101 protein-coding genes (2 of these 101 running past the window's edge) are annotated in these 115,343 nt (G+C 59.0%); 47 read left to right on the top strand and 54 right to left on the bottom strand.

Annotation, left to right across the window (positions count from 1 at the left end):
• From AC5S26_RS08370 to AC5S26_RS08360, 3 genes are all read left to right on the top strand, one after another.
• On the top strand, positions 1–234 hold the 3' portion of the coding sequence (locus AC5S26_RS08370; protein ID WP_494184390.1) for a hypothetical protein. 117 nt of this gene lie to the left of the window's left edge; the window shows 234 of its 351 coding nt (coding positions 118–351); its start codon lies beyond the left edge, outside the window; the stop codon is at positions 232–234.
• Between the two features lie 128 nt (positions 235–362).
• Entirely contained in the window at positions 363–3,092 is a 2,730-nt protein-coding gene (locus AC5S26_RS08365) for a TonB-dependent receptor (RefSeq protein WP_494184389.1), read from the top strand.
• 95 nt (positions 3,093–3,187) lie between these two features.
• The gene (locus AC5S26_RS08360) at positions 3,188–3,634 is read left to right on the top strand and encodes a MerC domain-containing protein (RefSeq protein WP_494184388.1); all 447 of its coding nucleotides are present in this window, start codon (positions 3,188–3,190) and stop codon (positions 3,632–3,634) included.
• A gap of 54 nt (positions 3,635–3,688) precedes the next feature.
• On the opposite strand, the gene AC5S26_RS08355 is transcribed toward AC5S26_RS08360, so the two are convergent.
• From AC5S26_RS08355 to tsaD, 8 genes are all read right to left on the bottom strand, one after another.
• Positions 3,689–5,077, bottom strand: coding sequence for an acetyl ornithine aminotransferase family protein (locus AC5S26_RS08355; protein ID WP_494184387.1), 1,389 nt, complete (start codon positions 5,075–5,077; stop codon positions 3,689–3,691).
• 335 nt (positions 5,078–5,412) lie between these two features.
• Positions 5,413–6,510 carry a pyrroloquinoline quinone biosynthesis protein PqqE gene (pqqE, locus tag AC5S26_RS08350; RefSeq protein ID WP_494184386.1) on the bottom strand — a complete coding sequence of 366 codons (1,098 nt, stop codon included), beginning with the start codon at positions 6,508–6,510 and terminating at the stop codon, positions 5,413–5,415.
• Positions 6,511–6,771, bottom strand: coding sequence for a PqqD family peptide modification chaperone (locus AC5S26_RS08345; protein ID WP_494184385.1), 261 nt, complete (start codon positions 6,769–6,771; stop codon positions 6,511–6,513).
• 18 nt (positions 6,772–6,789) lie between these two features.
• Positions 6,790–7,560, bottom strand: a complete 771-nt coding sequence (pqqC, locus tag AC5S26_RS08340) for a pyrroloquinoline-quinone synthase PqqC (RefSeq protein WP_494184384.1) — start codon at positions 7,558–7,560, stop codon at positions 6,790–6,792.
• Positions 7,542–8,453 carry a pyrroloquinoline quinone biosynthesis protein PqqB gene (gene pqqB / locus AC5S26_RS08335; RefSeq protein WP_494184383.1) on the bottom strand — a complete coding sequence of 304 codons (912 nt, stop codon included), beginning with the start codon at positions 8,451–8,453 and terminating at the stop codon, positions 7,542–7,544. The genes pqqC and pqqB overlap by 19 nt, the downstream gene beginning before the upstream one ends.
• Before the next feature lie 3 nt (positions 8,454–8,456).
• Complete coding sequence (gene pqqA / locus AC5S26_RS08330) at positions 8,457–8,537, bottom strand: pyrroloquinoline quinone precursor peptide PqqA (RefSeq protein ID WP_494184625.1); 81 nt, start codon at positions 8,535–8,537, stop codon at positions 8,457–8,459.
• Between the two features lie 131 nt (positions 8,538–8,668).
• Positions 8,669–10,141 carry a cysteine--tRNA ligase gene (gene cysS / locus AC5S26_RS08325; protein WP_494184624.1) on the bottom strand — a complete coding sequence of 491 codons (1,473 nt, stop codon included), beginning with the start codon at positions 10,139–10,141 and terminating at the stop codon, positions 8,669–8,671.
• 124 nt (positions 10,142–10,265) lie between these two features.
• Positions 10,266–11,477: a tRNA (adenosine(37)-N6)-threonylcarbamoyltransferase complex transferase subunit TsaD gene (gene tsaD / locus AC5S26_RS08320; protein WP_494184382.1), complete on the bottom strand. Its 1,212-nt coding sequence runs from the start codon at positions 11,475–11,477 to the stop codon at positions 10,266–10,268.
• Between the two features lie 22 nt (positions 11,478–11,499).
• Between tsaD and AC5S26_RS08315 the strand changes: the two genes are divergently transcribed.
• The 7 genes from AC5S26_RS08315 to AC5S26_RS08285 all read left to right on the top strand — a co-directional run bounded on the left by AC5S26_RS08315 (position 11,500) and on the right by AC5S26_RS08285 (position 20,186).
• On the top strand, positions 11,500–12,885 hold the full coding sequence (locus AC5S26_RS08315) for a CCA tRNA nucleotidyltransferase (RefSeq protein ID WP_494184381.1): 1,386 nt from the start codon (positions 11,500–11,502) through the stop codon (positions 12,883–12,885).
• Between the two features lie 45 nt (positions 12,886–12,930).
• Positions 12,931–14,250, top strand: coding sequence for a pectate lyase (gene pelA, locus AC5S26_RS08310; protein ID WP_494184380.1), 1,320 nt, complete (start codon positions 12,931–12,933; stop codon positions 14,248–14,250).
• Entirely contained in the window at positions 14,247–15,548 is a 1,302-nt protein-coding gene (locus AC5S26_RS08305) for a flavin monoamine oxidase family protein (protein WP_494184379.1), read from the top strand. Before pelA ends, AC5S26_RS08305 begins: the two co-directional genes overlap by 4 nt.
• A 78-nt stretch (positions 15,549–15,626) precedes the next feature.
• Positions 15,627–18,668 (top strand): formate dehydrogenase subunit alpha, encoded by a 3,042-nt coding sequence (fdhF, locus tag AC5S26_RS08300; RefSeq protein WP_494184378.1) that lies wholly within the window; start codon positions 15,627–15,629, stop codon positions 18,666–18,668.
• Between the two features lie 103 nt (positions 18,669–18,771).
• Complete coding sequence (locus AC5S26_RS08295; RefSeq protein WP_494184377.1) at positions 18,772–19,230, top strand: DUF1641 domain-containing protein; 459 nt, start codon at positions 18,772–18,774, stop codon at positions 19,228–19,230.
• 36 nt (positions 19,231–19,266) lie between these two features.
• On the top strand, positions 19,267–19,785 hold the full coding sequence (locus AC5S26_RS08290; RefSeq protein ID WP_494184376.1) for a GNAT family N-acetyltransferase: 519 nt from the start codon (positions 19,267–19,269) through the stop codon (positions 19,783–19,785).
• A gap of 17 nt (positions 19,786–19,802) precedes the next feature.
• Positions 19,803–20,186 (top strand): VOC family protein, encoded by a 384-nt coding sequence (locus AC5S26_RS08285; RefSeq protein ID WP_494184375.1) that lies wholly within the window; start codon positions 19,803–19,805, stop codon positions 20,184–20,186.
• A gap of 17 nt (positions 20,187–20,203) precedes the next feature.
• Here AC5S26_RS08285 and AC5S26_RS08280 read toward each other — a convergent pair whose 3' ends face one another.
• The 6 genes from AC5S26_RS08280 to AC5S26_RS08255 all read right to left on the bottom strand — a co-directional run bounded on the left by AC5S26_RS08280 (position 20,204) and on the right by AC5S26_RS08255 (position 23,807).
• Positions 20,204–20,998 carry a hypothetical protein gene (locus tag AC5S26_RS08280; protein ID WP_494184374.1) on the bottom strand — a complete coding sequence of 265 codons (795 nt, stop codon included), beginning with the start codon at positions 20,996–20,998 and terminating at the stop codon, positions 20,204–20,206.
• Between the two features lie 100 nt (positions 20,999–21,098).
• The gene (locus AC5S26_RS08275) at positions 21,099–21,569 is read right to left on the bottom strand and encodes a MarR family winged helix-turn-helix transcriptional regulator (RefSeq protein ID WP_494184373.1); all 471 of its coding nucleotides are present in this window, start codon (positions 21,567–21,569) and stop codon (positions 21,099–21,101) included.
• Between the two features lie 11 nt (positions 21,570–21,580).
• Positions 21,581–21,982, bottom strand: a complete 402-nt coding sequence (locus AC5S26_RS08270) for a hypothetical protein (protein ID WP_494184372.1) — start codon at positions 21,980–21,982, stop codon at positions 21,581–21,583.
• 307 nt (positions 21,983–22,289) lie between these two features.
• Entirely contained in the window at positions 22,290–22,817 is a 528-nt protein-coding gene (locus tag AC5S26_RS08265; protein ID WP_494184371.1) for a hypothetical protein, read from the bottom strand.
• 10 nt (positions 22,818–22,827) lie between these two features.
• The gene (locus AC5S26_RS08260; RefSeq protein WP_494184370.1) at positions 22,828–23,601 is read right to left on the bottom strand and encodes a hypothetical protein; all 774 of its coding nucleotides are present in this window, start codon (positions 23,599–23,601) and stop codon (positions 22,828–22,830) included.
• A gap of 74 nt (positions 23,602–23,675) precedes the next feature.
• Positions 23,676–23,807: a hypothetical protein gene (locus AC5S26_RS08255; RefSeq protein ID WP_494184369.1), complete on the bottom strand. Its 132-nt coding sequence runs from the start codon at positions 23,805–23,807 to the stop codon at positions 23,676–23,678.
• A 281-nt stretch (positions 23,808–24,088) separates the two neighbouring features.
• On the opposite strand from AC5S26_RS08255, the gene kdsA reads away from it, so the two are divergent.
• Positions 24,089–24,913 (top strand): 3-deoxy-8-phosphooctulonate synthase, encoded by an 825-nt coding sequence (gene kdsA / locus AC5S26_RS08250; RefSeq protein ID WP_494184368.1) that lies wholly within the window; start codon positions 24,089–24,091, stop codon positions 24,911–24,913.
• A gap of 245 nt (positions 24,914–25,158) precedes the next feature.
• On the opposite strand, the gene AC5S26_RS08245 is transcribed toward kdsA, so the two are convergent.
• Together AC5S26_RS08245 and AC5S26_RS08240 are read right to left on the bottom strand one after the other, a co-directional pair.
• The gene (locus AC5S26_RS08245) at positions 25,159–26,106 is read right to left on the bottom strand and encodes an OmpA family protein (protein ID WP_494184367.1); all 948 of its coding nucleotides are present in this window, start codon (positions 26,104–26,106) and stop codon (positions 25,159–25,161) included.
• 237 nt (positions 26,107–26,343) lie between these two features.
• Positions 26,344–26,952: a DUF2393 family protein gene (locus AC5S26_RS08240; RefSeq protein WP_494184366.1), complete on the bottom strand. Its 609-nt coding sequence runs from the start codon at positions 26,950–26,952 to the stop codon at positions 26,344–26,346.
• A 179-nt stretch (positions 26,953–27,131) separates the two neighbouring features.
• Here AC5S26_RS08240 and AC5S26_RS08235 point away from each other — a divergent pair, with 179 nt between their 5' ends.
• The gene (locus AC5S26_RS08235) at positions 27,132–27,320 is read left to right on the top strand and encodes a hypothetical protein (RefSeq protein ID WP_494184365.1); all 189 of its coding nucleotides are present in this window, start codon (positions 27,132–27,134) and stop codon (positions 27,318–27,320) included.
• Positions 27,321–27,327: 7 nt separating this feature from the next.
• Here AC5S26_RS08235 and AC5S26_RS08230 read toward each other — a convergent pair whose 3' ends face one another.
• From AC5S26_RS08230 to AC5S26_RS08220, 3 genes are all read right to left on the bottom strand, one after another.
• Positions 27,328–28,086 (bottom strand): ATP-binding protein, encoded by a 759-nt coding sequence (locus AC5S26_RS08230; RefSeq protein WP_494184364.1) that lies wholly within the window; start codon positions 28,084–28,086, stop codon positions 27,328–27,330.
• 162 nt (positions 28,087–28,248) lie between these two features.
• Positions 28,249–30,777: an ABC transporter permease gene (locus AC5S26_RS08225; RefSeq protein ID WP_494184363.1), complete on the bottom strand. Its 2,529-nt coding sequence runs from the start codon at positions 30,775–30,777 to the stop codon at positions 28,249–28,251.
• Between the two features lie 257 nt (positions 30,778–31,034).
• On the bottom strand, positions 31,035–32,741 hold the full coding sequence (locus tag AC5S26_RS08220; protein ID WP_494184362.1) for a SulP family inorganic anion transporter: 1,707 nt from the start codon (positions 32,739–32,741) through the stop codon (positions 31,035–31,037).
• Positions 32,742–33,163: 422 nt separating this feature from the next.
• Between AC5S26_RS08220 and AC5S26_RS08215 the strand changes: the two genes are divergently transcribed.
• The 5 genes from AC5S26_RS08215 (at position 33,164) to AC5S26_RS08195 (ending at position 37,073) form a co-directional block, all read left to right on the top strand.
• Positions 33,164–33,946, top strand: a complete 783-nt coding sequence (locus tag AC5S26_RS08215; protein ID WP_494184361.1) for an SDR family NAD(P)-dependent oxidoreductase — start codon at positions 33,164–33,166, stop codon at positions 33,944–33,946.
• Positions 33,947–34,078: 132 nt separating this feature from the next.
• Complete coding sequence (locus tag AC5S26_RS08210; protein ID WP_494184360.1) at positions 34,079–34,201, top strand: hypothetical protein; 123 nt, start codon at positions 34,079–34,081, stop codon at positions 34,199–34,201.
• A gap of 785 nt (positions 34,202–34,986) precedes the next feature.
• Positions 34,987–35,220 carry a 50S ribosomal protein L31 gene (rpmE, locus tag AC5S26_RS08205; RefSeq protein ID WP_494184359.1) on the top strand — a complete coding sequence of 78 codons (234 nt, stop codon included), beginning with the start codon at positions 34,987–34,989 and terminating at the stop codon, positions 35,218–35,220.
• Between the two features lie 105 nt (positions 35,221–35,325).
• The gene (locus AC5S26_RS08200; RefSeq protein WP_494184358.1) at positions 35,326–35,739 is read left to right on the top strand and encodes a hypothetical protein; all 414 of its coding nucleotides are present in this window, start codon (positions 35,326–35,328) and stop codon (positions 35,737–35,739) included.
• On the top strand, positions 35,736–37,073 hold the full coding sequence (locus AC5S26_RS08195; RefSeq protein ID WP_494184357.1) for a tRNA dihydrouridine synthase: 1,338 nt from the start codon (positions 35,736–35,738) through the stop codon (positions 37,071–37,073). The genes AC5S26_RS08200 and AC5S26_RS08195 overlap by 4 nt, the downstream gene beginning before the upstream one ends.
• 24 nt (positions 37,074–37,097) lie before the next feature.
• On the opposite strand, the gene AC5S26_RS08190 is transcribed toward AC5S26_RS08195, so the two are convergent.
• The 5 genes from AC5S26_RS08190 to AC5S26_RS08170 all read right to left on the bottom strand — a co-directional run bounded on the left by AC5S26_RS08190 (position 37,098) and on the right by AC5S26_RS08170 (position 42,452).
• Positions 37,098–38,657: a flavin monoamine oxidase family protein gene (locus tag AC5S26_RS08190; protein WP_494184356.1), complete on the bottom strand. Its 1,560-nt coding sequence runs from the start codon at positions 38,655–38,657 to the stop codon at positions 37,098–37,100.
• 150 nt (positions 38,658–38,807) lie between these two features.
• Entirely contained in the window at positions 38,808–39,644 is an 837-nt protein-coding gene (locus tag AC5S26_RS08185; protein WP_494184355.1) for a glycoside hydrolase family 16 protein, read from the bottom strand.
• Positions 39,645–39,848: 204 nt separating this feature from the next.
• A complete protein-coding gene (locus tag AC5S26_RS08180; protein WP_494184354.1) occupies positions 39,849–41,471 on the bottom strand; it encodes a hypothetical protein in 1,623 nt (540 codons plus the stop codon).
• 19 nt (positions 41,472–41,490) lie between these two features.
• Entirely contained in the window at positions 41,491–41,913 is a 423-nt protein-coding gene (locus AC5S26_RS08175; RefSeq protein ID WP_494184353.1) for a GNAT family N-acetyltransferase, read from the bottom strand.
• A 5-nt stretch (positions 41,914–41,918) separates the two neighbouring features.
• A complete protein-coding gene (locus AC5S26_RS08170) occupies positions 41,919–42,452 on the bottom strand; it encodes a YfiT family bacillithiol transferase (RefSeq protein WP_494184352.1) in 534 nt (177 codons plus the stop codon).
• A 71-nt stretch (positions 42,453–42,523) separates the two neighbouring features.
• Between AC5S26_RS08170 and AC5S26_RS08165 the strand changes: the two genes are divergently transcribed.
• On the top strand, positions 42,524–43,387 hold the full coding sequence (locus tag AC5S26_RS08165) for a glycoside hydrolase domain-containing protein (RefSeq protein WP_494184351.1): 864 nt from the start codon (positions 42,524–42,526) through the stop codon (positions 43,385–43,387).
• An 11-nt stretch (positions 43,388–43,398) separates the two neighbouring features.
• Here the strand turns inward: AC5S26_RS08165 and AC5S26_RS08160 are convergent, their stop codons facing one another.
• Positions 43,399–43,809: a fosfomycin resistance glutathione transferase gene (locus tag AC5S26_RS08160; RefSeq protein WP_494184350.1), complete on the bottom strand. Its 411-nt coding sequence runs from the start codon at positions 43,807–43,809 to the stop codon at positions 43,399–43,401.
• Positions 43,810–43,868: 59 nt separating this feature from the next.
• Between AC5S26_RS08160 and AC5S26_RS08155 the strand changes: the two genes are divergently transcribed.
• Complete coding sequence (locus AC5S26_RS08155) at positions 43,869–45,065, top strand: VWA domain-containing protein (protein ID WP_494184349.1); 1,197 nt, start codon at positions 43,869–43,871, stop codon at positions 45,063–45,065.
• 8 nt (positions 45,066–45,073) lie between these two features.
• Here AC5S26_RS08155 and AC5S26_RS08150 read toward each other — a convergent pair whose 3' ends face one another.
• Positions 45,074–46,459 carry a sensor histidine kinase gene (locus tag AC5S26_RS08150; RefSeq protein WP_494184623.1) on the bottom strand — a complete coding sequence of 462 codons (1,386 nt, stop codon included), beginning with the start codon at positions 46,457–46,459 and terminating at the stop codon, positions 45,074–45,076.
• Between the two features lie 140 nt (positions 46,460–46,599).
• Here AC5S26_RS08150 and tldD point away from each other — a divergent pair, with 140 nt between their 5' ends.
• Positions 46,600–48,057, top strand: a complete 1,458-nt coding sequence (gene tldD / locus AC5S26_RS08145) for a metalloprotease TldD (protein ID WP_494184348.1) — start codon at positions 46,600–46,602, stop codon at positions 48,055–48,057.
• Positions 48,058–48,600, top strand: a complete 543-nt coding sequence (locus AC5S26_RS08140) for a DUF1493 family protein (RefSeq protein ID WP_494184347.1) — start codon at positions 48,058–48,060, stop codon at positions 48,598–48,600.
• A 113-nt stretch (positions 48,601–48,713) separates the two neighbouring features.
• On the opposite strand, the gene AC5S26_RS08135 is transcribed toward AC5S26_RS08140, so the two are convergent.
• Complete coding sequence (locus AC5S26_RS08135; protein WP_494184346.1) at positions 48,714–49,133, bottom strand: ester cyclase; 420 nt, start codon at positions 49,131–49,133, stop codon at positions 48,714–48,716.
• Between the two features lie 109 nt (positions 49,134–49,242).
• On the opposite strand from AC5S26_RS08135, the gene AC5S26_RS08130 reads away from it, so the two are divergent.
• On the top strand, positions 49,243–50,721 hold the full coding sequence (locus AC5S26_RS08130) for a hypothetical protein (protein ID WP_494184345.1): 1,479 nt from the start codon (positions 49,243–49,245) through the stop codon (positions 50,719–50,721).
• A gap of 51 nt (positions 50,722–50,772) precedes the next feature.
• Here the strand turns inward: AC5S26_RS08130 and AC5S26_RS08125 are convergent, their stop codons facing one another.
• The 4 genes from AC5S26_RS08125 to AC5S26_RS08110 form a co-directional block, all read right to left on the bottom strand.
• Entirely contained in the window at positions 50,773–51,597 is an 825-nt protein-coding gene (locus AC5S26_RS08125) for an alpha/beta fold hydrolase (protein WP_494184344.1), read from the bottom strand.
• A gap of 138 nt (positions 51,598–51,735) precedes the next feature.
• Entirely contained in the window at positions 51,736–52,500 is a 765-nt protein-coding gene (locus tag AC5S26_RS08120; RefSeq protein ID WP_494184343.1) for a DUF899 domain-containing protein, read from the bottom strand.
• Between the two features lie 147 nt (positions 52,501–52,647).
• The gene (locus tag AC5S26_RS08115) at positions 52,648–53,103 is read right to left on the bottom strand and encodes an SRPBCC family protein (RefSeq protein ID WP_494184342.1); all 456 of its coding nucleotides are present in this window, start codon (positions 53,101–53,103) and stop codon (positions 52,648–52,650) included.
• Positions 53,103–53,474 carry an ArsR/SmtB family transcription factor gene (locus AC5S26_RS08110; RefSeq protein ID WP_494184341.1) on the bottom strand — a complete coding sequence of 124 codons (372 nt, stop codon included), beginning with the start codon at positions 53,472–53,474 and terminating at the stop codon, positions 53,103–53,105. Before AC5S26_RS08110 ends, AC5S26_RS08115 begins: the two co-directional genes overlap by 1 nt.
• 150 nt (positions 53,475–53,624) lie before the next feature.
• Between AC5S26_RS08110 and AC5S26_RS08105 the strand changes: the two genes are divergently transcribed.
• Positions 53,625–54,173 (top strand): hypothetical protein, encoded by a 549-nt coding sequence (locus tag AC5S26_RS08105; RefSeq protein ID WP_494184340.1) that lies wholly within the window; start codon positions 53,625–53,627, stop codon positions 54,171–54,173.
• Positions 54,174–54,469: 296 nt separating this feature from the next.
• Positions 54,470–55,711 carry an MFS transporter gene (locus AC5S26_RS08100; RefSeq protein ID WP_494184339.1) on the top strand — a complete coding sequence of 414 codons (1,242 nt, stop codon included), beginning with the start codon at positions 54,470–54,472 and terminating at the stop codon, positions 55,709–55,711.
• Between the two features lie 93 nt (positions 55,712–55,804).
• On the opposite strand, the gene AC5S26_RS08095 is transcribed toward AC5S26_RS08100, so the two are convergent.
• Entirely contained in the window at positions 55,805–57,334 is a 1,530-nt protein-coding gene (locus AC5S26_RS08095; RefSeq protein ID WP_494184338.1) for a hypothetical protein, read from the bottom strand.
• Positions 57,335–57,902: 568 nt separating this feature from the next.
• On the opposite strand from AC5S26_RS08095, the gene AC5S26_RS08090 reads away from it, so the two are divergent.
• Positions 57,903–59,303: a TldD/PmbA family protein gene (locus tag AC5S26_RS08090; protein WP_494184337.1), complete on the top strand. Its 1,401-nt coding sequence runs from the start codon at positions 57,903–57,905 to the stop codon at positions 59,301–59,303.
• Here the strand turns inward: AC5S26_RS08090 and AC5S26_RS08085 are convergent, their stop codons facing one another.
• Positions 59,304–59,615, bottom strand: a complete 312-nt coding sequence (locus AC5S26_RS08085) for a hypothetical protein (protein ID WP_494184336.1) — start codon at positions 59,613–59,615, stop codon at positions 59,304–59,306. It abuts the gene before it with no gap.
• 41 nt (positions 59,616–59,656) lie between these two features.
• On the opposite strand from AC5S26_RS08085, the gene AC5S26_RS08080 reads away from it, so the two are divergent.
• The 3 genes from AC5S26_RS08080 to AC5S26_RS08070 all read left to right on the top strand — a co-directional run bounded on the left by AC5S26_RS08080 (position 59,657) and on the right by AC5S26_RS08070 (position 63,682).
• Complete coding sequence (locus AC5S26_RS08080) at positions 59,657–61,051, top strand: excinuclease ABC subunit C (protein ID WP_494184335.1); 1,395 nt, start codon at positions 59,657–59,659, stop codon at positions 61,049–61,051.
• A gap of 115 nt (positions 61,052–61,166) precedes the next feature.
• A complete protein-coding gene (rpe, locus tag AC5S26_RS08075; protein WP_494184334.1) occupies positions 61,167–61,859 on the top strand; it encodes a ribulose-phosphate 3-epimerase in 693 nt (230 codons plus the stop codon).
• Between the two features lie 50 nt (positions 61,860–61,909).
• Positions 61,910–63,682: an outer membrane protein assembly factor BamD gene (locus tag AC5S26_RS08070; protein WP_494184333.1), complete on the top strand. Its 1,773-nt coding sequence runs from the start codon at positions 61,910–61,912 to the stop codon at positions 63,680–63,682.
• 77 nt (positions 63,683–63,759) lie between these two features.
• Here AC5S26_RS08070 and AC5S26_RS08065 read toward each other — a convergent pair whose 3' ends face one another.
• Together AC5S26_RS08065 and AC5S26_RS08060 are read right to left on the bottom strand one after the other, a co-directional pair.
• Positions 63,760–64,275 carry a hypothetical protein gene (locus tag AC5S26_RS08065; RefSeq protein WP_494184332.1) on the bottom strand — a complete coding sequence of 172 codons (516 nt, stop codon included), beginning with the start codon at positions 64,273–64,275 and terminating at the stop codon, positions 63,760–63,762.
• Between the two features lie 124 nt (positions 64,276–64,399).
• Entirely contained in the window at positions 64,400–64,939 is a 540-nt protein-coding gene (locus AC5S26_RS08060) for a bactofilin family protein (RefSeq protein ID WP_494184331.1), read from the bottom strand.
• 107 nt (positions 64,940–65,046) lie between these two features.
• Here AC5S26_RS08060 and AC5S26_RS08055 point away from each other — a divergent pair, with 107 nt between their 5' ends.
• Complete coding sequence (locus AC5S26_RS08055) at positions 65,047–67,827, top strand: valine--tRNA ligase (protein WP_494184330.1); 2,781 nt, start codon at positions 65,047–65,049, stop codon at positions 67,825–67,827.
• Positions 67,828–67,832: 5 nt separating this feature from the next.
• Here the strand turns inward: AC5S26_RS08055 and AC5S26_RS08050 are convergent, their stop codons facing one another.
• Positions 67,833–68,243 carry a hypothetical protein gene (locus AC5S26_RS08050; RefSeq protein WP_494184329.1) on the bottom strand — a complete coding sequence of 137 codons (411 nt, stop codon included), beginning with the start codon at positions 68,241–68,243 and terminating at the stop codon, positions 67,833–67,835.
• A 52-nt stretch (positions 68,244–68,295) separates the two neighbouring features.
• On the opposite strand from AC5S26_RS08050, the gene nadC reads away from it, so the two are divergent.
• From nadC to AC5S26_RS08010, 8 genes are all read left to right on the top strand, one after another.
• The gene (gene nadC / locus AC5S26_RS08045; protein ID WP_494184328.1) at positions 68,296–69,180 is read left to right on the top strand and encodes a carboxylating nicotinate-nucleotide diphosphorylase; all 885 of its coding nucleotides are present in this window, start codon (positions 68,296–68,298) and stop codon (positions 69,178–69,180) included.
• 5 nt (positions 69,181–69,185) lie between these two features.
• A complete protein-coding gene (locus tag AC5S26_RS08040; protein ID WP_494184327.1) occupies positions 69,186–69,986 on the top strand; it encodes a biotin--[acetyl-CoA-carboxylase] ligase in 801 nt (266 codons plus the stop codon).
• Positions 69,987–70,050: 64 nt separating this feature from the next.
• Complete coding sequence (locus AC5S26_RS08035; protein WP_494184326.1) at positions 70,051–70,773, top strand: hypothetical protein; 723 nt, start codon at positions 70,051–70,053, stop codon at positions 70,771–70,773.
• 24 nt (positions 70,774–70,797) lie between these two features.
• Positions 70,798–72,096: a 23S rRNA (uracil(1939)-C(5))-methyltransferase RlmD gene (gene rlmD, locus AC5S26_RS08030; RefSeq protein ID WP_494184325.1), complete on the top strand. Its 1,299-nt coding sequence runs from the start codon at positions 70,798–70,800 to the stop codon at positions 72,094–72,096.
• A gap of 173 nt (positions 72,097–72,269) precedes the next feature.
• The gene (locus AC5S26_RS08025; RefSeq protein WP_494184324.1) at positions 72,270–74,864 is read left to right on the top strand and encodes a ComEC/Rec2 family competence protein; all 2,595 of its coding nucleotides are present in this window, start codon (positions 72,270–72,272) and stop codon (positions 74,862–74,864) included.
• 129 nt (positions 74,865–74,993) lie between these two features.
• Positions 74,994–75,551 (top strand): CHRD domain-containing protein, encoded by a 558-nt coding sequence (locus AC5S26_RS08020; RefSeq protein ID WP_494184323.1) that lies wholly within the window; start codon positions 74,994–74,996, stop codon positions 75,549–75,551.
• A gap of 104 nt (positions 75,552–75,655) precedes the next feature.
• The gene (locus AC5S26_RS08015; RefSeq protein ID WP_494184322.1) at positions 75,656–75,940 is read left to right on the top strand and encodes a hypothetical protein; all 285 of its coding nucleotides are present in this window, start codon (positions 75,656–75,658) and stop codon (positions 75,938–75,940) included.
• Positions 75,941–75,983: 43 nt separating this feature from the next.
• Entirely contained in the window at positions 75,984–76,490 is a 507-nt protein-coding gene (locus AC5S26_RS08010; RefSeq protein ID WP_494184321.1) for a GNAT family N-acetyltransferase, read from the top strand.
• A gap of 4 nt (positions 76,491–76,494) precedes the next feature.
• Here the strand turns inward: AC5S26_RS08010 and AC5S26_RS08005 are convergent, their stop codons facing one another.
• Positions 76,495–77,130 carry a pyridoxamine 5'-phosphate oxidase family protein gene (locus AC5S26_RS08005; RefSeq protein WP_494184320.1) on the bottom strand — a complete coding sequence of 212 codons (636 nt, stop codon included), beginning with the start codon at positions 77,128–77,130 and terminating at the stop codon, positions 76,495–76,497.
• Positions 77,131–77,293: 163 nt separating this feature from the next.
• Between AC5S26_RS08005 and AC5S26_RS08000 the strand changes: the two genes are divergently transcribed.
• The gene (locus tag AC5S26_RS08000) at positions 77,294–78,475 is read left to right on the top strand and encodes a glycoside hydrolase family 27 protein (protein WP_494184319.1); all 1,182 of its coding nucleotides are present in this window, start codon (positions 77,294–77,296) and stop codon (positions 78,473–78,475) included.
• Between the two features lie 66 nt (positions 78,476–78,541).
• Here AC5S26_RS08000 and AC5S26_RS07995 read toward each other — a convergent pair whose 3' ends face one another.
• The 10 genes from AC5S26_RS07995 to AC5S26_RS07950 all read right to left on the bottom strand — a co-directional run bounded on the left by AC5S26_RS07995 (position 78,542) and on the right by AC5S26_RS07950 (position 96,710).
• Complete coding sequence (locus tag AC5S26_RS07995) at positions 78,542–82,309, bottom strand: outer membrane beta-barrel protein (protein WP_494184318.1); 3,768 nt, start codon at positions 82,307–82,309, stop codon at positions 78,542–78,544.
• A gap of 360 nt (positions 82,310–82,669) precedes the next feature.
• Entirely contained in the window at positions 82,670–83,959 is a 1,290-nt protein-coding gene (locus AC5S26_RS07990) for an MFS transporter (RefSeq protein WP_494184317.1), read from the bottom strand.
• Positions 83,932–86,526 carry a M1 family metallopeptidase gene (locus AC5S26_RS07985; RefSeq protein WP_494184316.1) on the bottom strand — a complete coding sequence of 865 codons (2,595 nt, stop codon included), beginning with the start codon at positions 86,524–86,526 and terminating at the stop codon, positions 83,932–83,934. Before AC5S26_RS07985 ends, AC5S26_RS07990 begins: the two co-directional genes overlap by 28 nt.
• A 90-nt stretch (positions 86,527–86,616) precedes the next feature.
• Positions 86,617–87,666 (bottom strand): glucokinase, encoded by a 1,050-nt coding sequence (gene glk / locus AC5S26_RS07980; RefSeq protein ID WP_494184315.1) that lies wholly within the window; start codon positions 87,664–87,666, stop codon positions 86,617–86,619.
• The gene (gene pgl, locus AC5S26_RS07975; RefSeq protein WP_494184314.1) at positions 87,667–88,452 is read right to left on the bottom strand and encodes a 6-phosphogluconolactonase; all 786 of its coding nucleotides are present in this window, start codon (positions 88,450–88,452) and stop codon (positions 87,667–87,669) included.
• An 81-nt stretch (positions 88,453–88,533) separates the two neighbouring features.
• Complete coding sequence (gene zwf / locus AC5S26_RS07970) at positions 88,534–90,090, bottom strand: glucose-6-phosphate dehydrogenase (protein WP_494184313.1); 1,557 nt, start codon at positions 90,088–90,090, stop codon at positions 88,534–88,536.
• 27 nt (positions 90,091–90,117) lie between these two features.
• Positions 90,118–91,023 (bottom strand): phosphogluconate dehydrogenase (NAD(+)-dependent, decarboxylating), encoded by a 906-nt coding sequence (gene gnd, locus AC5S26_RS07965; RefSeq protein ID WP_494184312.1) that lies wholly within the window; start codon positions 91,021–91,023, stop codon positions 90,118–90,120.
• An 81-nt stretch (positions 91,024–91,104) separates the two neighbouring features.
• Complete coding sequence (locus AC5S26_RS07960) at positions 91,105–91,959, bottom strand: oxidoreductase (protein WP_494184311.1); 855 nt, start codon at positions 91,957–91,959, stop codon at positions 91,105–91,107.
• 198 nt (positions 91,960–92,157) lie between these two features.
• Positions 92,158–94,161 carry a transketolase gene (gene tkt / locus AC5S26_RS07955; RefSeq protein ID WP_494184310.1) on the bottom strand — a complete coding sequence of 668 codons (2,004 nt, stop codon included), beginning with the start codon at positions 94,159–94,161 and terminating at the stop codon, positions 92,158–92,160.
• 110 nt (positions 94,162–94,271) lie between these two features.
• Entirely contained in the window at positions 94,272–96,710 is a 2,439-nt protein-coding gene (locus tag AC5S26_RS07950) for a glycoside hydrolase family 15 protein (protein ID WP_494184309.1), read from the bottom strand.
• Between the two features lie 216 nt (positions 96,711–96,926).
• Between AC5S26_RS07950 and AC5S26_RS07945 the strand changes: the two genes are divergently transcribed.
• From AC5S26_RS07945 to AC5S26_RS07930, 4 genes are all read left to right on the top strand, one after another.
• Positions 96,927–97,544 carry a superoxide dismutase gene (locus AC5S26_RS07945; protein WP_494184308.1) on the top strand — a complete coding sequence of 206 codons (618 nt, stop codon included), beginning with the start codon at positions 96,927–96,929 and terminating at the stop codon, positions 97,542–97,544.
• A gap of 97 nt (positions 97,545–97,641) precedes the next feature.
• Positions 97,642–98,103, top strand: coding sequence for a GyrI-like domain-containing protein (locus AC5S26_RS07940; RefSeq protein WP_494184307.1), 462 nt, complete (start codon positions 97,642–97,644; stop codon positions 98,101–98,103).
• Between the two features lie 170 nt (positions 98,104–98,273).
• Complete coding sequence (locus tag AC5S26_RS07935) at positions 98,274–99,815, top strand: tannase/feruloyl esterase family alpha/beta hydrolase (protein WP_494184306.1); 1,542 nt, start codon at positions 98,274–98,276, stop codon at positions 99,813–99,815.
• 105 nt (positions 99,816–99,920) lie between these two features.
• Positions 99,921–102,380, top strand: coding sequence for an ABC transporter permease (locus AC5S26_RS07930; RefSeq protein ID WP_494184305.1), 2,460 nt, complete (start codon positions 99,921–99,923; stop codon positions 102,378–102,380).
• Positions 102,381–102,414: 34 nt separating this feature from the next.
• Here AC5S26_RS07930 and AC5S26_RS07925 read toward each other — a convergent pair whose 3' ends face one another.
• The 5 genes from AC5S26_RS07925 to AC5S26_RS07905 all read right to left on the bottom strand — a co-directional run bounded on the left by AC5S26_RS07925 (position 102,415) and on the right by AC5S26_RS07905 (position 107,828).
• Positions 102,415–103,257 (bottom strand): alpha/beta hydrolase, encoded by an 843-nt coding sequence (locus tag AC5S26_RS07925; RefSeq protein ID WP_494184304.1) that lies wholly within the window; start codon positions 103,255–103,257, stop codon positions 102,415–102,417.
• A 66-nt stretch (positions 103,258–103,323) separates the two neighbouring features.
• Positions 103,324–104,634, bottom strand: a complete 1,311-nt coding sequence (locus AC5S26_RS07920; RefSeq protein WP_494184303.1) for a glucuronyl esterase domain-containing protein — start codon at positions 104,632–104,634, stop codon at positions 103,324–103,326.
• 154 nt (positions 104,635–104,788) lie between these two features.
• Complete coding sequence (locus tag AC5S26_RS07915) at positions 104,789–105,931, bottom strand: glycoside hydrolase family 130 protein (RefSeq protein WP_494184302.1); 1,143 nt, start codon at positions 105,929–105,931, stop codon at positions 104,789–104,791.
• A gap of 98 nt (positions 105,932–106,029) precedes the next feature.
• Complete coding sequence (locus tag AC5S26_RS07910) at positions 106,030–106,827, bottom strand: heme-binding domain-containing protein (protein WP_494184301.1); 798 nt, start codon at positions 106,825–106,827, stop codon at positions 106,030–106,032.
• Positions 106,824–107,828, bottom strand: a complete 1,005-nt coding sequence (locus AC5S26_RS07905) for a metallophosphoesterase family protein (protein WP_494184300.1) — start codon at positions 107,826–107,828, stop codon at positions 106,824–106,826. Before AC5S26_RS07905 ends, AC5S26_RS07910 begins: the two co-directional genes overlap by 4 nt.
• A 108-nt stretch (positions 107,829–107,936) precedes the next feature.
• Here AC5S26_RS07905 and AC5S26_RS07900 point away from each other — a divergent pair, with 108 nt between their 5' ends.
• Complete coding sequence (locus tag AC5S26_RS07900) at positions 107,937–108,536, top strand: sigma-70 family RNA polymerase sigma factor (protein WP_494184299.1); 600 nt, start codon at positions 107,937–107,939, stop codon at positions 108,534–108,536.
• Positions 108,533–109,345 (top strand): anti-sigma factor family protein, encoded by an 813-nt coding sequence (locus AC5S26_RS07895; RefSeq protein WP_494184298.1) that lies wholly within the window; start codon positions 108,533–108,535, stop codon positions 109,343–109,345. Before AC5S26_RS07900 ends, AC5S26_RS07895 begins: the two co-directional genes overlap by 4 nt.
• Before the next feature lie 88 nt (positions 109,346–109,433).
• Here AC5S26_RS07895 and AC5S26_RS07890 read toward each other — a convergent pair whose 3' ends face one another.
• The gene (locus AC5S26_RS07890) at positions 109,434–110,903 is read right to left on the bottom strand and encodes an FAD-dependent monooxygenase (RefSeq protein ID WP_494184297.1); all 1,470 of its coding nucleotides are present in this window, start codon (positions 110,901–110,903) and stop codon (positions 109,434–109,436) included.
• Positions 110,904–111,260: 357 nt separating this feature from the next.
• Entirely contained in the window at positions 111,261–111,824 is a 564-nt protein-coding gene (locus AC5S26_RS07885; RefSeq protein WP_494184296.1) for a TetR/AcrR family transcriptional regulator, read from the bottom strand.
• 111 nt (positions 111,825–111,935) lie between these two features.
• Here AC5S26_RS07885 and AC5S26_RS07880 point away from each other — a divergent pair, with 111 nt between their 5' ends.
• From AC5S26_RS07880 to AC5S26_RS07870, 3 genes are all read left to right on the top strand, one after another.
• A complete protein-coding gene (locus AC5S26_RS07880; protein WP_494184295.1) occupies positions 111,936–113,345 on the top strand; it encodes an amidase in 1,410 nt (469 codons plus the stop codon).
• Between the two features lie 180 nt (positions 113,346–113,525).
• Positions 113,526–115,136 (top strand): carboxylesterase/lipase family protein, encoded by a 1,611-nt coding sequence (locus AC5S26_RS07875; protein WP_494184294.1) that lies wholly within the window; start codon positions 113,526–113,528, stop codon positions 115,134–115,136.
• A 203-nt stretch (positions 115,137–115,339) separates the two neighbouring features.
• Positions 115,340–115,343, top strand: partial view of a YciI family protein gene (locus AC5S26_RS07870; protein WP_494184293.1) — the start only. It continues 350 nt past the right edge of the window; 4 of the gene's 354 nt are visible here — the first part of the coding sequence; the start codon lies at positions 115,340–115,342; its stop codon lies off the right edge, out of view.

The following is a 115,343-nucleotide window of genomic DNA, read 5'->3' as shown; positions in this document are numbered from 1 at the left end:
CATGCTGAGTTCTCTGCCCTGAAGCAAGGCCCCCATCACAATAGTCCTGCTCCAGACGATCACTGCCCGCTTTGCGTGGCTATGCACTCGGCGCTTGCGACGCCACAGCACTTTACACCGGAACCAACGCTTTCCATCCAGCGGCTGGACTCGGTAGCAGCCGAGGCTGAGCGCATCTTCCGGTGGCGCTTCGAGATGGCCAGCCGTCCTCCGCCTGTCCAGGACAACGCATAGTCCTGCAGGTGGTATTGAAGTTCCGGAAAACGATCTTAACTCCGAACCATTTTGCCTACCTGTCACACGTAGCGGCGTCACATCCGAACGCCTTTTTTCTTCTCAGGTTCGACAGGAGTTTTTCTCTCATGCGCAGGCCCGTCCTCCAAATTCTCGTAGCTCTGCTTCTCTTCTTTACCGTGCTTCAGCCTTGGGCTCACGCTTATCAAAGCAACTCCGGCACCGTCTCCGGAACCGTTACCGATCCCTCGGGAGCGGTCGTTCCCGGTGCCAAAGTCACGCTCACCAATCACGTGAGCGGCTACACCCGCACGGCGACAAGCGACGACTCCGGACAATTTCGTTTCTATAACGTTCCCTTCAATCCCTATCGCGTCAACGTAACGGCAGAGGGCTTCGGTCCCTCCTCGAAGGCTATCGACATCAACGCGATCGTGCCGATCGTCGTTCCGGTTCAGCTCACTGTGGCCGGGTCAGCGTCCACGGTGACGGTAGAGAGCGGGTCTGACCTGATCGAGAACGATTCGACCTTCCACACCGACGTCGATCGTTCGACTATCGACCGCATGCCCGTCGAGAGCCAGTCCTCCTCGCTCAGCTCCATCGTCACACTGTCGTCACCGGGAGTTGCAGCCGACTCGAATGGTCTCTTCCACGGCCTCGGCGATCATGCGGAGAACTCCTTCTCCATCGACGGCCAGCCCATTACCGACCAGCAGAGCAAGGTCTTCTCCAATCAGGTACCTTCAGACGCAATTCAGTCGCTCGAGGTGATCGGCGGCGCTCCACCTGCGGAGTTCGGCGACAAGACTAGCCTCGTCATCAAAGCCACCACGCGCTCCGGACAAGGCATCACCTCGCCGCACGGCTCCATCGCCTTCGACTACGGAACCTTCGGAACCTCCAGCCTCGATGCCAACCTCGCCTACGGAGGACAGCGCTGGGGCAACTTCGTCGCAGTCAGCGGCCTGAACACCGGACGCTTCCTCGACGGCCCCGAGTTCCAGACCCTGCATGACAAGGGCAACCAGCAGAACGTCTTCGACCGCGTCGACTTTCAATTCACCGATGCCGACTCGCTGCACACCAACCTGCAGTACACACGGTCCTGGTTCCAGACGCCGAACACCTTCGACACAATGAATGTCTTCGACCAGTTCGGCAACTCCGTCGGCCCCACCGACCAGCGCTCCAAGATCGAGACCTACAACATCGCGCCTACATGGACGCACATCGTCAACCCCAATACCGTCGCCAATCTCGGCGTTTTTGTCCGCCGAGACGGCTACAACTACATCCCCAGCAACAACCCGTTGGCCGATCTTGGCTCCATTCAGCAGGAAACCGTGCAGCAGTACCGCACGCTGACCAACACCGGCGCACACTCCGACGTCACCTGGGTGAAGGGCATTCATAATGTGAAGGTCGGAGCCTTATACCAGCAGACTTTTCTCCGCGAGAACCTTCACACCGGCCTTGTCGATCCCGCACTGAATGCCCCGTGCGTGGATGCCGACGGTGCTCCGGTGAATGGCTTCAACGATCCGGCACAGTGCACTGGCGCGGGCCTTGCTGCCAACGGCGCCTTCAATCCCGTTCTGCTCCCGTTCGATCTCACCCGCGGCGGAACCAACTACTTCTGGCGCGGACAAACTGACGTCAAGCAGCTCGCGCTCTACGCCCAGGACCAGATCACCAAAGGTAACTGGCTGCTGAACCTCGGCATCCGCGGCGACCTCTATAACGGCCTCGCCATTCAGCGCATGATCGAGCCCCGCGTCGGCATCTCCTACAACATCAAGAAGACCAACACCGTCCTCCGCGTCTCCTACGCCCGTGTGCAGGAGACTCCCTTCAACGAGAACCTCGTCCTCTCGACGAACGGATGCTACGACCCCGTCATCCAGGGAATCTTCGAAACCCTCGGCGCCTGCACGCCCGCGCCCTTCAACCCCGGCATGCGCAACGAGTTCCACGCCGGCTTCCAGCAGGCCTTCAGCAAGCACCTCGTCGTCAGCGCCGAGTACATCTGGAAGTACACGCACAATGCCTACGACTTCTCGGTCTTCGGGGCTACCCCCATCACCTTCCCCATCGAATGGAAGAACTCGAAGATCCCCGGCTTCGCCCTGCGCGCCAATGTCCCTGAGACGCACGGCATCAGCGCCTTCGTCGTCATGTCCTCGGTCGCCGCGCGCTTCTTCAATCCGCAGGTCGGCGGAGTGGGTGCAACCCCCGGAACTCCCGGTTCAAACTCCCCCTTCCGCATCGACCACGACGAGCGCTTCAACGAGACAGCGCACCTGCAGTACAACCTGCCCTTCCGCAAGAGCGCCTGGCTCGGCTTCAACTGGCGCTACGACAGTGGACTCGTGGCAGGCGCAACTCCCTGCTACAACACCACCGATCCCAATAGCGGATGCGCAGGCTTCTCCTTCGACCCGAACGGCAACCCGCTCACCATCAACGGCCAGCCGGCGATCGACCTCTCCAGCCTCACGGCCGACCAACAGTTCCAGGCTGGCCTCGCCTGCGGTGGCATAAAAGCAACGCCTACAAGCGCGATACCCGGCGGCGTTTGCCTCGCATCACAACTCACTTCGTCGTTGCTCAACATTCCCGCCCCCGGAACAGAAGACGACGATCACAATCCGCCCCGCGTTCAGCAGCGCAGTCTGTTCGATATCGCACTTGGTGAGGACAACCTCTTCCATGGCGATAAGCACAAGGTCGGTCTTCGGGTTACCGCCGTCAACCTGACCAACAAATACGCACTGTATAACTTCCTCTCGACGTTTTCGGGAACGCACTACGTCACCCCACGAGCGATCACAGGAGAGATCAGCTACAGCTTCTAAAACGCCTTTTCGCAGGGCGCGGCAAGCATCACTCCGCGCCCTGCTGCTTCCCTGCGCTCAAGCAGATCACAACCAGACAAGGAATCGAAGAAACGATGAGCACCGTTTTGAACTCATCGCATGCGCATCTGCGCCGTCACGCCGACTTTGCCGGCGCGGCGGCCTCCAGCGTTTGCCTTATCCACTGCCTGCTGACACCGGCCTTAATCAGCTTTTTTCCAGAACTCATTCCATATCTTCCTGGCGAAGCTGGGTTTCATCGTGCGCTTGCAATCGGCATCGTTATCCTGGGAGGCGCGGCTTTTATCCCGGGCTATCGTGTCCACCGGCGCAAGTCACTGCTCGCGCTCATCGGTATGGGCATCTCTCTTATCCTCATTGTTGCCTGGTCCGGCGAATCACTCGATCGCACGCTTGAGCTCATTCTCAGCGTCTCAGGATCGCTGATGCTGGTTGCGGCGCACCTGCTTAACCGCAGCTTTTGCAGACAGTGCCGCAGCTGCAGCGATGCGGTTGCGTGCAAGACGACGGACCTTACATAAAGCAATGGAGCAAGGATTATCGCCGAACTTCCCCCGCTGACAGCTTGTAGCCAACTACACCGCGATTGCATCCCTCAGAGACTCTTCGAGAAGATCGAGCGCGATGTCAGCCTCGTCCTTGTTTACGATCAGCGGGGGACAAAGCCGGATGCTCGTCTCCCCACATCCGAGGATCAGCAGACCTCGCTCGAACGCGTTTGAGATAACGCGATCGCGAAGCTCTCCTGCCATCTCGCGTGTCCTCTGATCCTTTACAAGCTCGACGCCAATCATCAGTCCGCGGCCTCGCACGTCGCCAACGCACAGATATTTTTCGGTCCATGTCTGCAGCCGCTCCATCATTCGGAAACCGATGGAAGCAGCATTCGCAATCGCCTCGCGTTCCAGTACATTCATCGTCGCCAGAGCTGCCGCAATCGCAATGGGATTTCCTCCAAACGTGCTCGCATGCGATCCCGGCACCCAATCCATAATCTCCGCCCGTGCCATGCAGATCCCAAGCGGCATTCCGCTGGCAATTCCCTTGGCGATGCAGACGATATCAGGCTCAACCCCGGTATGCTCGATTGCCCACCACTTCCCTGTTCTGCCCGCGCCGGATTGCACCTCATCCGCAATCAAAAGAATGCCGTGCCGGTCACAGATGTCGCGAAGCTCACGCAGAAAGTTATCCGGGGCGACGACATATCCGCCTTCACCTTGAATCGGCTCCACGATGATGGCCGCAACTTCCTCCGGGGGAAGGATGGTTCGGAACAGCCGGTCTTCGATGTAGCGCGCGCAACGTAAGGCATAGGCCTCCTGCTCCTTTGCGCCGCCATCGCAGCCACGATAGCAATACGGGTAAGGAACATGGTGTACTCCCGGAACCAATGGCGCGAATCGCCGCTTCTGTTGCGGCTTGGAAGCAGTCAGGGACAATGCACCCATCGTTCTTCCATGAAATGCACCAAGAAAGCTCACGATGTTCTGACGACCGGTATGATAACGCGCCAGCTTCAACGCGCACTCGACTGCCTCAGCGCCGGAGTTGCCATAGTAGAAACGGTGCGGACCACGCATCGGCGCCACCGCGGATAACCGTTCTGCAAGCTGGGCCATGCTCTCGTAATAGAAATCTGTGCCTGACATATGGATCAGCTTTGCCGCCTGATCCTGAATCGCGCGCACTACCTCCGGATGACAATGCCCCGTAGAGTTCACGGCGATACCTGCGGTGAAATCCAGAAACTCATTGCCATCGACATCGGTCACGCGCATGCCACGCCCGGACTTTACGACCAGCGGATAACTGCGTGTGTAACTCGGCGAGATGATTTTGTCATCCGCTGCGATCGCTCGTTTAGCAAGAGGTCCCGGCAACTCTGTTTTGATTCTGGGACCAGACTGCGCGTGCGCAACCTCGCTTGTTACGGGCGTGCGTTCCTGCATCATCGTTCTCATGGATCTCTCCTCTCAGGCGTGGACCATTGCCAGATGCGCGGTCTTTGCCACCGTGTGGACGGTGACTTTCAGAGACGGCTTACGCTGAGCAGAAGTGCGAATCTAGTCGCCGGAGAAGAGGCCGGGACGTACATGGGAAGGCAAGCTGTGCAGAACGCCTCTGGACATCCAAAGCGGATGGCCTGGGTGCGACCCTTCCTTGCCGAAGCCTGCGGAGATGGTATGAAGCAGCATGTCGCCGCGAGTATAGCGCGAATGACATACTTCTGTTCCGCACACCCGGAAGTATTTTTCAGGGCAGCATCGTATTGCGATTCACAGCAGGAGAATCGCTTTTAGCCGCGCCAGATCGGCAGGACCTCGGGATCGGAGACGCGAAGACCGAGCAGGAGATCGTGATGAGGGCTGTAGCTGCATACCGGATCGATCGCGTCCGGATCACCCGTCATCAGGAAGGCTTGGCAGCGGCAACCGCCGAAGTCCCGTTCTTTTCTGGGACATGCAAGGCAAGTCGGAGACATCCACTCGTCTCCGCGAAACCGCTGAAAGGCAGAGGAAGACTTCCAGATCCACGCAAGATCATGCTCACGAACATTATCGAAGCTCAGGCCGGGAATGATTGCCGCGGAGTGGCATGGCAACGCCTGCCCCGCCGGATCGATCAGCATCATCTGCCTGCCCCAGCCACCGACACACGCCTTGGGGAAGCTGCCGAAGTAGTCCGGGAAGACCGCTTCCAGATGGATCTTGCCTTTCAATCTCTGCTTTGCCGCCTCAACGATCGCTAGCGAACGCTGTACCTGCTCCTCGGTCGGCATCAGCAGCGAGCGATTCTTCAAGGCCCAACCGTAGTACTGAACATGGGCAATCTCAAGCCGATCGGGATGGAGATCTTCCGCTAGCGCAATGAACTCTTCCAGCCGGTCAAGATTCATTCGATGGACGACAAGATTGATCGTGAAGGCCAGATGGATTTTTTTCAGCACCGGCACCAGCGCCAGCTTGATCGCATGCGCCCTTGTTCCCGCAATGTGGTTGGCCGAGACCTCATCGAGGTCCTGAAAACTGAGCTGCAGGTGCTCTAGTCCCGCCTCCACCAGGGTAGCCAGACGCTCCTCCGTCAGACCGACCCCTGACGTAATCATGTTGACGTAGAGTCCAGCATCACGACCGGCGCGAATCAGCTCCGGCAGGTCTTTGCGTGCGAGCGGCTCACCGCCGGTGAGGTGCAGGTGCAGAACGCCCATCTGGGCCGCCTGCTGAAAGACCTGCTTCCAGTCCTCGGTGGAGAGCTCCAATTCCGCTCGCTGCATCTCCAGCGGGTTCGAGCAATACAGGCAATGCAGAGGACACCGATGCGTCAGCTCTGCGATAAGCGACAGCGGCGAGCTGGCAATCGATGTCGCGTCCGGTGGTGAACTCTGCGCTGCCATTTAGGCCCTGACGACTCCTCGCTGCTCCAAACGGTTTAACAGGTTCAGGACATCGCTCCGCACTTCGCCCGCATCTGCTCCCTCGTACTGTTGCAGCATATCTGTAACTACTTCTGTTACGTTCTTCGTTCCATCCAGCCTGGTCAAAATCTCGCGGGTTGGCCCCGTAAGGTTGAGGGTGCCTTCCGGAATCAGCAGCACGCTCTCGGTGGGATGAAGCCGGCACCCGGGCGCCAGTCGCGGAGTTGAATTCAGGTCCATTGCAAGCCTCTCGTTCGTTCAGTCGCAGTCCGGTACAAAGGCACCCGGAGGGATATTGCCCGGCACCACATACGCATAGTCGATCGCATCCAACTGCGCCCACAGGATCGCGCACTTTGCCTCAAGCGCGGAGATCACCTGTTCCTGCTGCTCTCGCGTAGTGGCATGCGTGGACACATAATCGAGAGCAAAGGTCGCATCCTCCGGAGCCTGGGTGAGGCGGCCCACAAAATAGGCGAGCCCGGGAACCAGATAGGGATAGTGAAGCCGCATCTGATCCATCCGCAGAGAGATAAGATCGCGAGAAAACAGCTCCGTCAGCGAGGACGCAACCGCAATCAAAAGGGAGCTGTCGCGAACCAGGGCCAGGTAGGCATCCACGGCGTAACGCACGCCGGGCAGAACCCCCGTGCATGGGATCACCTGCTCGCGACGAAGTCCGGAAGCCTCGGCAAGCTGAATCCACTTCTCGACGCCGCCGTAACCGTCCTTGTCGCCATCATGGTCGAGGATTCGCTTCCTCCACGCCCGCCGAAACGCCGGATCATCACTCTTCGCCAGAAGCAGGGAATCTTTGATCGGGATTCGGCTCTGGTAGTAATACCGGTTCAGGGCCCATGCCTGCAGCTGGCCACGCGTCAGCTCTCCCTTGTGCATGCGAAGGTGAAAGGGATGCTTATGGTGGTAGCGGTTCGCTCCCACAGCGTGTAGACGGTCTCGCAGCTCCTCACGGGAGAGCAGGTTCGTCTCTATATCTACAGTCGTCATCGTCATTGATCGAGTTGCCATCCGTCGTGAGCCACCTGCCATCCCGCTTCTACTGCAGCCTTGTACTCGGCGCTGCGCGTGTCAAGAATCGGATTGGTGTTGTTGATATGGACGAAGATCTTGCGAGGAAAGTCTATGTCGGCCAGCAGAGCGATCGTGCCATCCTCTCCGCTCAACGGCACATGCCCGATAGCCCGGGCCATAGGAGTCCCGGAGTGCGCACGGCTCAACTCCGAATCGCTCCAGAAGGTTCCATCCACCAGCACCGTATCGCACGAACGGTAGATCGCCCGAAGTTCGTCCGTGACTTCAGGAACCGAAGGCGTATAAGCGATTCGGCGGCCATCCTTCTCCAGCACCAGTCCCAGACTGGCCTGCCCTGGCTCCCCGGTATCCAGCTCGCGCGCGTAAAACGGAAGCGAACCCTCCAGCGGAACCGGAGTGCAATGGATTCCAGACTCTCCAAGCGTGAAAGTCTTGCCGGGAACAATCTCCACCCACGTGAGCTGATCGGGAACCCGCTGCAGCATGCGGAAAAAAGTATTCGCCTCAAGCGTCTTCCGTACCAGCGAAGTCGCATAGATCGTTAATGGCTGAAACTCTCTCAGAAGCAACACTCCCAACACTTGGTCGAGATCGGCGCTGGTCAGCACAATGCCGCGAATCGGGGTATTGCGACGCCCATATTTTGAATGAGGTTGAAGCTCAGAGTTCGATTCGATCTGAAAGCGGAGATCGGGGGACGCATTCAGGAGAAACCAGCCGTGCCCGTCTGCAGATACAACGGCTTGCAATTGAAGCCGAGATTTCAGACGTTCAGGCTCTCTCCGGCAGAGCTCACATAGCCCGCAGGTACAGTTCCACTGGGGAACGCCACCACCGGCGGCTGTCCCCAGCATCTTGAAATGAAACATTTTTTAGCGTTCTGCAGGGGCGTAGCAGTTAATCTCGCAAGCCAGGTTTACTTCTTCGAAATCAGGACGGGTCCAGGTCTTCATTCGTTAATCTCCTGTTTTTAGGGTCAAAATCGAGCGGGTTCGATGTAGCTTCCCTCACCCACCGGAATTGTACATAAGTTTAAGGACGACTGGGAATGGAAGTGGTTAGCTTGTCTGACCGCATCCCCCTGCTACTTCCTCCGCCAGCGAACCCCGTCCTTCGAATCCTCGATCACGATCCCCTTTGCCAGCAGATCGTTACGAATCCCATCGGCTCTGGCAAAGTTACGGGACTTCTTGGCCTGAGTGCGCTCCGCCACCAGGGCGTCGATCTCCGTATCCGAGAGCGCCAGGTTGGTCACCAGCTCCGGAGCTGCCTCGCCCAGCCTGCCTTCCGCTTCGGCCCATGCCAGCGCGGCGCGTGTGATCTCGGCGTCGTTGTCCTTCAAAACGGCAAAAACGCCGTCAAATAGCTCCATCACCCTCAGAATCTCGCCAACATTGCCGGCCCGAAGCGTTCCCCCGTCCGCAGCGGAGTTCGCCGCGCGCACCAGCTCGAAGATTGCCGCTCGCGCCTCTGCCGTATTCAGGTCATTGGCCAGCGAGGCCGTGTAGCCCTGCTCTGCCTTTGCCGTGGCCGCAGCTACGCCCTCGTCCAGACCTTCGGCGAATCCGCCCTTCAGCATCCGCTGGTGAAAGGTTCTCAGCCGGTCAATGGCGTTCGTCGATTCTGTCAGCGATTCGAACGTGAAGTTCATCTGGTGCCGGTACGGAACCGAGATCAGCAGGAACCGGATCGCCGACGCCCGATAGCCCTTGAGCAAAAGGTCGCGCAGGGTGTAGAAGTTGCCCTCCGACTTCGACATCTTGCGGCCTTCCACCAACAGGAAGCGCACATGCATCCAGTGCCGCGCAAACGGTTGCCCCGAAGCCGACTCCGATTGAGCGATCTCGTTCTCATGATGCGGAAACATCAGGTCTTCGCCGCCGCAGTGCAGGTCCAGCGACTCGCCCAAAAACTTCGTCGCCATCGCCGAGCACTCGATATGCCAGCCCGGCCTTCCGCAGCCCAGCGCCGTCGTCCAGCTCTGTTCTCCCGGCTTGCATGCCTTCCACAGCGCAAAATCCCGAGCCGCGTCCTTCTCATACTCATCGACGTCAACCCGAGCGCCGTCTTCGATTCCGTCGAAGTCTTTGCGCGAAAGCTTCCCATACTCCGGAAACCGCGCGATCCGGAAGTACCAGCTCCCGTCCTCGGTCTGGTACGCAATATCCTCGGAAGCCAGCTTCTCGATCAACGTCACCATGTCGGGAATGCAGGCGGTGGCGCGAGCCACAATCTCCGGACGTTCGATCCCGAGTGCATCCGAATCTTCAAAAAATGCGCGCTCGTATTTTTCCGTGTAATCGGCAATGGGCTTGCCCGCCGCTGCCGCATTGCGAATGATCTTGTCGTCCACATCCGTGATGTTCATGACGAATTTCACGGCCATGCCCTGCTGGCGTAGAAAGCGTCTCAGCACATCGACATGCAGGAAGGTGCGGAAGTTTCCGATATGGCCGTAGTCGTAGACCGTCGGTCCGCAGCAGTACATTCGCAGTTCGGGCGCGCCGACAGGTTCCAGCGTCTCAACCTTGCCACCCAGGGTATTGAAAAGCTCCATCGTTGCCACGTGCGCTTATATCCTGTCGCAGCCGAGCACGCAGCGCGGTGCAGACCTCTCCCGTTTGAATTTCCCTGTTGATTTTAGCCGATACCGGCGTACTGCCTGTCACCGTAACGTCCCACTAGGCTCCTCCCAGCCGAAGCTGCGGAGTCGCGCCCAGGCTCTCGGGGGCAAACTCCCCTGACACAAACTTCGGCCACGCGGCCGCCGCAATCATGGCGGCATTGTCGGTGGACAGCGCCAGCGAAGGAAACGCTACCGGCAGACCGCGCTTATCCGCCTCCGCCTGGAACCTGCGCCTCAACTCACTGTTGGCCGCAACGCCTCCAGAGACCACTATCCCCCGCGCCCCATACGTCTCCGCGGCAGCAAAGGCTTGCCGCAGCAGATTTCCCACCACCGCATGCTGGAACGATGCAATCAGGTCCAGCGTCTGGGCATCGCATAGCGCAGCGGCCTCGTCCGATCCCGGCTTCCACTCCGGATGCTCCGCCAGCACCCTGCGCCGAGCTTCCACGCTCTCGCGCATCCCATGCGTCTCGATATAGCGCAGCACCGCCGTCTTGATTCCACTGAACGAAAAATCGAAGTTCGCGGCTCCTACCGGTGCCTTTACCGGAGCTTTCTTATTCGGCAGCGACACTCCCTCGCGATGAGGACGCGGCTTGATCTGCCCGAACCGGAACGGAACCGCCTGCGGATTTCCCCTTCGCGCCAGGGCATCAATCCACGGCCCACCGGGATACCCCAGCCCCAGCAGCTTCGCCACCTTGTCGTAGGCCTCGCCCGCCGCATCGTCCACTGTCCGGCCCACATTGCGATAGCGCCAGACGCCTTCTTCTTTTTGTTCCGCTAAGTAAAGGTGCGTGTGCCCTCCCGAGACCACCAGCGCCAGCAGCGGGAGTTCCATCGAGTTCTCAGCCCTCTGTCGCGCCTCCATCAGCACCGCATGGATATGCCCCTCCAGATGATTCACCCCAATCAACGGTTTACCCAGCCCAAAGCTCAGCGCCTTCGCATACGTAATCCCCACCAGCAAGGCCCCCGCCAACCCCGGCCCCTCGGTCACTGCAATTGCGTCGACATCCTCCAGCGAAACACCCGCCTGCTCCATCGCCGCCCGCACAACCGGAACCACGTTGCGCAGGTGCTCTCGCGAGGCCAGCTCAGGAACGACGCCGCCATAGTTCGCATGCAGCTGCATCTGCGACGCCACCACATTCGACAGCGCCTCCATCCCTCCACGCACTACCGCCGCAGCCGTCTCATCGCACGAGCTCTCGATGCCCAGAATCAGGCCTTTCGGTTCAGCACTACGGCTCGCATCGCGCATCTCTTTATCATAGGGGACTGAGATGGCCGAGTCAGCAAACCCGAACTACATCGCAGCCCGCAACATTGCCGAGACCCTGCGCTCCGCAGACCACGAAGCCTACTTCGCAGGCGGTTGCGTGCGCGATCTCCTGCTTGGACTGGAACCCAAAGACTACGACGTAGCCACCAGTGCCACACCCGACGTCGTTCTATCGCTCTTCCCGGACAAAAAAACTCTCACGGTAGGCGCGCACTTCGGCGTCGTCCTTGTCTGCGAACCAGGCGGCGTCCATACCGAGGTCGCCACCTTCCGCCACGACGGAGCCTACACCGACGGCCGCCGACCCGATGCCGTTCGCTTCTCCACCGACCCGCGCGAAGATGTCCTGCGCCGCGACTTCACCATCAACGGCATGCTGCTCGACCCCACTCTCTACGACCGCACCCGCGACGCTGCCGAGGCCACCCTCGACTACGTCGGAGGCCGCGACGACCTTGCCGCCCGCACCATCCGTGCCATCGGCGACCCGGCACTGCGCTTCACCGAAGACAAGCTGCGCATGCTCCGAGCCGTCCGCTTCGCCGCGCGACTCGGCTTTGCCATCGAGCCCGCAACGGCTGCCGCCATCCGCCAGTTCGCTTCGAAGATCACGGTCGTCAGCCCGGAGCGAATCCGTGAAGAAATAACCCTCATCCTCACCGAAGGCGGTGCCCGGCCCGGCTTCGAGCTTCTCGACCAGCTCGGCCTGCTTCCTCATATCCTGCCGGAGATTACGAAACTTCACGGCGTCCAGCAGCCTCCCGAATATCATCCCGAAGGCGACGTCTGGATCCACACCCTGTTCCTGCTCGAAAAACTCCCCGCCGGCGTCTCACCCACGCTCGCCTGGGGAGCGCTCCTTCACGACGTCGGCAAACCTGCCACCTTCCATGCACCCGATCCCGCAGACCCGAACGACCGCATCCGCTTCAACGGTCACGTCGAGGTCGGCGTCCGCATCTCCGAGGTCATCCTCGCCCGCCTCCATTTCTCGAACGAAGAGATCTATCAGATCGTCGCCTTGGTCAAAAACCACATGCGCTTCGGCGATGTCCGCCACATGCGCGAATCCACCCTCAAACGCTTCCTTCGCCTTCCCCGTTTCGACGAGCACCTTGCGCTCCACCGCATGGATTGCCTCTCCTCCCACTGCGACCTCAGCCTCTATGACTTCGCTAAAGAGAGATACGAGGCCGCCCCGATCGAATCCATCCAGCCCGCACTGCTTCTCACCGGCCGCGAGTTGATCGCCGCTGGCTACCAGCCGGGCCCCCGGTTCAAAAAGATGATCGAAGCAGCCGAAGATGCGCAACTCGAAGGGACCGTCGCCACACCGGCCGAGGCGCTTCGCTTCGTGCAGGATCGCTTCGGCCCGGCTTCCCGATAAGCCCCGGAGTCTTCCTTCTCCTCTCCCGCGTCCATCTCCTCAGGCATGCCTACTTCCCTACGAATCCTTGCACTGAATCTCGCCCTGGTCTCTTCGCTCCACGCCGCTGTCATTGGCACCAGCAAACCCGCCGAATCCATCACGGAAGCCCGTATTGCCCAACTCCCCGCCAAAGACCGGGCCGCATGGATTGCGTATCTCAAGCGCTCGCAGCAGCAGCGCATCGCCGATCAAGCCGCCCTCGCCGCCGAACGCAAGCCCGGCCAACCGCTTCCTCCCATGGCTCAGGAAAGCGGCGCTGGTCGCAGCATGCCGCTGAATCGCGCCTCCTCCTGGTACAGCTCCCCTGAGGCGCAGCACATCGCCGAAGTCATCGTCAGCTTCCAGACACCTGCCGGCGGATGGAGCAAGAATCTTGACATGACCGGTCCTGCACGCACTCCGGGCCAGAGCTATACCTCCGACAACCTCAACAAGCACCCCTCCATCGCCGACTTCGACACCCCTCGCGACCCCGCCTGGAACTACGTCGGCACCCTCGATAACGACGCCACCACCACCGAGATACGCTTCCTCGCCCTCGCCGCCGCTGCTGCACCCGAACACGCCTCCCTGTACCGCGCCAGCATCCTCAAAGGAGTCCGTTACCTTCTCGCGGCACAGTTTCCCAACGGTGGCTGGCCGCAGGTCTGGCCCCTCGAAGGCGGATATCACGACGCCATCACCTACAACGACAACGCGGTAACCCAGGCCGCGGAGCTGCTTACCGCCATATCGACGGGCGAGCCGCCCTATGCCTTCGCCCCCGCCGGTCTTCGCCGCCAGGCCGCCTCCGCCTCCAGCCACGCGCTTCATTGCATCCTTACCACCCAGGTGATCGTCAAAGGCCGCCGCACCATCTGGGCGCAGCAACACGATGCTCTCACTTTGGTACCGACCACCGCGCGCAACTACGAGGCCGCTTCCCTCGCCACGGGCGAAAGCGCCGACCTCCTGCTCTATCTCATGAATCTTCCTCATCCATCCAAACAGGTCGTGGATGCGGTAGAAGCTGGAGTCGCATGGCTCAAAACCAAAGCCATCTATGGCCAGCAGTGGAGCGGGGGCCGCGATACTCCCGGCGGCCGCCATCTGTCTCCTGTCTCCAGCGCCGGTCCGCTCTGGGCCCGCTTCTACTCCATCGAAACCGAACAGCCTATCTTCGGCGATCGCGACAAAACCATCCACGACAACGTCGCGGATCTCTCCGCTGAACGCCGCAACGGATATGCCTGGTACAGTAGCGGACCGCAAAAAGCCCTCGATGCTTATCCCGCCTGGAGGGATGCTCACCTCCAACCTTCACGCGCATCCAATCGCTCATGAAGAGCAGCAGTAAGAGTTCGACCAGGCTCGACACTGTCATCGTCGGAGCTGGCATGGCCGGTCTTATAGCGGCACGCACCCTCGCCGAGGCCGGTGTTCGCGTCGCTGTCCTCGAGGCTCGCAGTCGCATCGGAGGCCGCATCCTCACCCATCGCAGCGGCGGCCACCCCCTCGAGCTGGGCGCCGAGTTCATCCACGGCCGTCCTCCCGAGCTCTGGGCGCTGATCGCCGAAACCGGTCTCGACACCTACGAACGCAAGGGCTCTCCGGCGTGCTTTGAAGATGGCTCGCTGAGACGCTGCAACCCGGGGGAACACGCTTTCAGCCTTCTTGAAGGCCTCGAGAATCCTCCAGATCCTGATCTCAGCTTCACGCAATATCTCTCCACGCTAAAAGCCAGCGATTCTGAGCGTTCTTTCCTTCTCGGTTTCGTCGAAGGCTTCAACGCAGCCGACGCCAGCCAGATCAGCTCTGCCTCACTCGGTGCGAAACAAAAGGCCGAAGACGCTGAGCAGGGCGATCATTCGTTTTATCTGAGCGGCGGATACGACCGCCTTGCCGAGTACCTCGCCGGGCGCATCGTGGACTACGGTGGCAGCATCCGTCTCAATAGCCCTGTCCGTGAGATCCGCTGGACTCCATCCTCCGCCAAAATCGTCGATCACAAGCAGACCTTCACCGCCAGGCATGTCATTGTTACCTTGCCGCTGGGAGTCCTTCAGGCGGAGACCGTCTTCATTGAACCTCGTCCCGAGGCCATCCTCCAGGCCGCCTCGCAGCTTCGCATGGGTCACGTCGCCCGCTTCACGCTCCTCTTTCGTGAGGCTTTCTGGACAAAGCTTCGTCCGTCCTCTCCCTTGGAAGACCTGGGCTTCCTCTTCAGCTTCAGCGAGGCCCCTCCCGTCTGGTGGACGACTCACCCTCACGCCAGCCCCATACTCACCGGCTGGGTTGGAGGACCTCGCTCCGCGGCGCTCTCCGGCCTTACCTCCGACGAGCTGGCGGAGAGGGCCTGCTCCACGCTCGCCCGCATCTTCGACCTCGAAGCCACCCAGGTCCGCGACCTCCTCCTCAGCTGCCACACTCACGACTGGAGCAAGGACCCCTTCACTCTCGGCGCTTACAGCTATGTCGCGACAGGAGGGCTCGACGCCTCCCGTCAGCTCTCCCAGCCTGTAGCCAACACACTCTTCTTCGCCGGCGAACACACAGACACCACCGGGAGTTGGGGAACAGTCCATGCCGCCATACGCTCCGGCCTGCGCGCGGCGCAGCAAATTCTCGACCTGCCCGCATAAATCTTCCCACGTCTCTGCTAAAGCTCACCCCCTCCTGCTCGGCAAACACCTCGCGCAGGCGTAGCATCTGAAGCTACTATGGCTGTCCCGCGTCCCCTGCTCAATACTCCCCACGACCTCACACCCGATACCCAGATCACGCTCGACGGAACCAGAATTCCGGCACGCTCCGGCGCACTTCTCATTGACGTCATCAATCAGGTTCGCGAGGGCGAACAGCAAAAACCTCTGCCGCAGGTCTGCTACGTCCCCCAGATGGGTCCCATTGAAAGCTGCGATACCTGCATGGTCGAAGTAGACGGCCAGCTAACCCGCGCCTGCGGAACCCTCGTCACCTCCGGCATGAACGTCGTCACCACCAGCAACACCGTCGACATCGCCCAGCGCGAGGCCTTCGACCGCATCCTCCAGAACCACATGCTCTACTGCACGGTCTGCGACAACAACAATCAGAACTGCACTATCCACAACACCACTGCGGTTCTCGACGTGAAACACCAGAAGCGGCCCTTCACCCACAAGCCCTACCCGCAGGACATGTCCAACCCTTTCTACCGCTACGATCCCGACCAATGCATCCTCTGCGGCCGCTGCGTCGAAGCCTGCCAGGACGTGCAGGTCAACGAGACCCTCTCCATCAACTGGGAGAGCGATCACCCCCGCGTTCTCTGGGACGGCGCCGATCCTGACAACCCCGCCCAGATCGAGGGCTCCTCCTGCGTCTCCTGCGGCCACTGCGTCAACGTCTGCCCCTGCAATGCGCTGATGGAGAAATCCATGCTCGGCCACGCGGGCTATCTCACCAACCTTCCGCACAACGTCCTCGATGAGATGATTGAAGTCGTCAAAGCCGTCGAGCCTCCCATCGGCTACGGTCCCATCCTCGCTCTCTCCGACATCGAGTCTGAGATGCGCCACGCTCGCGTCAAGCGCACCAAGACTGTATGCACCTACTGCGCCGTCGGATGCAGCTTCGAGGTCTGGACCCGCGACCGCCACATCCTCAAGATCGAACCCACCCACGGCCCCGCCAACGGAATCTCCACCTGCATTAAGGGCAAGTTCGCATGGGGGCACATCAACTCCGACGATCGCCTCGTCTCACCGCTCCTTCGCAAGGGCGACACCTTCGTCGAAATCTCCTGGGACGAAGCCCTCGACCTCATCCAGGAAAAGTTCACCGCCATCAGGCAGCAACACGGCCCCGACGCTCTCGCCTTCATTGCCTCCTCCAAGTGCACCAACGAGGAGAGCTACCTGATGCAGAAGCTCGCCCGCGCCGTCATCGGAACCAACAACGTCGACAACTGCGCCCGCTACTGCCAGAACCCAGCCACCATGGGCCTGCAGCGCACCGTCGGCTATGGCGGCGACTCAGGCTCCATCGCCGATATCGAGAAAGCTGGCCTCGTCCTCATCATCGGAGCCAATCCCGCAGAGAATCATCCCGTCCTAGCCACCCGCATCAAGCGCTCGCACAAGTTCCGCGGCCAGCGCCTCATCGTAGCCGACCTCCGCAAAAACGAGATGGCCGAGCGCGCCGACATCTTCATCCGCCCCAACCCCTCCACCGACGCCGTCTGGCTCTGCGCCATCTCCAAATACATCATCGACAGCGGCCTCGCCAAAATGGACTTCATCAACAAGTGGGTCAATCACTTCGACGAGTACAAGAAATCCCTCGAGCCTTTCACCCCCGAATACGCCGAGAACATCACCGGCATCCCCGCCGCTACCCTCATCACCGTAGCCCATGAGATCGTCCAGGCCGACGGCGTCTGCATCCTCTTCGCCATGGGCGTCACCCAACACTGCGGTGGCTCCGACACCGCCACCGCGCTGTCTAATCTCCTCCTCGTCACCGCCAACTACATGCGACCCGCCGCCGGAGCCTACCCCCTCCGCGGCCACAACAACGTCCAGGGTGCAAGCGATTTCGGCTCCATGCCCAACGTCTTCTCGGGCTATCAAAAGGTCGACGACCCCGACATTCGCGCCAAATTCGAAGCCGACTGGGGCGTCACCCTTCCGACCACCAGGGGTCTCGACAACCACGAAATGATTCGCGCCATTCAGGATGGCAAGGTCAAGAGCCTTTACATCAAGGGCGAGGACACTATCACCTCCGATGCCAACGCCGGCGACGTCGGCGACGCACTCACCAGCTGCGAGTTCTTTGTCGTCCAGGACATCAACTTCTCCGAGACCTGCCGCTACGCCGACCTCATCCTTCCCGCCTCCCCTTCGCTCGAAAAAGACGGAACCTTCACCAGCACCGAGCGCCGCATCCAGCGCATCTACAAAGCTCTCGACCCTCTCGGCGAATCCAAAGCCGACTGGGAGATCATCCAGCTCATCGCCAACCGCATGGGCGGCAAATGGAATTACAAACACCCCTCAGAGGTCATGGACGAAGTCGCCCGCCTCACCCCACTCTTCGCCGGCGTCAACTACGATCGCCTCGAAGGCTTCAAGAGCCTCCAGTGGCCCGTAGACGCCGACGGCAAAGACTCTCCCCTCCTCTTCACCGAAAAATTCCCCTTCCCCGACGGCAAGGCCCGCTTCTACCCCATCGAGTACATTCCGCCCTGCATAGAATCCAACCCCGAGTTCGACCTCCATCTCAACAACGGCCGCCTCCTTGAACAGTTCCAGCAGGGCAGCATGACCTATCGCACCCCCGGCTTCAAAATTTTGTCCCCCTCCACCTTTCTCGAAATCTCACCCGAGCTCGCTACCGAGCGCGGCATCACCACTGGCCGCTACGTCCAGCTCATGAGCCCCTACGGAATCGTCCGTGTGCAGGCCGTCGTCACCGACCGGGTCCAGGGCAAACAGCTCTACATGCCCATCAACTCCGTCGAAGAGCCCGTCAACCGTCTCACCAGCAGCTTCACCGATCGCAACACCCACACCCCCGCCTACAAGGAGACCGCCGTCGTCATGACCGTCCTCCCCGAACAAGGCAAAGACCCGCTACCGCGCAACAACTTCCGCTTCGGAACCCGAACCCCGCAAAACGGTCCCGAGATCGAACGCAAGTGGGCGCGCAAAGACTATTCTCTGCCCGGCACTCGCGCCGAAGATAAGCTTGTACAAATTGCCTCAACCAAAGTCTGAACCAGCAGGATATTTATTAAAACATCATTCTGAGCGAGCGAAGCGAGTCGAAGAATCCCTGTATTTCGCCCGAGCCGCCACAAATCGCAAGCCAGGAGCCACGATGGCCAACCCACTCTCCTTCAAACCGCAGCCTGTCGATCCTCACCTTGAGTTGGAGCGTCGCCTTTCCCGTGCTCCCCGCGAACACGCCGAAGCCCTGCTCGTCGTCTACGACATTCTCCAGGCAGCCCATGAGAACGGCACCCTGGACGCCGTCCACGGTCTCGTCAGCGCCCGCGATAAGATCGCAGGCCGCCTCGCCGAAGCCGCCAACACCGAGGAAGGCAAAACCGCCCTGCTCAATCTTCTCGAAGCCGGAAAGGTACTCGCCTCGCTCGACCCCTCGGTCCTCGCGCCTCTTGCCGACGCCATGCGTCAGAGCTCCCAGGACCATAAAAAGGAGACGGCTCCGCCCTCCACCTGGCAGCTCTTTCGAAGGGCCACGAGCGAAGATGGACGGCGTGGGCTCTCGTTTTTTACGCTCCTGCTTACCAATCTCGGCAGATCGCTCAAGCGATGAAACGTGTCCCTGCGGGGGCCAGCGATAATAGAGGGGATGCCGAGCTCGGAAGCCGCAAAGAACAGTCGTGTCGTGTTGCGCTCGCACCTTCCCGGCGATATGGGATGGGTGGTCGAACGCCATGGCTCCCTCTATTCTCAGGAGTACGGCTGGAATGAGCACTTCGAAGCCCTCGTCGCCCGCATCGCCGCCGACTTCATTGATCAGCTTGATCCCGAGCGCGAACGCTGCTGGATCGCCGAGCGCGATGGCCAGCGCCTTGGCTGTGTCTTCCTCGTTCGCGATACCGAATCCGACCCCGTCACCGCGGCGCGCCTGCGCCTCCTGCTCGTAGATCCCGCCGCTCGCGGACTCGGCCTCGGCCGCCAACTCGTCGAACAGTGCACCACCTTCGCGCGTAGCGCCGGGTACAAACGCATTGTCCTCTGGACCAACAGCGTCCTCATCTCGGCCCGCCGAATCTATGAGCAGGAAGGCTACCATCTCCTTCGTGAAAAGCCGTACACTGCCTTCGGAAAAGACCTCGTCTCACAGGACTGGCAACTCGATCTTTAGCTCTGAAGGAGCCTCCCATGCTCGCGCAGACTGAACTCCTCGCCTTCATCCCTACCATCGACGCCGACCATGCCCGGCGCTTCTACGTCGATACCCTCGGACTCACCTTCGTCTCCGACGACCCGTTCGCCATCACCATCCGCTCCGGCAAAACCGATATCCGTATCTCCCGCGTCGAATCCTTCAACCCATCACCCCATACCATCCTCGGCTGGAAGGTCAAGGACATCGAGACCACAGCCCATCAGTTCTCCGCCGCCGGAATCACCTTCGAGCGCTATCCCTTTCTCGAGCAGGACGCCAACGGCATATGGACTGCCCCCGATGGCGCAGCGAAAGTCGCCTGGTTCAAAGATCCCGACGGCAACGTGCTCTCCATCTCCCAGCACGCCGAACAATAGGACGGACGCCGATACCCTTACTCGCCTCTTTTCTTCCACTCAGAAAAAGGCGTAGCCGCATCTCCTGCTTTGATCTCCTTGCCGTCGTTCGACAGGATTCCCGCTGCCGTTCGCAGGCAACAGGCTGCTGAGTACGCTCCAAACTCGAACAAGACGCCTCGTTCTCCCGCCCGCCGAACCTTCACGCGGTCGCCATACGTCTCAAAAAAGCGGCTAGGTTTGATCCCCGGGGCAAATCGAATCGTGCCCGGAATCTGCAGTACATCTGACCAGCCGGCAAATTGCCCCGGCTTCTGCTCCCCAATGTGAACCACCCGGCCGCTCGAAGTCCACACTCCAGTGATCGCGTCGTGAGTCTTCATTCCACCACCAGGGCGATTCAGCGTCACCTGCTCGTCGAAGCTTCCACGATGGAAACGTCCCACCCAGCGGTCGCCTTCCTTCTTCCGCAGATCCAGATCCACGGTCGGCATTCCCGTAGCCGGCGAGACGAAATGCAGTACCAGATGTCCATCGCCGATCCTCACCGCCGCGGTCCCTGCGTGATCTGAGAAATAATTCCCGTCTCCAAGCGAGAACTCAGCTCCCTTCTGCTCATACACACCAAGGGTCAGATACTCCCACTGCTGCTCCACTCCATTCAGCGTCCTGCCATCCGTCTTCGCATCCGGCGCCACGGAAGTCCCCAGTATCATGTGAATCCCAACGAATCCACCTTGTCCGTTTGAGGTCTCCCACAAGCCCGACAGACCCTCCGGCTCAGTCACAACCTTGCCCCGATAGGGACCTGCCTCCGGAGAAGCTTTCGCCATCTGCGCCGGAACCAGAGGAACAGTGACGGAAATAAGAACCGCACACAGAATCGTCGCAGACCTAAGCCCACCACCAGTTCCCATGCACCTAAAGACACTGCTATCCCCGTTTTTGTTCCACCGTTCCCGCTACGGCTTTGTTCATTGCCTTCAGGCTTGCCCACATCGCTGCCCACTCACGCTCGGTCATCCCCTCGCGAAATCTCTCCCCTGCTCTGCGCCAGGCAGGTTTCGCCTCGCGCAGCCTGGCCCGCCCTTCCGCAGTCAGCGAGAGACTTCTTCGCCGCGCATCCTTCCCCGGCACCGACTCCACCCAACCCTTATCTCGCAGTAACTTCAGGTTGCGCGAGAGCGTTGTCTTGTCCATTCCCAGCATCTGCCCCAGCGCCGCCTGTCCTTTGTCCTGCGCCGCATCGAGCGTCATCAACAGCGCAAACTGCGCGGCCTCGATCCCCGATGCGGCCAGGTAGCTGTCGTAGAGCTGCGTCAGCAGGCGAGCGGTCCGCCGCGTCGTGGCCAGAGCACAGGCGGGAAAGCCGCTTGTGGGCTCCTCGGTTGGATTGCTTTTCATCCCTGATAAGCCTACCGCGTCCCGGCACCGTCCGTATGCCCCTGAGGCCCCAGAAGCAGCCGCAAAGGTGTGAGCGGTCCTACGGGAACATAATCAACATCGACGTACCCTGCCTTGTGCAACGGTAGACCCTCCATAATCTCCTTCCCCTCTTCCACCGTCTTGCACCGCAGAAAAAAGACGACGCCCCTGCCATCGCCTCGGGAGTACCACTGTTCGATCTTTCCTTCGAGATAGAGGACAGCCGTCTCACGAATCTCTTCCGGCATCACCTTCATGACATCGGGTCGCGTGATCCCGGGCTTAACGGTGAGCATCGCGATCACCTGAGTGACGTTGACAGGGGGAGGCGCAGCCGGCTGTGCCTGTGCTTGAAGACCTACCCCTACGGCAAGAGCAAAAAGACTGTGCATGAACATGAAACCTCCCATAGTTGCATCTGCAACTATAATTAGTTTTATATACAACTATTTGGCCATTCGTCAATCGCCCTCCCTCTTCGCGATGGCCTACTTTCACAAACAAGATCGTTAGCTTGCCAGTTTTTTTTCAGGACTTAGAGGAGCATCTCTCTTTTCCACGCGGAAAGGCAGAGGGATTAACAATCGAGAGATGCTGGTAAGAGGAGTGGAGGGAAGAAAGGAGCCACGCTGGATGTGAGGATCAGTCGCGGATCCAATACGAAGAAGACAACCGTCAGGCCCACCCTGCCATTTCCCGCTAGAGCACTTCCATCAAACGTGGGTACAGCACGAATTGATTCGTCTGATAGAGAGCCAAGACCCTGCGCGTCATCAAATAGTATGAGGAAGCTGCCTGATGGACGTGAAAAGGAACATGCAATTTGCGCATCGAGAAGAGCATATGGAGATGGATCCTGAAGAGTGCCCGCTTGAGCATGACTGCATCTTGCCGAATGCGCTCGGCGACAACGATTGACTCGTCAAAATTCCAATAGCGAACATAGGCTGCCAACTGAATAATCGAGTCAGCGTTCTCCCGCATCCTCTTCAACCCGTCGAATCCGCCGACAAGCTGCCAGAGTTCTTCCGGCTCTATCAGCAATTGATTCCCTTGCGGCTGTAAATAGTCCAGCGCTACTTTTTCCAGACCTTCAAATGGAACCGGCTGAATTCGCGCAACCAGAGTTTCCCAATCTTCTCCAGTGAGTCGTCGGGCATTCCAATGCACGATGACGATCCCCAGAGTCAAGACCACGCTGAACACGATAAATACAAGAATTCCCATAAGTCAGCTCTCAACGCCTCTGCATACTGCTGACACCCTGTGGCCCAAGTTTTACATGTTGCTGCAACCCGGTGAGATAGGATTGCATTTCGGGAGACAGTGTACGGGTTTCCGGCTCTGGAAGCCACAAATTTATCGTCCAATAAATTGTCGCAATCTGATACACGACGATGCGCACATTATCCAGGACGGCACCATGCCAGTTCGTTCCGAAATAGCTATAGGCAGCTTCCACAAATAATCCGACTACTGCCCAGGCAGCCCAGCCTGTCGCAATCCCCATGACATGATGACGCCATGCCAACCCGAGCCTCGTAGAGGCCAGACCCATCGCTACGAACAGTTGCGCGTTCAACATGGCCGCAAACAAATTTCCTTTTTCAATCCAATTGTCGAGCGAACTTGGAACAGTGGGATTCACACCATACGAGATCGCCGCCGCAACGACAGTCCCTGTCAGAGCAAGCAATAAAAACATTTTGCGTGCGTCTCGAACCCACGTTCCTGTGGGCTTAAGGACGATCCCCGTCAACTCAAATACAACAGAGATCTGCAGCGCTAAATCAACAATTGCGCCAATCCAGAAAAACCAGAAATAGGCTTGAGCATTGCCAAAACGATGAATACCGTACAGAACAATGGTTTCGACTACTTGGAAGCTGATGTATGCGCTGAAAACAGGAAAACTGCGCCACCGCCCACGTGCAATCAGCACGAGTACGAGTACAACCAGTTCACAGAAACCGGCCGTCCAAAGTACTCGTGCTGAAAGACTGAGTTCCATCGCAACTTCATCTTACTGATGAGATGAATTGCGTTGTTTAATATCCAAGCACTGCCATCACGATCGAAATGGAATTAGCGTCCACCGGTGCCTGGCTGGGGACGAGGATTGCTCCCGGATAACGTTGCGTGAGCCGGTGTCACGGCTACTGCGGTTGCTAGTGCAATGATGCATGCCAGAATTGCCTTGCGAAGGTTCGTTGTCATTTTTTTCATCTCCTGAGAGTGCGCAGTTGCGCCTGTCAGAAGGGTATTCCGGCACCCATTCATAAACAATGACCTTTTCTTTTTCCTGGAGCATGCAAGTCCCTGCATATTCAATAACTTCGCTGGTTCCGGTTATCACGGCCACCCGCCCAGCAAGAAAGCTCCTTTTTTAAGGCTTCTATCGCAGAGCGGCTTTCAGCTATCCATTCAAAATCCGGGAATCAGACCAGCGCAAAACCCCTGTTAATCCACCCCGTTTTCCCTGTGGTCAAATAATCCTTGTGAACCACCCCTTTGAAATCGGCAACATCTCCGTCGGTCGCGGGAAGCTCTTCCTCATCGCAGGCCCTTGTGTCATCGAATCCGAACAGCACGCCCGCATGATGGCTGACACCATTCAGCGAATCGCCTCCGACGTGGGAATCCCCTATATCTTCAAGGCCAGCTACGACAAGGCCAACCGTACCTCGATTCGTAGCTTTCGAGGCCCAGGCGTGGCGGAGGGTGCCCGGATTCTGCGCACGATCGCCGAGACGACCGGCCTTCCGGTCCTTACCGATGTCCATACCGCAGAGGATTGCGCCCGTATCGCGGAGGCGGTCGATGTTCTCCAGATTCCGGCATTTCTTTGCCGGCAGACTGACCTGTTGATCGCCGCGGCAGAGGCTGCGAAGCAAAATAGCCGCGCCATCAACGTCAAGAAGGGACAATTCGTCGCCCCGGCTGATATGCGCCACGCGGTCGAGAAGGTCCAGGAAAGCGGATGCCCCCGTGTCTCCCTTACCGAGCGGGGCGCCAGCTTCGGCTACAACAACCTGGTGGTCGACATGCGGGCGCTGCCTGTCATGCGGGAGTTCGCCCCCGTGATCTTTGATGGAACTCATTCAGTTCAAACGCCTTCTGCGGCAAATGGAGTCTCCGGTGGTCAACCGGAGTTCATCCCGATACTGGCTCGCGCCGCCGTCGCCGCAGGAGTGGATGGCGTCTTCCTCGAGGTACACGATGATCCGCCAAAGGCGAAGTCAGATGGAGCCAATGCCCTCCATTTGAATCGTCTTCGAGAAATTCTGGAACAACTTCTTGCAATTCACCACGTAGTAACCTAGGATTCTTGCTGCCTCCCCGATTTTGATCCTCTCTCTCTGGTTCTCCAATTTGCTCTGTGCTTGTCACTCCCAAAACATACAAAAAAAACGGCCCCTCGCTTGAGGGGCCAATCTGCCTTGGTTCTCTCTGGTTAGGAGAGTCTATTGCGGGAACGATCTAGGCCGTTCACCAACAAACCGTACTAAACTTGCGGGCGACATAGAGATGAAACCTATGCCGCCCTTTGGGGGGAGGGCTACTTCTATTACTGATTGGCCTCTGGTGGTGCACTGACACCCGAATGAGTTGTCTGGGGAGAGGCCGGTGTTGTGTTCGATGCGGAATTGGACTCCATGGTTGCCAGGCTGTTGTGCAGCAACGTTACGCGGACTCCATTGGTTACAGCCTTTTCACCATCAACTGGCTTAGCGGTATTTCTGCCCATACCGGTGCGATAGATCCGGTAGACGGGTATCTGGTGTTCTGTCACGAGATAGCGGACCACTGCATCGGCCATCGCCTGCGAGTTCTGCAGGCCGGAGCGGCTGTAGCCCTGCACCTCAACGATGTATCCCTTCTCATTGGCAAGCTTCGTCGCAACGTCATCCAACTCAGCCTTTGCCTTCGGACCGAGGGTTGTCCGTCCGGATGCGAACGGCACAGACGAAGAAGCGATTTCCTGGTACTGATCGAGATTGCTTACCGTGGTTCCCAACGAGGTTGCGCGGTTGCCAGCATTGGTTGCTGTCTGCTGAGCAGTGCCAGCCCGGTTGGAAGCATCGGCTGCATGCTGATCGGCCAGCTCGGCAGCACTCTGCGCTTTGTTGATTCCAGCGGTAGCGCGGGAATCTACGTCACGGATATCGTTTGCGTTCTTGGCCTGGAGTTGGTCCAGCTCATTGGTCCGATCCTTGATCGGATCAACCTGCCTGTGAACCCACTTCTTGCGAGCCAACGGATTCATTTTGCCCCAGAAGCCTTCTTTCGATTGCTGCTCAAGAGGCTTGCCCGTGGCGTACGTCGACTTGTCGTCGACACTCATCTGGCTGCTGGCTGCCGGCGCAGATGCTGATGAAGTTCCCTGTGCCGACGGAGCAGACGTGGTGTCCTGTGCCGACGGATTAGCCTGGGTAGCAGACTGAGCCAATGCGCTCATGCCCATCGCGGTGCCGAGTACTACAACTGAGAGACCAAATTTATTTCCGGTTTTCATGTTTTCGCTCCTCATGCACCGGCGTCTGCCGTTTCAGACGCCTGTACACCGGGAACTAGAGCATGTGCTCTGCCAAATCCCTTTCCCGCTAACTTGCATTGAAAATAAACCACTTGTTCCGTTTTCAGCCGAAGAAAAAATTGCCGGCCTGGTGCCTGCATCTAAGGGCGCCCGCAAATTCTTCCGAGGGGCAGGTAAGTATTTCTGGCCTGCCAACATCGGTGGATCGCAAGAAACCTACTTTTTCTCCACCCGGATTACCCGAATCTCAGGCATCTGCATATTCCAATTCGAAGGGATCGATTCGAAGATAAGGCGAAATTCCCGATCATCCCCGGGCTTCAGAGGAGCTACGTTTACAGGAACGGTGTCGACATAGGGCTCACGAGTCCGAATCAGAGCAAGCGGCAGCGATTCGATCTGCGGAGGCATCTGTTCCTCGTTGTGGAAGAGCACCTGAACCATAACGCCGGTAACGGTAGATGAACCGGCATTGCGGATGTGGCCATCGATGAACGTCGACTTCCCTCCCGAAAGACTGGTGGATTCGCTCATCTGGAGCTGAGTGAGGGGCAGGTTGGAGGCATAACCGTCTAGCGGCTGAATCCCGGTTACCGCAGGAGCTTTCCGATGGCCCGCAAGCAGAAGGCCAGCCAATACGGCGAGCACGACGGCCCCTGCGATCAGCCACGCCGAAAGTGGCATTCCCGACTGGCGACTCACCGGTGCGGCGAAGATCTCCGGAGATTCCTGCACGCGATCTGAAGCGTTGGAAGTATCGCCCGAAGTCTCTGCAGGTTCATCATGGCGTTCCGTTTCAAAAGGTTTGCGTTCCTGGTCGCTCATGGCCGGAATTTTATACCGTTCCAGCAACTACCGAATCAGGAAGGTGTCTACGTCTGGAGTCAGCAAAGCTTCACCAGGCAAAAACTTAGCGCGATTTTCATCACGAATACGATTTGTTTTAGTGCATCATCGATTCCATCATCGACATCTACTGCTGTAAGCGGCAGGAGAACCGAGCCATGACTCCCCTGATCGGGTTTCGGACCAACAAGACGGCAGATTCCGAGAGCTCCCCAACGGAGATTCGAGTGACTACGGCGATTACGGAAACTCCCACAGTTTCAAATGCTCCGTCTCGAGCTGCAGACTATGCCTATCGCATCGTCGCTTTAACCGCCGGCCTGATCCTGCTCGCAACAGTGATGTAACGAACTCTCAGGCGAATCTGGCGCGCCTTACACTCTGGCGGAAGTCTCCGCCCTGCATTTCCACGACGACGCACATCTCCTGCAAACGCGACCGCATCCGTTCACCGATGCGGTCCCCCAGGGTTTCCTCACGGGGACGCCCGGCAGTATCCCCGCCTACGGTCCCGAGGGGGCCCTGGTTCGGGTAGTTGGTCGTGATGATGGTGGTGCGACGGTCGTTGTAACGGGTATTGAGGATGTGCGCGACCGTATCCCATACCCAGTCTGTGGGCTTGGCGGCGCCAAGTTCATCCAGAACAAGCACCTCGGCATCGAAGACCGGGCGCAGGATTTCGAGCTCGGTCTCCCGGACCTGGGAGTTATAGCTGTTCTGCACCTGCTTCAGAAGGTCGCGATAGTCGTAGAACAGCGCCGTTGCACCTCGATCGATCACCAGGGCCTGCAGAATGCCCACCGCCAGATGGGTCTTGCCCACACCGATCGAGCCGGTCAGAAGCAGGCCGGTACCGTCGGTCTCGAGAGGATAGCTCTCAACGAACCGCTTCGCCCGCAACAGCGCTGCTCCAAGGGAGCGGTGCGAAGAGGGAAAACTGGTCTCGTAGCTTTCAAGCGTGCAGTGCTCGTAGCGCCGCGGAATGGCGGAGCGCTTGACCCGAAGACGGGAGCGTTCCTGGATACGGCAGATGCAATCTTCCGCGAACCTGCGGCCGTCCCGTTCAACCACCCGCAGCCCGGCCCCTTCGCAAATGGAACAGATTTCAGCCATAGTGCTTCCTCTTCCGTCTCTCCAGTATCGCAGCAACCGCCCTGACGACGGTCTGTGCGAATCCCACCTGCAAACACGGAAAACTCGCTCTTCCATCCTTGTGACCACCGGACGAGAGGCTCTGAGGCCTTCTCACGGGCCTGTCATGGCTGGCTTTTCTTTCTACTCTGTTCTCAATGCGTCCATCGGCTCAATCGAAGCGGCTCGTTTCGCCGGAATCAGCCCTGCCACGCCCGCGGCGACCCCAAGCACCGCCAGGGCTCCCAGCAGCACTCCAGCATCCACTTTGGTCACTTGATAGAGCTGCGACTTCACAAATCGCACGCAAGCCAACGCCACCGGAACCCCAATCGCCAGGCCCACCAGCGCCTGCACCAGCGCCCCGCGCAGAATCATTCCCACCACACCGGCCCGGTCCGCACCCAGCGCCATCCGGATTCCGATCTCCTGCGTCCTTCGCACAACGGTGAATGCGGTCACACCGTACAGCCCGATTGTTGCGAGCAACAGCGCCAGGCCGCCAAACATCATCGTCAACCGCGACAACATGCGCTCTTCTGTAAACCGGTCCGCAATCTGCTGATCGAAGGTCTGGAACTTCACCACCGTCAGGTTGGGATTGATCCCGGCCAAAGTTCTTCGCGCTGTCGACTCCATCTCACTCATCGGCCGCTCTGTCTCGATCACGATCGCACCGGTGTACAGGCTTCCATCCTTTTCGATCGGTCCCGCACTCGCCGGCCGTTGCATCGTCGGAATAAAGACCATCAGGTGATCCGTCCACCTCACACTTGTATAAGTCGTGTCTTCCACGACACCCACAATCTCGTAGTCGCTAGGATCATCCGAACCAATCCTTCTTCCGATCGGATTGCTGTCCCCAAAGAACTTCTTCGCAAATGCCAGATTGACCACCGCAACCGGCGGTGCCGTCGACGTGTCTCGGATACCAATACCACGCCCCATCAGCACCTTCGTCCCCACGGAATCGAAATACTCTGCATTTGCCCTTATGACCGAAGCACTATAGTTCACATGCGGTATTCCCTGCACGCTCCATCCCCAGCCGTTGTTGTTGTCCTCCATCGGCGTGTAGCTCGTCGTCCCTACCTTCACCACTCCGGGAACCGTATGGAATCGCTCCTCGATCTCACGAACCAGAGCCTCCAGCTGTTGAGGCTTGTAACCCGCCGCCTGCGGATTGATGTGCACGATGTACCGATTCCGCGAATCCAGCTTCATGTCGGTCGCTTCCAGCTTCCGCAGGCTCTGCGCAAACACTCCCGCTCCCACCAGAAGCACGAACGACAAACCCGCCTGCAGCATCACCAATGCCTTTTGCAGCTTCGTCGCTCCGCTCGTCGTCGTCCTCGCCCCGCTGCGCAGCACATCCGCTGGCTGCGCCTTCGCGGCCAGCCATGCTGGAGCTACACCGAACAGCACTCCCGTCAGCACGCTCAGGCCAAGAGCAAACCCGATCACCTCCCACGAGGGACTGGCCTCGATTGGCACACCCTGCTCTCCCGGGAACGCGAGCCTCAACAACATCCGCGTCCCGCCATAAGCCACCGCCAATCCCAGCAGTCCGCCCAGACCCGAGAGCAGCATGCTCTCTGTCAGCAGTTGGCGCACAATCCTCCCGCGCCCCGCTCCCATCGCCGACCGCAACGACATCTCCAGCTTGCGCGCCATGCCCCGCACCAGCAGCAGGTTCGCAATGTTCGCGCACGCCACCAGCAGCACCAGCCCCGCAATCCACGTCAGCAGCCGAAGATGCTCTCCATACGCAGCCTGCATCCATTGAATTCCGCCACCCGCCGGTGTCAGAACCACGTGCGTGTGTGCCAGTTTCGTCTTGCCTGCCGCTGATACAAAGTCAATCCGCGTCTTCTGTAGGGACTGTCGGAGCGCCCCGCCCAGCTTCTCCTGCAACGGCAGCATCGCCGTTCCCGGTTTCACTCTCCCAACGATGTAAAGCCAGTTCGTATCCGGGTCATGCACATACGACACGCCCATGATCTCCGTCATCGTCTCCATCGGCAGGTAATAATCCGGCGGAGTCGACACCAACCGGTCTCCATAAAATCCCTTCGGAGCCACCCCAACCACCGTCACCGGCTTTGTATTGATCCAGAACGTGCTCCCCATCACCTTCGGGTCTCCGGCAAAGTCCCGCTGCCACGCCGCATAGCTGATCACGGCCGTCATCGGTGCGCCCTTCTTATCGTCCGCATCGGTAAACAATCGACCCGCGTACGGCTTCAGCCCAAAGGTTCGGAAATAATTCCCCGAGACATACTCCCCCATCACCGACTTCGGCAGCGTCTCTGGTCCATCCCTCCTCACGGTTACAGGCCGGAAGGTAAACCCTGCCTGGATCGCCGCCAGCTCCTCGAACTCCGGCGCGCTCTTCTTCATGTCCTCATACACCTCGGTCGAAAACAGCGAGTAATCCCCGTCCTTCGCCCAGCCCGACCCGACACAACACGCCTCCGGATCGTCTCCCACCCGCACCAGCATCGCCGGATCCACCACCGGCAGACTCCGCAGCAGAACACTGTTCACTAACGTAAAAATCGCCGCATTGGCTCCAATCCCCAGGGCCAGCGTCAACAACACCGTGACAGTAAAAGCAGGAGTCTTCTTCAACTGCCGCAGAGCAAACCGCACATCCTGAGCAAGTGTGGTCATCGGAAAACCTCGCTGACGTTGATTGAACCTTCAGTACCAGACGTGCATTTCCACTGCCAGCGTCCCGCAAACATAACCCCAATAGTTTCAGTGCCTCCTCCGCACCAATCCTTTTCTCCGTGTCCGGAAACGGCCCCAACCGTCCAAACCCGGACAACTTCTTGGTCTATCCGGCTGCCGCATCTGTTCGCGAGCTGACTTCGGGCCTCCGTCAACCTACTGTTTTTGATCTCAAAGAATTTTCAACACGACTGGCGCTACGACGTGTGATCCTCCCAATCTACCCACTCAACGGGATAGTGCGAGAGATAGGCTTTTACCGCTTCACCAATGGTTGCGAAGAAGGTCTGCTCGCCGAAACGGGTGAAGAGACCAAAGCGCTTCAGCTTGTCCTTGACTGGGTCCTTCATCTCAGCAAAACACAACTCGATGCCGGCAGCGCGCAGGGTTTCGTCGAGTTCGCAGAGTGCATCCGCGGCAGTGACATCCACGCTGGTGACCGGTTCTGCCGCGACCACGAACCTCCGGACCGGCGTCGGTGAACTCGCAACAGCATCCAGGACACGTTCCTGGAATAGCTCGGCGTTCGCGAAGAACAGCGGCGCATCCCAACGGAACAACACGAGGCCAGGAATCAAGTGTGCCTCCGGATACCGGGTGACGTCGTGATAGCCCCTAACGCGCTCGACACGGCCGAGCACGGCCGAATGCGGGCGCCAGCCGTCCCAGAGAAACTCGATCACAGCAATCACGATCGCGAGGGCAATACCGCGGATGGCACCGAGCACTGCCACACCCGTGAAGCAGACCATCGAAAGCCAGAACTCCCATCGCTGGATGCGATAGATGCGGCGCAGGTCGGATACTTCAATCAAGCCGATGGCGGCGGCGATGACTACGGCAGCGAGAGCGGTGTGCGGCAAATACTGAAGAAGGTTGGGTGCGAACACCAGCAGGAGAGCGATGGCGAGTGCACCGACAACCCCTGTCAGTTGGGTTCTGGAACCCGCGGCCTCAGCTACGGGAGTACGAGAGGAACTACTGCTGATGGGGAATCCCTGAAAGAAGGCTGAAGCGAGGTTGGCGATGCCGAGGCCGACCATCTCCTGGTTGGGGTCGACGGATGTATGCAGGCGCGCCGCATAGGTTCGGGAGAGCACGCTCGTGTCTGCGAAGGAGACCAGTGCAACGGCAAGGCCACCGGTGAGAATCGGAAGCAGGTCGTCGATGCCGACGAGGGGGAGGCGTAGGTGGGGTAATCCGCGCGGCAGAGGACCGAGCACGGACACACCTGCATGGGTTTCGAGGTGGAAGGCTGCGACGACGACAGTAGCGGCAACGACGGCGATCAAAATTCCCGGGATGCGCGGCCGGCGCTTCAGCAACAGGATGAGAGTAAGCGTGCTGGCTCCGATGACGAGCGCCATGACGTTTGTGTCGCCTGCGAACACTTTTTCTACGATCCCCCAGGCCTGGCGAAGCGGTCCTTTGGCTTTGACCGAGAAACCGAAGAGCTTCGGGATCTGACTGAGCAGCACCGTCAACGCAATGCCATTCATGTAGCCGTAGCGAATCGGCTTCGAGAGCAAGTCGGTGATGAACCCCAGTCGGGCCAGGCCGACGGCGACGCACACGGTGCCAGAGACAATTGCCATCATTCCGGCAAGCGCGACCGCGCGTTGTGGATCGCCTGCCGAGAGCGGCAGCACAACGGTGAGGATGACGGGCGCAAGCGACGAGTCGGGGCCTAGTACGAGAATGCGGCTCGGACCAAATAGAGCGTATGCGAGCAGGGGCACGATCGTTGCGTAAAGGCCGTTGATACCTGGCACCCCGGATGCCTCGGCATACGCGATACCGACCGGCACCAGCATGGTCGTCATGACGACGCCGGCGACAAGATCGTGCCGCAGCCAAGGCAACTCATATCGGCGCAGAGTGCTAAGCCCAGGAAGCCAACGCATCCAGCCGGTTCGACTCCCTAGCGCTGCATGCCGCGTGATGCGGCCCGACTCTGTTGCGGGAGGAGGAAACGAGTTATTCATGGCTGCACAAGCTAAGAGCGAACACGCCACTCACCTCCTGCCTGGAATAGGAACGCCGTGCCAACCCGGGTACAAGCGAAAGTGATCGTTCGGACAAAAACAATCGCTGATTTTCAGTGGTCAGGAATATACACAAACTGGAGTGATTTTGTGCAATGACTCGAGAGTCCGCGTGTCAGTAACTACAACTCTCGATTCGTGCTCTCACGGCAAAACACTCATCGATAGGGAATGACCTGCTCCTACAAAGCCCTCTTCTCGTCATCGAATGGCCCAATCGATCTCTGCATCTCTAGTAACTTGAGGAGTGCCACAAGCTCACATTGAGATAGGAGACTGAAATGGGATTCGCGGAGTGGTTTGGACTCTCTGGCAAGCGGGCGCTGATCACCGGCGCAAGCCGCGGCCTTGGTCGCGAGATGGCGCTGGCGCTTGCCGAAGCAGGCGCAGACATCGTCATTACCGGTCGCACTCAGAACACACTGGACGATACGGCAGCTGAGATTCGCGCGTTGGGCCGTCAGGCGTGGACCATCAAGACCGACATGGCAATTCCAGAGGAGTGTCAGGCCGCCTGCGAGCGCATTCTCGAGGAGATCGGCCCGATCGATATTCTGGTGAACAATGTCGGCAATCGTGAGATCAACGTCGCCATTCAGGACGAATCTCTCGCAGCCTGGCGTTCCTCGATCGATCTCAATCTGACGAGCTGTTTTCTTTCCACGAAGATCATCGGCGCATCGATGATGGCACAAGGTCAAGGAGGCCGCATCATCAACATCGCCTCCATCAGCGCCCTGATTGCGAACCGGGGAATCGGCGGCCGCGACTATGAAACCAGCAAGGCTGCCGTCTTGCACTTCACCCGTTGCGCCGCCGTCGACTGGGCGCCGCACGGCATCACCGTAAACGCGATCTGTCCTGGACTGTTCATGACCGATGCGAATCGCGAGTGGAATCAAAAGCGCCCTGACATCATCGATGCCTTTGTCGTGAATGTTCCGATGAAGCGGGCAGGCAATCCGCCTGAGATTGGTCCACTGGCGGTCTACCTGGCCAGTCCGGCGGCCGCTTATGTGACGGGCGCTGCTTATGTCATCGACGGCGGGTACACGCTCTGGTAGGAGTGTCCCGAGAACCGAAAGAAATCGTCAAAGAGACATCAACACGAGGACAACCTCTTCAAACGGGTTGCGTCTTACTTTGAACGCACGGCATATGGGCAAATGCACATATGCCGGGTGTTAGGAGTCGCTATGGTAAAAAACCTAAACCACAGCTCGGCCTCTTCTCACGATGTGCTGGTGAAGGGCCACCAAATCGCCTATGGGATCAGCAACAGTCGTGGCAGCGGACACAGTCCGCCCTCCAAGGTTTAAGCCTCCCCGGTGATCCGCGCGAGGGCAGGGATTATGTCTTACATAGTCCTCGCATGTCGGAACTTGGGAGGCCGCTTCGTTATCGATTGCTGGGAGGAGTCCAATACCTCCCCGGTATGCGGCGCGAGAATGGTTCCCGCGTCTAAGGTTTATCGCTTGGCTGTATGAGGTTGCAGTTGTATACGAAGTTGCAGTTGTATTAGAGGAAGAGACCCGCCCCACCAAGAGGCGGGTCTCTTTCTGTCTAGGCATCCCTTTTGAATCACGAGGCACCAGAGAGGATGTCAAGGAATGCAGTTTATGCTTCTAGGTAGCCGGCCTCCGGGCTTGGCTGACATTGTCAACCCACCCCCGACACACAAATCAATACAAGTGCAACAAAATAAACAGCTTATAAACAAAAATAATCCGCAAAAAGTCGCCGATTCGCTCCACTGCATTCGATAAAATAGATTCATGGGAAAGAATACAGGACCGTAATCTATCTCATTCCAAATCAATACTTTGCAGATAAAGTATCTAAATGCAGGATCTTACACTGGAGGTCCGAAGCTAACCCATTTGGTTGGAAGACTTTGCACAAAAAGAGATAGGGGTAGGCAGGGTATCGGCTGGCGATGACCCATGCTAAAATAGAGCAAGTGCTTGCCGCCCCAACCGGAGCGGCCCGGCATCGCGACAGGCACATCGATGTGACGTGACTTCACCGTTGCAAGCGATCCGCGAAACCGAAAGAGCCAATCTCATACGCCGGAGCAAAGAGCGTCCGGCGAAAGGATCGTTTCATGCCGAAAGCAGGAATTCACCCGAAGTACGAGACCATCACCGTAAAGTGCGCCTGCGGGACGCACTTCGAAACCCGTTCTACCCACAAGGGCGACATCGTCCTTGAAATCTGCTCCGCCTGCCACCCCTTCTTTACCGGCAAGCAGAAGCTGGTCGATACCGCCGGACGCGTCGAGCGTTTCCGTCGCAAGTTCGCCCAGTCGGATGCAGGCAAGGCCGCCGCTGGCAAGTAAGCGGGGCGACGAATTAGCTATAAAGGCCTCCGCAGACGGAGGCCTTTATAGCGTCTTGAAATAGATTGTCCTGACGTAGATTGCCCTGGCAGCGGAGCCCTCAGAATGAATCTTCGCCAGCAGATCGCAGCAGACCTCGCGAAACGAATCTCCGGATGCACCTTAGGTGTCGATATGGGGCACGGGTGCCTCATGATCGACAACAAGATCTTCGCATTCACCCGGGCCGACGAAAGCGGAGCTCTTAAGCTGCCCGAAGCTCGCATCACCGAGCTGGTGAACGATGGCGAGATTCGTCACCTGGTCATGGGAAAGCGCACGATGCGCGAGTGGGTGGTCGTTCCCGATATCGCCGCGCCCGGAAACCTGCCCCTGCTGTTTGAAGCCAAAGCCTACGTCGCCTCACTCCCAAAACAGGAGCGACGCAGACCAAAGAAGAAGTCATCTAAAAAGGCAGTGAAGAAGACCTCAGCGAAAGCAGTCAAGAAAGCTACAAAGAAGGCAGCGAAGAAGAGATGAAGAAGCGCTACACGCTCGAGCAGAAGAAGTGGGATTCGCCCGCTGAACACGCGATGCCCGCGCACGCCCGCGTGCCAGCCAGCTTCACTATCGGCAACGTCACCATCGCTCCCGCGACGGTCCTCGCGCCCATGGCTGGCGTTACTGACACCGTCTTCCGCCGCTTCATCAAGAACGCGAGCCAGTTCACAACTCAAAACAGTGTCATCCTGAGCGGAGCGCGCAGCGCGGAGTCGAACGACCTGCGGTTCGACGACGCGGCCACCGCCATAGAAGCCGAGACCACGAACCAGCAGTCCGGCTGCGGCCTCATCATGACCGAGTTCACCTCAGCCGACGGCCTCTCGCGCATGCGCGAGACCAAGCGCAAGCGCTATCTGACCTACTACGACGACGAACATCCGATCTCGGCACAGCTCTTCGGCTCCAATCCCGAGACGCTGGCCGACTCCGCCCGCATCGTTCAGGACGCCGGCTTCGATCTCGTCGACCTGAACCTTGGCTGCCCGGCCAAGCGCGTCGTCGCCTGCAACGGAGGCTCCGGCCTGCTCAAGGACCTGCCCCAGATCGAGCGCATCTTCAAAGCGATCCGCTCCGCAGTGACAATTCCCTTCACCGTAAAGTTCCGCATGGGCTGGAACGACCATCACATCGTCTGCGTCGAGCTGGCAAAGCTCGCCGAAGACTGCGGCCTCAACGCCTGTGCCCTCCACGCCCGCACCCGCGAGGACGGCTACACCGGCCAGGCGCGATGGGAGTACATCGCCGCGGTCAAAGACGCCGTGCGCATCCCAGTCATCGGCAACGGCGACATCCGCACTCCAGAGGACGCCGCAGCGATGGTCGAGAAGACCCACTGCGACGCCGTGATGATCGGCCGCACCGCGCCATCGAATCCGTGGATCTTCCGTCAGATCGCGCAGTACACGTCGACAAAGGAAGCGACGGGCGTCGGCACCTACGATCATCCGACGAATGAAGACCGCTACCGTATGATTCGCACCTACTTCCAGATGCTGGTCGATGAGATCGCACTCGAAGAGGCGTCTGAAGCCGCCCGCGCCGAAGCGATCATCGCCGCCGGACAGATCGCCCGCGAGAAGCGCAACCGCGACGCCGTCGGCAAGATGAAGCAGTTCGCCGCATGGTTCACCCACGGCGTACCTGGAGGAGGAGCTCTGCGCAAGCAGATCTTCGAATCGAAAAATGGCAACGCTGTCATCGCAGCGGTCGAGCAGTTCTTTGAGTCGCAGCAGAATCTGCCCGCCGAGTTCGAGACCGACCCCGTGCAGAACGACGCTACGCTGCTGACGGAAGCCGCTTACTGCGACTAAGCGGTTTACCCGTACAGTCTGTAGTTATCCCCGGATCGTAGCCGCCATCCGTTCGATGGCACGATGCGCCGAAAGCACAGCGCCCTCCTGCCATGCCACCAGATGCGACAGGTAGTCGCCGGCAAACAACGTGCGCCCCTCCGGCTTGTCCAGTTGATCGTACGAGGCGCGGCTTGAGGGAAGAAAGTTCATTGCAAAGCATCCCAGCGAATAAGGAATCTTCTCCCAACTGATATAGATCGGCTTAGTAAGGAGCGAAGACTTGCCCGGATGCAGCTTGTCGACGGCCTGTCGTGAAGCGTCAAGCTTGCCCTCGCGCGACAGTGCGCCAAACTGCGTGAGCTCGCCTTTATCATCGCGCTCCGTGTTGAAGCCCGCGAGCAGAATCCCAGTGGGTGAGAAGAGCTTGTCCGACGGATACCAGACCAGATCGACCACCTGCTTAGGAAAGCTGATGCCTCCGTAGATGCGACACTCCTTCTCCCAAAAGCGCGGCGACTCCCATGCGATCTTGTAGAGCGCCATCATCGACATGCCGGTAAAGGCCTTCTGTGTCTCTGCCGTAAAGTTGTTCTTCGTCTTCGCCAGCACAGAGATTGGCATCGTACAGATACACCAGTCAGCCTTGATCGTCTTCGGCTCGCCATCCTTCGTGTAGGTCACGCTAACCGAATCGTTGCCCGTCACGATCTCTGTTACCGGAGCGTCGTAAACGATCGCATCACCGACTACCTTCGCGAATCCGTAGCCGATGCGGTCCATGCCTCCGACCGGCTGGAACATCGTTGCCTGCCAATCGATCTCTTCCTCATAAAACTCGCCCTTCGAGAAGTCCGCAGCCAGCAACTCGGTCAATTTCAACGGATCGTGCAATTGCATGCGGCTCGGCCCAGCTCCTCGCGGTGTGATGAACCCGGCACGCATGGTCCCGTTATATTTTCGGTTCTGATCCAGATCACCGAATTGTTCGAGAAAGGCCAGCATCCTGGACGCATCTTCCTTCGACAACTCCTGATCGAGTGCGTGCTGACTCACCGCCTTCGACAATAGCTCGGCAATGTATCCACGCGTGTCATGAACGACGCGCCGTTCTTCTACGGCCTTGCCGCCATTCAATACATCCGCCTGCATGAGCGCCGAACGCGAGCAGTTGATCTCGACTTCCAGCGGCACATTCAGCGCCTGACAATAATCCAGAAGGTGCGTGTGGTGTGATGGAATACGCGCTGGGCCGGCGTTCATGTAGTGACCCTCTTCCCACGTGCACTCCTGTTTCGTGCCATCGGTGAACTCCACCGTCGACCCTTTGCGCACCGACCATGAACGCCCACCCGGCCGATTCCGCGCCTCAAGAATCGTCACCGTAAACCCGGCCTTACGCAGCTCATAAGCCGAGACCAGGCCGGCGATTCCCGCGCCTAGAATCACAACCTTCCTGCCTTTGCCGAAGCTCGAAGGCAGGTCCGGCAGAGGTGATGCTCCCGCGGCAGGAATGAGCCCGAGGGCGTACATGGTCGAGTACGCAGCCGAGTATCCACCTAGCTGCGCGATACGTTGGATAAAAGCACGGCGAGTAAGGCTCATAGCGAACGCTCTCTCTCGTGGCTGAATTGGAAACGGGGTTCTGTCGTCAGTATCGGCGATTGTAATGCGGTCCGCAAGAGATAGAACGATGCTTCCGATGCATCGATCTCAACAAGGTGGCGAAGCAGCACCTTCATCGTGCCCTGATACTCATTTTTCTTTTCTGTACACCCGCACATAATCCACAAGCATGCTCTGCGGAAACATCGTCGTCTCATCCGGAGAGCCGGGCCACTCTCCTCCAACCGCAACATTCAGAATCAGAAAGAATGGGTGATCGTAGACCCACTTGGTTTCCGGCGGAAGATCCTTCGGGGTTCGCTCCACGATCAGCCTGTCATCCAGATAGAAGCGGATGCGCTCCGGCTCCCACTCGACGGCGTATACATGGAAGTCGGTGTTAACCCCCTCGCCCGCGGGAAGATTGTAAGGCTCGGAGATGCCCTTCGCACCGCTGTAGCCCGGTCCGTGCAGCGTGCTGTAGATACGCCCGGGCTCGCCGATGTTCTCCATCATGTCGATCTCGCCGCAAGCCGGCCAACGAACCTCGTCGTTATTTGCTCCCAGCATCCAGAAGGCAGGCCAGATGCCCTTTCCCAACGGAAGCTTCATCCGGGCTTCGAATCTTCCATAAGCCTGCGCGAACTGGCCTTTTGTAGTGAGCCGGGCAGAGGTATACGACCGGGTCACGCCATCGAGCCCGGTATATCTCTCGCGAATTGCGGTGATAACAAGGTTTCCACCTCGTTGCTGCGCATTCTCCAATCGGGATGTGTAGCTCTCGAGTTCCTTGTTGCCCCATCCATTGCCACCGGTATCGAAGTCCCACTTCGCGAGATCAGGCTGAGATCCATCCACGCCGTTGAATTCATCGCTCCACACCAGCTTCCATTGCCCTTGCGCTGGAGCTGCTACCGCGCGGAAGCTCCCTCCAAGAAGGAGCATTGCCATCATCCCCAACCATGCAACATTGCGCTTTATTTTCATTGCGCCCGCCTGAGAGTGAGATTCATCGTAGAAGCGATCGGTTTCAACTCGCGATCGAGCTGCCGAAGAGCCGCTCCATTCTCCACTCGGAGGGACCATACCGCAAGCAAAGCTCCGCAGACAGCCACGCGCATTCTTGACCTCCGAACCTGCACAGACATGCTACCGCCAACGGATCAAGCTCCATGACCAGGGATTGCAAAATCATGAAGGGTCGGTGCTTCGCTTGCGCCATATGGCCTTTGCCTTCTTCCGCCAGCGCTCGTCGAGCGCGACCAGCTCCCATTCGACCTTCGGTGAAAGATAACGCAGCACCACTTCCGTAGCGGGATGCACACGCAACGCCGGTGCGACCAGATAGAGCTTCGGTGGAAGCTGCGAGAGAACAATGCCGCCAAAGTAGCCGGCGCGCTGTAGCTCTCCCAGACCTCCAGCCTCAGAACGCAGATGATGCCAGCGCACACGGATCCAATAATCAAGCCCCTGCAGTGCAAGATGCAGATCTTCGTCTGCCTTCAACTCAATCACGGCCAGACGGCCGTCACGCAATACACCAAGCAGATCCAGCATGCCACGATCTCCGGCGACAAAGGCAGGCACCTGCGTATAAACATGGCCAGGGTCGAGATGCGCATCCAACGGCTCAAGATTCTGGCGAAGAATGCTCTCGAGCCAGCGTTCCGGCTGCATGCGGTAGAGCGCATCGCGCCGGTCACCTTCGGCATGCCTGCGTTCGAAGAGCTTTGCCACCAGTTCACGCAAAGTCCCTTCGGTGTCGGCAGTAAGAGGAGTTTCGCTGGGTCCGGCGCCGAAGGTGATCTCTTCCTGCACGTTGAAAGAATTTCCCGCATAGCCGGAGCGGATTCGAGCAAACTCAAGGCCATGGAGCAGAAAGGCCATCTCCGCTCCGCTCGAGACTATCCCTTCGACCTGTGGTCGCATCGGTTCGGGTACAAGCGACATCACTCGCGCAGCAGCGGCGGAAAAACGCTCGCGAACGGCCTCGCGATTGGGAGCATGGATCAGGCGAGTGGTGACGTTTCCTGTATCGGCGGCCTCGCGCTGCTCGAGCTCCTCGGTGCCCCCATCCAGCTCCCAAAGCTCCCACTGTGCACCGCGATCGTTCAGCCACGCCAGACGCGACGCCGTCAGCGTTCCTGATCCTCTCGGAACAATCACCTTGAGGCCCTGCCAGACACGACGACCGTCGCCGGTCGAGCGGCAATGCTCGAGCCAAAGGATCCCTATGGTCAGGATGCCATCGATGGTGGCCTGCGCCTCTTCAGGGTTGACCGCGATGACGGCCCATGCTCGCTGTCCCTGCACAAGCGACCCGCGAGCGTAGGCGGGGCCAAAGCTCTTTTCTAGGTCCATCGCGGCGCGCAGTCCGTCCGGTTTCCATTCCGTAAATGTTCGCGTAAGCACGCGCTCGAGCACGCGAAGAAATTTCACTCTCGTCGCCTCGCGCGTGGAGGGTGTCCTCCGGTCACGATCCGCAGCAATCTCAAGCGTCTGCGGTTTTGTCTGTCCGAAACGCAAAACGGAGACGCGCAAAACGCCATTGCGCTCCTCTATCGCCGTCACCTTGCGAACAACGTTTGCATCCTCGCTCCACAACTGGAGCGTGCAGCGACCATGCTCGCTCGAGAGGCGATACTTCGCCGAGTGCATCTCGAAGAGGACACGCCCCTCCTCAAGCACTGCAGCCCGTGGGAAACGGGCCAGGAAATCTTCGATCGCAGCCGAAATCTTCTCCGGCGGTTGCGCCTCAACGGGCTTGCTTGCCCTGCCGGAGGAACCGGCTCCTGCTCCGCGAGTGAAAGGCATAGCCGAACGCTACCACACGTCAGAGCTGCATTTGGAAGTGAAAATCGGTGATGCGAAGACCCTGACGAAAGTAGAAGGCATGGGCCTGCTGACGGTGGGTTCCCGAGTCGAGCGAAAAGGTTTCGCAATTCTCTGTGCGAGCGAGGCTGACCAGCCACACGATCATCTGCTCGCCGAAACCGCGCGAGCGCATGGCCTCGTCGGTCACGAGATCGTCGACGTACAACGTTCTTCCGCTCCAGAGCACACTCATGATGCGAAATCCCGCCAATGCCGCGACCGCGCCATCGTGTTCCAAAAAAGCGAGCCGATACCCTTCCCGTCGCTGCTGTTCAACGCGCTCCACGAACTCCTGCGCTGTGAGCTTCGGCCGGAGCTGGTGCATTACCGGAAAACAGCGGGCAATCTGCTCGCTGCTCTCCGCAAGCTGAATCGACGCCACGGAACCTACCACTCTTCACTGGCGCGCACGTGAGTAATGTGGGCGACGTGATGACGGGAGTGCCAGGCATACATCAGAGTCGCGACATCGAGCCTGGTTTCGCCGCTCTCCGGGTGGCGATAGCCGCGTATCCACTGCTCCTCCGTCAACGATTGCAGGAGCATGACCCAGCGGGCGTGAAGGCTCTCAATGATTTCCAGCGACCATTCCACCGGAGCAGTGGAATCATGGAGCGTGGCCCAGGACTTCTCGTCATAGGGCTTGATCGTGGGCCAGTTCTCGGTCAAAGCCATGCGCATGCGGATGAAGGCGTTCATGTGGCTGTCCGCAATATGATGGACCAGCTGACGCACGGTCCATCCTCCTGTGCGATAGGGTGTGTTCAGCTGTGCCGAGCCCAGTCCCTCGACGGCATTGCGCAGCTGCTCCGGCAACTCGGCGAGGGTGGCAATTGCGTTCAGCCGTTCTTCCGGCAAAATCGTCTCGGGGCATTCGAACTTGCCGATGGGGTAGCGCGGGTCTGCCAGCGTGACGCTCATCCTGTTCTCCTCATTCTCTCTCTAAAAAAGCTAGCATAGCTAGGTTAGTTACTCTGAAGAAAAGAGATGTGATGCGGCGGATTCTTTCCACAATTGTGATCGGCCTTGTGGCCGTCAGTATTTTCTCGCAGGCACAGGCAAGCCCTTCCTCTAAGGAAGCACGCCCTAATTCCGCGCAGCATCTTGGTTTCGACCGTAATCTCTATCCGGGAGACGCCGCCCTCTCCAGGTTGCGAAGAACATTCGCCTTCGCTGGCTACTGGTTAAACCATCCTCCGGGCGAGGCGATCAATACCTGGCAGGGCAAGCGCGAGGTCTTACTGCGCAACGACTTCGGGTTTCTTGTGCTCTTCAATGGCAGAGTAGATCGAGAGATCCTCCACCCCCAGCGCAAAGGCACAGATCCCGCTGCATTGGGAAGACACGACGCCGCAGCCGCAATCTCCGCCGCACAGCGCGAACACTTTCCCGCCGGAACGATCCTCTTTCTCGATCAGGAAGAAGGCGGCCGTCTCCTCCCGGAGCAGTCCGGGTATCTGCTCGCATGGACTGAAGCCATCGCAGCCTCAATCTACAAATCCGGCGTATATCTAAGCGGTCAGCCTGTGAACGATTCGCCGGGAAAGACCATCACGACAGCCGAAGATCTGCGTCAACAGATAGCAACCAGACATCTTCATCCCGTCAGTCTCTTCGTCTACCAGGACGCCTGTCCTCCTTCAAACGGATGCACCGCGACGCCTCCACCCATCTCCGCAGCAGGAATCTCCGATATAGCTGCGTGGCAGTACGCGCAGTCGCCGCGAAGACCGGAGATCACTCACGCCTGCGCGAAGACCTACGCCGCCGACAACAATTGCTATGCGCCAGGCGTTCCCGGGATCTTTCTGGACATGAACCTCGCCATCTCTGACGATCCCTCGCACGGGCGATGAATGCACCGTTCTCACGGGAACAAAATTAGATCCTGTGGCGGCGTTGCTGCCAACGCCTTAAGCCGCTCTTGCAGATTCGAAGCATGGATTTCCAGCTTGTGTCCGTCAGGATCAAGAAAGTAAAACGACTCTCCTGGACTTCGATTCACCTGCCAACATTGCGCGCCTGCTGCCTTTAACTTCTCTACCGCGGTCGCGAAATCTGCCTCTTCGACGGTAAAAGCGATATGCGTGTACTCAGGAAGGCTTTCACTTCGTGTTGCCTCATCTACGTTGAGGCAGATCCAATCCTCACCTGCCTCCAGATACGCTCCTCTACGCCACCTTGCTCTCGGACGCAATCCCAGGACCTCTGCGTAGAACCGGAACGAGACCTCGAGATCTCGTACTGCCAGCGTAATGTGATTGACGCCTTTAATCATTTCGTCATTATTACCGTCTTCTATCCGGAACGATACACTCCTCTCGAGAGGTCCCAGCTATGCTGGCTCGAACTTTTGCTGCGTTCGCTTTCGTGCCATTGTTCTCCTTATCGCAGGCACAGACTCCTGCGCCTGCTCAGCAATCCACTCTCAGCGCTCGGTCCACTCTCGTCCTTGTCCCTGCACTGGTACGCAAGAAGAGTGGCGAGCTTGTCTACACGCTCTCTGCAGAGGACTTTAACCTGACGGATGATGGTGTTCCGCAAAAACTCATCCTCGAACAGGACACTGGAGGCGAACCTCTCGCCCTCGTCGTCATTCTTGAGATTGGAGGCGCTGGAGCCCGCGAGTTTAATAAATTCGCTTCCATTGCTCCTCCCATGTCTCCCATGCTCGAATCCATCATCGGGAACGTCCCTCACAAGGTTGCGGTTGTCACCTTTGACAGTCAGCCGGCCCTGCTTCAGGACTTCACCACCGATATCGACACAGCTGCAAGCGCTCTCGAAACTCTGGCACCCGGATGCACACGCCAACATCACCTTGAAAACTGCGCCTCACCTTTGGCCGTCCATAATGTTCCCTTAGGCGATAACGGCGCCGCCATCCTCGACAGCATCGGGTTCGCTGTCGATCTTCTGCGAAAACAGCCTCTCGAGTATCGCCGCGCAATTCTCTTGATCAGTGAAACGTCGGATCGCGGAAGCCATACCAGTATTGACGACGCCATCCGTGCTGTCAGCGACACCAACACCACCATCTACAGCATCGGCTTCTCAACCGGAAAATCCGAGGCGGCGCACTACGCTTCTCGGGAGCTTCCCACGCAACCCGGCGCGCTCTGGATGGAGAATCATCACCCCAACCCTCCACATGGTTGCATGGGCAAAGACCCGAATCCCGATCCCGACGCCACCCACAACAAAGCAATCCAGGCCTACGACTGCGCTACGCAGCTGCTGCCGCCTCTCGCTCTCGCCAAGATGGCAGCTATCCTTGCGGCCGATGGTCTCAAACGCAACGTTCCTGAAACCGTCGCGAATCTTACCGGCGGAGAGTATTTCAAACTGACCAACGCCAAAAATCTTGAGCACGATCTGGCAACGATCTCCAATCACATCCCGAACCGCTACATCCTCAGCTTCCAGCCGCAATCACCCCACACCGGTCTGCATGCTCTCGACCTGCAGCTCAAAAGCTATCCCGACCTGCGCATCACGGCTAGGAGCGGCTACTGGGCCGATCCCAGTCAGTAGAAGGTCACTTACTGCTTTGCTACAGGGAGTGAGACCCGGAACTCCGTCTGTCCCGCCTTCGAGACAAATTCGATGATGCCATTGTTGTGCTGCACCAGCCTCCGGGCAATATCCAATCCCAACCCCGTCCCCTGCCCCATTGCCTTCGTGGTAAAGAAGGGATCAAAGATGCGCGATTGAATCTCCATAGGAATCCCGGCGCCGTTATCGACGATCCGTACCACTACGCGGCCACCCTCGCCTCGCACGCTCACCGTAACCTGTCCGTTCTCGGGAGCTGCATCCAACGCGTTATCAATCAGAATTCCCCATATCTGGTTCAGTTCCGCGGCGAAGCCATTCACCTGCGGCAGACCCTCTTCAATATCCAGTGCCACCGAGATCGTTTTTTGCGTCGCCTTGGAATGCAACACGGTCACCGCATCTGCCAGTCCCCTGCCTGGATCGAGCAGATCAGCCGCAATTCCCTGATCCATATGGGTAAATCCCTTAATCGCGATCACCAGGCTTGAGATCCTCGTCGAACAGCCTTGAATCTCTGCTGCCAAACTACGTACCGCACACCCAGCTGCCGTCCACCGCAGTACCGAATTCAGCGCCGGTCCGGGCACAGTCCGCGCAAGAACATTCAAATCGTCGAGCGTGACCTCCGTCTCCGCAAGCACTGGCGCGATGGCCCCATCCAGTCGATGCTCCGCAAGCCACTCGGCGATCGCATCTTCCCGGTCGATCTGTTCGAGCGGGGACCGCGAGATCGCCGATCGCTTCGCTATGCACGAAGCCCGTATCGCATCTACCGCCGCAAGTTGCTCGTCCGTAAGATGAGCGGCCTTAAGAAGGCGAGCAGCATTCTCCGAATCCTCCAGCCTGTCGGTCAGCAGACACACGCTCCGTTCAATGGCCGCTGCCGGATTGTTCAACTCATGAGCCAGGCCCGCCGACAGTTTACCCAGCGAGATCATCTTCTCGTCATGCAGTTCGTTCGAGGTAAAAAATCGTGTCCGATCCAGCATGCGGTGCACCAGGATCGAGGTAATCTCAAAACACTCCCGGGTCAGTTCCCGCAGGCGATCTCGATGCAGGACCACCATTTCCAGGGGTTCCTGGACGATAGAATTCGCGGGGGCGTTCCCCAGTCGGGAAAACGGCAGCATGCCTGTCACATCCCCAGCGCCCCACTCCGCGATCTTGCTTGGTCCGCCGCCGCGATCGGCCAACAGTGCCAACCGTCCCGACAGGATGACATACATGCCTTCGACTGGCTCTCCCTTATGCGAAATCATCTCGCCCACCGCAAATCTGCGAAACTCGCTGTGTTCGGCCAGCCACATCAGTTCTTCCCGCGGCACCGCGCCCAGCGTCTTATGCTGTGTCAGCCGTTCTATCAGCTCCATTGCAATCACAGCGTCTAATCCCTTCAGCCGAGGCTGTTTCTCCCGGTAAAGGTAACAGATTCCTTCCGGGAGCCTGTCAAAAAGACCATAATGAGCCCCCCATTGCCGCAACCTGCCGGCTTCCCTATCATCAAACTAAGATGACGACTCCTGCTCCCGACCATAAGCGATACTTCACCGACAAGCTGGGCGTTTCCGAGCGCCTTATTGAGCGCTGCCTCGCCGAAGCGCTCTCCGCCGGGGGCGACTACGCCGATCTCTACTTCGAGTCGGTCACCTCCACCTCGCTCGGCATCGACGAATCTCTGGTCAAGACTGCCTCCCAGGGAGTCAGTCTGGGCTGCGGAGTCCGCGTTCTCTCCGGCGAGCGCACCGGATACGCTTACACCGACGATCTCTCCACCGACGCTCTTCTCAAGGCCGCCCGCACCGCCGCCCTCATCGCCTCCGGCCCCGCCAAGGAGCTCATGCAGGGCTTCCGCCACACCTCCGGCGACTCGCTCTATCCCATCACTGGCGCCACCGCCGACGCTGAAATCTCCGCCAAGCTTTCCCTCATCCAGCGCGCCGACGCCGCGGCCCGCGCCTACGACCCGCGCATCACTCAGGTCCGCGCCAGCTTCTCCGACGAGCTCCGCCGCATCCTCGTCGCCGCATCCGACGGCACCTACGCCTCTGACACCCAGCCGCTCTCGCGCCTGAACGTCTTCGTCATCGCCAAGGACGCAGCCGGCAACGATGGCGCCGGAAGCACCGCACGCGGCTCCTCCGGTGGCGGCGGCCGCATCACGATGGACTTCTTCGAGGGTGACAAGTCTCCGGAACATTACGCGAATGAGGCAGCCCGCACCGCCATCCTGCAGCTTAGCGCCATCGACGCCCCTGCCGGTGAGATGGAGGTCGTCCTCGGCCCCGGCTGGCCCGGGGTCCTGCTCCACGAAGCCGTAGGTCACGGCCTCGAGGCTGACTTCAACCGCAAGAAGACCTCCGCCTTCGCCGGCCTCATCGGTCAGCAGGTCGCATCCAGCAAAGTCACCGTTGTGGATAACGGCCGCATGCCCAATCGCCGCGGCTCCATCAACGTCGACGACGAGGGCAACCCAACGCAGGAGAACGTTCTCATCGAGAACGGCATCCTCAAGGGCTACCTCTCCGACAAGCTCTCTTCACGCCTGATGGGAACCCCCAATACCGGCTCCGGCCGCCGCGAGAGCTATCACCACATCCCCATGCCGCGCATGACCAACACCTACATGCTCAACGGCGATGACATGCCCGAAGACATCATCAAGTCGGTCAAACGCGGCCTCTACGCGGTCAACTTCGGCGGAGGCCAGGTCGACATCACCAACGGCAAGTTCGTCTTCTCAGCCAGCGAAGCCTACCTGATCGAAGACGGCAAGGTGACCAGCCCAGTCAAAGGCGCAACCCTGATCGGCAACGGCCCCGAAGCCCTCAAGTACGTCTCCATGGTCGGCAACGACCTCGCTCTTGACGAAGGCATCGGAACCTGCGGCAAATCCGGCCAGTCCGTCCCCGTAGGCGTCGGCATGCCCACCATCAAACTCGACAAGATGACCGTAGGCGGCACGAGTTAGGTGACTATCGAAGACGAAGTCTTCGATTTCGTTGCAGCACAACGCGGAATGAAACGCGAGAAATTGAAGCTTTCAGACCGGCTTCTTGTTGATCTAGGCATGGATGGTGATGATGCCGTTGAATTCTTTGAGAAGTTTGAAAAGAAGTTCGAAGTGAACCTGACTTATCTTCAGGAACATTGGAGCGAATACTTCGGCCCTGAAGGAATTGCTGGCTCAGGGCCATTGTTATTCGGCATCCTAGCGATGATCCCTGCATGGATACTCCGAATTGTCTTTCATCTTTCTTTGTGGATTGTTGTTGTTCTTGGACTGGCCACTATGGTGGCCGCAATGTCTGTAGTCGGCTCAATTAACAACCGACGCGAACAAGAGAATCCAACATCCAGACAAATATTGATCGCCGACCTTATCGACTCAGTCCGACAAAAGTCTTTTGTCTCGCTAAATACGGGTTTATCCATTAGCTCATATTTTCTGCCGGGTGTCGGATGGAAGGCATGCTTGGGAATAGTCCCGCTTGGCATGACCCGCCTCACTTAAGGGCACAGCTTAAGCCGTGCCGTAGAAAGCTCGTCGCGGGAGCGGCGCACCGCTCTGCCGAAGGCCGGAGTGAAGTCCGAAGGACGAAGCGACTTAATCATCATCATCCTTGATCAAGCCCCCGAAACCACCCCAAGCTGCTGCATCAACCCCATGGTATCCATCAAGATTCGGCTGTCGGTCATCCATCCATCTACAACCCGATCGATAACCACGCCCTTCACGCTCACACCCCGGCCCGTTGCTGGAATCCCTAGAAACTCCCCCTTCTGCGTTCCCGTCCACGTAAACCGAGTGACCACTTTGTCGCCGCTGGCAATCGTCTCTTCCGCCTTCCAGTGCATATCCGGAAACGCCGTGCGCAGCCCCTTCACTACCTCAACCAGGCCCTCACGTCCCTGCCGCTGCCCCGGCAGCGGATCCAGCTCAACAAAGTCTTCGGCGACAATCTCGTCGGCGACCTCAAACCGACCCTGATTCAGAACTTCTTCGAGAAATCTTCCCACCACCATAACGTTCGTTGCCTCAGACACGTACTCGTTCTCCTGCATTCGGAAATAGGAAGCTCACGCATCATACACATCTTCACGGTCCCCATAAACTTCGCAAACGGTACAATCTCCTCCAAAACCGGAGGCAAGCATGCCCTCTCGACTTCTCCTCTTGCTCCTGAGCCTTCTCCCCCTTCACGCGCAGGAGCAGCACGACCACCCCGCTCCCGAGAAGCTCGGCACGGTCTCCTTCCCCATCACCTGCTCCGCCTCCGTGCAGCAGCCGTTCAATCGTGCAGTAGCTCTGCTCCACTCCTTCGCCTACACCGAAGCCCGCGTCGCTTTCCAGAACATCGCCCGCACCGACCCCACCTGTGCCATGGCCCACTGGGGCGTCGCCATGAGCTACTACCATCCGCTTTGGGAAACCCTTTCGCCCCGCGCGATCGCACCCGGTCACGCCGAGATCGCGCAGGCGCTCCAGCTAAAAACCGGCTCGCAACGCGAGCTGGACTTCATCCACGCCCTCTCTTTCATCTATACCGACGCGCAGACCGTCCCCTATAGCACCCGCGCCGTCCAATACGAAAAAGCCATGAGTCAGCTCGCCCAGGCCAATCGCTCCGACGCAGAATCGCAGATCTTCTACGCCCTCGCACTTCTCGGAACCGCTCTTCCCACCGACAAGACCCACGCCAACCAGAAGAAGGCCGTCGCCATCCTCGAACCTCTCAACCGCGCCTACCCCGACCACCCCGGCATCACCCATTACCTCATCCACGGCTGCGACAACGCTGAGATGGCCGCACAAGGCCTCGCCTCTGCCCGCGCCTACGCGCAGATCGCACCCTCCGCGCCGCATGCGCTGCACATGCCCTCACACATCTTCACCCGGCTCGGCTTGTGGGACGACTCCATCGAGTCCAACCTTGCCGCGAGAAAAGCCGCACACCAACAGGGCGACACAGGCGAAGAGCTGCACGCCATGGACTATCTCGTCTACGCCTATCTTCAGAGAGGACGCGACAAAGACGCACTTGAAGTCATCCAGCAACTCAACGACATGCCGAACTTGAACATGCGCGATTTCAAGATAGGGTATGCCGCGACCGCGATGCCGATTCGTTCCATCGTGGAGCGAAGTCAATGGTCCAAAGCCGTGGCCATCGTCCCGCCGGCAGAAGCCCCTCCTCACGTAATCGCAATCGCAGTTTGGGCACGCGGCCTCGGGCTGGCTCACCAAGGGCACACCGCCCAAGCCCGCGAGCAGATCCATAGATTGCAGGAGCTCGAACAGCAGCTCCATGCAGCGGACAACAGTTATTGGGCGACCCAGGTAGAAGTTCTAAGGCGCGAAGTCATGGCATGGTCTGCCCAGGCAGAAAACAAACCCCAGGAAGCTGCAACCCTAATGCGGGAAGCTGCCGACACGGAAGACTCAGTCGAGAAACTTCCGGTGACCCCCGGGCCGATTCTTCCGGCCCGGGAACAACTCGGCTCATTGCTCCTTGAACAGAGCAACCCCAACCTGGCGCTGAAGGAGTTTGAACTCGATCTCGCAAACGCTCCAGGCCGCTACGCCGCGATGCAGGGCTCAGTCCATGCGACGGAGCTCATGCGCCGGAAATAAGATTCGGAAATCCTGTCAGAACAATTGCGCCTTACCGCGGATCAATCAATCCTAACTTTTTAGAAACGCCAACAGGGCGGCATTGACCGTCTCCGCCTGCGTTGTGGGCATGCCATGCGGGAAGTCTTTATACGTAATCAGGGTCCCATTCTTCAGCAACTTCGCCGACAACGGCCCGGCAGCGACATAAGGAACGATCTGGTCGTCTTCGCTATGCATCACCAACACAGGAATGGTGATCTTCTTGAGGTCTTCAGTGAAGTCGGTCTGCGAGAAAGCGACAATGCCGTCATAGTGTGCCTTGGCTCCGCCCATCATGCCCTGACGCCACCAGTTTTCAATGGTGGCCTCAGACGACTTCACACCCGGACGGTTGAAGCCATAAAAAGGCCCGGTCGGCAGATCGCGATAGAACTGCGAACGATTGGCTGCGAGTTGCGCCTGCAGGTCATCGAACACCGACTTGGGCAGGCCGAGCGGATTGGCTGCCGTCTTCAACATCAACGGAGGAACTGCGCTGATCAGCGCGGCCTTGGACGCTCCCTTTTCTCCGTGACGTGCCAGATAGTGCACGACCTCGCCGCCGCCGGTCGAGTGGCCTATATGGATGGCGTCCTTCAGCCCGAGATGAGCTATTAGCGCAGCCAGGTCATCGGCGTAATGATCCATATCGTGACCATCGGCGGTCTGGGTGGAGCGCCCATGTCCTCGACGGTCGTGCGCGATCACACGATAGCCATGCTGCAGGAAGAACAGCATCTGCGCGTCCCAGTCATCAGCCGACAGAGGCCATCCATGGCTGAACACAATCGGCTGACCTGAACCCCAGTCCTTGTAGAAGATCTCAACGCCGTCCTTGGTTGTGATAGTGGGCATATGGGCTCCTTGATCTAGGCGAGATAGAGAAAGTGCGCCAATTAAATCACACTTGCATGAATCAGAACGCCGCCCCACACGAAAAGTAGAGCGAGGCTAAAAAGCCTCGCTCTATGACAAATGACCTGAGCAATCACGCTAGTCGTTGAGATTTAAAGTCACCAGCGCATTATCCACGACCTTCTCCCACCGCGGATCAGTCGAAGCGGCTCCGTATTCGTCGTGCCAGTTCCACCACTTGTAGGGTACGGTTTGGGGGTATCCCTCCGGCGAATCCTCCCACTCCTCCTGACGCCCCAGTGGAGTCAGGTCGAGATAGTTCCACACGCTTCCCATCGCCTCGTCACCGCGGTTGTTGATGAAGTACGTGCGGAAGATGCGGTCGTCGTTGTCACGGAAAAAGACGTTGTGGCCATGCCACTCGTCCACGCCGAAGTCCTTATCGAAGTCGCTCGCGATGGTGTACCACGGCATCTTCCACTCCATCCGCGCCTTCAGACGCTCGATGTCTGCCTGCGGCGCGCGCGATGCGTATGCCAGCGTGGTGTCGCGCGTATTCAAATGCGAGAGGTGCGAGACCTGATCTGCGCCCAGAGAGCAGCCGCGGCACGCGTGCTCCGGCCAGCCGAACACTCCGGGTTCAAAAAAGGCGCGGTAAACAATCAGCTGACGTCGCCCTTCGAATAAGTCGAGCAGTCTCACCTTGCCCTGAGGCCCTTCGAACTCGTACTCCTTCTCTACGGTCACCCACGGCATTCGCCGGCGCTCCGCGGCCAGCGCATCACGCGAGCGGGTAAAGGCCTTCTCTTTCTCGAGCATCTGTTGACGCGCAGCCTCCCACTCACCGGGCGACACGACCGGCGGCGTCTTCATCTTCACCTGGGGCTCATTGTTCTTGTCCATGTCTCTCTCCTTGTTCGTGGTTGTTATTGGTTGTCGCTTCCTGGTTTCTGTCGCGGAGCCTCTTCACGGTCACTGCCGAAATACCGCCCGTCGAGGTGATGCCCGCAGCGATCCAGGCCACAGTTGCGAGACAGAGCGGACACATGCCTACCTCCCGCTGCCGCGCTTCTCGGCAGCCACGCGAATACGGGTGATCAGCTCTGTCCAGCCGGAATCCACTCCACGTTCCGCTTCACCTATCCAGCCCATCGCCCGATGCACAAACCGGACGCGCGTCAATCCGTTCTCCTCCGTCAGACGATATTGAATATTCGAGACAGCAGGATTCGACATGAACAACGGACCGCTAATCTCCAGCAGCGACGGCGCTTTGATCGCCTGGACCAGGCCCCAGAAGTGTCCCGTGTTGTTCCCGAGATCGCGGAACCAGCGCCCGCCCGGCCACGCCTCCAGCTTCATCGGCATCGGCTTCTCCGGTGTCGAGTTCAAAGGCCCCATCTGCTCCAGAATCGTCTCGAACACAATGTCGATCGGAGCCGCAATCTCTTCGTCTTTCACTATCTCGAACGCCTGAACTACCTGTTCCTGAATCGTGGCTGCCATTACTCCTCCTTGGTTGAAGTTCCGTCGCTTGAAATCATCCGTTCCAGAGCCTTGCGCTCCGCTCGTACCTTGATCTGACTCAGCTGATGCGTCCAATACCGCTCGAACGTCTTCACCCAGTCATGCACCGGTTTCAGCTCTGCCGCATTCAACCGGTACATCCGGTGCTGTCCGCGCTTAATCACGGACACCACGCCAACCTCGCGCAACACCTTAAGATGCTTCGAAACGGCCGGTTGAGGCATCCGCAATCGCAGCACCACCTCGCCCACCGCGTACTCCTTGCCGTCCGCCAGCACACCAATTACCTCGCGCCGTCGCGGCTCAGCGATTGCGTTGAAGACGTCTGCCGTTGTTGCTGCTCGTGCCATGTTTTGAAATATATGCTTATATAGGAATATGTCAAGCCGAGACCAAAATCTATGAAATTCGCGAACCCTCGCAAATTAAACCTGTTGTCAGTTTTTGATACCGAAGTGAGCCCAGAGCCTAAAACAAAGGCCTCGTGATAAAGCTAATGGATGCATATTCCAGGCTCCTGGATCCTGCTCCTCTTCATCGTCCTTATGGCGGCAGTTGCACTCGTTCTGCTGCATCTCACCGAGGCAGGGCATCTCCTCCACCAGAAAATCCCTGACCGGCCCCATCGCCGTCTGCTCCTCGCCTCCATCTCGTTCTTCATCACATTTCTAGCGGCCCGCCTGCTCGTCTTCTCAATCCAGCATCACGTCGGGCCATTCGGCTACGTGGTCGTCGGCGGAAGACATATCCACCATCTCGTCTGGGGAATCCTCCTGCTTCTGCTCAGCGGCTATGCCACGCTTGCGGAAGCAGGAACAGGAGACACTCCCGGCTCCATCTTCTTTAGCCGGCTGCTCTCCATCGCCTATGGCGCAGGTGCTGCGCTTACTCTCGACGAGTTCGCCCTTTGGCTCAACCTCGATCCGGCCGCCTACTGGTCTTCCCAGGACCGCGAGAGCATTGATGCCATCGTCCTGTTCGGCGCACTCCTGGCTGTCGGAACCTGGGGCGCCCCCCTGCTGGGCAAAGCCTCGAAGAGGCCGTCCTAGACCGGGCATCGCTGAAGAGTCCACGCCGGCATGCCCCATGCCGCAGATAGGAGGAATCCAGTTGCACAAGCGTCACCGCCTCGCAGAAGTAGCTTCAGCTATGCCTAAATCATCCGCAGTGAGTGCAGAGCATCGCTCTATCAGTGCCGGAGCGAAATCCGAGAGACGAAGTTGCTCGACTCCGTCACAAACCTCCAGCAAACGTTGCATCCTCTCCCCCGTCTAACCATCCATCCCTGTACGATGAATCTCTGTACCCTCTAACCAGCCGATCCGGAAGAAAACCTTACGTCGCGATGCCTTCCAGCCCTAAGTTTCTAGCACGTATCTTCAGAGCCTTCCGCTATCGCGACTTTCGCATGATGTGGATCGGGGCCTGCGTTTCAACCATCGGCACCTTCGTGCAACAGTTCGCGCAGAGCTGGCTGGTCTACGATCTCACCAAAGACGCCTTCTATCTCGGCCTCGATCTCTTCCTGGGTCAGCTCCCCATCATGATGTTCTCGCTCTTCGGCGGAGTCTTTGCGGACCGCATGGACCGTCGCAAGATGCTGCTCATGTCGCAGTACATCCAGATGGTGTGCGCCTTCCTGCTTGCGACGCTCTTCGCCACTCACGTGGTCCAGGTCTGGCACATCCTCGCCCTTTCGTTTTTCGTAGGACTCGGGCAATCCTTCGGCGGCCCTGCCTACTCGGCGCTGCTGCCAACCCTTGTTGGCCCCGAGGATCTCTCCAACGCCATCGCGATGAACTCCATCCAGTTCAACCTCGCGCGCATCGTCGGTCCCACCCTCGGCGGTCTTGCGTACACCACCCTTGGCGCCACCTGGTGTTTCACCCTCAACGGACTCTCCTTCCTCGCCGTCATCGCCTCGCTCTTCATGATCCACGTGAAATTCGTCCCGCCTAAGACCACCGAGTCCGTCCTGAAGAGCATGAAAGAGGGTATCCACTTCATACGATGTCGCGACGGCATGAGCTCTCTCGTCATCCTCGCCTTCTGCACCACGCTCTTCGGCTTCTCTCTTACCGGATTCCTTCCCGTCTTCGTTCGCACCATCTTCAATAGGGGCCCCCAGACTTACACTCTGCTTCTCGTGTGCTCCGGCGCAGGCTCGATCTGCGGTGCCTTATGGGCCGCCTCCGTCGAAAAGATGAAAGAAAAGGGCCGCTTGACGTTGCTCATCCTGGTTTCGCTCGGACTCATCATCGCGGGCTTCGCGATCTCCCGGTGGCTGCCTCTTTCCTGCCTGCTGATGTTCTTCTCCGGCATGGCTCTCATGGCATCTGCCTCGTTCATGCTGTCGCTCGCTCAGCTCATCGCCACCGATGCCATGCGTGGACGCGTCATGAGCGTCTACAGTCTCGCCTTCCGCGCGGGCATTCCTCTCGGAGCCCTCGCTCTCGGCAAGCTGATTCCCCTCTTCGGGGTCACCCGGGCTCTCAGCGGCGCGGGCGTAGCCCTGGTGGTGGTCTCGCTCTACTTCCTGCTCGTCCACCGCGAATCCACCTTCAACCCTGTCCCCCAGCAGCAGTAGCTTCCCCCGCATGCTCAGGAGCGATCCGCCTCCAGGTCCAGCGAGACTGGCTTAGCAAAATCCATCCCACCGCGACCGCCAAAGAAAGGCCGGTCAAGGCTTCGGCTCCCACACCTCTTCAGTCCACTTATTTTCGGAGAGAGGAAAGGTATGAGCGATCCGATCATTCGACTCAACGTATCGCCGGAAAGGTTCGGAGTTACTTGCCGTGGAGTATCTGGCGCCTTTCGGGTACATCACAATAAACTTCGCCGGCCGTTGCTTGAACCAGTCCATCACCGCTGCCACCTGCTCAGGGCGCGTGAAATCTTCGTCATTGATCAATTCAACCTGTGTCGGCGTATCAATCTCGAGAAACAGCGACAGCGCCGTCTTATTGAAAAACCGGTCTCCGGGATGCGTATGCTGTGCCATCCACTGAAACTCTTTATAGTCCTGGCGGCTGAGGAACGCTGTTCGTCCAATGGGAAGATCTAACACGCCATGCCACTCCATCTGACGTCGAACCGGCAGGGCAACCGCGAATACCGCCGTCGCAACCCATAAAAGATTTCGAGAGATCTTCGGCGCGCGAGCCTCTCCCCTGAGAAGCCATACAAAGATCAGAATCGCGGGCGGAGCGACCGTACTGAGGCGGAAAAATCTCGGCCCACTGGCGACCGCGAGAAATAAAGCGATGCCAACCAGGTGAAGCAGAATCAGAGAATCCCGTACCTCGGGAGCCAGACGTCTGCGATTGATCCAAAGCTTGTACAGTCCGAAGAGATAGGCGTAAGGGACGAGCGCGTAGATGAAGAGATAAGGAATGGTCCGAAAAAGATCGCTTGGCGAATGGAGTGCAGGAAACTGCCGCAGATAAGTCCGCGGTGAATTGACATCGCCCGACGACAGAAATTTCACGGGAAACTCAATCAGATCGAATGTAATGGCATGCAATCCGGATCTGTAGACGTAATAACCCAGCACAGTAGAGACAATCGCCGCGAAGATCAGAACGAAGGCGACGAGCGGGAGCCACTCATTTTTTCGACGGCTCCACCACAGGAGATAGATCAAAATCGCGACAAAGACCAAGCCTCCCTGGGTCTGCGTGAAGAGAACCGATAGTGCGCAAAGCCAAGCTGCTCCGACACTCCGCCCCAGACCGGTTCCACGTATGAGCAGGCTTGTTGCCGCAAGCGCTGCCAGCGTGCTGTACCAATGGTGGGTCAGATCCGATGCACTGCTGAAGTCAAAGATCAGGAAGAGACATCCGGGCAGCAGGATCATCGGGCCCTGAAAGATCCTGACCGCGATCGAGGTGATGACCAGAAACGTCGTCAATCCAACGCCCACGGCGCAGGCCGACATCACCCAGGCGCGAACGCCAAATATTTTAAAAACGGCCGCATACAAAAGATCCGTACCCGGTGTCACCAGCTCGAAGAAATCGCGATAAATGATCTTTCCGTGGAGAATGTGCACAGCGCGCCCAAAAAACAGAATCTGGTCTCCCAGCCCTGCGATGGGAACCCCGGAACGCAAAAAAAATCTGAGAAGCAGGAAGACGGTCGCGGCAAGGATGGCCCAGAGATAAGCAAAGTAAGGGAGACCGGTTTGAGATGATTGCGTTCGTACTTCCATTCAACCTCCGACATGCTCGCCTAGAATATCTCTTAGATCAGAGGGACTTTACCGACCGAACTTCAAAACAAGACCGACCTCCGCCATAGCGCATAGAGTTCAAAGAGCAGCTATCGCAAAAGAAGGTCGACACCTCGCCGGAGGACTTTCTTGCTGCGTCATCGAAACTCCCTTGCTCTGTCTCTCTCCTGCCTGGCGCTCTCCGCCCTGGGACCCTCCAGTCGTGCCACCTACATCAGCCTCGGGGAGGCCTTCTAAAAGTTCCCACAGAAAAGAAGTCAAGCCTTCATTACCCATAAACATTTGAAACAAAATGGCTTCCAGATGCCGATGAGTTTGGGTCGATCTTCTACAATAAGAAGAAGAGTTAAGAAACAGCCTGCGTTGCTGAACCCGTTCCATGAGTCAGCTGAAAGCATCCATCTAAACGGCTTATTTTCAATACTTTGACACCTAAGCCTTTTGTTTACAGGATTTTACATTTTAGGTCCAGCTCTAAACCACCTGTAATCAATACTTTGCGTAAAACAGCCGGGGGGGGGCCCAAGGCAGTTATTCTGGTTCTGACATGCCAATCGACATTCAGACGACCCGGAAGACCGACCTTCACCAGCTAGCCCAGGATGTCCTCGCCCGCGCCCTCAAGGCAGGCGCCACCGACGCCGAGGCCGTCGTCGCCGAGGGCGATGAGTTTTCCGCCCGGGTTCGGCTCGGACAGGTTGAAACCCTCAAGGAATCCGGCTCCCGCGCCGTCGGCCTGCGCGTTTTTCTGGGTCAACGGACAGCCAGTACCTCGTCTTCGGACTTCTCGGACGAGGCGATTACGCGTCTTGTCGAGGGTGCGGTGACGCTGGCGAAGGTAACCAGTGAAGACCCTTTTGCCGGTTTACCTGAAGCGGACGAGTTCGGCCAGCTCGAGGGCGACCTGAAGCTCTACTTCGACGACGTAAACCAGCAGCCACCCGCCGAGCGCATCGAGATTGCCCGTCGCGCCGAGGCGGCGGCGATGGCTTTCGACACCCGCATCCAGAACTCCGGCGGAGCGGACTTCGACACCGGGACCTCGCACAAGATCCTCACCAACTCGCGCGGCTTCACCGGAGAGTATCGCCGCTCCTACTGCGGCTTCTCCGTCTCTCCGATTGCCGTCGACGACAAGGGCGGAATGCAGCGCAACTACTGGTACTCGAGCTCGCGCACAACCTCGAAGCTCGAATCGCCGGAAGAGATCGGCCGTATCGCCGCCGAGCGAACCCTGCGCCGCCTGGGAGCTCGCCGCGTGCCCACCCAGAAGGCCCCCGTAGTCTTCTCGCCCGAGATTGCGCGCTCGATCATCGGCAACATCTTCGACGCCGCCAACGGTGATGCCATCTATCGTCACGCAACCTTCTTCGCCGACATGCTCGGCAAGCAGGTTGCGGGAGAGAACATCACCGTCATCGACGACGGAACCATGATGCTCGACGAAGACGGAATCACGGTCGGAGGCTTCGGAACTTTGCCCTTCGACGGCGAGGGCCTGCCTTCGCGCCGCACGGTGCTGGTGCAGAACGGCGTGCTTCAAAACTACGTGAACAACACGTACACGGCGCGCAAGCTCAACATGAAGTCGACCGGCAATGCCTCGCGTGGACTTGCAGGAAACCCCGGCATCGGTTCCGGCAACTTCTTTCTCGAACCCGGCACGCAAAATCCAGACGAGATAATTGGCGGCATCAAAAACGGTCTCTACGTTACAGAGACGATGGGCTTCGGCGTCAACCTCGTCACCGGCGATTATTCGCAGGGAGCGTCTGGACTGTGGATCGAGAACGGTGAACTGGCGTATCCAGTGGAAGAGATCACGATTGCAGGAAACCTGAAGGACATGTACCGCAACATCGTCGCGATCGGCAACGATCTTGTCTTCCACAGCTCTGCCGCCGCACCTACGATCCACATTGAAGGCATGACGATCGCCGGAAGCTGACTAATCGAGATCGCGAAACTCACGTCGGGTCTCTCGGGCCGATTGCCACGCTGACCACACTAGACCTGCTTTATACACAAACCATAGGAACAGCATTTCTGCGGTGACAAGAAGATACCTGCCGAAGCCATGCCAGTGATTATGTAGAGAACGTCCTTCGAGGAACAGAACGACGCAAAGGACATTAACGATCAACAGGATGCCTGCATACGAGGCCTTTCGAAGCGTGGTATGCAAGCGCTCTGCAGCATACGCCTCAAACTCGGCGATCTCTTCATCTGTCCATTTCTCTTGTGGTTCGACATTGAACATACGTTGGTTTCACTTGCAGCCTGAAGAATAGAATTCATTCCGTGGCAGCTAGTTTTAGCTTCGTGGCAACAATAGCATTTTCGGCGAAGGACGCTGATGAGATTCTGCGTTCTGTTCCTGTACTCCCGGGAGTCTTCGCTCTCTACGGCGAACAGACGAACGCCGAACCTTACCTGACACGGGCGGCGGATCTTCGCCGACGCATGAAGCGCCTGCTCGATCCTCCCGAGTCGCAATCGAAACGGCTGAACCTGCGCGATCGAGTCGCGAGGATCGAATACACGGTTACGGGGTCGGAGTTCGAATCGACCCTCACCCTTTACCTCGCGACAGCAGCCATCTTTGGCTATGCCGAGGCCCGGCGTAGGCTGCGGCTGCATACGCCGACGTTCCTTCGCTTCACGGTGGAGAACGAGTTTCCACGTGTGTATGCGACCAACCGGCTTTCAAAGCGGGGACTGGCGCAGATGTATGGCCCCTTCCCTTCACGTGCCGCGGCGGAGCGCTACTGCGACGCCGCGCTCGACCTCTTCAAGCTGCGCCGCTGCCACGAAGATCTTCAACCTTATCCGGAGCATCCCGGCTGCGTTTATGGCGAGATGAAGAAGTGCATCGAGCCATGTAAGCAGGCCTGCACGCCCGAGCAGTATGCAGCCGAGGCGGCTGCGGTAAAGACCTTCTTCGATACCCGGGGAGAGAGCATGCTGGCTGGCATCGCGACCGAACGCGAGCGCGCATCGGAGGAGATGGAGTTCGAACGGGCGGCACAACTCCATGAACAACACCAGAAGGTAAAGGCCGCCGCGGCGCTGGCGGATGAGATCGTGCAGCCGATTCCGAACCTGCGCGCGGTTGTAGTGCAAAGGGCTGCTCCTGTGGAAGAGCGGGAGGACGAAGCTGCTCTGTTCATGCTGGCTGGAGGATGTATCGTCGGGCCGGAGCGTATGTCCACATTGGGGGTCCGCGCGGTAAAGGAGCAGACAAGCGTAGGCAGCTCGCTGTTTGCGCAGCCGCTGATGCTGGCAGCGGTTCCACTGCCGCCCCAGCGAACAGGCTCGTTAGAAACCTTACAGGAAGGCGAGACGGTGGAGACAGGACAGGGCACGCTGTCGCCCGAAGAACGGGCACGTGCAGCATTGCAGCAGCTTGAAGCACACGTTTCCGCGAGCAACGATCTGGCACTTCTAAGCGATCATCTTTCGTTATTTCGTCGCTGGTATTATCGGCCCGAGAAGCAGCGTGTGGGCGAGGCCTTTCTTCCCAACGCTGATGGAGGCTGGCCGATCCGAAGGATCTTGCGAGGCGCCGCGAGACAGGTCTTGGGTGAACCGAAACCCCTGCCCGATGTGCAGCGCGAAGCGGCGAAGAAGACGCGAGTGCTGCACAAAGGGCGACCGGATGTGGAGCGCGTTGTTCCTGCTGCGGATAAAGAATAGGCCGGTTCGATCAAAATGTCGCATGGGTCGAGAAGCCGTTCTCTTCGCACCGGTCGAGATGCAGGATGCAAGGATGGATCAGATTCCGCTGTAAACTCTAGTCAGGAGCACACTCTTGGTTGAACTGGCATTTTCGATACTGGCTTCCGACTTCGCGCATCTTGCCGACGAGGTAAAAGCAGCCGAGCGCGGCGGCGGAAGCATCGTCCACGTGGACGTGATGGACGGTCACTTCGTTCCGAACATCACCTTCGGACCTCCGATGGTCGAAGCTTTGAGGAAGGTGACAAACCTCCCTCTCGACTGCCACCTGATGATTGAGAATCCGGATGAGTTCATTCCGGCATTCGCGGCGGCTGGCGCGGATCTGCTGAGTGTCCACCAGGAGGTCTGCCGTCACCTGCACCGGACGCTGCAGTTGATCTCAGACCACGGAATGCTGCCAGGAGTGGTCATCAACCCCGCGACCCCCGTCGACATGCTGATTGAAGTGCTGCCGATGGTGCACTATGTCCTGGTCATGAGCGTGAACCCGGGCTTTGGCGGTCAGAAATTCATCCCGTTTGCGGTGGAAAAGATTGCCTACCTGGCGGAATTGCGGAAGCAGATGGGCCTGAACTTCCGCATTGAAGTCGATGGAGGAATCGCCCCCGATACCGTCGCTTCGGTCGTCCAGGCAGGAGCGGAGATGCTGGTGGCCGGTTCAGCAATCTTCGGCAAGGGCAAAACCGAGCAAAACGCAAAGAGATTCTTGAAACTTGCCCGGGCGGCGGAACCAGACAAGCCCCACCGGGAGGGGCTAGAATAGAACCGAGCCTGAGCACCCCGGGTGCGAGGCGGATGTGAGGTTTACGGCTGATGAATCATCGTTCTTCTTTCTTCCCCAGCCTCAGGGCTGCGGTACTGGCTGGAGTTGCAGTTGCCCTGATGGCATGCCCGGCTGGGACGTACGCGCAGGCTAACGGTTCCACCCCGGCCCCAACAGACGCCACCACTCAGCAGGCGCAGGATGCAACCCTGTCGGCTTCTCCGGATACGAAAAGCAAGAAGGAGAAGGACGACAAAGTCGTCCAGTCCAAAGACACCAAAAAGCGGATGAAGGACTCGAAGAAGACGGACGCGCAGGCCGAGGCCGACGCTAAGCTTCCGGATCGCCAGCTCTACGACAAGGCGCTGATCGCGACCAAGAAAGGGCACTTCGACGTAGCCCGTTTGGACCTGCAGACCCTGCTGAATACCTATCCCGACTCGCAGTACCAGATGAAGGCTAAGCTGGCGATCGCGGACAGCTGGTATCGCGAAGGCGGAACCGCCGCGCTGACCCAGGCCGAGCAGGAGTACAAGGACTTCATCACCTTCTTCCCGAACGCGCCTGAGGCCGCCGAGGCCCAGATGCGTGTAGGCGACATTTACTTCCGGCAGATGGATAAGCCGGACCGCGATTACTCCAAAGCTCTGCACGCGCAGGAAGAATATCGCCTGATGTTGCAGCAGTTCCCTGACTCGACGTTGGTTCCGCAGGCCAAGCAGCGGCTGCGCGAGGTGCAAGAGGTGATGGCGACTCGCGAGGCCGAGATCGCCGCCTTCTACGCTACTCACGAGAACTGGCCGGCAACCATCGCACGCTATCAGACCGTGGCCGACGGGTATCCGCAGTTCAGCCGCATGGATGATGTCCTGGTCGCTCTGGGCGACGCCTACGCTGCTGAGGCTCGGATCGTTCGCGCCCAGCCACAACTTCCAGAGGGAGCAAAAGCCCGCCTGCAGAAGATCTATGACGACCAGGCGATAGCGGCCTACAAAAAGGTCGCCCTGGAGCACTCTGCCTCGCCTCACGTGGAAGATGCGCGCGATCGCCTGGCGGCGATGAACGTTCCGATTCCGACGCCAAGCCCCGAACAGGCTGCCGCAAGCGCGGCGCTTGAAAACAGCCGCGGCCAATACCATATTCAGGATCGTGCAAGACTGATCATCCTGCGGCGTCCGGATACCGTGCTGGCCGCTCACTCCGGCGAACCACCTCTTGTGGATGCGAAGCCAGTTGTGGCTCCTGCGATCGTACGCGGAATCCAGCAGGATTATGTGAATGCGATGAATCCCGCGGCGGCGGCGGCTCCTTCTGCGACACCCCCCACAGCCGACGCGACCCTCGAGGCTGCCCCTGCAGCGGCGGCCCCTGCGGCAGGCGGGCCCGCGAAGCCGGCAGCTCCTCTGCAATTGCAGGATATTCCGTCTTCGGGCGGAGGAGACAGCTCCGGCGCGGCGGTGACGAATGTTCCCGGAACCAGCAATCAGCCTGCGGCTGCGGCTCCCAGCGGAGGCGCAAATTCCATGGGCGTGGAGGTGCTGACACCAGGCGTGAATGGGCAGGCGCCAGCGCAGAACGCTCCGAATGGCGGTCTGAAGCCGGTGGGTCCAACAAATACCGCGACTCCTCCCCCGGCAGAGAAGCCTGAGGCAGCTCCGGATGCAATCAACGATGTCTCTCCAAGCGCCCAGCCCGCTGCGCAGCCGGCGCAGGCAACTGCAACCGGCAAGAAGAAGAATCCGAAGCCGGCCTTCAACGACGACGAAGAGTCTTCGAGCACGCACAAGAAGAAGAAGGGCCTCAAGAAGATCAACCCCTTCTAAAGGGTACTCAAACGCAAAAGCAGAAAGCCCCGAAGCTCGGGGCTTTTCTATTTTTGGAGAGAACCTTGGCGAGAAATCTAGGCGGGATCTGGTTTATGGCGGGGAAGAAAGAGCAGTGAGACAAGAAAGAATGCAACTACCGCAGCGCCTGCAAACAGGAAGGGGCTGAAGGAAAGACGATGAGCCGACCGAGGGCGATGCGATATGGGAGAGAGGTGACCGCCGACAACCCAGGCATTGCCCGAGATGGACTCATCGGTCTCGTAGACGGCATTGCCTCCAACGACGAGCGTGTTGCCTCCAATCCGCGCCTGGGAATCGATGACGGTATTTCCACCGACAACCGACGCCGGGCCCATAATGCGGCCGGTGACGTTGAGATTGCCGAATAGAACCAGGACGCGGCCGGTCACTTCTCCTTCGATCTGAACCGAGCAGAAGATACAGGTTGCGTTATGGATCTGCTGCCCCTGGGCAACGAAGATGTCCTGGTTGAAATAGGTGCGAGAGCCATGACTCTGCGCCTGTAACCCCGCGGAGCTAAAGGAGAGAAGAAACAGGAATCCCAGAAATCGGGTTGCACTGGTTATCACAGACTCTTCTCCTGCGTAATTTCGGATCGAACGTAGCCTGGCATTACCTGGCAGGCCGCAGTAAAGAATACGCAGGAGTTCGCCCGGGAGTTCCCTCAAAAAACTTAGAGGGAAGATCCTGACCTTAGCGTCGAGGGGGTGGGGGTGGATGGATTCCCTGTCCCTGGGGGTAAACCGGAAACTGATACCGATTGCGCCGGACGAGGTAAACGATCAGCCAAATGATCCCGATGAGGATCAGGAGCGGAGAGAGAAGGATCAACATTCCCAGGGGCTGCGGAATAATGGACCGATTGCCATGAACGGCTGCGCCTTCTCCCAGGCGGACGTCTCCAGCCAGAATGGCGAGATCTCCGTTGACTGTGGAGCCTTCGCCAAGATTGAGGTTGCCTGCCGCGATCGCGGTGTCTCCGGAGATGGTATGACCAGGGTCAACCGTGACGGAGCCGAAGGCCACAGCGACATCCCCGGTTACCTCACCATGGACATGGACGGAGCAGAATGCGCAGGCGATGTCGCCGGCCGATTCTCCCTCGGCAACGGTGATATCGGAGCCGAAGCTGGCGCGATCGTTGTCGCTATGATGCCCCTTCGCGTAGGCGGATGCGGAGAAAAAAACAAGGAGAGCGGCTGAGAGAAGGATTCCGCCAAGCTGTCTGCGCATGAAGAACCTCGTGGGCTAGTTTACGCCGGGAAACGGCCGGCGGGGAGTGTTTGCGCAGGGCTTATAGGAAGAATTCGCGGCGCTCAGCGATGCTACCTTTAAAGGACATGAGCCACGAACTGCCGAAAGCATACGATCCATCCATCCTTGAAGAGCGCTGGGCCAGATACTGGGTCGAAGAGCGCCTGTTCGACACTGCCACACCTGAAGATACGGACGAGACGCGGAAGAAGTTCACCATGCTGCTGCCGCCGCCGAATGTGACCGGCCGCCTGCATATGGGGCACATGCTGAACCAGACCGAGATGGACATCCTGACGCGATGGCACAGAATGCTCGGCGAGACCGCGGTGTGGGTCCCCGGGACGGATCACGCGGGCATCGCGACGCAGATGATGGTGGAGCGGCAGCTGGACAGCGAAGGAACGAATCGCCGCTCCCTGGGACGCCAGGCGTTCGTGGAGCGCGTGTGGAAGTGGAAGTGCCTCTACGGCAGGGCAATTCTGGACCAGATGAAGCGGCTGGGCGCAAGTGTGGACTGGAGCCGTGAGTACTTCACCATGGACGACCGGTTGAGCGTCGCCGTGAAGGAGTGCTTCGTCCGGCTATGGGAGCAGGGGCTGATCTATCGCGGCGCCTACATTGTGAACTGGGATCCGGCGATCCAGACGGCAGTCAGCGATCTTGAGGTGGAGCACGAGGAGCGCCTGGGGAAGATCTATCACGTGCGCTATCCGCTGGCCGATGGCACAGGCTCCATCGTCGTGGCCACGACGCGCCCGGAGACGATGCTGGGCGATGTCGCGGTTGCGGTAAATCCCGCCGACGAGCGTTACACAGGTGTGATCGGCAGGATGGTAAGACTGCCGTTGAGCGGCGTAAACGGCGGATCGGAGCGCGAGATTCCGATTCTTGCCGACGACTGGGCGAAGCCGGAGTTTGGCACCGGCGCAGTGAAGGTAACGCCGGCGCATGATCCGAATGACTTTGCCATCGGACAGCGGCATGGACTTCCGAATGTGACGATTTTTGACGAAACCGCGAACGTTGCCTTGCCGGGCTCACCCTACGACGGGATGGAACGGTATGCGGCGCGCGAGAAGATGCTGGAAGATCTTCGCGAGCGCGGCCTGCTGGTGGAGGTGAAGGAGCATACGCTCTCGATCGGCCTGAGCCAGCGCACCGGGGTTGTCATCGAGCCGCGGCTCTCGCAGCAGTGGTTCATCAGGATTCAGCCACTCGCGGACAAGGCCATCGAAGCCGTCGATAAGGGCTACATCCGGTTCACGCCGGACCAGTACCGGAAGACCTACGACGAGTGGATGAAGAACATCCACGACTGGTGCATCTCGCGCCAACTGTGGTGGGGACACAGGATTCCAGCGTGGCACTGCACGAAGTGCAGTGAGATCACGGTTGCTCGTGAGACGCCGACAGCGTGCGGCAAGTGCGGCGCCAGTGAACTGACCCAGGAGACCGATGTGCTGGATACATGGTTTTCGAGCGGTCTGCTTCCCTTCACGGTCTTCGGCTGGCCGGGGGCCGAGGGGTCGGATGGATTGACCCAGGATCTCGCGGAGTTCTATCCGACGGAGCTGCTGGTGACCGGCTTCGACATCCTCTTCTTCTGGGTGGCGAGAATGATCATGCTGGGCTGCCACTTCATGCTGGATGTTCCCATGCCCGACGGATCGAAGCGCACGCTTAAGGACGCCGTTCCGTTTCGCGAGGTCTACATCCACGCGCTGGTCCGCGATGCCGATCGACAGAAGATGTCGAAGACCAAGGGCAACGTCATCGATCCGATCGAGATCGTCACCAAGTACGGCACGGATGCGGTTCGGTTCACGCTGGCCAGCATGGCCTCGCCGGGCACGGACATCGCCTTCAGCGAGTCCCGGACTGAGGGCTATCGCGCCTTTGCGAACAAGATCTGGAATGCGGCTCGATTCCTGTTCATGCAAGTGGATCGCGCCAGGGAGGCCGGCTATAAGGTCTCGATGCCGGCGAGCGGAACGATTCCTGAGCTTCCGGAGGATACTCCGCTCGAGACGCGATGGATCTTCGGCAGACTGAACGCCGTATGTGGCGAGGTCGAGCGCGCATTGACGGACTATCGCTTCGATGAAGCGTCAGCGGCGATCTACCAGTTCTTCTGGGGTGAGTTTTGCGACTGGTACCTGGAGCTGATCAAGCTTCGGCTTGAATTCGGGGAGGGCACGGAGAGGAATGCCACTACTGCACTGACGCTTGCGTCTCTGGTGGCAGTCTTCGAGGCAGCGCTCAGGCTGCTCAGCCCCTTCATGCCTTTTCTCACAGAGGAACTCTGGCACGCGCTCTATGAGGGCGAGCCTCCGTCGAAGTCGGTCGCACTGACCCGATATCCACAGGCAAAGGACTTTGCCGCCGATGAGGCGTCCGTCGCCGCGATGGCTACGCTGCAGGATCTGATCACGACGGTACGCGCATTGCGCAAGGAGCTTGGGGTTCCAGAAAAGGAAGCAGCTCCGATTCGACTGCATGGGGAAAGCCGCGTGCTTGCGCTCGCAGACGCAAATCGCGACATGCTTGCGAGAATGGCCCGGGTCTCGGATGTGGAGTTTGCGGCCGAGGCTCTTTCGGGCGGAAATGCGCGGGCGACGGCGAGCTTCGACGTAGCCGTGGTCTACGAGCGGCAAATCGACGTCGCCGCCGAACGCGAGCGGCTGACGAAAGAACTCGGCAAGCTGGAGAAGGGGCTGGCGGCCGCGGAGAGGCAGCTCGGCAACGAGGCATTTATGGCGAAGGCACCCGCGCACATCGTAGACGGCCTGCGGAAGCAGGCGGCAGAGACCAGGATGTTGCACGAGAAGGCGAAGACCGCGCTGGAGGCATTGCCAGCGGCCTGACAGCACTATGGCGTATGAATTGACGGACGAGGGGCTTCCTCCACCTTGGTCTGTTCGACCGCGATGGCCACGTTCTCGTGTTTGATATCGAGCCGTAGCCGATTGAAGAAGCTCATGTAGACATTTGCGACCCAGACGAGCGCAAACCATGAGATCAGGTAGCCACGCCATCCGGCGTAGAGCATCTGAAACTGTGTGATGAGCAGAAAGAGCGCCGCGACATAGTGGCTGAAGCAGTATTCGCAGGTGAAGAGATAGAAGAATTTGCGCGGGACGAGAGCATGGCAGTTCTGGCTCCTGTCCTTGCACCATTCCCTTGGTTCGCGGAAGACTTCCTCATGAGTTACCGTCCAGGCGACGCAGGCGACCGGTAGGGCCAGGATGAAGAGATAGGCAAACTGCGTGGAAAGAGTCATCTGCATAGTGTGCTAAGCAGTGAGATGCATCCCAGAGGTTTAGGATTACAGCATGGACTGGAAGAGCAAGCGGATACGAACGATCCTCGAGGCAGCACTGGCGGAAGACAAGGTGGCGAACGACGTAACAACGGCGCTGACGGTCGACCCTAAATTGCGCGCCACCGGAACCATCCTCGCCAAGCAGGCGTGTGTGGTCTCCGGACTGGGCTGCATCCCCGTAATTCTCGATATCTTCGGCAAGATGAGTAATGGGCCGGTAGGTCGTTTCGAGGTGGTGAGCCATCCGGAGATCTTCGATGGCGTCAAAGTGCGGGCCGGCCAGCCGCTGGCCGTTATCCGGCACAATGCAGCCGCGCTGCTTTCGACCGAGCGCGTCATCTTGAACCTGATGCAGCGAATGTGCGGCATCGCGACGCTGACCCATGAGTTCGTCAATGCCGTGGCGAAGACGAAGACCAAAGTGCTTGACACACGCAAGACGATTCCCGGCCTGCGCATTCTGGATAAGTACGCCGTGTGCTGTGGTGGGGGCGTGAATCACCGGCTCGATCTGCAGGACGGAATCCTCATCAAAAACAACCACATCTCGCTCGGCGGTGGCCTTCCGACAGTGCTGGAAAAGGCGATGAAGGGCCACAAGGCCGGACAGGTAGTGCAGGTTGAGGTCCGCAGCGAAACCGAACTTGAACAGGCGATCGCGGGCGGAGCGCAGTCAATCCTGCTCGACAATATGACCCCGACGCAGACCAAGAAAGCCGTGAAGAAGATTCGCGCGGCATTCCCCGAGGCGGCCATCGAATCGTCGGGGAACATGAACCTGAAGACGGTGCGAAAGTATGCGCTCGCTGGCGTCGACTTTGTCTCTGTAGGCGCTCTGACGCACTCGGCCACTGCCGTGGACCTGAGCATGCGCATCACTGCGGATGTGTTCTAGCTGCGATGGCATTCGATCTGAACGAAGTTGAGGCGGCGCTCGCAGGCACGGCATTTAGCGGCCCTGTGATGCACTTCGCTTCCGTAAGCTCGAGCAGCACACTTGCGCTTGAAGCCGCGCAGGCTGGAGCACGCACAGGAGTGTGGGTCGCGGATGAGCAGACTGCCGGGCGTGGACGCAGCGGTCACAGTTGGCACTCAGCTCCAGGCGATGGCCTGTATGTGAGTGCCCTTGTATCTCCGGCATTGCCTCTCGCAATGGCGCTCTGGATCTCTCTCGCTACAGGACTGGCCGCGAAGGGGGCGATCCGAAAGGTCTCCGGTCTGGATGCAGATATCCGCTGGCCGAATGATCTATTGATGCACGGAAAGAAGTGCGGCGGAATCCTGGTAGAGACCGTCATGACACCTGCGATTGGAGCGAGTGCGGAACCGGCGCTGCGCTACGCGGTCATCGGCATCGGTATAAATCTGAATCACGAGTCCTTTCCGGAGCAGCTCGCGCAATTAGCCACGTCCCTGCGCATCGAAAACGGAAGCGCAATTCGCCGCGAGACGCTGCTGATCGCGCTGCTGCAGGCTCTCGAGAGAGAGCTTCAGTTGCTGACACAAACGGATGGAAGCAACTTGTTGGATCGCTTCGTCGCGGCTTCCACGTGGGCGCGGGGCAAGCGTGTCCGTGTCGTGGAGAACGGTGGATATACTGGCGTGACCGCCGGGTTGGACACTCGCGGCTTTCTCCTGGTGGAAGGTGACGACGGCGTCTTGCGCACAGTGCTCTCCGGCGGGGTGCGAGAACCATCCTGACGGGCGCGCGCGAAACTGAGAACGAGAATTAAGACATGGTGGCGGCTGATCCGCCACAGAGTTTATGACGATGCAGAATTACTTCAACTACTTTACTGAGATCGAAGAGCGGTTCCAGCAACGGCGGGGATCGCTACTAATGCTGTCCACTCTGGATTGGGCCCTGATCGAAACATGGCGCGAAGCGGGGTTGCCCCTTGAAACCATATTGCGTGGAATCGACAACGCATTCGATCGATATGACGAGCGGGCGCGACGTTCTTCCGGACGGCTACGCAAGGTGAACGGCCTGGCATGGTGCGCCCAGAGCGTGATGGAAGCCGTCGAGCAGGCGATGGAGGCCGCTGTAGGGGCATCCTCCGCGAGCACGACGGAACCAGCTGAGAGCGGCTTCGAGAGCGAGCGCATCGCGAAGTACCTTGAGGACAACGCAATGGCGCTCGAAGCAGCAAGCTCGCGGCATCCGGCAGACGCGGTCCTTGCGGAGACCGGCACACGGCTTCGCGCTCTGGCGGCCGGCCTGCGCGTCGATGCATCCATTCCCCTTGAAGATCTCGATCGAACCCTCACGGTGCTGGAAGAGAAGGTCTTCGCGGCGCTGTTGACCTCTGCTGAAGAGAGCGAGCTGACCACGATGCGAGAGCAGGCTTCACGCGAGCTTGCGCCCTACCGGGGCAAGATGCAGGCCGTCCAGATCAAGCAGGTGCAGCAACAGTTTTTGCAGAAGAAGCTCCTGGAAGCACGTAAACTGCCTCGGTTGAGCCTCTTTTACATGAGCCTTGGATGATTTGGATGAGAGGATGCGGAACGGATGAAGTTATCGATCGATAAGGTCGTCTATGGCGGCGCCGGGCTCGCGCATCTACAAAGCGACGATTCCACAAAAGAAGCCGTCTTCGTGCCTTTCACGCTTCCAGGAGAGCTGGTCGAAGCAGAAATCGTTGATACACGAGCCGGCGTTCGAGATGCGGTACTTGAACAGGTACTGACCCCGTCCTCCGATCGCGTCGCGCCGCGCTGTATTCACTTTGGGGTGTGCGGCGGATGTCAGTATCAGCATGCCTCTTATGAGGCGCAGCTTCGCTTGAAGCAGAACATTTTGCAAGAGACCCTGGAGCGTACCGGATTGAATTCAATTCCTGAGATTCAGGTACATGCTGCCCAGCCTTGGGAGTACAGGAATCGAATTCGTCTGCGCGTCGCCAGGGTAGACGGAGAGTTGCGGGTTGGCTATCTCCGACGAGGATCGACAGAGTTTCTCCCAATACAGATGTGCCCGATCGCTGCGCCGCTTCTGTGGCGCGCGGCAGAGGCGTTTCTTCAGCTCGCCCAGAGATTTCAGCCGTGGGCCGACTCAGCCGAAGAGATCGAGTTTTTCACCAGTGGCGATGAGAATAAGCTGCAGATGCAGCTCTTCGTTCGAAGGCAGCCAGCTAAGGGCTTCAAAGAATTTTGCGAAGCACTCCGAGAGCAATTGCCGGAACTGACTGGAGCAGGAGTACAGATCATGCAGAGCTCCGGTCGCGGGAGGAAGTCGCTGCGAGTTCAGCCTGGAGTAAGCTGGGGCGCAGCAGGGTTGACCTACGCGGCCATGGACGAAACATACTGGGTGAGCCGCGGCAGCTTCTTCCAGGTAAATCGCTTTATGGTGGAGCCGCTGATCGAACTGGTAACCGCGGTTAGAAGCGGAACCCTCGCGTGGGATCTCTATGCGGGAGTCGGTCTCTTCTCGCGCTTCCTGGCGAAACGATTTACGAATGTCGTTGCGGTTGAGGCGGCGGCCGGCGATCTGGACGTGAACTTTCGTGGAACGGGAAAGCGTGCCGTCACCGCGACCACAGTCGAGTTTTTACGGCAGGCCGCGATCGAACGCGATCGCCCTGATCTGATCGTCATGGATCCGCCCCGTGCAGGTGTAGGAGCCGAAGTCTGCGTCCTGCTCGCCCGCGTGAAGGCCAAGGAGCTGGTCTATGTCTCCTGCGATCCCGCAACTCTAGGACGTGACCTTAGAGCGATGGTAGACTCCGGCTACGCGCTGAACCAACTGCATCTGGTCGACATGTTTCCTCAGACCTTTCACCAGGAGACAGTAGCAGTTCTCGGGCGTTGACGCGGAAGTAAGAACGGAGCGAAGTTCTGGGCCACGCAGAGAAATACTGGGCCAACGAAGGGATTGAGCGGCTTCAACTACGACGCGCGCCGCTGCTTGCGGCTGCCTGCTGGTTTGCATTGGGCTCGGGAATAGCACGAAGCTGGCACTCCCCTGCGCTCCTTCTCTTAGCCATGGTCCTGCTCGTTCTTTTAGCCGCAATCGCTATGCGCTATGCGTTCCGCATCGCTGCCGTACCGGTGGCGGCGCTCTGGATTGCTACCGGGATCTGGTGCTGGCAGATTCGCCCTGTTCCTCCAACCCAACGTGATCTTTTGCGATATGCCGATGGTCTGAGCCGCGATGTGCGAGGACATATCGTTCGCATCCGCTCGTTGGCCCCACAGATAAAGGCCGTCAATCAGGACAACGATCCCGCACCGTGGCTTGAGGAAGAGCCGCAGACCGCTACTGCGCTTTCGATCGATGTGGCCGTGGATTCGATAGAAGAGGTAACTCCGGACGTCTCGCGCATGGTGCCTGCGACAGGCGGCGTCCGAATCACCGTGACCTCGCCAGATGGACGGCTGCCTGCGCTCCACTGTGGCGAGGAAGTAGAGATGCCTCTCCGGCTGAAAATTCCGCAACGATATCGCGACCCTGGAGCCTGGCAGTACGCAGACTATCTCCTTGCACAGGGCATCTCCATGCACGGAAACGCACGGGCGGCGAAGCTGCGGGTCCTCTCTAGTGGAACCGCCAGCCTGCAATGCGGATTGTATGCCGCACAGAGCTGGGGTGCGGACCGAATGCTGAAGCTGGTTCATTCGACGGCAAACCAAAGACTGCCGGCCGCGGTAAAGCTTACCGAAGAGGACGCAGGCATGCTGAATGCGATGATCTTCGGAGACCGCACTCGATTGAACCATTCGCTGCGGCTGGGGTTTGAGCGCACGGGTTCGTTTCACCTCTTTGTGGTATCGGGCATGCACGTCGCGCTGCTGGCCGGCATCGTCTTCTGGGTGCTCCAAAGACTTCGCTTCCGTCGATGGCTCGCAACGCTGACGACACTTGCTCTCATGAGCGCATACGCTCTTTTGACCGGATTTGGAGCGCCGGTTCAGCGAGCTTTATTCATGACTACAGTATTCCTGCTGGCGCGCCTGCTTTCGCGAGAGAGCAGCGTATTGAACGCGCTGGGAGCAGCAGCTCTGGCAGAGCTCGTCTGGTCTCCCTCTAGCCTGTTTGAGGCAAGCTTTCAGATGACGTTTCTTGCGATCGTCGCAATTGCGGGAATCGCCGTTCCGCTGGGGGATCGAACGTTCCTCCCCTATGCTCGAGCTTCGCGAAGGCTTGGCGATCTATGGCTGGATCCCGTTCTTCGTCCGAGGGAGGCACAGTTTCGCGTGATGCTGCGCATGTGGGGAGAAGCGCTTGCGGGAGTCCTTGGACGCTGGGCGCGCCATCTGCCGGGATATCTGATTCGCACCCTGCTCTTCACTACCGAGCTGGCTCTGATCGGCCTGGTCGCTGAGATGGTGATGGCTCTACCCATGGCGATGTACTTTCATCGCGCCACCTTGTTCGCATTGCCCGCCAATATGCTGACCGTCCCCGTGGTAAGCCTGCTTGCGCCGATCGCTCTGATCACGTTCTGCGCGGCTCTGGTGGGTCCCTGGGCTGCGATCGCACCGGCATCCGCAACAGCCCTGCTGCTGCATGGAATTGTGCGAATCATCGGAGGGGTCAGCCATATTCAGGCGGCGGACATGCGGGTTCCGGCACCGGCATGGTGGATCACCGTCATTGCGATCCTTGCGTGGGGATTCTGTTGCTGGGCAGTCCGAAGATCACGCGCATGGGCGTGGGCTGCAACAGCCGCGCTTCCTCTCATTTTGATCATCGTGCTGTGGCCCGAGTCAGCTATCGTCGCAAAGGACTCGCTTGAAGTGACGGCCATCGACGTAGGTCAAGGCGATTCGCTGCTGATCGTCAGCCCACAAGGTGACACGATGCTAGTTGATGCAGGCGGTCCGGTCGGAGGCTTGAATGAAGCAGCCGCAGCGACGAGCACATTCGATGTGGGCGAAGAGGTCGTTTCCCCATATCTATGGTCACGGCGAATCCGCAGGCTCGACGTGCTTGTGCTGAGCCATGCGCATAGCGATCATATGGGCGGAATGCCAGCGGTTCTGCGCAACTTCAGGCCGCGTGAGTTATGGGTTGCAGTGGACCCCGATTCGGAGGCCTATCGTGCCCTGTTGAGCGAGGCCGCAACGCTCGGAGTTCGAGTCAGGCATCTGCGCGCTGGAGACGCGATTGCCTGGAGCGGATCCCAATTGACCGTACTGGCACCCGAACGCAGTTATGCCAACACGGGGGAACCTGCTAACAACGATTCTCTGGTGATGCGTCTGCAGTACGGCAAAGCCTCGACACTCCTGGAAGGTGACGCGGAGGCTCCGAGCGAACAGGCGATGCTTGCGCACGGCCTCGCCCCGGTAACTCTGTTGAAGGTTGGGCATCACGGCAGTCGCACTTCAACAACGCAGGAGTTCCTGGCGGCACTTGCGCCCAGAGACGCCATCGTCTCGGTGGGCAAAGGAAACACCTTCGGTCATCCGCGACCGGAGGTGATTGCAAGGATCGCAGCAGGAGGATCACGGCTCTACAGAACCGACGAGTTCGGGCTCACGACCTTTCTGATGGATCGGGGCGGCCCGATTCATGAGCTTCTGGGGCGGGGAGATGACGCGTTGCAGGCAGATCGCTTCTTCGCGTCCCAATAAGACCTTTGCTTTCTTGAGGAGGCTGGCGCAAAAAGTTTTTACAATTGAACCGCGCTAAACCATCGATCGGTTCGCTACAGTGGATAAGCACCATGGGCCCTCTGAATCTTATTTCGAGAGGACAGAAACATGACCACATGGAAGCACCTCCTCACACTATGCATACTGGCTGGGACAGCTTGTCTCACGATGCCCACGCTCGCCGATACGATCACCTACACCGCAAGCCTGAGCGGAGCCAATGAGGTTCCGCCGAACGCATCTCCAGCGACCGGTTTTGCGACTTTTTCGCTGACAGGAGACCTGCTGGCGATTGAGATCACTTATTCCGGCCTGATCGGCGGAAACCCGGCCGCAGCCCACATTCACTGCTGCACCCCTCCTGGAGCGAATGCTCCCGTCTGGGTTCCGTTCGCCAACTTCCCCACCGCAACCTCCGGCACATACAACAACACCATCGATCTCTCAACCTTCGCGTTCAGTGGCGGCGGAACGGAGGCTGCACTGATCGCCGGGCTGAACAATGGCACCGCTTATACCAACATCCACAATGCAACCTTTCCGGGAGGTGAGCTAAGGGGCCAGATCGCGGCAACTCCTGAGCCGGGCACGCTCCTGCTGCTGGGGACGGGGGCAACGGCGGCAGCGGGGATGATAACCCTGATTCGTCGGCGCGTCATCCTCTGAATCTGCTGCGCTTGCCTCATGTTCCTTCGCTGACTCCTGCGTTTGCATCCTCTGTGCAGCCGTACTCCAATTAGGAGTACCGTGAAAACAACGGGGGCAGCGCCATGGAGAAGCAGGACCTGAAGCAGGTGGAGAAAGATACCGTCGCGCCAAAGACCGAGGAGCAGGTCGAGGAACAGAAGCTCATCCGTCGGATGCAGATGATGATGAACATGGTGATGCAAGTGATCGCGCAGGACAGAAGCCTGTCCATCGAGGAAGCGTCGCAGATGATCGCCGATTCGCGAAAGGCGGCGCTGGCGATGTTTCCCGGCAAGGAGCTGGCGTATGACCTGATCTGGAAGCCAAGATTTCAGCGTCTGATGCGGGAACGCTTCCGCATCATGTAGCCTATGCCGCTGTCGCCTGCCTGATAGCCTATGGATCATGCAGATGAGGCTCGCAAAACGGGACGATCTTCCGTCCTTGATGACAATGGTGCGGCGTGTTGTGCCCCTGATGCGCGTCCAGGGGAACCTGCAATGGGACGACACCTATCCGAACGAAAAAGTCTTCCTGGAGGACATTGAGCGTGGCCGTCTGTGGGTGGCCGAAGCCGATGAGGATACGATTGCCGGGGCGATCGCGCTGACCACCGATCCCGAGCCCGACTATGCGCAGGCTGACTGGGACATCGCACAGCCAGCACTGGTGATTCATCGGCTCGCAGTCGATCCCGAATTTCGAGGTGCTGGCGTAGCGCGTGCGCTGATGTTCAAGGCAGAAGAAGTCGCGCTCGCGCAAAACATCTTCTTCGTACGCGCAGACACGAATACGGAAAACCAGAACACGCAGCGGTTGTTTCCAAGCCTCGGATACCGCTTTGCGGGCGAGATCTCCCTCCAGATCCGTCCGGGGCAGAGATTTTTCTGCTACGAGAAGCAGCTTTCGCAGTCATAAAAACTCAGCTGACCGCGGCGCGATCGGAGATCTCCTGACGGAGACGCTTGTTTTCTTCCTCAAGCTCGGAGAGCCGCTGGCGAAGGGGCGCTATGACCTTCACAACCTGCTCCTCCGTAAAGCGCGGTGTGATGTGCTGCTGGCAGTTCCAGTCGAAGCCTTCCACGCGAATCACAAAGGCTCGCTCCACCAGCTTACGATCCGCGGCCGTGCTGAGCTGTTCGATCCATTGCTCCGCACCCTCGCCTTCATATACGGCAGCGTGACCCAGAATCTTAAGCCGGGTACGGGAGGGATAATCCATCAGGAAGAGGGCGACCCGATCATCATGCTCCAAATTACCGAGGGTGACGTACTGACGATTGCCCCGATAGTCCGCGAAGCCGAGTGTGTGCTCGTCGAGCACATGCAGAAAACCCTGTTCCCCTCCACGATGCTGAATATAAGGCCATCCGGTTTCATTCACGGTCGCAAGATAGAAGGAATCGCGTGCACGGATGAACTCGCGTTCGTATTCGGTTAGAGCGTTGCCAGGCGGACCCAGCTTTTCCATTCGATCATATTGCGAACGGCTACCCCGCTTCTTCTGCTGCTCTTTCACCAGCGGAGTAAAGGCGATTTGTGCGAAGCTGCGACCCATGACAGAAACTCCCTTTCACCGAACGGAACGTGAATTAGATTCGCCGAGACCAGGTCCTGATGCGAAGTTTCGTATCCAGCCAGCCGGACAATGGCCGCAAACCGGTAGAATGCTCGCGTCGTAAAACGATAAACCAATATCTGATTGAACTTGGGAGAGATAAATGAATCGTAGGTGGATGACTGCCTTATGGCTTGCCGTGCTGCTGATGGTTGTTCCAGGAACGAGCCGGGCGCTTGAGAACGGATTGGCGCGGACACCGCCGATGGGCTGGAACAGCTGGAACAAATTTGCCTGCAAAGGACTCAATGAGAAGGTCGTGCGTGAGACTGCCGACCAGATGGCTACGAACGGCATGAAGGACGCGGGCTATCAATATGTCATCATCGACGATTGCTGGCAGACGGGCCGCGACGCTGAAGGCAATATCGTTGCAGATACGGAGAAGTTTCCTTCAGGCATCAAAGCCCTGGCCGATTACATTCATTCCAAGGGCCTGAAGTTCGGAATCTACTCCGACGCCGGCACAATGACCTGCGCCAAGCGCCCGGGCAGCATCGGACACGAATACCAGGACGCGCGACAGTATGCCTCGTGGGGAGTCGATTACCTGAAGGAAGACTGGTGCAACACATTGCCCAACCAGAACAGTGAATCGTCGTACACCCTGATGCGCGAGGCCCTGAAGGCCTCGGGAAGGCCAATCGTCTTCAGCATCTGCGAGTGGGGCTCGACCAAGCCGTGGCTGTGGGCAGGCCCGGTCGGCAACCTTTGGCGCGCCACGCCAGACATTCAGGACTGCTGGGACTGCAAACGCACCTGGGGCGGCGGTGGACTTATCCAGATCCTCGACCTGATGGACGGCATCGAAAGCTACTCCGGACCTGGACACTGGAACGACCCCGACATGCTCGAGGTAGGCAACGGCGGCATGACGACCGAGGAGTATCGCACGCACTTCAGCATGTGGGCCATCTTCTCCGCCCCTCTGCTGGCCGGCAACGACATCGCGAAGATGTCCGCCGAGACCCGGGAGATCCTTCTGAACAAAGAGGTCATCGCGATTGACCAGGATGCCCTGGGACAACAGGGACATCGCGTGAAGAGAAGCGGCGATGCAGAGATATGGTCCAAGCAGCTCGCCGATGGAGGCCGCGCTGTCGCTCTGGTCAATCGCGGTAAGGCTGCCGAAAAGGTCACGGTTACGTGGAACGACATCGGCTATCCAGACGGTCTTTCCGCTACCGTTCGCAATCTTTGGAGCCACAAGGACACGACGGCAAAAGAGAGCTTCACCGCTGAAGTCCCAAGTCATGGAACCGTGATGGTAAGGCTGAAATTCTAATGGCGATATAAGAGGCCGTCTGATTGCGGGCAGACGGCCTCTTATATTTTGCATTGAGGTTGGAGTTTAGAACTCGAGTCGCAAGGCCAGCTGTACCGCGCGGTTGATCGCCGCATTGCCATCCACCGCAAGCACGCCGTAACTGCTGGCGTAGCTGGGCGCGTTGGGCTGTCCCAGCTGAGCCAGGGTAGGCCCGGCCCAGTTCGTCAGCGGAGCATTGCCTGAGCTGTAGACGAAGTGCGTATGGTTGGTGACGTTGAACATATCGGCCTGGAAGACGAGCTTCGTTCCCTCATGCGACCCAGTCGGGATTCCGAAGCTGCGGCGCAGGCTAATATCCAGTTTGTAGTTCGGCGGCTGGAAGAGTCCCGGCAGGGCAGCCGTCCTCGCCAGCGTGCTGAACTGATAGGCAGGCGTAGCCAGGAAGGCCGCGGGGTCAAGCACCTGGATCTTGCTCAGGTTGGCCTGGGTAAAGGGCAGCGTAACCGTCTTCTTCCCGTTGCCAAAGTAGGTGGGATTTAGAACCGGCTCACAGGCACTCTGCGATGGATTCGTATTGCAGGAGTTCATCGTCACCGCAACCGGCGCACCGGAGTAGGCCTGGAAGATGGTCGAGAACTTGTAGCCGCCGAACAGAGCCCGAGTGAGGTAGTGGCTTCCACCGAGTTCTCCCTTGCCGAAAGGAAGATCGTAGGCACCGGTGATGACAAACTTGTGCCGCTGATCGCCAAGCGAGAGGCTCTTATCCAGCGAACGAGCGCGATGGAACTGGCCATCGCTTGCAAAGGCGGCGGGAATGTCATAGCCGGAACGGAAGGTTCCGTTGTTGTCGATGTTGCGAGACCAGGTGTAGTTCACCATAAAGGTCAACCCATGCGCTAGGCGTTGGTTCATGTATACCTGCAGCGCGTGGTAACGAGTGTTGCCGACAAAGCCGAACGAATCGTTGATGCCGCTGTACTGCGGGAACGGCTTCAGCAGCTGCGTAATGCTGGGATTGCCTACGCCGCCAAAGTTGGCATAGGGGAACGAAAAGCCCTGTTGAGCGATCGTCGCCTTTCCGGCGTTTGATGAGACCGCGTTGCCTAACTGGTCGCCCAGGTAGAGATACTTCGGGTCCAGCTGATTCGCCCACTTGCCGCGGCCGGTCAGACTATCCGGCGTGAGGAAGTGCCCCTGCGACCCGACGTAGCTCATGGTCAGCGTCATATCGTTGGTGATCTGATGCTGGAAGCCAAAGCTCCAGGTGATGAACTGCGGAGCGCGTCCGCCGTAGTAAGGGTCCGTATAAGTTACGCTCTGCGATCCGGCCGTGCTGTTGGTCGTGTAGTACGTTCCGAGCCCAGGATCAAGCGTTGGTGGCTGCGCATACGCAGGATACGGATTGTCGATCTTCCAGTACTGGTTGCCCACCTGCCCCGATGTGGGAGCGATGAACTGAGTCGAAGGCGAGGTGCTGAAGCCTTGCAGGCCCGAACCCTGGCGCGACTGCGCCGATCCGCCAACGTTATTGCCGTGGGTATAGATCACGCCCCAGCTTCCGCGCCATACCGTCTTCGGGTCGCTCTGAAACGCAAAGCCTATGCGCGGGCCGAAGTTCTTCATGGAATCGTTCACAGGCTGGCGGCAGTTGCAGCGATTGGAGCCCGAGCCTCCAAACGAAAGCGCGCCTGGACTGCCGGTAAGCGGATTCGTCTTGTTGGGATCGAAGTACGAAAACCTGTCCTGGGATTCCTGGTAGGACGGGTAGTAGTCCCACCGCAGCCCGATATCCAGCGTCAGACGCGACGTCACTTTCCAGTTGTCCTGAATGTAAGGAGAGATGGGACGAAAACGTCCGCCGGTCTCAGGAACCGAGGAGAGCGTAAAGTTGGTCCCGCCCGTAACAGCTCCAACCAGGAAGCTGGCATATCCCTGACCCGTGTTCGGATTCAGCGTTGTGGTTCCAGCGTTGTAACCGCCCGTCGCCGAGTTGGCGAAGCTCAGCTGCAACGGATTCACACCCGTCGAGTTCGGCGTGTAGTTGTACTGCAGCCACGCAATCTGCCCGCCCATGGTGATGGTGTGCTTCCCTTTGTTCCACTCCACGTTATCCACCAGCACGTAGCCGTTCGCGAGAGAGCGGTTCGAAGAATAGCCTGCCCAGCGGTTGATATTCGTGTTGCCGCTAAAGGTGGTCGTCGGGAAAGAGTCCGACGCCTGTCCTCCGGGAAGACCCTGGAACCCAAGAGCTGAAGCGGCGAAGCTTCCTCCCATGTCCTGGTTGAAGCCGGGACCGTCATATCGACCATACCCGTACTTCAGCTGGTTAACCACGTGAGGCGTGATCGCATAGGTGTGCTCAAACAGAAGGACCTTCGTCTTGGGAGCAAACTGCTGCGACGAGATATACGGTGGAGGCATTCCGTTCGTAGTCGAACCCGAACTGACCGAGACAGCCGCAGGCCCCGTCGTCGCCTGACGTCCCCATGCCAGAACCGCGGAGAAGGTCTGCTTCTCATTGATCGTGTAGTCAATTCGGTTCGTCGTCGTCCAGTTGTTAAGACCCGTCGAGTAGTTCGTAACGTAGTTATTCGCCAGCTCGGAATTGATAGGAGCCGGGAGAAAGCTCTGCATTCTCTGCGCAACTGCGGAGATTCGCGAAGCGGGAATGACGTTGTACGTGGGAACACCATTCTTCAACCCCTGGAATGGCGCGCGCGTGTACTGTTTCCCGTCGGGGCTGACAATCGTTGTATCCGGATCGAAGAGAGCCGGGACTGCCGTTCCAAACTGCTGCGTGAAGTCGCCGTCGCGCATCCCCAGCGTCGGAATGGTCTGATTCTGGTTTGGAACCTGCCGGGAGTAGCGGTAGCCCTCATAGCCCCCAAAGACGAAGAGCTTGTTCTTGAGGATGGGAAATCCAAGGAACAAACCATATTCGTTCTGGTGCTCCACAGGCTTTGTCGGCGCACCCGTGATCGGGTCGTTCACTTTGGTGAAGCCCCATGTATCGAGCGCCGTGTTACGGAAGTAGTCATACAGGACGCCATGAATCTGGTTGGTGCCATTCTTCACGATGTAATTCTGTACTCCCAGTCCTTCATACACCGCTGAATATCCAACGGTCTGTACCTGGAACTGGTTGATCGCATCGACCGCCATCGAGGTCCATACGAATCGCGGGTCACCCTCGCCCGCAACCGATGTAATCGGCACGCCGTTGATGTAGATCGCCGAAACCGCGCCGCGGCTCCCGCCGCCATTGACGATACCGGAGTTCGTCGTCAGATTGCCGTTGCTGACATTCGCAGAGACGCCCGGCAGCAGCGAAGCAAAGTCGGTCGCGCGACGTTGCCCGCCGCCATCCTGAATAATGGGCAGCGAGGAGTACATCTCCTGCTCCATCGTCACGCCGAGCGTCGCATTCGAGGTCTCGAGCGGAGGAGGCGCAGCCGTAACCGTGACCGTCTCATTGACCCCACCGGTAGAGAGGGACACATCCACCGTGAAGGTCTGCAGGGCATCGACGTTCACATTCTCTTGCGTATAGCCCTTGAAACCCTTCATCGAGACAACGAGGGTATAGCGGCCCGGATCGAGCGAGAACGAATAGTCGCCGGACCCGGTGGAAACCGTCGTCTGCTTCGCATTGGTACCGTTATTCGTGATGACAATGGAAGCTCCCTGAATCGCGGCTCCCGTCGAATCGCTGACTTTGCCGTTGATCGAGCCCTTGCCGGCGAGCTGGGCCGCGGCAGGCCGGCTCAGAAACACGGTAGCGGCCATAAGGAGTAAAAGACCCGTTGCCTGACAAATCAGGCGGAGAACCCGTGTGTTGCAATTGGTTTGCATTTGTATGACCTCTCAAAGTTATTGCGACATAACTTGGTCACTTCCACGTCTCAAGAAAGGAAGCTTCTAGGGCTCCGTTTGCGTGGTAAGGTCTGACCAATTTTGATTGCGTCGGTAAGAATCCACTTTTGAGACCGGATCTGTCAAGAGAGATTTACGGTATTTTTTGAGGAGAAAAATAAAGACAGGTAACTTCCATTCTCAAAGGAGATACAGGACAAAATGGTGCCCTCTTCTAAGACGTCCAAGGTCTCATTGGATCCCTCTGAAAAATTGGATAGATGGTCAGACCGCTAAAGACGTCAATGAACGAGTCTTTCTCTACCTCTTGAGAAGACGGAAAGTGCCAAAGGTCAGACCTTATATTGAATCTAACTCTCGCTTGGCCAGAATCCACCACAGCAACGTGCCCAGCGGAGGCAGACATGCCACCAGCCAGAACGTAAGCCCATAGCGCTGGTGATCGAACATATGTCCCAGCAGGGGCATCAGCAATCCAGTTACAAGCGCCCAGGCCGAGATGCTGAACCCAGCCAGAAACGCCGAGTGCTCCTTCGGCAGCACCGCCATCCCATCCGCAAGCGGAAAGACGACGAAGCCGCCCGCAACAAACATCTGCAGGAAGAACAGGAGCATCGTTGCTCCAACCGGCGCTGCGCTCCGGGCCGCCATCGGCGCAAGCATGATCAGAAATCCCGCCACGGAAAGCAGCAGGAAGATCGATCCTGGTCGACGCGAGGTGCCACGCTCCCTATCGTGACGGCGCCTGATATCCGCAAGCCTCCCAAAGACAAGATAGCCCGCCTCCCAGCCCGCAGGCGGCAACCAGAGAAGGTGACCAAGCGAAGCCTGGCTCAGGTGCATCACTCGCGTCAGATACAGCGGCGCGGCATAGAGTCCAAAGGCCAGAGGCGCGGCTCCCAGGCCATAAGCGGCCGCAGCCGCGAAGAGATTGCGGCTCCAGCGCGACTCACTCGCCTCTGATCGGGGCTGTGCTTCCGCTGCGGCAGCGTTTGAAGGAGTAGCGTACCAGCCGGTGATTCGCAGCAGCGCCCACAGAACGATCCATAACAGGCCAAGCACCGTGGTCACGCCGAAGGCGGCGCGCCAGCCCCAGCGTATCGCGACCGGAGTGATCAGCAAAGGTGTCAGGGCTGCGCCCAGAGAGCTTCCGCTATACGCGATCCCGAGTCCGAAGGAACGCTTCTCCTCTGGAAGCGTTTCGGTGACGGTCTTCAGTCCCGCAGGAAAGGTCGCGCCCTCGCCGAAACCAAGAACCCCTCGCGCAAGACACATTCCCGCGAAGCCCATCATGAGGCCATGACTACCGGAGGCCATCGACCAGATGGCGACGGCGATCAGAGTCGTAACCCAAAGACCTGCCCGATCCATCCAGAAACCCCAGATGGGATTCGCAACCATATAGCAGAGGCTGAAGATCAGGATGGCATAGCCATATTGCGTAGCCGAGAGGTGCAGCGAGGAGAGAATCGTCGGGCTCAGAATCGCGAGCACGCTGCGATCCACATAGCTCAGCAGTCCCAGTAGCGTCATCGACACGGCCGGGGCCCAAAGGCGAATCAGAGACGCCTGTTTCCTCTCGCTTACATCTACCGACACGGTCACGGTTTGTTCTGACTCGCGAGCCACTGCTGCAGATTCGGCTCCTGCGCCGCGCGAAGACGCACGCAGTCGTTGATGTTGTCGAGCGCCTTGGCCAATGTGCGCTCAGCCGCGTCCACCTGGTGCGTCGCGAAGAAACCGGCAACCTCATCCCGCTTTTCGACAGAGCAGAACGAGCCCGTCGCGCCCACAATGCGTGAGCCGGAGTTGGTGGTCAGCTGCGCATGCACCTTATCCCAGTTCTTCTGGATGTAATCCCACGTGGTCTCTCGCGTATCGCGCCCCGACAGCAGAATCGCGATTGGAATCCAGCTGTCCTGGTTCCTTACTTCACCCGAGACTACATAGTCCATGGTCCGCGTCACCAGCGCGGGATCGGTAAACAACGCAAGCTTCCGCAAAGCCTCCGACTGCAACCCCGGATCGCTGCTGTCCTTGCTTGCTGCCATCACCTTGTCGTACAAGGCGGTATCTCCGTGACTCACGGTCACCGAGATAGCTGCGTCCGTCAGCATCGGATCGAGTCCCCTCTCCTTCCGGGACCCCTCTCCATAGGCACGGTCCGTCAACTCCTTCGCCTCCGCAAGCACAGCAGGATCATTTGCCCTGCCCAGCGTTTCCATCAACTCCGCACGCAGTTGTTGACGGTCGTAAGATTCGCCGTGGATGGGATGCCCCATTTCGGCATAAACCGGATCGAGCTCGCGTCGCAGGACAGCCGCCAACCGGGTTCGATCCTCATCGGTTGCCATCCGCGAATCGATCCACTTCACCTTCGCGAGAGCGCTTTCCATCACTTCGCCATTCTTGTCGTTCTTGAGGGCAAGCACGAGATCCATGAAACCGCTCAGATCGGCCTTGTTCGAGCGAACCAACGCCCAGCGATCCCCCAGCAATCCAATTCGTTCCTGCGGAGTCAGCGCCGTCTCGGCCTTTGCGATGATGGCCTTGACCTGCGAGGGAGCATAAGCCGTGCGGTAGTAACCCTTCGCGCCCGCATTGGCATAGAAGAAGGGCAGCGTCGCATCCGCCGGAAGCGGCAGTGTCTCATCGTTCTCCGTCAGGAGATGGCAGATGGGCTTTTCAGCGGTCTTGACGCAGACCGGAAGCGTCCAGCGCTGTGAGGAATCCGCTGTCGCTCCTGAAAGGAAGAAGCCGCTCTGCGCCACTGGAGCCCCGTTTGCACTCTGCTCAGAGAACGTGAGCAGGGGAACCCCGGGCTGGGTAACGAAGCTCTGCATGATCTTGTCGACAGGCTGGTGCGAAGTCGATGTCTGCGCACTCCAGAAGTCCTCGGCAGTCGCGTTGGCATAAAGATGCGCTGCGAGATAGTTGTGGACTCCCTGGCGAAAGGTCTCCTCGCCCAGGTAGTTCTCCACCATCCCCAGCACGGCTCCCGCTTTTCCGTAGGCGATCCCATCGAACATCTCGTTGATCTCGTTCGGGGTTTCAGCCTTGGCCCGAATCGTGCGCGTGGTCTTCTGCGAGTCGAGATTCATCGTCGCGTCCAAGTCGCTGGCATCGTCCTGCGGAAAGTTCCACTCGGGCTTCCACTTCGCCACCGGCTTGGATTCCATCCAGCTGGCAAAGCCCTCGTTCAGCCACAGATTGTCCCACCACTGCATGGTCACCATGTCACCGAACCACTGGTGCGCCATCTCGTGCGCCACGACGATCGCAACCCGCTTCTTCGCCGGAATCGAGCCGGTCTTCTCATCCGTCAGTAGGTCCGTCTCGCGATAGGTGATGCAGCCGAAGTTTTCCATCGCGCCCGCTTCGAAGTCCGGCAATGCAACCATGTCGAGCTTCGGCATGGGATATTTGATCCCGAAATATTTGTCGTAATACGGAAGGATGTACTCCGCGCTCTCGAGGGCAAACTTCGTCATCGCCACCTTGTCGGGCGTCGAGCAGGCGCGGATGGGCACGCCATCGGCCTTGCCGCTGGTGCACTTGAAATCGCCGACCAGGAACGCCACCAGGTAGGTCGACATCTTCGGCGTCGTAGCGAATTTCACTGTGTGCTTGTCCGCCACAGGGCCGGGTTTGTCTGAGACGATTTCTGTATTTGAGATCGCCGTATCTCCGGAATCGACCGTAAGAGCGATATCGTAGGTCGCCTTCAGAGCCGGCTCATCGAAGCTCGGGTAAGCCCGGCGCGCGTCGGTCGGCTCGAACTGCGTGACCGCATAGTTGCGAGCCTTAGTCTTCGAAAGATAGAAGCCGCGCAACTTATCGTTCAGGATTCCCGTATAGCTGATGCTGAGCATCAGCTTTCCTGCAGGAAGCGCCTGCGGGAAGGTAAACGTCGCTTGCTCCTTCGCGCCGTCTAGCGAGACCTCCGCAATCTGCGAACCAGCCTTCACCGAGAGAAACTTGATCTCTGCCGCGTTCAGCGTGACCGTCTTGCTCGGAGCATCCAGCGTAACGTCGATCGTCTCCTCCCCCGCAAATGTAGCCGCCTTCAGGTCAGGCGTCAGGGCCAGCGAGTAGTGTTCCGGATGCACGCCGCCCGGAAGACGCTGTGCGTGCAGAGCGGAGACGGGAAGCAGGAGAAGGGCAGTAAGAGCCGCACAACGTAGAGATAGGTTCAAAAGCATCTTCCAAGAATACCCAACACATGTGGCTATTCCTCATGGAAAGACGCTTTGAACCGGGAACTTTTGTGACGAAAGGGACGCTGCTCAGCCCTGCTTCATCGAAGCCGCACGCTCTGAGACCCCGCACATCTCGGCTGCACGAGCCTCGGCATAGGCCGCTGCACCCAACAGAGCACAGGTATCGTCCAGAATAATCCGCACCGGAATCGACTGGAGTAAGGCAGACATGCGCCCCTTGTCGAGAAAGGCCTGCATGAAGAAGCCATTCTGCAGCGTCTTCAACCTCTTCGGCGCAATGCCGCCGCCCAGGTAGATTCCTCCCGTCGCCAGCGCCTTCAGGGCCAGGTTCCCTGCCTCCGCGCCATATGCCGAAGCGAAGGTCTTCATCGTCTCGAAGCAGATAGAGCTCGAGCCGTCTTCTGCGCACTCCCCAATGACCACGTTGGGATCTTCGCCCGCCATGCGGTCGCAGAGCCAGTTCGGCTCATCCAGCTTCTCCACGTCACGCAAAAAGCGATAGACGTTCTGGATTCCCTGCCCCGAGACGATACGCTCGAAGCTCACGCGCCCTTTCAGCGTACTGCGCAGGTACTCCAGCATCGCGATCTCGCGATTGGAGCGCGCGGCAAAGTCACAGTGTCCACCCTCGGATGGAATCGGATTATGCTTCTCCCCGTTCCAGATCAGAAGCGCTTCCCCCAATCCCGTGCCCGCTGAGACCAGCCCGCGATGCCCCGTAGCGTCGGGATCGCCTTCATGCAGCGTGTAAATCTTGTCAGGGGCAAGCTCTGGAATTCCATAGCCGTTGGCCTCCAGATCGTTGATCAGAAAGACATGTTGGATGGAGAGTGACCGCGAAAGATCGCGCACATCAAGAATCCAGGGCAGGTTGGTCAACTTCAGCCTGCCGTCGCGGATCGGCCCCGGACATCCAAAACAGGCCGCAAGAATCTCCGCTCGGTTCGTCGCGGGAGCGGTTCCATTGCCCACTAGGAACTTGTTGACGACCTCATCGAGAGAGGCAAACTGGCTTGCCGGAAACTTCTCGTCGCGCAGCGGGTGGAGTTTGCCGCCCTGAAAGTCGTAAAGAGAAAGGTGGACCTTGGTACCGCCAACATCGCCAGCAAGAATCATTTAGTTCAGCTCCAGAGTTCCGACGCCATTTGCCGGCTCTGGCAGCTTAGCGGCTGCCGCCGTATCGAGCAAGAGCGTCAGCTTTCCGCTTGCCGGACGAATGATCTGCGATGGGTACGTCTCCGGCTGATACGCCCCTTGAAACACTTCATGCAGCACCTGCGCCTTACCAGCGCCCTCGATCAGGAACGCCACCTCCCTGCCCTGATTGATCACCGGCCAGGTCAGCGTAATGCGCCACGTATCTTTCTGCGGAACATGATTGGCCACCACAATGTGGCTCATCTCGTTGAGAGCTTCGGTGTGAGGAAAGAGCGAGGCCGTATGGCCATCGTCTCCCATGCCCAGCAGCACCAGATCGAAGGTCGGCGTCTCCGCCCCTTCCAGCCGGAAGCCATTGCGGATCGCCGCCTCGTAACGCGCCGCGGCCTCCTCGGGCTTCAATTCCCCCTCCATGCGATGAATCCGCTCCGCAGGCAAAGGCACCTTAGAAAGCAGCGCCTCGCGCGTCATGCGGTAGTTGGAGTCGGCATCTTCAGGCCCCACGCAACGCTCGTCCACCCAATAAAGATCCAGCTTGTCCCACGGAACCCGCTTCAGGAACGGCTCGGATGCGAGCAGGGCAAACATCGCCTTCGGTGTCGTTCCTCCCGAGATTGCAACTCGAGCGATTCCTCGCACATTCGCAGCAGACGTTACAGCTGTGGTGAACAATTCAGCGGCGGCCGTCGCAACCTCGGCCGGGGTAGGAAAAACACGGTAGGTAACAATCGAAGAACGCGGCATATTCTCGGTGACTCGATGTGATTTGATGTTGCGGAAGGTTCCGGTCCCGGCGTCGGCATGCAACGCCGGGGACCGATGAGATTAGAGCTTACGCCACTTGCGTCCCTCGGACTCGAGCAGCGCATCTGCAGCAGATGGACCCCACGTGCCTGCGGCATAGTTCGGGAAGTCCTTCACAGGAGTCTCCGCCCAGGCCTTCAGAATCGGAGTCATCAGGGCCCACGTTGCCTCTACACCGTCGCGGTGGGCGAACAGGGTGCCGTCGCCCAGCATGGCGTCCAGCAGAAGGCGCTCGTAGCCATTGGCCGAAGACTTGCCGAAGGCATCCGCATAGCTGAAGTTCATCTGCACCGGGCTGATGTCCATGCTCGGCCCAGGCAGCTTCGCTCCGAATCGCAGCGAGATACCCTCGTCCGGCTGAATGCGCATCGAGATCAGGTTCGGCTTGATCGCGCTCGAGTCGTGACACTCTCCGCCTTTGAACAGAAGCATCGGCGGCTGCTTGAACTGGATCGTGATCTCGGTAACACGCTTCGGCAACCGCTTGCCCGCGCGGATATAGAACGGAACCCCCGCCCAGCGCCAGTTCTCAATCTCCAGCCGCAGAGCAGCGTAGGTCTCGGTCTGCGAGCGCGGATGCACGCGGTCTTCCTGTCGATAACCTGGAACCGACTTGCCATCCACCGTGCCCGGGCCATACTGCCCGCGAACCGTGTCGGCGGGATGGATCGTAGATATCGCCTTCCATACCTTCACCTTCTCCGCGCGAACCGCATCGGCCTGAAACGAGACCGGGGGCTCCATCGCAACGAAGCTCAACAGCTCCATCACGTGGTTTTGTACAACGTCCCGCAAAGCGCCGGCCTGCTCATAGAACGGCCCGCGGCCTTCGATCCCGATCGACTCGGCGGCAGTAATCTCGACATGGTCGATGTAGTTCCGGTTCCAGACATTTTCGAAGATGCCATTTGCAAAGCGGAAGACGAGGATGTTCTGAACAGTCTCCTTGCCAAGGTAATGGTCGATACGGAAGATCTGGTCTTCATTGAAGACCTTGTTCACCTCATCGTTCAGCGCGCGAGCAGATTCGAGATCGTGCCCGAACGGCTTCTCGATGATCGTGCGCACCCAGGGAGCTTTGCCGTCCTTGTCGGGCTCCGGTTGCGCCATGCCGTTCTGGCCAAGGTAGTTGATGATGTCGGAGAAGTACTCCGGCGCCGTCGCGAGATAAAACAGGCGGTTGCCCTGAGTCTTGAACTTGCCGTCCAGCTCCGTCAGTTTCTTCTTCAACGCGTCGTATCCAGCCGCATCGTCGAAGTTCATTGCATGGTATTGGACACGGTCCACGAAGGGGGCCAGCTTCGGGTCGTTGTCCTCGACGCCTCCGCCAGAGATGATCCCTTCCTTCATATCCGGGGCAAAGCTCTTCTCCAGCGGACGTCGCGCCACGCCGACTACTGCGAAATCCTTGGGCAGCAGCTTGGCCTGCTCCAGGTGGTAGAGCGCAGGCAGCAGCTTGCGCTTGGTCAGGTCTCCCGAGGCGCCAAAGATCACAACAATGCATGGATCGGGTGTGCGCTCATTGCTGCGAGCCGCTGCCGCTTTATCGGGATTCACTTGAACTTGTGTCGTAGCCATATCGATCTTCCTTACACTCTCTCCAGGTTAAGCCTTCTTGACGTCGTGTCCGCCAAAGGCCCCGCGCATGATCGAGATCATGCGATCGGTAAAGTTGTTCTCCTCGCGCGACCGCAATCTGCGGATGAGCGATTCCGTAATCACCGGCGCCGAGATATTCAGGTCGATCGCCTCGGTCACCGTCCACCGGCCTTCGCCTGAATCCGGCACCCATGCCTCCAGCCCGGCCAGCGTCGGGTTGTTGTCCAGCGCAGCTGCCGTCAGGTCCAGCAGCCACGAACGCACCACCGAGCCCTTCTGCCAGATATGCGAGATCTGGGTCAGATCAAGCCCGAGCTCCTGCTTTGCCTTCATGATCGAGAAGCCCTCGGCGTACGCCTGCATCAGGCCGTACTCGATGCCATTGTGCACCATTTTGACGAAGTGTCCCGCGCCCGAAGGCCCTACATGGCCCCAACCCTCTGTGGGCGAAGGCGCCAGCGCCTGGAAGATCGGCTTCAGCCGTTCCACCGGAGCCTTGTCGCCGCCAATCATCAGGCTGTAACCCTCCTTCAGGCCCCACACTCCGCCCGAGGTTCCGCAATCGATATATTCAAACCCTTTTTTCGTAACTTCAGTATGGCGCCGCTGTGTGTCCTTATAGTTCGAGTTGCCGCCATCGATGATCGTGTCGCCCTTCTCAAGCAGAGCTTCGAGCTTTGCGATCGTCTGATCCACTGGATCGCCCGACGGAACCATGATCCAGATCGCGCGCGGAGCCGGAAGATTCTTCACCAGATCTTCAAGAGAGTTCACGCCCAGCGAGCCCCCCTCGGTCAGCTTCGCCGTCGCATCTTTGTTGAAGTCGAAGCCGACAACCTTGTGGCCGGCCAGCTTCAATCGCTCGGCCATATTGAAGCCCATCTTGCCGAGTCCGATTAATCCCAGTTCCATATCTTCATCTTCCCTTTCAGCTGAACGGCAATGCCGTTATTGAACACTTACGCGCACTCGCGCATCTTCAAAATCGGAGCCCTACTTGCCCTCCGGAAAATCTGCGCCAACCGTCACCGGCTCCCAGGCAGCCATCTCCTTCTGCCACGCTTCCATCTTTTGCCGCACGCGCTTCAGCGCACCGGCTCCCAGCAGCAGGCGCAAAGGAGGATTCGAGGAATTCACAACTTCCATCATCGCCTGCACCGCCTTCAACGGATCGCCTGGCTGCCGTCCGTGCTGATCGCTGCGATACCGGCGCGCATTGTCCGCAGTAGAACTGTAGTCCTCAATCCGCTTTGCAGCTTCCACACCCGAGCGCCCAAGAAAATCCGTGCGAAATGGGCCCGGCTCGATGATGGTGACACGAATCCCTAGGGGCGCGACCTCCTGGGCAAGCGCCTCCGACAGACCTTCCACTGCAAACTTCGTGCTTTGGTAGAGTCCCCATCCGGGGCTGGCGGCAAGTCCGCCGATCGACGACAGATTGAGGATATGTCCGCTCCGCTGTTTGCGGAACTGCGGAAGAAAGGCGCGCGTCACACGCAAAAGTCCAAAAACATTAGCCTGATACATCGGCTCCAGCTCTGCGTCGGAGACCTCTTCAATCGCGCCTGTCACCCCGTATCCCGCGTTATTGACAAGCACATCCACGCGGCCAAATCGCTCCAGCGTCTGCGCTACCGCGCCGTCCACCTGCTCCTGCTTCGTCACATCCAGTGGAAGGGCCAACGCCTGGGCCGGATACTTCTGTTCAAGGTCGGCGATCTGCTCTACTTTGCGCGCAGTCGCTACTACGTTCTCACCGGCCTTCAAAACCTCTTCGGCCAGCAGGCGGCCAAAGCCGGTCGAGCTCCCCGTAATGAACCAGGTGCGCGACTTGCCTGTCTCTGCCATTCCATCTCCTCAACGTTCGGGCGACTTAATACAAGAACGGCGACCCGCTCCAAAGGGAACTTCTCGAGGAAGAACCTGCACCTTCAACCGAAAACGCGTTCCTTATCGTCTTCCTTTGGATGCTTGCCACCGAGAATCGGACGCGGATGCATCCCGTAAAACAAAGGGCGAGAAGGTTATTCCCTCTCGCCCCGGCCTTTACTTCTTCACCAGTTGTTTTGCCTTTTCGACGACATGCGCAACGCTGATGCCCAACTTCTCCAATGCAATTGGCCCAGGGGCCGATGCTCCAAAGCGATCCAGTCCGATCACTCCGCCGTTATGGCCAACATACTTGTACCAACCCAGCGTCGCTCCCGCTTCCACTGCCAGCTTCGGCGTATTCTCCGGAAACAGGCTGGCCTTGTAAGCCTCGTCCTGCTCGTCGAACAGTTTGAAGCTTGGCATCGAAACCACGCTCGCGTTGATGCCGGCAGCCTTCAACTCTTCAGCCGCCTTCATGATCAGCGAGACCTCCGATCCGGTCGCGATCAGGATGATGTCCTTGCCGGAGTTGTCCAGAGCATATGCGCCCTTCTTCACTCCCTCGTGCACCTTGTACTTCTCCGCATCCAGCACCGGAAGATCCTGCCGCGACAGCGCCATCCAGCTCGCGCTCTTACGCTCCAGCGCCTGCTGCCAGCACGCAGCTGTCTCGTTCGCATCCGCAGGGCGGAAGTCGGTCAACTGCGGAATCAGGCGCAGCGACATCAGTTGCTCGATCGGCTGGTGCGTCGGGCCGTCTTCGCCCAGGCCCACCGAATCGTGCGTGAAGACAAATAGCGAGTGCACGCTCATGATCGCCGCCATGCGGATCGCACTGCGCGCATAGTCCGAGAAGGTGAAGAATGTCGAGCCGAACGGAATCAATCCGCCATGCGCCGCCATGCCATTCACCATCGCGCACATGCCGAACTCGCGCACGCCGAAGAACACATTGCGGCCCTTCGGGTCCACGTGAAAACTCGGCGAATCCTTGAAAATCGTCTTGGTCGAAGCGGTTAGATCGGCCGCGCCACCGAACAGTTCCGGGACCACCGGCTCGAGAGCGTTCATCACTATCTGGCCCGCGTTGCGCGTTGCGACGGCCTTGTCGGTCGGGAAAGTAGGAATCTTCTTCTCCCAGCCATTAGTCATCTCCGCCTTGATTACGCGATCGAACTCAGCCGCGGGTTCCGGATACGCCTTCTTGTACTCTTCGAATCCCTTCTGCCACTCCGCGTGAACCTTCTTGCCTTTTTCCTTGGCCTGACCCCAGTTCTTTGCGGCTTCCTCAGGAACATAGAAGCTCTTGTCCTCAGGCCAGCCGAGATTCTTCTTGGTCGCCTTTGTCGCGTCCGGCCCGAGAGCCTCGCCGTGAACCTTGCTCGTGCCTGCCTTCGGGCTGCCGTAGCCGATCACCGTGCGCACACGAATCAGCGAGGGTTTGGTCGTCTCAGCCTGCGCAGCCTTGATTGCCGCCTCAAGTGCAACAAGGTCATTGCCGTCGTCCACCATCTGCACGTGCCAGTGATAGCCGTGGAAGCGCTCCGTCACATCTTCGGTGAAGCTCAACTCCGTCGGTCCGTCCAGCGAGATCAGGTTGTCGTCATACAGCACAATCAGCTTGCCCAGACCGAGCGTCCCCGCCAACGAAGCTGCCTCGTGCGAGATGCCTTCCATCAGGTCGCCATCGCCGCACAGCGCATAGGTAAAGTGGTCGATAATCGCGTGCTCGTCGCGGTTGTAGACGGCGGCCAGGTGCTTCTCCGCAGTTGCAATCCCAGCGGCCATTGCAAATCCTTGCCCAAGAGGACCGGTCGTTACCTCAACGCCCGGGGCCTCGCCATACTCCGGATGTCCCGGAGTGTGCGATCCCCACTGGCGGAACTGCTCCAACTGTGAGATCGGGAGATCGTAACCTGCGAGGTGCAGAACACCGTACAGAAGAGCCGAGGCGTGTCCGTTCGACAGCACAAAACGATCCCGGTTGATCCATTTCGGATCGGACGGATCGTAACGCATCAGCTTGTGATACAGCAGATAAGCAATGGGAGCACAGCCCAGCGGGGCGCCGGGATGACCCGATTTAGCCTTTTCCACCGCATCCACGGCAAGAAAACGGAGAGTATTGATGGAGAGCTGGTCTAGCGCATTTTGCTGATCAATCTGCTGTTCGCTCATTCTTTTCTTTTCCTCTTCGGCGCGCTCCTGGCGCTCGATTCGCGTAATTTTCGTTTTAGGACGAATACCCTACCCAGTGTACAGGCGCAAGCGCCCTCCCCGCATCCCCGCTACGAGGACACAATCTCCACTTCAATATTCCGGCCCAGCCATCGGTCGGGTTGCCCATCCTGCGGCCAGTTCTGAGTAAAAATGATCTTGCCGGTCTGTTTAACATCCGTGGGAATATCCGCGTAGGCTCCCGACGCGCTCACCATCGTCGAGACCGCTTCCTCCACCGTCACCCAATTGTCCTTCGTGTACACCACACGGAAGTGGCCGTTATCCACAATGCGCAATGTATGTCCCGCCTGCACTGACCTCACAGGCCGCCCCGTCGTATAGATCTCCAGATGATTCGAAATCACTCTCTTCTCTGGAGCCACCGCGTAGCGTTCGGCAACAACAGGAATTCTGTCAAAGACCTCACCATCGGACAGAGACCGCAGCAGCTTCAGATACTCTGAGTGAGCCCATACCAATGGTTGCGCCGCGCCCGCTGATCGGCCCAGAAACAGACGCTCAGCAGGCAGATCAGCCTCATCCCAGATCTGTTCCGGCAGCATGCCACCCTTTGAGCTGAACTGCTCAATCGCCGTCGTCAGGGTCTTACAGCTCTTTCCCGCTGCCAGCTCGTAGTGTGCCCGCTCTCCTGTCAACAGAGGCCAGGGCCGTCCTTGTCCCCAGCCTTCAAAGGGGCCGCCATCTTTCCTCTGGCCGTAACCGTCATGGTTATATCTTCGCCAGCATGGACCGAATGGCGTGTCTACCTTCAATACGTGATCGATTACCTTCAGAGAGTCCACGATCAATGGATCGTCGGCCCTCCGGATTCCATATCGCACCAGCTCCAGAAACCCGGCATCAACCACCTCCCGCGCCTCGAAGACGTTCTTCTCTCCCGGGCCGCGATTGGCAATCCGGAAAGATCCCACCGGAACACTGTCATCGTGGAACGGCTCTCCTGGGCACGGCGGCTGGATCCGCACATAGTAGCGCTTCACCTCTGGATGCAGCACACCGTCGTTCGTCGTTGTCCACTTTTCCAGATGAGCCTCGATCCAGTCGGCGTACCCTTCCAGAAAACTTGCCAGCTCCAGCGAAGCGTGCGCTCGCGCAATGTCAGCAGCGCAGATCAATCCTGCAATCACAGCGGCCAGCGTCGAAGGCGAATATCCTGCTGCCTCCTCCCACCGCTCCTGTTGCGTGATCGGGGCATACTTGATCAGAAAGCTCGCCGCACGTTCTACAAAAGGAAAGATCTGAAACGTTCCCAGCCTTCCTGCCTTCCATAAGCGCCACCCAAGCATGATGGGAAACGCCACTTCGTCCAGCTGGATGCCTTGCCAGTATGGTGTTCCATCGATCCAGAAATTCTGCGCGAAGCTTCCATCCGGCCGCTGTGTGCAGGCCAGATAGACCAAAGCGCGCAGAGCCGTATCCTCACGACCGCATGCCAACAGCGCCGACGCCGTCTGCACCATGTCACGCGTCCACACCAGGTGGTAGCCGCCCAGATCGTAATCTCCCCGCGACGCTCCCCACGGAATCGAGGCCGATGCAATAAACGCACCTGAGAAACTCTTGTCTTCATGGGTCAGCAGAACATTCTGGCTGATCCTCGCCAGCCATCCTCCATCCGTTGCCCCATCAGCCAGCCGGTCCCACGATTTCACTCTCTCCCACTGCACCAGAAATCGCCTCAGATGATCCTCAAACGGCGTCGCCAGACTCTGCATCATGCACGCAAGGGCGGCGTGATGCCCATCGCCGAAGGCGAGCGCGATCGTGAACTCGGGATTCTTCGCGATATCGATCTCGCCCATCACCGCGATATTTCCATCCAGCGCCTCGCCGAACTGCCATGTCATTCGCATGTCGTCGAACAGGTCTTGATATCCATCGCTCGTGCCGACGTATCCGCATGACGATCGCGTAAACCCGCAATCGGCTCCCATCGCCAGCGAGGTGTTCCCCTTCCATGCCAGCAAACACCGTCGTCCCGCAACGTCCATGCTGCGGGCTGAATTCCCTGCTCCTCCACCGTTCAGGTGAGGTGCCAGCAGCGCATAGCATTTCAGCCGTTTCAGCAGTTCTTCGTCGCCTTCGACCTTCACATGCACCAGGACTGCGGGGAAGTGCGGATTCGAAATAAAGACCTTCGTCACCTCATATCTTCCACCGCGGTCCTTCGTCTTCACCCTTAGCGCCAGCGCTGCGCCATCCACATACTCGAACTCGTAGTCCAGATCGCGCTTCTCTTCATGCACGAAGGTCTCACCATCGCTGAACAGCAATCCCATATCGCGCGTCTGCGGACGATCGATGGTCGGGAAATAGATCTCGTTCAGAATGCCGTGCGAAAGCGTGTACCAGACCCGGCTCGAGGCCGAATACGCTGTTCCTACCGCGTCTTTCCTGCTTGAAGTCCAACGGGGCTCAAGGCCGGGTGCGCCAAACGCCGGGCCATCATCCTCTAACCAACGGTAGATCTCAGAAGCCGTGCTCATAGGTGTTATTAGAACGCAAATTCCTTCCTGTCGTACTACTCTCGCAACGTGAACGACATATCAATTCTTTCGATTGCGCTATGATGGCCGAGGTCACGAATATTATGGATCGAACGCGCCGGTTTGCATCGCTCTCGGCGCCAGAGGCATCTGAACAACCTGAACCCGGCCCTATACGACGACGGCCGGCACGAACCGCACAACAGGAGAGATACAGTGGCTTACGAACTTCCCCCTCTGCCCTATGACTACGCCGGACTCGAGCCCCACATCGACGAAGCGACCATGAAGCTCCATCACGACAAGCACCATCAGGCTTACGTCACCAATCTCAACGGAGCCGTCGAAAAACACCCCGAGCTGGGCAAAAAATCTCCAGAAGATCTTATCAAGGACCTCAGCTCCATCCCCGAAGATGTGCGCAAAGTTGTGCAGAACAATGGCGGCGGGCACGTCAACCACACCATGTTCTGGCAGATTATGAAGCCTAAGGGCGGCGGAGAGCCCACCGGCGCCATCGCCGAACAGATCAAAGCCGACTTCGGCGACTTCGAGTCCTTCAAAAAGCAGTTCAACGAGACCACCGCCAAACAGTTCGGCTCCGGCTGGGGCTGGCTCATCGTCGAGGGCGGAAAGCTCAAGATCGTCACCACCGCCAACCAGGACAACCCCCTCTCGCAAGGCCACTATCCCATCCTCGGCAACGATGTCTGGGAACATGCCTACTACCTCAAGTACCAGAACAAGCGCCCCGACTACCTCGCCGCCTGGTGGAATACCGTCAACTGGGAAGAGATCAACAAGCGCTTCGAGACCGCAAAGTCCTACAAGTAAACTCATCCTTCATAACATCGAAAAGACTAGAAGAGGCTGCCCACAGGCAGCCTCTTCTCACTCCCATCTGGATCACGCTTTGGTCTAGCATCAACCAATGCCGCTCTCCGTCAACGTACAGACTGTTCACCCCCGCAAACTGGCTGCGGTGCGGCGAGAGGTCGCGCCGGGCGCGGTTGGCTCGGCATGGAGGCCTGCGCTGGACGAGATTTGGGAGTTCCTTCGCAGCCAGCCAGAGCTGCGGACCGACGGCCACAACATCTTCCTCTACCACCACCCGAAACAGCCGGGCGCGCAAATCCTGTGCGACTTCGGTGTTGAAGTCACGCGCACATTTGAAACGGTCGGCGAGGTATACGCGACCGAAACGCCAGGGGGCGAAGCTGCTGTCGCCATTCACTGCGGGCCATACAACCGCATGAACGAAGCACACGATGCGATCGAAAAATGGATCGAGGCGAACCAAAGGAAATCCGCTGGGCACTCATGGGAGATCTACGGGGATCCGACGCCGGATCCGGCCGACACTGAGACGACAGTCATCTACCTCCTGAAGTAGCGCTTCGGAGCGCACTCCGATCTACGCGTCGGGTCCTCATCCGCGCAGTCTCTTCGCAGAATGGAGCAATGTGCAAAGCGAGAACCCTGATCTTGTCCTCAAACCACCCATCCGACCCAAGAACCATCCCTTAAATCTCCAATGCTAAAATCCTCGCCACTGGAGAAACCATGCCGCTGAGATCACTCGCTGCACGCGTGCGAGTCGCACGCAACGCTCTCCCTCTTATCCTTCTTCTCGCCGCAACATCCGGCTCCGCAGAGATCTGCGAAAGTCTCGTCAGCCTCAAGCTTCCCAACACCACCATCACCCTCGCACGCGTCGAAGAAGGCGACCTCACTTCCATCGACAACGGGACTCCCGGCGGCCCCCTCACGAATCTGCCTTCCTTCTGCCGCGTCGCCGGCACCATCTCTCCCGTTCCCGACTCCGTCATCAAGTTCGAAGTATGGATGCCGACCTCCAACTGGAACCGTCGCTTGATGGTCGTCGGCAACGGAGCCTTCTCCGGGGCCCCCTGGATCCACTTCATGGCAGACGCTGTACGCGAAGGCTACGCCGCGGCCGGAACCGACACCGGTCACGAGGGCCCCATACCCGACGCCAGCTTCGCCCTCGGCCATCCCGAAAAGGTCATTGACTTCGGCTATCGCTCCGTCCACGAAACGACCCTGAAGTCCAAAGCCATCGTCGCCACCTTCTACGACGCTCCCGCTAAAAAATCCTACTTCGACGGCTGCTCCTCCGGCGGAAGGCAGGGCCTTATGGCGGCGCAACGCTATCCCGCCGACTTCGACGGCATCATCTCCGGAGCTCCCGCGTCCAACATGGAGCGTCAATTGGCCAGCGCCATATGGATCGAACGGGCCGCTCATCTCACGCCCGCCAGCAATCTGCCGAAAGAGAAGCTCCCCATCCTCCATCAGGCCGCCCTCGATGCCTGCGACGCATCCGACGGCGTCAAGGATGGGGTCATTCGAGACCCCTTCTCCTGCCGCTTCGATCCCGCGGTCACCCAATGCAAAGGCGCCGATACCTCCGCCTGTCTCTCCCCCGAGCAGGTCGAAGCCGCGCGCAAGATCTACGCCGGCCCTGTCAATCCCCGCACCCACGAAAAGATCTACCCGGGCCTCGAGCCCGGCAGCGAAGTCACATGGTACGCCTTCACCGTGCCAGAGTTTCCCATCGCCGCCTCCCACTTCAAATACATCGTCTTCAAAAATCCCAAGTGGGACCCAGGCACCCTCAACTTCGACAGTGACATCGCCACCGCAGAGAAGATCGACAACGGAACGCTCACCGCAACCAACCCCAACCTCAAGCCCTTCTTCGTACACGGCGGAAAGCTCATCCTGTATCACGGGCTCTCCGACGGCCTCATCTCACCGCAGAACACCATCAACTACTACAACGCCGTCCTCAAGGCCGCCGGACCCACGGCTTCGCAATCCATGCGCCTCTACCTCGCCCCCGGCATGGAACACTGCTTCGGCGGCGACGGCCCAGACACGTTCGACCTCGACGCTCCTCTCGCCTCCTGGGTCGAAGACAATAAAATCTCCGGCGCGATCATCGCCAGTCACTTCCCAGCAAACGCGCCATCCACCAAAGCCGACCGAACCCGTCCCCTCTGCCCCTACCCGCAGGTCGCAAAGTACAAAGGCAGCGGAAGCACCGACGACGCCGCAAACTTCGCCTGCGCCAAGCCGTGAGCCCTACTGATTCGAACTGAACCTCAAAAAGTCCCCGGAACATCCCATTGCAAATCCACGTATCTCAAGACAAAACCGCTAAAATTCTCCCGCCAAGGAGACGCCATGCAGTCGATCCTTCAGGACCTCCATTACGGATGGAGGCAGTTGCGGAAGTCGCCCGGCTTTGCCATAACCGCCATCCTCACCCTGGCCTTTGGCATCGGGGCGACAACAGCTTTCTTCAGCGTCGTCGATGGTGTCCTTTTGAAGCCGCTCGCCTACCGAGACAGCGGCAGGCTGGTCGCCGTCTGGGAAAAGGTACGGTTCCTCGGAAAAAACTTCCCTTACACCGGTCCCAACGCCCGCCACTTCGGCATCTGGCAAAAACGCGCCGACAGTTTCAGCGACATGAGCCTCCTGCAGGCCAACTTCATCGGAATTAGCCGAGGAGCCGGCGACCACCCAGCCCTCATCGGAAGAGTGATCGCACAACCAAACCTGCTGGACGTTCTGGGAGTCCAGCCCATCCTTGGCCGCAATTTTCTTCCGGAAGAGGCGACAGAGGGCCATCAGAACGTCGCCCTCATCAGCTGGCGCCTGTGGCAGAGCCTCTTTCAGGGCGATCGCGACGTCCTGGGCAAGACCGTCAACCTCGGCGGAACGCTAACCGAAGTTATTGGGGTGCTTCCGCGTGAGTTCTACTTCCCCAAGGCGAATGAGCTGGCCTCTTCCTCCATCGCACGCCAGCTGCCCGAGATTGAGGTAATCGCACCGCTGGTGCTCAATCCCCTGCAAAGCTTCGGATGGATGAGCGACTTCGGCAACTATGTGGCGATCGGCCATCTCAAGCCCGGCGTCTCGATCTCGCAGGCCCAGGAGCAGCTGAACGTCATCGCCGACGATATCGTCCGGCAGGTCCCGCCCGGCCAGATGGAGGGCGATCCGCGAGGCGCGCTCTCCTCCTATGTGCAGCCTCTGAAAGAGGCCATCGTAGGCAAGACGGCCGCACGGCTCTGGCTCCTCCTCGCCGCAGTCGCCAGCGTCCTTCTCATCGCATGCGTCAATCTCGCCAACGCCCAGCTCGCCCGCTTTGCCAGCCGCGACCGCGAAGCAGCGGTTCGTTCCGCCCTCGGAGCCTCCTCGGTTGGCCTGCTGCAAAACGCCCTGGCCGAGGTCGTCCTTCTCTCGCTCATCGGCGGAGCCCTGGGTGTAGCTCTCGCATTCGCTGCCGTGCGCTGGTTTTCGCATTACGCGCAGCTGGCAGTTCCGCGCCTGGGAACCATCACCCTCAACCCCGCGGTGCTTGCGCTCTCCGTGGCACTCACCGTCGGCGCGTCGTTCCTCTTCGGCGTGCTTCCCGCACTGCGCCTGCTCCGTGTACGGCCTCACCAGGTCCTGCACGGCAGTGGCCGCGCAACCGGCGCGCGTTGGACCAATACGCTCCGCCGCTGGCTCGTCGGTGCACAGGTCTTCTTCTGCGCAACCCTCTTGCTGGTCGCTGGACTCTTTGCGAAGAGCCTCATCCGCCTTTCTACCTTCGACAAAGGCTTCTCCAGCGACCACGTCATCGCCGCCGACGTCCTGCTTAGGGGCAACGCCTTCAACGAAGCCGGCCGCATCGCCTTCGACGAAGGCGTCCTCGCCAAACTGCGCGCGCTTCCAGGAGTGCAATCCGCATCCCTTACCAGCGCGATGCTGCTCGAAGGCGAGACCTGGATCGACGGTGTCGTCCCCACTGACGGAAGCGCAGAGACGCACGCGCTCGCCAACTACCGCTGGATCGCTCCAGACTACTTCACCACCCTGCAGCAGAAGATGGTCGCCGGCCGCGCATTGAACGAGCATGACCGCGGCACCCTGAACGCCGTCATCTCCGAGACCACCGCCCGCGCGGTGTGGCCCGATCGGGAGGCGGTCGGGCGTCAGTTCAAGCGCAATGGAACCCTGTCCACCGTTGTGGGTGTCGTGGCCGACGCCCGCAATAACTCCCTTCGCGCAGCGCCGGTCAACATGGTCTACCTGCCCTTTTGGGGCGATCCACCAAGAGCCACCTACTTTCTCGTGCGCGGCTCACAGGAACCCTCGCTGATGATCGAAGCGGTGCGCAGCACCATCTGGAGCTACAACTCCGACGTCACCATCGCCCGCGTCCACACTCTCGACTCCCAGGTCAGCGACTCTCTTGCACCCGAGCACATGGAGACGGCCATCCTCATCGCCTTCGGCGCCGCCGCCCTGCTCCTCGCTCTTCTCGGAATCTACGGAACCCTCAGCTATGTCGTTCAGGCTCGCACGCAGGAGGTCGGGATTCGCATGGCCCTCGGAGCATCACGCCAGAGCATCTACTGGCTGATGCTGGGCACGGTCATGACTCCTGTCTTCGCCGGGCTCTTCCTCGGATGGCTGGCAAGCCTTGGGATCGGCAAAAGCCTCGCCGCCCTGTTGTATGGAACCGCGATGACCGACCCTGGCGTCATCTTCCCGGTCATGCTCCTGTTCCTGACCGCAGCCACCGCAGCGACATTCCTTCCATGCCGGCACGCCGCAAGGATCGAGCCCATGGAAGCACTGCGAGCGGAATAAGCCGACGCGGACACCGTGGCGATCGCGACTCTTCTTACTTCAGCGCCTGTTTCAAAAACGCGATCGAAGCCTCCATATTCGGTTGCACCCACCGCCTGTCCTTCCAGTAGGTGTGCGGTCCACCCGGAGCCGTAAACACTGTCACCGCCACCCTCGCCTTCCGCAACTTGTCCACAAACTGCTCCGCCTGCGCATAAGGCACCGTGGCATCCTCGGTCCCATGCCCCACAAAGAACGGAATCGGCGTCAGCACTACGGTCTGGTTCGGGGAAGCCTCACGACACAACACCTTCTTCTCATCGCAGCTCCCGCCCAGATAGCTCGTCACCGTCTTCTGCCCCACCTTCGGGTCGCCCAGGTCCAACACGCCGTTGTACACAATCGCCGCCGCCACCGCAGGCTCATCCGTGGGCCTGTGCGCTCCCAGCCCCATCAGTGCCGCCAGCTCTCCGCCGGCCGAGCTCCCTGCAACTGCAATCCTCTGCGGATCGACCCCATACTCCCCGGCATGCTCGCGCAGCCAGTGCACCGCCTTCCAGCACTCCTCCAGCGCCGTCGGAAACACGGTCCCGCTACCGCTCAGGTCATACTCAATGGTCATCCCCACAAATCCAGCCGCGGCCATATCCTCGTTCGCTGGACTCATCGAATCCCGTGTGCCGTTGAGCCACCCGCCGCCATGAATCAGCAGCACCGCCGGCATCTTCTCTCGCTTCGGCTCCGGCACGTAGAGATCGGCCAGCAGATCGCCATGCACGCCCTGCGCATACACAACGCTCTTCTTCACCGTGAACCCTGAGGTCGCCGCCATAGGAGGAGGAGCCTGTGCCCACACCACCGAACCCGCTAAACACAAAAAAAGCCCTATTCGCCTCATGCCCTCACACCTCATAGAAATAAAACGTAGCTGTCGATCCAGTTCCATCTACTATGAGTGGCTTTCTCACCCCTCCGGATGCAAATGCATCTTCAAAAACTGCACATAAATATCCCAGTCCGTGGGAACCATGCCATGTCCGCCGTCGTGCATGTAGTAACTCAGATCATGCAGGATGGGCTTCTTCGCCGCTGGCCACGTCTCCGTATCCAATGCGTCTTTGCCCAGCAGCTTGTACACCGGCGCTGCTGCCACTGCGGATAGAAACTCCCCCTTCGGATCCGACCAGTAGTCCGTGTTTCCCGTCTGCAATAACAGCGGTCGCGGCGCAACCAACGCCACCAGCATATTCGCATCCATCGGAGCCTTATCCGGAAACCCGGCCCACTTTCCATAGTTCTCCGCAAACTGGTACGGATACCGCGTCGGCGCAGTCAGGTGCGCGATCGTCTCGCCGTAGTCGCGATGGCTCAGCGCCGCTCCACCCTCGCCCGAGCAACTCGCAATCACCGCCGCAAAGCGTTCATCGTGCGCTCCCGCCCACATCACCGTCTTGCCCAATCGCGACACGCCATGGATCGCCACCCGCTTCGCATCCACGCTCTTGTCCGTCTCGAAGTAATCCTGCACCCGGCTCATCCCCCACGCCCAGGCTGCAATCGAGCCCCAATCCTCAGGCCCGCGCTTGCTCTCCCCCGCCTTCTGATAAACCTTGCGGATACTGTCCTGAAAACCCTCCGCATAATCCGGCTCTACATCCCCGTAATAAAACGTCGCCACCCCGATCCCCGCATCCAGCACCGACTCCACATTCAGCTTGCCGAACGCCCGAGCCTTGTTCGCTGGAATCTTCGTATGCGTCTTCGGATCCCACACCTCACCCACCGGCAGCTCAGGATCGTCCACCGAGTTCGAAGGAGCCGAAAAGCTGATGCACAACAGCATCGGAACCGGCTTCTTCGCCCCCGCCGGCAGATACTCCACCAGGTGAATCACCGGAGAACCGGGCTTCGCCGAAAGATGCACATCCACCCTCTTCCGGACCGCCTTTCCCTTCAGCGCAGGCATCTCCTTCTCCACCACGTCGAAGCTCTCGTCCTTTGGCCGACCCGGAGCCCTGCCATACTGCTGAGTCTCGAACATCGAGACAATCTCCGGCCTCCGCTTCTTCATCCAGGTCTTCGCATCCTTCACCGGCTTGCCGTCGTTCAGGATCAGCGCATCGGGCAGGGTGTACGTCCCCACCTTCGCCTCGTCATAGTTCACCGGAATCCCCGCCACCACGCCCTGCGGGTTCTGCGCCCACCCACTCGTTGCTAAACCTGATATGCACAAAGCCGCCGCAAGGCCGGCAGGAATCGCCTGTCTCATCTTCATGAACGAACTCCCTGGTCTCCGCACACAAGGTCGCGGGCTATTTCAATAGAGCGAATGTTTCGATTTAAGCTCGCCCATAACAATAGGGCGACGATGGCTCAGACGTCAAAAATTGGTCCGTCCACAGGATTCCCCATCGGCAGGGTTCACCCGATCAACGCACACTCGCCGGAACCGGAGCCGTCGCCACGGCGACATGCGAATCCGCACAGCCGTAGTAGAGATACAGTTTGTCCTTGAACAGCACCAACCCCTCCGCAAAGGTCGTTCCCGCCTTGTACTGGCCTGACTTCTCATACGGCCGTTCCGGCTGAAAGATGGGCCCCTTCGAACGCGCCAGCAGACGCTTCGGATCGCTCGCCGAAAACAGCGCCTGCCCCACCGAATACGTCCCCGGCGCCAGCTTCGGATCGCCTCCCCTCTCCGCATTCTTCGCGTTGTAGGTCACCACGATTCCATCCCGCGTCAGCAGCGGCGGAGGTCCGCTCTCCGGAAACGCGCTGTCAAACAGTCCGGGCCGGTCGCGCAGCAAAACCACCGGTTGCCCCTTCGCATCCTCCACCGGCGTCCAGTGGATTAGGTCCGTTGAGGTCGCCAGGCGCAGCTCGATCTCGCCCCAATACATCCAGTACTTGCCCTGCAGCTTCGCCGCAATCAGCCGATCCCCCACGCGTCGCGTAAGAATTCCCGCCGACTTGTACTTCAGCGTCCCATACTTGCCCGACGTTCCAAACGCCGGTCCATACTTCGTCCACGTCCGCAGATCCCTCGAGGTCGCCACCCCCACCGTGTACGTATTCCGCTCGCGCGCCCACTGCGTGTAGGTCAGAACGTACAGGCCATCTTCGCCCTCGACGATCCTCGGATCCTCCACGCCTCCCGGAACCTCGTTCTGCTGCTGGCTGTCGTGATCCGGATACAGCACAGGCTCCGGCAGTCGTGTGAAGTGGATTCCATCTTCGCTCTCCGCGAGCCCAACACGGGAGGTATGGCCCCCGATCATCATCGCTCCCGAATCGTCCTCCGCCCGGTACAGCACATAGATCTTCCCATCTCGTACGATCGCTGCCGGATTGAACGTGTGCAGCGCCTCCCAGTGAACCGTCTCCCCCGAAACCGGATCCTTGAAGGTGGACTTCGGCAGTGGGCTGATTACCGGCTTGTCCACCGGTCGCGTAAGCGGTCCCAGCATCCATCCCGCCTTGTCCACGCCTCCCTGCGCCAGGCCAGTCTGCCCCTGCAGCGCCAGACCAAGCACCACCATTCCCAGATTCCGAATCCCCAGCGCCAACGTCATTCGTCCACGACCTCCTGCTCTTTCATCCCACGTACTTATAGCATCATCGTCAGTTCCTCTTGGTTGCCTCCTCGAGACGATTTCCCTCAAGTTGCGATCTATTGATCCCCGCTCTCTCTCAGAAACTGCACCAGATCTTTACGCTCCTGCGGTTTGGCCACGTGAAACTCCATGTTGTTGCCGGGAACAAGAACATCAGGATCGGCAAGCCACCGTTCCAGCGTCACTTCATTCCACTGGATATGAGCCTGTTTGATCGCGGGGGAGTAATCAAAATCAGGGATCGAGCCGGAGACCCGCCCGAAGACTCCCCGAAGCCGCGGACCTTCGCGGTTCTGCTCCAGCGAATGGCAGCCGGTGCATCGGCGCTGAAAGACATCTTTGCCGCGCGCAGCATCGCCATCACTGACCACTGCCATCACCTGCGTAGCCACAGGGAGCCCCGATTGGCGCGCCCACTTCCCAAGCAGGTCGAGATCAGGGTCCGTTATGCGCGCATTCCAGTGGAGGATGCGATATTGAGGCAGCGGCATCCGGCGCGACTTCACTTCAAGAAAAATCTTTACCTTGAATGCCTCCCGATCCTCTGCGGAATAAGTATCCCACTCGGAAAGATTCATCGCCTTGCGAGCTTCCACAATGTCACGCTCCATCAACCAGGAGATGGGAGCCAGGCGCCCGTAAACAGGCGGGCGCGTCTGGGTTGAGTGACAGTCTGCACACTTTGTCATCAGCGTCTCGCGGACCTTTGGTGGAATGTCGGTACTCTGCAGGATGGCCCCGCTGCGAGATTGCGCGTACAGACCAGCGTCCCCGAACGGATGAGAGCGTGCGAACAGCAAGGAAGCCGCAAATGTGACGATGCAGACCGCAACGACGGTGCGAGTGCGGCTCATTCCTTCACCGCCAGCGAAGAATCGACAATCGCAAGGTGACTGTGGCGCGCAATGTAGTTCACCTTGGTCACGCCGAGGACACCCTGAAGCTTTCCGGCCGGAACCACCATGGGACCTGCGTTGGGCGCCGCGCCCGGTGCCGGCTGCGGGAACGCGGTGGAGGCCGCAGTATGAAAGGCAACGTTTCCCTCCACCTTCTGAATAACCTGGTGGATATGTCCGTTGAGAACGGTAACGGAGCCGAAACGCTTGAGATAAGACAATGCCTCAGCACCGTCCTGGGTGCCCCAACCCCACTGCGGATAGACCATCCAGAGCGGAATGTGAGCGAAGATGACGATCGGAGTGGAAGCGGAGAGCGAGGCCAGATCTTTCTTCAGCCATGCCAGTTGATCGGGACCAAGCTTTCCCATGGCATCGATCTGCAGCACGTTATTAAGGCCGATGAAGTGAACGCCCTTGTGGGTGAAGCTATACCAGCCACCGCCAAGAGTGCCTTTTCCGAAACGCTCGAGATAGAGCGCGCCATCATCGGAGGCGGTATCGTGCTCTCCCGGTACGTAGAACGTCTGGCCTGCGTGCGCGGTTTTAATAATCTGCTGTGCCGTGTCGAATTCGCTGGCCTTGGAAGACTGCGTGATATCGCCGGTATGAAGCAGCAGATCGGGAGTAACGGAAAGCCGGTTGATCTTGTCGATCGCGGTCTTCAGCGTGCCGGTCACGTCCTGGTTGGCAGCTTTGTTGAAGCCGATGTGGCTGTCGCTGATCTGTACGAAGCTGAACGAAGAGGCAGGCGATGCTTTACCCTCTCCAGCAGTAGCTGCGAATAACTTCGAGACAGGCACGCCGCCTGAGATTGTCCAAAGCAGCCCGGTGCCGGCCCAGGCCATGCAGCTCAAAAAGCCACGGCGATCGATGCTGTCCGGGGAGCCTTCGGCGGTTGGTGTGACTTCGGTGGGTGTGGAATTGTGTGCGGGATTGCGATCTTGCGTATTCTTCACAGGTAGATCCTCCACCCATGCAAACTGGGCCCCCGGCGATTTATTCCACCGCAAAAGGAATAAATTTGAGAAACGCCGGTTCTCATATCTGCAAGAGAAGGAAAGACGATGACGTTGTTGCCATGGAAGCGTGCAACACGGGAGACCAATGCAAGGCCCTCCTCCTTCGAGGACCTGGCGATGCCGCTGCTTCCTGCCCTCTACAACGTCGCTCAGTGGCTTACGCGCAACCCGAGCGACGCCGAAGATCTGGTACAGGAGACATTTCTGAAATCTTTGCGTGGATTTGCGAGCTTCGAGGCAGGTTCTAACTTCAAGGCGTGGATCTTTCGGATCCTTCGCAACACCTATCTCACTTCGCGTAGCGGACTGGCGGCGCGGCGGACGGTCGCGCTCGAAGAAGAGCTGAGGGAGGACGGCGAATCGGCGCCCGCAGCCTATCCCGAAGGCGCAATCGACCGGGAGACCCCGGAGCTGAATCTGATCCGCCTCGCGAACCGCGCCGCCCTGCACGGAGCCATGGAAAAACTGCCGCCGCCGCTGCTTGAGGTTGTGCTGCTGTGCGATGTGGAGGAGATGAAGTACAAGGAAATCGCAACAATTCTCGAGGTCCCAATCGGCACAGTGATGTCGCGTATCGCGCGGGCGCGCGCACATCTTCGGGAATCGCTCGAGAGCAATTCATTCCATAAGGGGTTTCGCGCATGAGCGATCATCTTTCAGCTGCAACTTTGAACGCTCTGGCCGACGGAGAGTTGATGGAAGAGGAACTGGCTTCCGTGACAGAGCACCTGCATGGCTGCCCTGCGTGCACATCCCACGCGCTTCAACAATCGCTGCTGAAATCGGCGACAGAGCGAGCGGGCCAGAGATACGAGGTTCCCGACGAACTGCGCAGGCGGATGGAGCGGATCGCATCGTCGCAAAGTGCGCCGGACCGTATGGGGGAGCGAAGAAGGTCCTCGCTTCTTTCTCCCGCCGATGGACCCGCGAAATGGGCTGGCTGGGCGGCAGCGGCGGCGTTGTTGCTGTCAGCGGGCGGTATGACTGTCTTCGAGATGAACGAACGCCGCGTGCAGACAGCGGCAGTACAGCGTAAAGCTCTCGCCACAGAGCTGAGCGATCAGCACATCGCCACCCTCGCTATAAATCTGCCCCCACAGGTCCTTTCTTCCGATCGCCACACGGTGAAGCCGTGGTTCCAGGGAAAGATTCCCTTCAGCTTCAATCTTCCGGAGAATTTGCCGGCAGGAACAAAGCTCGAGGGAGCGAACCTCGTATACCTTCACAACCGTCCCGCCGCGCAACTGCTGTACAGCATCGGCAGCCATCGCGTATCGGTCTTTGTGCAGCAGAGAATAGCTGGCACGGAAGAGCATGCCCCGGCTGCGGAGCAGGAGGGATTCCGGCTGTCCAGCTTCAACACCAGGGAGCTCGACGTCGTTGCGATCAGCGATGTAGACCCTGCAAATCTGACAAACCTGATCGGTCTGATCGAACGCGCTCAGGTGAGATAACCCGCGCTGGTCTAATCGGCCAGGGAAGCCTCATCTCTACTCAAGCGCGTTTCTCAGGACTAAATCAGGCGGTCGGGAAGCCGGTGCGCTACTCCGCAGCAGGCGCTCCGAACCAACTGGTCAGCGCGTCAGTGAGCCCCAACTGGGGAAGATCTCCCACCCAGGCCACATACCCGTCGGGACGAACCAGCACTGCGGTGGGAGCAGCGACCGCCCCGATCGCCGGAAGCTCCCACGTGCCAGCATATTTGGCCTCGATCAACGCAACGCGATCTGCCCATGGAGCGATGTCGAAGCTGCTGTACTCGCCGAAGTTGAGCAGCACCGGACGCGCATGGTGCAGCAGGGTGAAGACCCGCAGCGGGCCGTCGGAAGTGATCAGGTCGAGATCGGGCATGCGACGCCCGAGCAGAGGGTGTCCTTCTCCAAGGTCATAACGAATACCCAAACCTGAATTCTCCCCGACGACCTGTTTGCGAACCGCGTCCAGCTTCAGGAGTTCGACAAGCGTCTCTCCCACTGCCTTGGTGCGGGCATCGGGCCGGCTGAGAGCGACGTGCGCCATGGTGTTGCGCAGCACGCGGGCGGCAATCGGGTGGCGCTCGGCATGGTAGGTATCCAGCAAGCTCTCCGGCGAGATCCGCTTGACCACCTGTGCCAGCTTCCATCCCAGATTCACCGCGTCCTGCACGCCGATATTGAGACCCTGCCCACCCATCGGAGGATGCACGTGCGCGGCGTCACCGGCAAGCAGAACCCGTCTGTCGCGATAAGCAGTGGCCTGGCGAGTCATGTCCGTGAACCTGGAGATCGAGATCGGACTGTGGATTCCGTAATCGGTCCCATATACAGCGATAAGGGCCTCACTGACATCGCCCAGTGTTGGTTCGCCGCCGATCTCGAGCTGCTGTTCGGTCAGCACGACCCGCATCGCCCGGCTATCCTCCATCTTGGCGATCGCATAGGTGCCAGTAGCGTCTTCGCGAAAACCCCACGCCGGCTCCTCCGTAATCTTGGCTTCGGCGATCAGCCAACTCCTCGTCGCATCCCACCCGGCGAACTCGATGCCCGCTACTTTACGAATCGCGCTTCGTCCCCCATCGCAGCCAACAAGGTACTCCGCCCGTAGCGACGTGTCGTCGGACAGCGCGACATTGACGTTCAAGTCATCCTGCGCAAAACCAGTCACCTCACATCCGCGATAGATCCGCACCCCAAGCTCGTCGACCCATTCGGCGAGCGTGCGCTCGATGTGTTGCTGCCACAATAAGAGGAAGTAACTATGCCGTGTGGGAAAGTCACTGATATCCAAAGTGGTATGGCGGAAGCTCATCCCCACACGATGCAGCTGTCCCTGCGAGAGGAACCGCTCCGCAATTCCACGCTGATCAAAGACCTCGATCGTGCGCGAGTGCAAACCGCCCGCGCGTGCTCCGACCAGATCCTGGCTGGCGCGTCGCTCGACGATAGCAACGTCGACGCCCGCCAACGCCAGCTCGCCCGCCAACATCAGCCCTGTCGGACCTCCTCCTGCAATCACTACCGCATGCTCAGTCATCGTGGCTCCAATTTCCGTGGTTTTTTACTTCAGCCGACGATGATGCCGCATGATCCGGGTCTTGCCGCAAGCCCCCCAGTGCGCAATAATCTAGAAGTGGGGGAGAGAAATATTTCTCTCCCTTTTCGTTTTTCCGTGTTGGACAGACAATCCCTTTACAAAGGAACTGGGCCGCGTCCCCTTTTCTGGAGAGGCGTCGCCGGAGGCGAGCCACAGCGAAGCAACAGGCGCTCGCAAGCCAAACCATCGCGACGAATACGGTTGCACCGAACCCGGAGGATGACCACGCATAAGTCAGGTTCTCGTCAGCAGGACATAATTTCCAGGAAGCGCGTTTTTACAGGACCCAATCCACCCTCAAGCGGGAAGCAGTCCTGCTGTACGGTAACTTTCGATGAGGGAGTCGTAGAGGGCGATATCTGTCCGGCCCCTCGCCATCAGTTGAGCACCCACGATTCCGGAGTAGATAGCGCGTGCTCGCTTCTCGGCCTCCTTGGGGTTGGCAACCTTGGCTGCAACCAGCGTCTTCTTCAGCCACGCAAGGTTGACGTCGGTGAAAGCCTGAACTTCCGTCTTCACTTCGTCAGGCAGTTCGTCGAATTGTGCAGACATGAAGCTGCAAAGGCAGATGCGGTTGTCGTTCTCCAGTGCCCATCGAAAGGTCTCCGGATAGCGGCGCAGTGCGTCCAGCGGCGTCGCTGAATCCTTCAGCAGAGACTCAAGATAAGCAGCAGAATCCTCCCAGTAGCGCTTCGCCACAGCCGTAGCCAAGTCGGCTTTGCTCGGGAAGTAATAGTAGATACTCGCCGCTTTGATGCCAACCTGCTTCGCCAGATCACGAAAGTTCAATCCTGCATACCCGTGAGCTTGAGCAACAAGCTTCGCGGCGGCCAGAATATCTTCACGAGCATTCGCACCCATATCGGCCCTCCCTTTCATCAAAAAAAACACCTCGATTTATGAATCTACCATGTGGCAGGTAGAATCTCAAGGATTGTCACCTGCCAAGTGGCAGGTAGAAAGGGGAACACAATGAGCAATGAACTGATCTATTCCGACGCAACCAAACTGGCCGAACTGGTCCGAACACGCGAGGTCTCTCCGGTCGAAGTCATGAAGGCGCACCTCGATCGCATCGAGGCCGTCAACCCGAAAGTGAACGCAATCGTAACAATCGCCGAAGATGCGCTGAAATCCGCAAAGGAAGCAGAGGCAGCGGTACAGCGTGGAGACGAACTGGGACCGCTGCACGGAGTGCCTTTCACGGCGAAGGATTCGATCGACACCGCGAAGGTCCCGACCCAACGCGGAACGCCCATCTTCAGGGGACGAACGCCCGACACGGATGCGACCAGTGTTGCGCGCCTGAAGAAAGCAGGGGCTATTCTGCTTGCGAAGACCAATCTTCCCGAATTCTCTTACGGGGTCGAAAGTGACAATCTCCTCTCGGGCCGGACGAACAACCCCTGGAACCTGGATCTGACGCCGGGTGGTTCAAGCGGTGGAGAGTCCGCAGCGATCGCAGCGGGCATGTCTCCGCTTGGCTTGGGTACCGACCTTGCGATCTCTTTGCGAGGTCCGGCGGCCCACACCGGCATTGTCTCGCTCAAGGCGACGCATGGACGGGTCCCCATGACCGGCATCTGGCCGCGTGAGCCGCGACGCTTCTGGCATGTAGGCCCGATGGCGCGGAGCATCCGCGATCTCTCATTGGCCTTTTCGCAACTCGGTGGTCCGGACGGACAGGACGGCTACTCCAGCAGCGCCATCCCGCTCGACAACGGTATTGGCAACTCCAACAAGCGTCCGCTTCGTGTGGGCTGGCTGGTGGAACCCGGTTTTGGCCCGATCGACCGCGAGGTCGCGGGGACGGTGGAGAGCGCCGCAGAAGCGCTCAGGGTTTGCGGGTACACCATCGAGTCCGTGCGCATTCATGCACTGGAGCGTGACTTTGCACTCGATGTGTTCACCCGTCTGCACGTCCTCGAGATGAAGCCCGGATTCGTGAAGACAACAGCCGGCCGCAGCGAGAATGAAATCGGCGAGATGGCCAGGTTCATGCTCGCGTTGCCCGATACGCCAGCCGCGGACTACATCGATGCAGTGCAGGGAGCGGAGCGACTGAAGGATGGTTTTGCCGAATACTTCCAGAAGTACGACGTGTTGCTCACCCCGGTCATCCCTACTCCGTCCTTCAAGCACGGCCAGGCGGAGTTGGTAGTCAACGGTCAGACTGTCGACGTGATGGGCATCATGTCCGCAACAACGCCGTTAAGCGTGACCGGCCTGCCGGGCGTTTCCATGCGGTTCGGCACCAGCCATGACGGGATGCCGATCGGCGTGCAAATCGTCGGTAACTGGCAGGCCGAGTCCACAATTCTCCACGTTGCGTCTCTTCTCGAGCAGGTTAGCCCCGTACGCGATCTTCACCCGAACCTCTAAAATCGCACCACCTAAGGCGAAACGAGCAGGAGAGGATGAGGCTCTCCTGCTCGTTCTCTCCATTTCTGTGGCATTGGCACCGGGAAGTCGGCTTCGCGGCACAGATCATTCCCGCCAAGGAGCGTCTTGGGATTGCGATGTCGACCGATGTACCATTGGACTTCCAAACAGGTAGGACCAATGAACCGTCGCGACTTTCTCCAGAGCTCCACCCTCTTCGCCGCAGGCCTGCTCTCTCGCCCGCTTCACGCCCAGTCCTCCCCCATCGCCTCCACTCGCTCCGGCAAAATTCGCGGCTTCTCCGATCAGGGCATCCTCGTCTTCAAAGGCATCCCCTATGGAGCCGATACCTCCTCCACACGCTTTGCGCCGGCAGTCAGCCCGCAGCCGTGGTCCGGCGTCCGCGATTGCCTCACCTTCGGACCCCAGGCTCCTCAGCCCATTCATCCCCGTCAGAGCCGCTCTACATTTGCCCCGCTCGACGAGGCCAGTCCCACCAACAGCGAAGACTGCCTTCACCTCAACGTCTGGACACCCGCGCTCGACACCCACAAGCGTCCCGTCCTCGTCTACATCCATGGCGGAGCCTACTCCTCCAGCTCCTCCAACGGTCCCCTCTACGACGGTGTTCGCCTCGCCCGTCGCGGCGACGCGGTCGTCGTCACACTCAACCACCGCCTCAATCTCTTCGGCTATCTCTACCTCGCCGAGCTCGCCCCTGCCGCGTCTCGCGAGCTCTTTCGCGACTCCGGCAACGTCGGCCAGCTCGATCTCGTCCTTGCCCTCCAGTGGGTCCGCGACAACATCGAAAACCTGGGCGGCGATCCCTCCCGCGTCCTCATCTTCGGCCAGTCCGGTGGGGGCGCCAAGTGCGCCACGCTCATGTCGATGCCCTCAGGCACCGGGCTCTTCCATCGCGTCATGACCATGAGCGGCCAGCAGCTCACTGCAACCACTCCCGAGCACGCCACCGCCACCGCCGAGGCCGTTCTTAAGGCCCTTGACCTCACGCCCGCCACAGTCGAAACCATCCGCGATCCCAAAAAAGTACCGATGGAAAGACTCGTCGCCGCCCTCCGAGCCGGAAAATACTATGGCCCGGTTCACGACGGTCAAACTCTTCCCCACGATCCCTTCGCGCCCACGGCTCCTGCCATCTCCGACAGAATTCCGATGATCCTCGGCAACACCCACGACGAGACCCGCCTCCTCATCGGAGCCTCGAACCCCGCACTCTTCTCTCTTACCTGGCAGCAGCTCCCCGCCGAGCTCGAACACTACCGCCAGTTCCTCGGCGATCTCACCACCGCAGACATCATCGACGGCTACCGGCTCTGGTATCCCGGCTACGACGCCTCCGACGTCTTCTTCGCCGCCACCACCGGCTTCCGCTCCTGGCACGGCATGGTCATCGAAAGCGAACGCCGCGCCGACCGCAACGGGCCCACCTGGGCCTACAACTTCACCTGGAAATCACCCGTCGACGGCGGAAAGTGGGGAGCGCCCCACACCATCGACATCCCTTTCGCGTTCGACAACCTCGACCTCGCCTCCTCCATGACCGGAACCAGTCCCGAGGCCCAACAGCTCGCCTCCCGCTACGCCGATACCCTCATCCACTTCGCCCGCACCGGCGACCCCAACCACTCCGGTCTTCCCCACTGGCCGCGCTACGAACTCAAAAGACGGCCCACCATGCTGTGGGATTCTCCTCCCCGCGTTGAAGACGATCCACGCGGCGAAGAGCGCAAGCTGATCTCACAGGCACCCTACCTCCAACCCGGAACCTGATCCACGTCGTCCCTCCCAAAACGTCATTTCGACCGAAGGCGGTGCTTTTGCCGGCGGAGTGGAGAAATCCCTGTATTAAGGCTGTTACGACATTCTCAGAAACAAATTTTCCCGATGGCTTGTCGAATTCCGGTCTGGCCGCTCGTCGTTATAGTGAAGGCCGAACAGAGAACCCCGCCTGACGGACCACTCCAGGAGAAGACATGC

The sequence above is a fragment of the Edaphobacter sp. FHG110511_03 genome, assembly GCF_059115365.1.
The sequence above is the reverse complement of the archived record's forward strand: the minus strand, read 5'-3'. Positions and strand labels throughout refer to the sequence as shown.

Coding starts and splice junctions, on each gene's coding strand:
- AC5S26_RS08070 (WP_494184333.1), top strand. CDS start 61,910: ATGAATCATCGTTCTTCTTTCTTCCCCAGCCTCAGGGCTGCGGTACTG.
- AC5S26_RS08005 (WP_494184320.1), bottom strand. CDS start 77,130: ATGGGTCGCAGCTTCGCACAAATCGCCTTTACTCCGCTGGTGAAAGAG.
- AC5S26_RS08150 (WP_494184623.1), bottom strand. CDS start 46,459: ATGGAGCTGATAGAACGGCTGACACAGCATAAGACGCTGGGCGCGGTG.
- AC5S26_RS08155 (WP_494184349.1), top strand. CDS start 43,869: ATGCTGGCTCGAACTTTTGCTGCGTTCGCTTTCGTGCCATTGTTCTCC.
- pqqB (WP_494184383.1), bottom strand. CDS start 8,453: ATGTTTCATTTCAAGATGCTGGGGACAGCCGCCGGTGGTGGCGTTCCC.
- AC5S26_RS08210 (WP_494184360.1), top strand. CDS start 34,079: ATGGTAAAAAACCTAAACCACAGCTCGGCCTCTTCTCACGATGTGCTG.
- AC5S26_RS08060 (WP_494184331.1), bottom strand. CDS start 64,939: ATGCGCAGACAGCTTGGCGGAATCCTTCTCTCAGCCGCTCTCCTTGTT.
- gnd (WP_494184312.1), bottom strand. CDS start 91,023: ATGGAACTGGGATTAATCGGACTCGGCAAGATGGGCTTCAATATGGCC.
- rpmE (WP_494184359.1), top strand. CDS start 34,987: ATGCCGAAAGCAGGAATTCACCCGAAGTACGAGACCATCACCGTAAAG.
- AC5S26_RS08190 (WP_494184356.1), bottom strand. CDS start 38,657: ATGAGCCTTACTCGCCGTGCTTTTATCCAACGTATCGCGCAGCTAGGT.
- AC5S26_RS08000 (WP_494184319.1), top strand. CDS start 77,294: ATGAATCGTAGGTGGATGACTGCCTTATGGCTTGCCGTGCTGCTGATG.
- AC5S26_RS08120 (WP_494184343.1), bottom strand. CDS start 52,500: ATGGACAAGAACAATGAGCCCCAGGTGAAGATGAAGACGCCGCCGGTC.
- AC5S26_RS07915 (WP_494184302.1), bottom strand. CDS start 105,931: ATGACGTTGGCGCTGGGGATTCGGAATCTGGGAATGGTGGTGCTTGGT.
- AC5S26_RS07950 (WP_494184309.1), bottom strand. CDS start 96,710: ATGAGCACGGCTTCTGAGATCTACCGTTGGTTAGAGGATGATGGCCCG.
- AC5S26_RS08050 (WP_494184329.1), bottom strand. CDS start 68,243: ATGACTCTTTCCACGCAGTTTGCCTATCTCTTCATCCTGGCCCTACCG.
- AC5S26_RS07900 (WP_494184299.1), top strand. CDS start 107,937: ATGACGTTGTTGCCATGGAAGCGTGCAACACGGGAGACCAATGCAAGG.
- AC5S26_RS07910 (WP_494184301.1), bottom strand. CDS start 106,827: ATGAGCCGCACTCGCACCGTCGTTGCGGTCTGCATCGTCACATTTGCG.
- AC5S26_RS08165 (WP_494184351.1), top strand. CDS start 42,524: ATGCGGCGGATTCTTTCCACAATTGTGATCGGCCTTGTGGCCGTCAGT.
- AC5S26_RS08055 (WP_494184330.1), top strand. CDS start 65,047: ATGAGCCACGAACTGCCGAAAGCATACGATCCATCCATCCTTGAAGAG.
- AC5S26_RS07925 (WP_494184304.1), bottom strand. CDS start 103,257: ATGAGGCGAATAGGGCTTTTTTTGTGTTTAGCGGGTTCGGTGGTGTGG.
- tkt (WP_494184310.1), bottom strand. CDS start 94,161: ATGAGCGAACAGCAGATTGATCAGCAAAATGCGCTAGACCAGCTCTCC.
- rlmD (WP_494184325.1), top strand. CDS start 70,798: ATGAAGTTATCGATCGATAAGGTCGTCTATGGCGGCGCCGGGCTCGCG.
- AC5S26_RS08095 (WP_494184338.1), bottom strand. CDS start 57,334: ATGGAAGTACGAACGCAATCATCTCAAACCGGTCTCCCTTACTTTGCT.
- tldD (WP_494184348.1), top strand. CDS start 46,600: ATGACGACTCCTGCTCCCGACCATAAGCGATACTTCACCGACAAGCTG.
- AC5S26_RS08200 (WP_494184358.1), top strand. CDS start 35,326: ATGAATCTTCGCCAGCAGATCGCAGCAGACCTCGCGAAACGAATCTCC.
- AC5S26_RS08130 (WP_494184345.1), top strand. CDS start 49,243: ATGCCCTCTCGACTTCTCCTCTTGCTCCTGAGCCTTCTCCCCCTTCAC.
- pgl (WP_494184314.1), bottom strand. CDS start 88,452: ATGCCGCGTTCTTCGATTGTTACCTACCGTGTTTTTCCTACCCCGGCC.
- AC5S26_RS08040 (WP_494184327.1), top strand. CDS start 69,186: ATGGCATTCGATCTGAACGAAGTTGAGGCGGCGCTCGCAGGCACGGCA.
- AC5S26_RS08160 (WP_494184350.1), bottom strand. CDS start 43,809: ATGATTAAAGGCGTCAATCACATTACGCTGGCAGTACGAGATCTCGAG.
- AC5S26_RS08085 (WP_494184336.1), bottom strand. CDS start 59,615: ATGTTCAATGTCGAACCACAAGAGAAATGGACAGATGAAGAGATCGCC.
- AC5S26_RS08305 (WP_494184379.1), top strand. CDS start 14,247: ATGAAGAGCAGCAGTAAGAGTTCGACCAGGCTCGACACTGTCATCGTC.
- AC5S26_RS07920 (WP_494184303.1), bottom strand. CDS start 104,634: ATGAAGATGAGACAGGCGATTCCTGCCGGCCTTGCGGCGGCTTTGTGC.
- AC5S26_RS08245 (WP_494184367.1), bottom strand. CDS start 26,106: ATGAAAACCGGAAATAAATTTGGTCTCTCAGTTGTAGTACTCGGCACC.
- pelA (WP_494184380.1), top strand. CDS start 12,931: ATGCCTACTTCCCTACGAATCCTTGCACTGAATCTCGCCCTGGTCTCT.
- pqqE (WP_494184386.1), bottom strand. CDS start 6,510: ATGGCAGCGCAGAGTTCACCACCGGACGCGACATCGATTGCCAGCTCG.
- AC5S26_RS08105 (WP_494184340.1), top strand. CDS start 53,625: ATGCATATTCCAGGCTCCTGGATCCTGCTCCTCTTCATCGTCCTTATG.
- AC5S26_RS08280 (WP_494184374.1), bottom strand. CDS start 20,998: ATGGCGAAAGCTTCTCCGGAGGCAGGTCCCTATCGGGGCAAGGTTGTG.
- AC5S26_RS08235 (WP_494184365.1), top strand. CDS start 27,132: ATGACTCCCCTGATCGGGTTTCGGACCAACAAGACGGCAGATTCCGAG.
- zwf (WP_494184313.1), bottom strand. CDS start 90,090: ATGGCTACGACACAAGTTCAAGTGAATCCCGATAAAGCGGCAGCGGCT.
- AC5S26_RS08365 (WP_494184389.1), top strand. CDS start 363: ATGCGCAGGCCCGTCCTCCAAATTCTCGTAGCTCTGCTTCTCTTCTTT.
- AC5S26_RS08230 (WP_494184364.1), bottom strand. CDS start 28,086: ATGGCTGAAATCTGTTCCATTTGCGAAGGGGCCGGGCTGCGGGTGGTT.
- AC5S26_RS07930 (WP_494184305.1), top strand. CDS start 99,921: ATGCAGTCGATCCTTCAGGACCTCCATTACGGATGGAGGCAGTTGCGG.
- pqqC (WP_494184384.1), bottom strand. CDS start 7,560: ATGGCAACTCGATCAATGACGATGACGACTGTAGATATAGAGACGAAC.
- AC5S26_RS08260 (WP_494184370.1), bottom strand. CDS start 23,601: ATGGAACTCAGTCTTTCAGCACGAGTACTTTGGACGGCCGGTTTCTGT.
- cysS (WP_494184624.1), bottom strand. CDS start 10,141: ATGGAGCTTTTCAATACCCTGGGTGGCAAGGTTGAGACGCTGGAACCT.
- AC5S26_RS08360 (WP_494184388.1), top strand. CDS start 3,188: ATGAGCACCGTTTTGAACTCATCGCATGCGCATCTGCGCCGTCACGCC.
- AC5S26_RS07885 (WP_494184296.1), bottom strand. CDS start 111,824: ATGGGTGCGAATGCTCGTGAAGATATTCTGGCCGCCGCGAAGCTTGTT.
- AC5S26_RS08020 (WP_494184323.1), top strand. CDS start 74,994: ATGACCACATGGAAGCACCTCCTCACACTATGCATACTGGCTGGGACA.
- AC5S26_RS08025 (WP_494184324.1), top strand. CDS start 72,270: ATGGTCCTGCTCGTTCTTTTAGCCGCAATCGCTATGCGCTATGCGTTC.
- AC5S26_RS08215 (WP_494184361.1), top strand. CDS start 33,164: ATGGGATTCGCGGAGTGGTTTGGACTCTCTGGCAAGCGGGCGCTGATC.
- tsaD (WP_494184382.1), bottom strand. CDS start 11,477: ATGCGCGATGCGAGCCGTAGTGCTGAACCGAAAGGCCTGATTCTGGGC.
- AC5S26_RS08285 (WP_494184375.1), top strand. CDS start 19,803: ATGCTCGCGCAGACTGAACTCCTCGCCTTCATCCCTACCATCGACGCC.
- AC5S26_RS07995 (WP_494184318.1), bottom strand. CDS start 82,309: ATGCAAACCAATTGCAACACACGGGTTCTCCGCCTGATTTGTCAGGCA.
- AC5S26_RS07875 (WP_494184294.1), top strand. CDS start 113,526: ATGAACCGTCGCGACTTTCTCCAGAGCTCCACCCTCTTCGCCGCAGGC.
- fdhF (WP_494184378.1), top strand. CDS start 15,627: ATGGCTGTCCCGCGTCCCCTGCTCAATACTCCCCACGACCTCACACCC.
- AC5S26_RS08240 (WP_494184366.1), bottom strand. CDS start 26,952: ATGAGCGACCAGGAACGCAAACCTTTTGAAACGGAACGCCATGATGAA.
- AC5S26_RS08265 (WP_494184371.1), bottom strand. CDS start 22,817: ATGGGAATTCTTGTATTTATCGTGTTCAGCGTGGTCTTGACTCTGGGG.
- nadC (WP_494184328.1), top strand. CDS start 68,296: ATGGACTGGAAGAGCAAGCGGATACGAACGATCCTCGAGGCAGCACTG.
- AC5S26_RS08355 (WP_494184387.1), bottom strand. CDS start 5,077: ATGAGAACGATGATGCAGGAACGCACGCCCGTAACAAGCGAGGTTGCG.
- AC5S26_RS08225 (WP_494184363.1), bottom strand. CDS start 30,777: ATGACCACACTTGCTCAGGATGTGCGGTTTGCTCTGCGGCAGTTGAAG.
- AC5S26_RS08255 (WP_494184369.1), bottom strand. CDS start 23,807: ATGACAACGAACCTTCGCAAGGCAATTCTGGCATGCATCATTGCACTA.
- AC5S26_RS08185 (WP_494184355.1), bottom strand. CDS start 39,644: ATGAAAATAAAGCGCAATGTTGCATGGTTGGGGATGATGGCAATGCTC.
- AC5S26_RS08270 (WP_494184372.1), bottom strand. CDS start 21,982: ATGCACAGTCTTTTTGCTCTTGCCGTAGGGGTAGGTCTTCAAGCACAG.
- AC5S26_RS07935 (WP_494184306.1), top strand. CDS start 98,274: ATGCCGCTGAGATCACTCGCTGCACGCGTGCGAGTCGCACGCAACGCT.
- AC5S26_RS08100 (WP_494184339.1), top strand. CDS start 54,470: ATGCCTTCCAGCCCTAAGTTTCTAGCACGTATCTTCAGAGCCTTCCGC.
- AC5S26_RS08195 (WP_494184357.1), top strand. CDS start 35,736: ATGAAGAAGCGCTACACGCTCGAGCAGAAGAAGTGGGATTCGCCCGCT.
- pqqA (WP_494184625.1), bottom strand. CDS start 8,537: ATGAAGACCTGGACCCGTCCTGATTTCGAAGAAGTAAACCTGGCTTGC.
- AC5S26_RS08090 (WP_494184337.1), top strand. CDS start 57,903: ATGCCAATCGACATTCAGACGACCCGGAAGACCGACCTTCACCAGCTA.
- AC5S26_RS07880 (WP_494184295.1), top strand. CDS start 111,936: ATGAGCAATGAACTGATCTATTCCGACGCAACCAAACTGGCCGAACTG.
- AC5S26_RS08035 (WP_494184326.1), top strand. CDS start 70,051: ATGACGATGCAGAATTACTTCAACTACTTTACTGAGATCGAAGAGCGG.
- AC5S26_RS08170 (WP_494184352.1), bottom strand. CDS start 42,452: ATGAGCGTCACGCTGGCAGACCCGCGCTACCCCATCGGCAAGTTCGAA.
- AC5S26_RS08115 (WP_494184342.1), bottom strand. CDS start 53,103: ATGGCAGCCACGATTCAGGAACAGGTAGTTCAGGCGTTCGAGATAGTG.
- AC5S26_RS08010 (WP_494184321.1), top strand. CDS start 75,984: ATGAGGCTCGCAAAACGGGACGATCTTCCGTCCTTGATGACAATGGTG.
- AC5S26_RS08290 (WP_494184376.1), top strand. CDS start 19,267: ATGCCGAGCTCGGAAGCCGCAAAGAACAGTCGTGTCGTGTTGCGCTCG.
- AC5S26_RS08015 (WP_494184322.1), top strand. CDS start 75,656: ATGGAGAAGCAGGACCTGAAGCAGGTGGAGAAAGATACCGTCGCGCCA.
- AC5S26_RS07895 (WP_494184298.1), top strand. CDS start 108,533: ATGAGCGATCATCTTTCAGCTGCAACTTTGAACGCTCTGGCCGACGGA.
- AC5S26_RS07940 (WP_494184307.1), top strand. CDS start 97,642: ATGCCGCTCTCCGTCAACGTACAGACTGTTCACCCCCGCAAACTGGCT.
- AC5S26_RS08110 (WP_494184341.1), bottom strand. CDS start 53,474: ATGGCACGAGCAGCAACAACGGCAGACGTCTTCAACGCAATCGCTGAG.
- AC5S26_RS07960 (WP_494184311.1), bottom strand. CDS start 91,959: ATGGCAGAGACAGGCAAGTCGCGCACCTGGTTCATTACGGGGAGCTCG.
- AC5S26_RS08345 (WP_494184385.1), bottom strand. CDS start 6,771: ATGGACCTGAATTCAACTCCGCGACTGGCGCCCGGGTGCCGGCTTCAT.
- AC5S26_RS08275 (WP_494184373.1), bottom strand. CDS start 21,569: ATGAAAAGCAATCCAACCGAGGAGCCCACAAGCGGCTTTCCCGCCTGT.
- AC5S26_RS08315 (WP_494184381.1), top strand. CDS start 11,500: ATGGCCGAGTCAGCAAACCCGAACTACATCGCAGCCCGCAACATTGCC.
- AC5S26_RS07890 (WP_494184297.1), bottom strand. CDS start 110,903: ATGACTGAGCATGCGGTAGTGATTGCAGGAGGAGGTCCGACAGGGCTG.
- AC5S26_RS08295 (WP_494184377.1), top strand. CDS start 18,772: ATGGCCAACCCACTCTCCTTCAAACCGCAGCCTGTCGATCCTCACCTT.
- glk (WP_494184315.1), bottom strand. CDS start 87,666: ATGATTCTTGCTGGCGATGTTGGCGGTACCAAGGTCCACCTTTCTCTT.
- AC5S26_RS08125 (WP_494184344.1), bottom strand. CDS start 51,597: ATGCCCACTATCACAACCAAGGACGGCGTTGAGATCTTCTACAAGGAC.
- AC5S26_RS08220 (WP_494184362.1), bottom strand. CDS start 32,741: ATGCGTTGGCTTCCTGGGCTTAGCACTCTGCGCCGATATGAGTTGCCT.
- AC5S26_RS08180 (WP_494184354.1), bottom strand. CDS start 41,471: ATGCCTTTCACTCGCGGAGCAGGAGCCGGTTCCTCCGGCAGGGCAAGC.